This is a genomic window from Actinopolyspora lacussalsi subsp. righensis, assembly GCF_900116555.1.
Taxonomy (GTDB): Bacteria; Actinomycetota; Actinomycetes; order Mycobacteriales; family Pseudonocardiaceae; genus Actinopolyspora; species Actinopolyspora lacussalsi.
Genome location: NZ_FPAT01000008.1, coordinates 1 through 114,920, shown reverse-complemented (window position 1 = coordinate 114,920; position 114,920 = coordinate 1). Strand labels below are relative to the sequence as shown.

Sequence of the window (114,920 nt, the reverse complement as noted above, 5' to 3'; positions counted from 1 at the left end):
GGGCCTCTTCGGTGATCGGAACCGAGTCGGGCTGCCCGTAGACCGCCGCGGTCGAGGAGAACACGATTCGCTCGACAGCGTGCTCGCGCATCGCGTCCAGCAGTCGCACGGAGGTCAGCACGTTGCCGTGCCAGTAACGCGCCGGGTCCTTCGTCGACTCCGCCACCAGCGATTTGGCGGCGAAATGCAGCACCCCGTCGAATCCCTCCGCGAGGACCTCCGACGCGTGCCCGGCGACATCGCCCGTTACCAGCCGACAACCCTCGGGCACGGCGTCCGCGTGCCCGGTGGACAGATCGTCGAGTACCACCACCTGATGCCCCGCTTCGAGCAGCCGGGCGGCACAGACGCTACCCACATATCCGGCGCCTCCGGTTACCAGCAGTTTCACGTTGCACTACCTCCCGACAGTATCGATTCACAGCGTAGAACGATCCCCGGTGCGCTCCGTGAGGAAGCTCCGAGCAGGTACCCGCTCACGTCGCGGCGAGTGCGCCGGCCCTCCACGCGACTAACGATCCCGTGCCGCTCCGGTGGAGGGAACGGCGGTGAACAGCCGAGGCGAGGCGAAACCGTGCCGCTCGAACGCTTCGGTGACGGCCTGCTCCGTCCGGGGACGCAGCTCGGTGGAGACCAACGCGATCGCCGACCCCCCGAAACCACCGCCGGTCATCCGGGCACCCGAGGCGCCCGATTCCAGCGCCGCCTCGACGGCGACGTCGAGCTCCGCGCAGGAGACCCGGTAGTCGTCGCGCAGGCTCGTGTGCGAGGCGGTCAACAGCTCACCGACCTCGGCGAGTTCGTCGCGCCGCAGCCGCCGCAACGTTTCCAGCACCCTGTCGTTCTCGGTCACCACGTGCCGAACCAGCGGACGCGACTCCTCGGGCAGCCGTCGCAGCGCGTCGTCCAGCTCCGCCGCCGAGATGTCCCGCAGCGCGGAGAGCCCGAGCAGTTCGGCCGCCTGTTCGCACCCCTTCCGCCGGTCCCCGTAACCGGACTCGCTGTGCGAATGGTTCGCGCGGGTATCGACGACCAGCACTTCCAGCCCGCTGCCCGCGGCGTCGAACGGGATCTGCTCGGTCTCTCCCGAGCGTACGTCGAAGAACAACGCGTGAGCTCGTTCGCAGCGCAACGAGGCCGTCTGGTCCAGCAGTCCCGTCGGGGCCCCGACGAACTCGTTCTCGGCCCGACGGGTCCAGCGCGCGACGTCCATGACATCCGGTGCGTTCGGACCGTCCAGCGCTCGCCCCGCCGCGTCCAGCAGCGCCAACGCGGTGGCGCACTCCAGCGCGGCGGAGGAGGAGAGCCCCGCGCCGGTGGGCACCTCGCCGGAGATGACCAGATCCGCGCCGGGCAGCGAGATACCGGACTCCCGGAGAGCCCAGGCGGCTCCCGCCGGGTAGCTCGCCCAGCCGCTCGGCTCGCCCGCTTCGAGGTCGTCGATCCGGAACGTTCCGGCGCGCTGCAGCGTGTCGTCCGAACCGTGCGTGGCCAACGACAGCAAACCGTCGTCCCGCCGCCGCACGGCGACCGCGGTGCGGTGCGGCAACGCGAACGGAAAGACGTAGCCGTCGTTGTAGTCGGTGTGCTCGCCGATGAGGTTGACCCTGCCGGGTGCGGACCAGACCGAATCCGGTTCCACCTCGTGTTCCGCCACGAAAGCCTTCGTGGCTCGCTCCGCCGCCCCGCTCAACGCGGCCGAACCAGGACGGCGTGTGCGACGGACGGGGGAAGTTGGGTCCCACCGGAGCTGCCCCGCACGTCGATCGGCTTGTTGCTGCCGACCACGGAGACTATCTCGATGTCGTTACCCGGGACCACGTCCACCGTTTTCAACGAGTTCATCAGCTCCGGATCGAGTTGTACGTGTTCGGCGATCCTGCACACCAACGCACGGCCACCACCGTTGCGGGCGATCTCGTCCACACGTTGCAGTTCGGTGTCCACCTCGGGAGCACCGTCGCCGACCCCCAGATCGTCCAGTCCGGGGATCGGATTTCCGTACGGCGAAGTGCTGGGGGTGCCGAGCAGGTTGACGAGCTTGCGCTCCACGGCCTCGCTCATCACGTGCTCCCAGCGGCACGCCTCGCTGTGCACGTGCTCCCATTCCAGACCGATGACGTCGACCAGCAGTCGCTCGGCCAAGCGGTGCTTGCGCATCACACCGATGGCCCGTTCCCGGCCGGCTTTGGTCAGTTCCAGGTGCCGATCCTCGGCGACCGACAGCAGCCCGTCCCGCTCCATGCGGGCGACGGTCTGGCTGACGGTCGGCCCGCTCTGTTCCAACCGTTCCGCGATGCGGGCTCGGAGCGGGACGAGCCCTTCTTCCTCAAGCTCGTAGATCGTCTTGAGATACATCTCGGTGGTGTCGATGAGATCGTTCACGCCAGCTCCCCATTCGGTCCACCATCAATGCTAGCCCGAACGCGAGCCCCTGACTGGTGCCCGGTCGGAGTCTCGTTTCTCCGCCCGTTCCCCGCCGGGAGGGGCGGGCGGTCGCCCGGGAACCAACGGCCTTCGGGAGCGGGGCGGACCGGTCCGTGACGATGTCGATACGGTGCTCCGACAGCCGCCGCCGAAGCGGCTGCGCTGCCGGTGGCTCGGCTTCCGAGCTGGGTTCGCGTCCTGCTCAGATCGGGTCACCGGGGCCGCGGTGACGTTCGGCGGGCACGCAGTCGAACATCGGCACGTTCAACGTGATGAAGTCACCCGGACCGAGACCGGAGGTCGCGATGAGTCCGCTGATCAAACCCCGACAACTCGAGTCCGCGCTCGGCGGTACCGAGCCGCCCGTAGTGCTGGACGTTCGTTGGAATCTGCTCGGGCCTCCCGGCGAGCGGGAGTACGCCGAGGGGCACCTGCCGGGGGCGGTGTTCGTCGACACCGAGACCGAGCTGGCCGCCCCAGCAGCAGGGGAGGCGGGTGGCAGGCATCCGCTGCCGGAGCCCGAGGTGCTGCAGCGAGCGCTTCGTCGTGCCGGCGTGAACTCCGACCGGCGAGTGGTCGTATACGACTCCGCGGACGGGTCGGTGGCCGCGCGCGCCTGGTGGTTGCTGCGCTGGGCGGGCCACCCCGATGTCCACGTGCTCGACGGCGGGTTCGCCGCGTGGTCCGCGGCCGGGTTGCCCGTCACCACGGAGGTGCCGCGACCGGAACCGGGGGAATTCGTGGTCTCTCCCGGGAACATGCCGGTTACCGACGCGGAGGGGGCGCGGCGACTGGCTCGCACCGGGATTCTGCTGGATGCCAGGGCGGGCCAGCGGTACCGGGGTGAGACCGAACCCGTGGATCCGCGAGCCGGCCACATTCCGGGGGCCTACAACGCTCCCGCCGGGGAACACGTCACCGCTGCCGGCACCTGGCGTTCCCCGACCGAACTGTCGACGCGGTACACCGAGTTCGGTCTCACCGCGACGGGGGGCGCGGGAGCCTACTGCGGTTCCGGGATCAACGCCTGTTCGGTGGTTCTCGCGTTGGAACACGCCGGGCTGCGCACTCCGGAGAACCCGGCGGTGCTCTACCCGGGGTCCTGGTCCGAGTGGTCCGCCGATCCCCACCGACCCACTGCCACCGGTGCCTGGCCGGGATGAGTCAACGGGTGTGTCACGTCCCTCCTGGCGGGTAGCTTCCCACCATGAGCAACGAGTGCGCCGTTGTCTGGGACGAGTCACTGCTCTCCTACGACCTGGGCGGTAACCATCCGCTGCACCCTGTTCGGCTGGACCTGACGATGCGACTGGCGCGCTCGTTGGGGGTACTCGACGGGGTGGTTCCACTGGTCCCCGGACAGGCGGCCGATGCCGAACTCGAACGGGTTCACACGCCCGGGTATCTGGCGGCCGTTCGAGCCGCTCCAACGGAGGGCCCCGACGTGGGACACGGGCTGGGCACCGATGACAACCCGATATTCGACCGAATGCACGAGTCGGCCTCGCTCGTCGCGGGAGGCTCCCTTACCGCCGCCGAACAGATCGTGTCCGGTCGTGCCAATCGTGCCGTCAACCTGGCGGGCGGCCTGCACCACGCGATGGCGGACAACGCGGCCGGATTCTGCGTCTACAACGACTGCGCGGTCGCCATCGCCTGGATGTTGGCCAACGGGATCGACCGGATCGCCTACCTGGACATCGATGTGCATCACGGTGACGGGGTGCAGACGGCGTTCCGGGAGGATCCCCGGGTGATGACGATCTCGCTGCACCAGCACCCCCACACCCTGTGGCCGGGTACCGGTTTTCCCACCGAGGTCGGCGAGGGTGCCGCGAAGGGCGAGTCGGTGAACGTGGCACTGCCCCCGGGGACGGGGGACGCGGGGTGGCTCCGGGCGCTGCACGCCGTGGTCCCCTCGTTGCTGGATACGTTCGCCCCGCAGGTGCTGGTTACCCAGTGCGGTGCTGATCCGCACCGGGAGGACCCGTTGGCCGACCTCGCGCTGTCCGTGGACGGGCAACGCGCCGCCCACCGTTCGTTGCGGAGTTTCGCCGATCGTTACGCGATGGGGAACTGGTTGATCCTCGGCGGGGGTGGTTACGCGCTGCACAGGGTCGTCCCCCGCGCCTGGACCCATCTGCTGGCCACGGCGCTCGATCGGGACGTCGCGGCCGAGCGCAACGTCCCCGCCGACTGGATCGCCCACGCGAGCAAGGTCGCGGGCAACGTGGCGCTGCCGACGTCGATGACCGACGGGGGTGAGACGGCATTCACTCCCTGGGACGGCACGGCCGAGTACGCGGTGGATCCGGCGATCCGGGACACCAGGAACGCGGTTTTTCCGCTGCACGGTCTGGAACCGCTGGACGGCCGCGACTGATCGAAGCCATCCGGTCGGTGGTGCCGCGCGGGGAACACCACCACTTGCGGGTGACAACACGACCGGGAAAGCTCTACGAGTTCCTTCGGTCGATAGTTCGGACAAGTGCACGGCAGTCGCTGAGAGGTTCACGGTGGACGATTCCGCGAGCGAACAGCAGCAGTGGGAACCGGAAGCCCACTACCCGCGCCACTGGGAGGCCGACGTCGTCCTCTCGGACGGCGGAACGGTTCATCTGCGGCCGATCCTGCCCGCCGACGCCGATCAACTCGTGGCATTCCACGGCAGGCTCAGCGATCGCACCCGTTACTACCGCTACTTCTCGCCCTATCCGCGGATGCCGCAGCGCGACGTCGACCGCTTCAGCCGTGTGGACTACGTCAACCGGGTGGCGCTGGTGGCGCTGCTCGGTGACGACATAGTCGCGGTGGGGCGTTTCGACCGGCTGCGTGAACCGGAGGAGTCGGCCGAGGTGGCGTTCGTGGTGCAGGACGGGCACCAGGGCAGAGGGCTCGGATCGATCCTGCTCGAACACCTCGCGGCCGCGGCGCGGGAGTGCGGTCTCAGCCGGTTCGTCGCCGAGGTCCTCGCCGAGAACTCCCAGATGGTCCGCGTTTTCCGTGACGCCGGTTACGAGGTCAAACGGGCCATGGAGGAGGGACTGGTCCACCTGGAGTTCCCGCTCGACCCGACCGAGGAGTCACTGGCGGTCGCACGCGCCAGGGAACAGGCCGCCGAAGCCCGCAGCGTGCACAACCTGCTGCACCCGCGTTCGGTAGCGGTGATCGGCGCCTCCATCGCCCCGGACAAGATCGGCCACACCGTGCTGGCCAACCTGCTCGGGGCCGATTCCGCCGCACCGATATACCCGGTCAATCCGGAGCACCGGGCGGTCCGGGGAGTGCGTTCCTACGCCTCGGTGCTCGACATTCCCGACGACATAGACCTGGCTGTGATCGCCATCCCCGCAGGTGGTGTCGCCGAGGTGCTGGACGCCTGCCTGACCAAGGGCGTCAAAGCGCTGCTGATCGTCAGCTCGGGTTTCAGCGAGGTCGGTCCCAGCGGTCGGGAGGCCGAGAGCAGCATGGTGCACCAGGCGCGGGTCTACGGCATGCGCGTGGTCGGCCCCAACGCGTTGGGTGTGGTCAACACCGACCCGGCTCAGCGGCTGAACGCCAGTCTGGCCCCGCGCCTGCCCGGACGCGGCAGGACCGGGTTCTTCTGCCAGTCCGGGGCGCTGGGGGTGGCGATCCTGGCCGCGGCCACCGAGCGCGGCCTCGGGGTCTCCACATTCGTCTCCGCGGGCAACCGTGCCGACCTTTCCGGCAACGACCTGCTGCAGTACTGGCAGACCGACACCGCCACCGACGTGGTGCTGCTGTACCTGGAGTCGTTCGGCAATCCGCGCAAGTTCGCTCGCCTGGCACGACGCCTGGGGCGCAGCAAACCGATAATCGCGGTCAAGTCGGGACGTCACGCCGTGCGTGCGGGACTGGCCGCCACTTCGGTACGGATCGACGAGACCAGTGTGCAGGCGCTGTTCGATCAGGCGGGCGTCATTCGGGTCGAGTCCGTGGCGCAGATGTTCGACGCCGCGCTGTTGTTGGCACACCAGCCACTGCCCGGCGGTGAGCGGGTGGCGATCGTTGGTAATTCGAGCGCACTGGGGATGCTGGCCGCCGACGCCGCCCTGGAGCAGGGGCTGCGTCCGGTTGTGGACCCGGTGGACGTCGGGGCCGCCGCCGGCCCCGAGGAGTTCGCCGCGGCGGTACGCTCCGCTGCCGAGAACAGCGAGGTGGACGCGTTGGTCACGGTGTTCGCCCCGCCCGTGGCCGTGCCGGGCACGGCTTACGCCAGGCAGCTGCGCACCGCGCTGCACGAGGCGGGAACGCTGCGAACCAAACCGGTGGTGAGCACCTTCCTCGCAGCCGAAGGAGTGCCCGACGAACTGGCGGTTCCGGGGCCGGACGGAACTCCCGGCCCCGGCTCGGTGCCCTCCTATCCCAGCCCGGAGCGGGCGGTGCTGGCGCTGGCCCGTGCGGTGCGGTACGCGAACTGGCGTGCCGCGCCGCAGGGTGAGTTCGTCCGTCCGGAAGGAGTCGACGTCGAACGGGCACGCCGGTTGGTCGAGGAATGGACAGGGACGGGGATCGGCAGGCTGTCCGACGAGCGGATGGTGCTGCTGCTGGAGTGCTACGGGATCGACGTGGTGGCGTTCCGACTGGTCACCGATGCCGATTCGGCGGTGGCAGCCGCCGAGGAGGTCGGGTTTCCCGTGGCGTTGAAGTCGGCCAGCGAACGACTTCGGCATCGTACGGATCTGGCCGGGGTGCGTCTCGACCTCGGTGGGCCCGACGCGGTGCGAACCGCTTACCGGGACCTGTACGAACTTTCCGGAACGGCCGAGCTCTACGTGCAGCGGATGGCCCCCAAGGGAACGTCGTGCGTGATACGGCTGATGGACGATCCCTCCTTCGGTACCCTCGTCTCCTTCGGCCTGGCCGGTCCCGCCAACGACCTCATCGGTGATCGTGCCTATCGGGCGGTGCCGCTGACCGACACCGACGTGGCGGAGCTGATCAGGGAGCCGCGCGCCGCGCCGATGCTCACCGGCTATCGCGGGGGCCAGGCGGCGGATCTCGACTCGATGGCGGACGTCGTGCTGCGGGTGGCCAGCCTGGCCGAGGATCTGCCCGAAGTGCGTGAGCTGGTTCTGGAGCCGGTGTTGGCCGCCCCGTCGGGTGCCTGGGTCACGGGTGCGGTGCTCGGGTTGGGGCCGACACCCGATTCTCCCGACTCCGGACCGCGCAGGCTCCGATGAACTCCGCGCGGCGGTTCGGTGTGTCGCGTTGTCGCCAATCCGACACGCGGCGCAACCGGCGAATGGGGTGGCCACGTCCAGGTGGTATGAGACGACTGCCAACCCTGCTGGGTGCCGGTGTGATGCTGTTCGCGTTGACCGCCTGTGGTGAAGGGCGGTCCGATGTCGGGTTCGGTGCCCAGCCACCACCGCCGCCCTCCGAACAACAGCGGTCCAGGATCGCGCCCGACGACGGTGCCGCGGGACCCCCCGGGCGAAAGCCGAAGGGCACCGAGGTTCCCGCCGAGCAGGTCGATGCCTCCGCGTTGCCCGAGGGCTATCCCAGTGAGCTCTGGACCAGGAATTCGGGCAGGAAACTCGTCGCGATCGGCCAGGAGGGAGGATGCGGCAGCGTGCGCGCCCAGGTGACCGGTCAGAGTGCCGAACGGGTGGAGCTGGTTCTCGTCGAGGAGAACCCGAATCCGTCCGGTCCGTGCACCATGGATCTGCGCTATCCACCCGTGGTCGCCCCGATCGACGAACCCCTCGGCGACCGGACCGTGGTTCTCACCGAGCGGGAGGTCGACGTCCCGAGCGACCAGTAGCGCTCGCGGGAGCCGCACCGAATACGAGGGCATCGCGCTCCGCTTCGCCGGATCACTCGTTCGCAGGGAATACGTGAGTCTTCGCAGGGGACACGCGAGTCCCCGCAGGGGAGACCCGAGTCACTGCGACGGGACTTCGTGTCTTCTCGGGACGAGCGAAGCCTTCAGGCTTGCCGGAGAACCTGCGATCCTGTCCATGATTACGTGCGCGGAAGGCTTCCGCGCACGGCTTGGAGGGAAAGGGCGCATTCCAATGGCAGAGCGGAGCGACGGTGTTCCGAACGGACTGGTCAACTTTCGGGATCTGGGGGGACTGCCCGTCGAGGACGGGGTGACCACCAGTCCCGGTGTGCTGTTACGCAGTGATGCGCCTTATCACGGGGACCAGGACCCCTCGGAGGCTCTTCACTGGCCGCCCCGAGCGGTGATAGACCTTCGCGACACCGGTACGGAATCCGACGCGGTGCACCCGTTGGAAAACGTCAGCACGGTCCACCGGGTCCCGCTGCTCGAAGGGCTGCGCGGGGAGTCGGGGCAGGACCCCTGGCTGACGTTGTCGGAGCTGTACGGCTACATCCTGGACTTCGCCGCGAAACCGCTGCTGGAGGTCTTCCGGATCGCGGTGGAAACCGACGGTCCGGTGCTGGTGCACTGTGCCGCGGGCAAGGACCGCACCGGTGTGGCCTGCGCGATGCTGTTGCGTACGGCGGGAGTTCGCTACGACGCGGTGGTGGCCGACTACGTGCACACCGACCGCAACATGCGTCAGGTGCTGCGGCGACTCCGGATAGAACCCGAGCTACCACCGGGAGTCGACGAATCCGATGTCGACGAGTTCGTTTCCGCGCCGGCGCACGCCATCGAACACGCGCTCGAACGCCTGGAGTCGCACGAGGAGGGGGTGGCCGGCTGGCTGATGCGACACGGTGCCGCTCCCGAGGACATTCGACGCTGGCGAGAGCGTCTGCTGAGCCCGCGGTGACCTTCTCCACCTGAAGGGCTCGCTCCGCGTGCGGGAGACCCGTTCCACGTGGAGTGTTTCCCGCGACGCCGTCGTGTCGCCGGGGTGAACGGGTTCACCCCGGCGACACGGTGTGCGAGTTCCGGCTCAGCTCGCGTAGGAGCGCAGCTTGTTCGCCCGGTCACCCTGCCGCAGCTTCGACATGACCTCACGCTCGATCTGGCGAACACGTTCCCGGGAGAGCCCGAACGCCTTGCCGATCTGGTCCAGCGTGCGCGGCTGACCGTCGTCCAGGCCGTAACGCATGCGGATCACCTGCTGCTCCCGACCTTCCAGCGTGTCCAGCACGCGACGCAGATCGTCCTGCAGGAACCCGGAGATCACGGCGTTCTCGGCATCGGCGCTCTCGGAGTCCTCGATGAAGTCCCCGAGCGGGGCGTCCTCCTCCGACCCGACCGGCATGTCCAGGCTGACCGGATCCTTGGAGTGATCCATGAGGTCGATCACCTTTTCCACTGACATGTCCGCCTCGCCGGCGATCTCCTCCTCGGTGGCCTCCCTGCCGAGCTTCTGGTGCAGGTCCCGCTTGATCCGGGCGAGCTTGTTGACCTGCTCCACCAGATGCACGGGTAGGCGGATCGTACGGCTCTGATCGGCCATTCCCCGTGTGATCGCCTGTCGGATCCACCAGGTGGCGTAGGTGGAGAACTTGTAGCCCTTGGTGTAGTCGAACTTCTCGACCGCACGGATCAGGCCCAGGTTTCCCTCCTGGATCAGGTCCAGCAGTGGCATTCCCCGCCCGGTGTAGCGCTTGGCCAGGCTCACCACCAGCCGCAGGTTGGCTTCCATCAGGTGGTTCTTCGCGTCACGGCCGTCGCGCACGACCGTCTTGAGGTCGCTACGACGCTCCCTGGTCATGTCCTCCGAAGTGTCCAGCAGGTGCTTGGCGAACACTCCGGCCTCGATTCGCTTGGCGAGGTCCACCTCGTCCTGGGCGCTGAGCAGTGCGGTACGCCCGATACCATTGAGGTAGACCCGCACCAGATCGGCCGATGGCCCCTGGTTGTCGAGGTCGGCCTCGTTGGTGACGTCCGGGGCTGTGGTCTGCGGGACGGTCATAGAGCTACCTCCCTGACGGGCTGGTTGTCGGGTGCCGGGGTACCGGCACGCCACCGCGCCACACGAAGGACGGGTACGCTCGGTGTGGTGGTAATGATTCGTCCTTCTTCGGTATCGTCGGTGGCGGATGGTGCCGGTGGTTGAGTCGGTTCGGTTCTGGTTCCTCGTCGGATCGACCGTGGGGTCGAATCGGCGGTACGAGATGTGGGGCTTCTCGTCTGGCTGATCGGAAGCGGCTGTTTCACGGCCTGTGGCATCTCGGTCGGCTGGTTCGCCGCCCTCCCGGCGGGTCCCACCTCCACCTGGGCGGTGGTTCGAGGGACGGCCGGTGACCGGCTGTGGAACCGGTGCTCGGGCGTTGTGTTGTGGTTTGGTTACCCGGAAAACGCACACGTTGCCGAAATCGTTCCCGAAATCGTCGGATGAGCGACGTCAGCGTCGTCACACTCGACGTGGCCGATGCCCGTGTGGGAGAAGATGCCAGGGGAGAGGCGGAAGCCGCGAGCGCGGTGTTCCGACCGAGCTCCCCTCGGCGTTCGAACGAGCCGTGCGCTCAGCACGCGGCGCCGAACCAGGTGGGCAGCCGCTCGACCAGCTCCGGTTGGTCGTCGCCGACCCAGGCCACGTGGCCGTCCGGCCGCAGCAGCATCGCGGGCACGTCCGGTTCCTCGAAGTCGTCCACCACGTGTTCCACCCGGTCCGCCCAGCCCGCCACCGAGAGCCGACCGGTTCGGTCGAGCAACAGCCCGCGACCGTGGTGCATCAGCTCGTAGAGCCGTCCCCGTCCCAACTCCACGTCCCGCATCCGACGGCCGAGCAGCTCGTGACCCCCGCCGAAGTCGTAGCGGATCCCGGTCGCGGTGATCTTCTCGATCAGGTAACGATTGACCTCCTCGAAGTCCATCAGTTCCGACACCAGCTCGCGTACCGAGCGGGGGCCCGGCTCGGTGGACAGCAATTCCATCTGCGCGCGAGTGCTGTTCAGCACGTCCACGGCCACGGGGTGCCGCTCGGTTTGGTAGCTGTCCAGCAGCCCCTCCGGCGCCCAGCCGTTGATCTCGGCCGCGAGCTTCCAGCCGAGGTTGAACGCGTCCTGGATGCCGAGGTTGAGTCCCTGCCCGCCGGTGGGCGGGTGCACATGCGCCGCGTCACCCGCCAACAGCACCCTGCCGACCCGGTAGCGCTCGGCCAACCGGGTGGCGTCGCCGAAGCGGGAGAGCCAGCGCGGTGAGTGCGCGCCGAAGTCGGTGCCCGCGAAGGTCCGCAACCGCTGCTTGAACTCCTCGAGGGTTGGTGGGACCGAACGGTCCTCGGAGACCCCCGCCGCGGGGACGACGACGCGGTACACCCCGTCCTCAAGGGGCCCGAGGCCGAACCGCGGTTGGGTCTTGCGGACTTCCGCGACGGTTGCGGCAACCGTCGCCGCATCCTCGGTCACTTCCATCTCACCCAACAGCGTCTCGGTGCTGGCGGGTTCACCGGGGAAGCCGACGCCGAGCAGTTTGCGCACCGTGCTTCGCCCGCCGTCGCAGCCGACGAGGTAGCGCGAGCGCAGTGGTGTGCCGTCCGCCAGTTCGGCGGTGATCCCCGCTTCGTCCTGCTCCACCCCCACCAGTTCGCGGCCACGGGCGAGTTCGGCGCCCATCTCGGTGGCGTGCTCGGTGAGTAGGCGGTCGGTGATCGGCTGCGGGATTCCGAGGACGTACGGATGTGCGGTGTCCAACCGCTCCGGTGACGGCTTGCTGATGCCCGCGAAGAAGCCGCCGACCGGATACTGCCTGCCGTGCGTCAGGAACCGCTCCAACAGACCGCGCTGGTCCATCACCTCCACGCTGCGCGCGTGCAGCCCGAGTGCGCGGACCACCGGGGTCGGCTCCACCTCCCGTTCCAGCACGAGCACGCGCAGGCCGTGCAACCGCAGCTCACCGGCCAGCATCAGGCCGGTCGGCCCGCCACCCGCGATGATCACGTCGATCACTGAAATTCCCCCGTCTCCGTAGGTTCGGCGGACAAGCCTGCGCTACGACCCGGGTCTTGCCACAAGTCCCCGGGCGCGCTATACGTTGAGAACGGCGGGGCAAACGCTCTACCTACTCGATGTCTCCGGAACCGCTCACGAGACGTGCGAGAGGTCCGCCGAGCGAGCGACCCACCAACCCGACCGGAAAACTTCGATCAGGTCTCCACGAGCAGCGTGAACGGGCCGTCGTTGGTGCTCTCCACAGCCATTTCCGCTCCGAAGACACCCGTCGAGACGCGGGCACCCCGGTCGCGCAGCCGCTCGACCACCGACTCCACCAGCGGTTCGGCCTGTTCGGGCGCCGCCGCGGCGCTCCAGGACGGCCGCCGCCCCTTCCGAGTGCTCCCGTAGAGGGTGAACTGGCTGATCACCAACAACGGTGCGTCAGCGGTGGCGCAGGACCGCTCGTCCCGCAGCGCCCGCAGCTCGTGAAGCTTGCGCGCCATGACCTCCGCCTGCTCGGAGGTGTCCGAGTGGGTCGCCGCCACCAGTACCAGCAGCCCCGGCTCGGTGATGCTTCCCACCACCTCGCCGTCCACGCGCACCGCCGCTTCCGAGACTCGCGTCACCACCGCCCTCATCGCTGTGGTCCCCACTCGGCGGGCAGCAGCATGCCGTGCCGGATCAACTCACGCAGCACCGGTTCGGCCGAACGGGCCAGCTCGGCGGAATCGGCCCCGTGTCCGGCGGCAAGCAGCTCCAGCAGTTCGTCGGTGGCGAGCGCGCCCTGGCAACCCGCGATCAGGTTGGCCCCGATCTCGTCGACCTCGTGCTGCCAGCCGGGTCCGTCGGTCCGGTGCAGTCGGTGTACGAAGGTGCTCCAGCCGTCCTGCTCGTGCGAGCTGACCCGCTCCAGCACCAGCCCCGGTGCGGTCACCAATGGACTGCGCAGCAGCTCCTCCCGGGTCGGGCGCTGTCGCAGCCACTCGATCCTGCGCAGCCATTCGTCGGCCTCGGCGCCGAGGGGGTCGTCGAAAGCCTGCCTGAGGTCCTCGCACACCACCTCACCGGGCTGTTGCCCCGGATTGCGGCGCAGCGTGACGAAGCCGAAACCGACGGCCGTGGCACCGTTGGCCTCGAACCACTCCAGCCATTCGGCCGATTTGGTCCTGCCGGTTTCCGACTTCGGGTCGATCCCGGCGTCGCGCAACCACGTGCCGACGTACAACTCCGGCTCGGCCACGTCGCGCTGCACGAACCAGGCGTCCACGTCGGTGTGGCGCAACCAGCCGGCGACCCGTTCCCGCCAGTCCTCGTCCTCCAGGTGCAGCCACGAGGCGAGCACGTGTGCGGTGCCGCCCTCGTTGAGCAGTTCCGGAACTCTGCCCACCACGAGAGCGCTCGCGTCGTCGCCGGACAGTCCGGAGTCGCGATAGACGAAATCGGTTCGTGCGGGGCCGACCACGAACGGCGGGTTGCACACCACCTGGTCGAAGCGTCGTCCTGCCACGGGCTCGAACCAGTCGCCGTGGAGCGCCTCCACATCGATGCGGTTCAGTCGGAACGTGGCCTTCGCGAGCGACAGCGCCCGCTCGGAGACGTCGGTGACCGTCACCCGTTCCGCGTGCGTGCCGGCGTGCAGCGCCTGCACGCCGCATCCCGTCCCCAGGTCGAGCAACGATCCCACCTGCCTGGTCGGGGTGGCTCGTATCAGACTCAGCGAGGCGTGGCCGACTCCGAGCACGTGCTCGCGGGAAACCGGCAGGTTCGAGGGACGCGTGTCCGCGTCCAGGTCGGAGATGATCCACCACGAGTTGCCCGTGGCGGCGTGCGGTCGGATGTCCAGTCCCGCACGTACCGAGTCACCGTCGTGCACGAGGACGCCTGCCGCGACGGCCTCTTCCACGGTCAGCGGGTGCAGTGCCTGTTCCGCCGCGGCCCGGTCGACCGGGTGCCCGAGCAGGAAGACGCGGATGAGCGTGTGGAGCGCGTCCGCTTCGGAGGTGGCCCGAATCGCCGGTTCGGGTTCCCCTCTTCCCAGGGCGGCGTGGGCCTGCGGCCCCAACGTGTCGAGCACGCCGTCGGCCGTGTAGTTCGCCGCGAGCAACGCCTCGCGCAGCCGGTCGATGCGATCGTGCGATAGTTCGGGAGTCACGTCCTCGATCCTCACACGTCGGTGTCCTCCGGATTCGGGCACACCCGTGATCCGGCGGCGTCGACCGAGGTCGCCGGGTACCGCGCGCTCGCCCGCGTCCTCCGGGACGAATCACGCCGGGGATGTGCGGTGGGACGGTCGAGTGGGACGATGTGAGTGTGGAGGTGGTGTCGTGAGTGGCTCCCAGCGTAGTGACGACACCCCGGTGCTCATCACCGAGGCAGAGCCGTCGTACGACGATCAGCAAGCGGCCAGGCGCAAGAAGTACGCGCTGATGATGTCCTTGCGCATCCCCTGTCTGGTGGCGGCCGTCATGGTTTACCCGATCTGGTGGCTGTCCCTGATCATCATCGCCGTCTCCATCCCGTTGCCCTGGATAGCGGTGTTGGTGGCCAATGACCGGCCTCCTCGCAAGAGCGAGCACGTCAACCGGTACCACCGCGATTCCCGGAAGCGTGAGCTGGAGGACACGGAGCACCGGGTGATCGACGGGGAATGACGGTAATGGCCCTTCCGGGGCTGTTCCTCGGCTCGGCCGCTACCGGACGGCGTCGCGGTCCCACGTGGTGGGGCATCATGGTGTTATGACTACGACTACTCTTCCGGAGACCGATACCCGGCCGGAGAACACCGAGCAGACCAGTGACGACCGGCCCGAGGTTTTTCACTACGTCCAGAAGGACAAGATCGCCGAGAGTGCCGTGATGGGCAGCCACGTGGTCGCCCTGTGCGGCGAGGTGTTCCCGGTCACCAAATCGGCCAAACCCGGCTCCCCGGTGTGTCCGGAGTGCAAGGAGATCTTCGAGGGGCTCCCGCCCGGTGGTGGCGACGACGAGTAGGGCCGATCTCGTTCCGTGTCTCATTCCGAATTCGGTTCGGTCGGCGGTCGCCCGCGGTGCGGAGGTTCGGCGCCCGGTCCCGCGCTGGGTGAATCCGGCCCGCGGGCACCGTCGGAGTCCCCGGTTGTGGGAGCGGAATTCGTCGTGGCGCCGGACTCCTCGGACGTGGTGCCGTGCTCCCGGTCCCGCCCCGTCCGCTCGTGCTCCGTCCTGTCGTGCCCCGTACCGCCACGCCAGGCTTCGTAGCCACGTTCGGTGCGCAACCGCTGGGCGGCACGTTGCATCTCCAGGCGCCGCCAGCGCCGCCGTTCCCGTCGCGTCATCCCGGCGGGCCAGGTGCGTTGAATCGCGTTGTTGAACTGCGCTCCGCCCACCACCGCGAATCCGATGAAGAAGGCGAACAGCAGGAAGGCTATCGGAGTGGCCAACGCACCGTAGGTGTATCCGGTGCTGGTCACCCAGGTGATGTAGAGGCGAAGCCCCACGCTGGAGCACAGGAACACCACCATCGCCAGCAGCGCGCCGGGCAACCCGCGATGCCAGGGAAGCTTGCGGGGCAGCGCGAGTTTGTACAGCGTCGCCAGCGCCAGTACCAGCAGTACCCCGGTGACCGGGAAGTACAACAGCCGGATGAGCACGGTCACGTCCGCACGGAGCCACTCGGGCAGCACGTCGAGCAGCCAGCGCGGCCCCAGCGCGGTCAGCGGCAGGATGAGCATCGCGGCGACCAGGCTGACCAGGTACAGCAACAGTGCCAGTACCCGTTGCCAGATCGCGTTACGCACCATGTACTGGTCGTAGGCCAGCGTGATCGAGTCGATCAACGAGGCCAGGGCCGAGGAACCGGCCCACAGCGACAGCAGGAACGCCACCGAGACGACCCTCGTCCGCCCGCTGGTCAGGATGTCGGCGACCGTGGGACGGATGATCTGGTTGACGACGTTGTCGCTGAAGATCGTTCCGGCGAATCCCACGACTCTGCGCTGCATGGTCTCGACCACTTCGGGGCCCAGCCACTCACCCACGAACCCCAGGCTGCCCAGCAGTCCCAGCAGCAGCGGCGGCAGGGAGAGCGTTTGCCAGAACGCGGCGGCCGCCGACTCCGAGAAGATGTCGTCGTTCCACGACTTGCGCAGGGTTTGAACCACCAGGCGTCTCGGTCCGCTCGCTCGGCTGCGGGAGCGTCCCCGCCCGTCGCGGTTCGAACTCGGATTCATACCACTTCCAGTATGTCGTCGCCGGTGTCCGTAGTGCGCCCGGTAGTCGTCGCGGGGTTTCATTCTCCGGCGCCCCCGCCCCTGCGGGCTCGTTGGCGAGTGGTCGAGCGGTAGGCTCCCGGAGGTTCTTGGTGCCGCGCGGAAGTATCGTTGCCGAGGGTTTCGGCCGATCGGAGGCGGATGACTCCGGCTGCGGGTGTTGATCGGAAAGGAGTGGCAGACGAGCGTGTCCGAGGCGCAAGTTGACCAATCCGTTCGTTCGGTGCTCAGCGACCCGTCACAGGCCAACGAGAAGCCGCTGCGTGCGTGGCAGCGCAGAGCGCTGACGAGGTACCTGGCGAGCAAACCACGCGACTTCATGGCGGTGGCGACTCCGGGAGCGGGTAAGACCACTTTCGGGCTGCGCGTCGCCGCCGAGTTGTTGGCCGACCGGACGGTGGAGGCTGTGACGGTGGTTACCCCCACCGAGCACCTCAAGCATCAGTGGGCGCTCGCCGCGGGCGGCGCCGGGATCCCGATCGACTCCGAGTTCAGCAACTCCGACGGTACGACCTCCCGTGACTATCGTGGTGTCGCGCTCACTTACGCACAGGTCGCCTCGCATCCCAATCTGCACCGGGTGCGAACCGAGCGCAGAAAAACCCTGGTGATTCTGGACGAGGTCCACCACGCGGGCGATGCCAAATCCTGGGGCGACGCGGTTCGGGAGGCATTCACCCCCGCTGAGCGCAGGCTCAGCCTCACCGGTACACCGTTCCGTTCCGACGACAACCCCATCCCGTTCATCACCTACGAGCCCGACTCCGACGGGGCGCAGCGCAGCAAGGCCGATCATCTGTACGGCTATTCCGACGCGCTGCGGGACGGTGTGGTCCGGCCGGTCATTTTCCTCGCCTACTCGGGCGAGGCCCGCTGGCGCACCAGCGCCGGTGACGAGTTCACCGCCAGGTTGGGCGAGCCCATGACCGCCGAGCAGACCGCGCGTGCCTGGCGCACCGCGCTCGATCCCGGTGGGGAATGGATTCCCTCCGTCCTGCAGGCCGCCGACACCAGACTCACCCACCTCCGCCGCGACGGGATGCCGGACGCGGGCGGGTTGGTGATCGCCTCGGACCAGAAGAGCGCCCGTTCCTACGCCAAGACGCTGCGACGCATCAGTGGAACGGAACCGGTCGTGGTGGTTTCCGACGATCCGCAGGCCTCCGAGCGAATCGCCGCCTTCGCCGAGTCCGACGACCGTTGGATGGTGGCGGTGCGCATGGTCAGCGAGGGAGTGGACGTGCCGCGGCTCGCGGTGGGGGTCTACGCCACGAGTGCCTCAACTCCGCTGTTCTTCGCACAGGTCATCGGCCGGTTCGTACGTGCCCGCCGTTCCGGCGAGACCGCCAGTATTTTCCTGCCCAGCGTGCCCGTGCTGCTCGAACTCGCCAGCCAGCTGGAGGCCGATCGCGACCACGTGCTCGGCAAGCCGCACCGGGAGAAGGAGGGCTGGGACGACGAGGAACTGGTCGAGGCCAACCGGCAGCGCGACGAGCCGGGGGAGAACGAGCAGCCCTACACCTCGCTGGGAGCCGAGGCCGAGCTGGACCAGGTGATTTACGACGGCTCCTCGTTCGGTACCGCTGCCTTCGCCACCACCGAGGAGGAGCAGGACTACATCGGGTTGCCCGGTCTGCTGGAGCCGGACCAGGTGCGAGCGCTGTTGCAGCAGCGCCAGCAGGATCAGCTGCGCGAGGTTGACAAGCGCGAGAAGCAACACAAGGCGGAGCAGGCCACGCCACCGAGGGGCGCTTCGCAGCAGGGTGGATCGTCCGGTGATGGGCAGTCCGGGGCCGACAAGCAGCGTTCGCAGAGTGTCCAGGAGCGCCTCAAGGAGCTGCGCAAGGAACTCAACAAGGTGGTTTCACTGCATCACCAGCGGACCGGCAAGCCCTACGGGGCGATTCACAAGGAGTTGCGTCGCGTCTGTGGCGGGCCGGCCACCGCCAGCGCCAGCATCGAACAGCTGGAGGAGCGCATCGCCACCCTTCGTTCCTGGTGACGTGCTCGGGCTTCCGGTGACGTGCCCGGGTTCCTGACGACGTCTCGGCATCCGGGCCGGTATCGGGGTGGCCGCCGGTGCCTCCCGCCGCTTCCGGTCCGGATCCGTCCGGCTCCGGTGGGGCAGGGGCAGTGGGGCAGGGGAGCCGGCGGGGTGAGGGGGAACGAAACACGAAGTGCCCGGCCGGAGGAATCCGACCGGGCACTCGTTGTGGTTCCATCCCCGGAACCGGCTCCGGAGTTCGCCGGGTGGCCGGATTCACCGACTGCTCGGCTCGTCCGGCGTCCCGAGGGTCCGGTAACCGTGACCTCAGAGTTCGATCTGTTCGTCTTCCTGCAGATCCGCCTCGATCTCGCTGAGTCCCGACTTGAACTCACGGGCGTGGTGTCCGCAGAACAGCAGTTCTCCGCCGGACTGGAGAACTGCCCTGAGCTTTGCGGCGGCCCCGCAGCGGTCACAGCGGTCGGCGGCGGTCAACTCGGGGCGGGTGAGTGTGTCAGGCATCGGAATCTCCCTCCGTCCCGGCGTCGGGGGTACCCGACGCCTCGATCCTGCTGCAACCACCGGTAGCCCGCTGGCGACGGGGCCGGTGTCGCAAGTTCCACTCTTACAGACACTTGGGCTCGCGTCACTGTTCCAACCTCGATCAGCGACTTGCGTCACCCGGAAATGCCCGAATGGCGGAGTGAGGGGGAGCACACTGTAGCCCTGCCTGTTATTGGCCTTCTGACCAGCGAAAACAATACTGTTGGTCGATCACGATCTGTGATGTGAATCAAAAAGCAATAGCTCTTCAGTATGTTTTTCAGCACATTTTCGCTTGTTGCGACGCCAAGGGTTCCGCTGTGGGCGAACGGACGGAGTCGCCCTGTTCCCGACCTGCGGCACGAAAAATATGGTCCAGATCACTTTTGGCGAGGGGTGTATCGCTCGGGGTCCTCTCCGGAACGGGTGGACGGACCGAACGACCCGGCCGAGGCCATTCACGATCAGGCTCCCGGCCTCGTGGCCGCGGTGTGGCCGCGGCGAGAGTGGCGCCCCGCCGTCCGTCACCCAGGGGCGAGCGGTGGGACTTCGCTTCGGGCGGGTTCGGAGCCGACACGAAAAAGCGCCCGGCCCCCGTTCGGGGCGGGCGCGGTTCCGGGGCTGCCGGAGTTAGTGCGATTTCGGGTGTTGGAACACGTTCACCCGGCCGCACGATCCCATTGGCCGGCCCCGGCCGGAGGACCGTGAACCGGAAGTACTGCCGGGCAGCGGGGCACACGATGTGGTTCCCACGAAGTGCCCCGCCACGCCTGGCGGGAACCGCCCCACCCGGGAGAACCCCGAGCGGGCACGGGCCCGTAACGGATCACTCAGTCCAGGTAGTCGCGCAGCACCTGGGACCGCGAGGGATGCCGGAGTTTCGACATCGTCTTGGACTCGATCTGGCGAATGCGTTCCCTGGTGACGCCGTAAACCTGTCCGATCTCGTCCAGCGTGCGTGGCTGTCCGTCGGTGAGTCCGAACCGGAGGCGGACCACGCCGGCCTCCCGTTCCGAGAGCGTTTGCAGCACCGACTGCAGCTGGTCCTGCAACAGGGTGAACGAGACCGCGTCCACGGCCACCACGGCTTCGGAGTCCTCGATGAAGTCACCGAGCTGGCTGTCGCCCTCGTCACCGATGGTCTGGTCGAGCGAGATGGGTTCCCTGGCGTACTGCTGGATCTCCAGTACCTTCTCGGGGGAGATGTCCATCTCCTTGGCGAGCTCTTCCGGAGTGGGCTCGCGCCCCAGATCCTGCAGCAGTTCACGCTGGATACGGCCGAGTTTGTTGATGACCTCGACCATGTGGACCGGAATACGGATCGTGCGGGCCTGGTCCGCCATGGCGCGTGTGATCGCCTGTCGGATCCACCAGGTGGCGTAGGTGGAGAACTTGTAGCCCTTGGTGTAGTCGAACTTCTCGACCGCACGGATCAGGCCCAGGTTTCCCTCCTGGATCAGGTCCAGAAAGGCCATTCCCCGCCCGGTGTAGCGCTTGGCCAGGCTCACCACCAACCGCAGGTTGGCCTCCAGCAGGTGGCTCTTCGCACGCTCACCGTCGCGCACGATCCAGCGCAGGTCCCGCCGCAGCTGCAAGGGGGGCATCTCGCCCGCTTCCTCCGCCTGCCGCAGTCGCTCGGCGGCGTAGAGGCCCGCCTCGATCCGCTTGGCGAGTTCGACCTCTTCCTCCGCGTTGAGCAGCGCGACCTTGCCGATCTGCTTGAGATAGGCACGCACTGAGTCGGCCGAAGCTGTCAGCTCGGCATCCTTGCGGGCCTGCCGGAGAGCTTCGGACTCCTCCTCGTCCCAGACGAAGTCCGGGTCGGTCTTGCCTTCCTCGTCCTCGACGACCTCCGGCTCCTCGGGGATGTCGACCTCGATGTCGTCGAGCTCGCCGTCTCCGATGTTGGCCGAACTCAGGTCGGTCTCGATCGGTTCGTCGATCTCCAGGTTCTCGCCGTTGGCCTGATCCGGAGTCGACTCGCCCGTCGACTGGGACGCGGTGTCGTCACCGGCCGACTTGGCCGTCTTCTTCGTCGTCGACTTCGCCGACGACTTGGAAGTGCTCTTGCGGCCGGTCGATTTCGTCCCGCTCGACTTGGTTCCGCTGGACTTGGTTCCGCTCGACTTTGTCGTGGTCGATCCCTTGGAGCTCTTCTTGCCGGTGGACGAGGATTTCGGTGCTTCGTCGGTCTCGGCCTCGGGAGCCGTGTCCGCGTTCGAAGCGGTCTTCGTCTTGTTGGGCTCGGACCGGGCCCCGCCTGATGCTGCAGCGGAGCCGGAGCGTCGGGTTGCGGTTTCTGCGGCTGCCACGTACGCCCTTTCGCGACGGTCTGTCAGGGCTGGCCGGGGGCGCGAAACCTCGGCCGCCAGGGGTCGGGGACAACCCACCGTTCGAGCCCTACGAGGCGTGCCGGAAGGCCGTGAATTCGGTGGGACGTGTTCCATTGTAACTGCGTCAGGTGAGTGTGGTTCCGCTGCAAGGCTGATCAGAACACCGTGTCGTGTGCACGGGTCTCCGATGCCCCGAGTTCGTCGCGCTCGGAAGCCACATTCCCCGTTCGGCGCACCAACCCCCGGGCCCGCGCCGCACGCTCCCGTCGCGGGAACGCCCGGTGCACGGCTCGGGAAGTCGCGGTGCGGTTGTCTTCGCACCGTAGCCGGATGCTACGCGCGTCGCGCGGCGGCTGATGCCGCACCGACTATACCCGCGTCGTTCTTCAGCGACGCCGCCACGATCGGAGTTCGGTTCTGCAGCAGCGGCAGCCACTTGTGCGACTTCTTGCTGACACCGCCCCCCGCGATGATCAGATCCGGCCACAGGAACTTCTCCAGACCCTGGATGTACCTGCTCACCCTGGGAGCCCACTCCTCGTAGCTGAGTCCGAGGTTGTCCTTGACCGAGGCCGCTGCCTCCGCCTCGGCGTCCTTCCCGGCGACCTCGATGTGCCCGAGTTCGGTGTTGGGCAGCAGACGCCCGTCCAGGAACGCCGAGCTGCCTATGCCGGTGCCGAACGTGAGGACGACTACGAGACCGGATTCGCGTTCCACTCCGGCGCCGAAGCGCATCTCGGCCAGCCCCGCGGCGTCGGCGTCGTTGAGCATTACGATTTGCTCACGAGCTCGCCCGAGCCGCTTGGCGAACAGCCCCTGAGCGTCTGTATCGATCCAGTCTTCGTCGATGTTGGCGGCCGTCAACGCCGTGCCGTTCTTGATCACGCACGGTAGTGTGATGCCCACCGGGCCGTCCCAGCCGAACTTGCCGACGATCTCGGCGACCACATCGGCCACGGCTTCCGGGGTGGAGGGGTGGGGAGTCGAGATGCGCAGCCGTTCGTCGGCCAGGACTCCACCCTCGACATCGACCGGGCATCCCTTGATGCCGGAGCCGCCGATGTCAATGCCGAATCCGCGGGCAGTGCCCATGCCTGATCCTTCCTATTCGATTCAGGACGAGGTGTGCAGACTTTAACCGCGCTGTGTTGCGATGTGAACGTGGGTTTGACACATCAGTATGACGCCGTGGGGCTGCGGGACACTTCGGTGCTCGTCGCGCGGGAGGCCGCCGACCTGGCGATGACCATGCGGAACGAGATCGTCACCACGGGTGCGGTGGACACGAAGAGTACCGAGACGGACGTGGTGACGGCCGCGGACCGGGCGGTCGAGAAGCTGATCAGGCGGCGACTCGCCGAACTCCGGCCGGGCGAGTCGGTACTCGGCGAGGAGGAGGGGGGTGAGGCCGAACAGGCGGGGCTGCGTTGGGTGGTCGATCCCATCGACGGAACCGTCAACTATCTCTACGGCTATCCCGCGTACGCCGTTTCGATCGCCGCGCAGCTGGACGGCGTCTCGTTGGCGGGCGCCGTGGTGGAACCCCCGTCGGGGCGTGTCTGGAGCGCCGCGGTGGGCCACGGTGCCGATCTCGACGGTGAGCCCCTCCGGGTCGCCGATTCGCATCGCCTCGACCTGGCGTTGCTCGGTACCGGATTCAGTTATCTCCGGCAACGTCGTGTCCGACAGGCTTCGCTGTTGTTGGAGCTGGCCGGTGAGATACGCGACATCAGGCGCGGTGGTGCGGCTTCCCTCGAACTGTGTGCTGTTGCCGCCGGATGGCTGGACGGTTACTACGAACACGGCCTGTCGCGATGGGACTGGGCCGCCGGCTCGCTGATAGCCGCAGAGGCGGGCGCGCGGCTACGACTGCCCGCCACGGGAACCACCGACGGTCTGGGGGACGAGGCCATCGTCTGCGCTGCGCCCGGGATCGTCGACGGGCTCACCGGCAAGTTGTTCGAGCACGGGGCCGCCGATATCTGAGAACTTCGCGTGCCGCGCCACTCGCCCGGAGCTCGGGCGTGAACCGAGTCCGACGCCGTACCCGCGTCGCGGTCGATACGGGACCGGGAACACCCCCGGTCCCGTGTGGGGCCCGGGGAAGGGCAACGGTTAGCAGTGCACGTCACGGGCGGCGTCGAGCAGTTCCTCGGAGACGTTCGGTTGGCCCACCCGCTGCTGGTCGGCTCCGCTCCGGCGGTTCTCCTTGGCCCAGTTCTTGAGTTGTTGCAGTACCTGGTGTGCCTGCTGGGTGGCGCGCACCCTGTCGAACTCCGATCCCAGCGCCAGATCCACCGTCGCGCCGGGGCGTTGGTCACGGACCAACTGCGCGCAGGGGGCGATCAGGCTCAGCGTGCGGGCGGCTCCGGCACCCGCACGGCCGTAGCGTATCTGGCCGTGGCATTTCAGGTTCAGATCCGTGTAGACCGGATCGTTGGCCGGGTCGCCCCCCTTGGCGAATCCGAGATTGTTCAGCTCCTCGGTGACCAGAGTGGCCTGATTGGCCTCACCGTTGGCGTTGAACACGTGCACCGAGACGTCCTGCGGGGGGCTCGGCGTGGTCTCGTCCAACGCTTCGCGGGACAGCATCGTGCCCGCCGGCGTCTTCGTGGGAGGTTCGCCGGGCTTCGTCGCCGAGGCGCCGGCTTCGGCTTCCGGCAAGTTGCAGCGAGTCGCCATTTCCACCGACTCGGTCGATTCGAACACCCTGGTCCAGACGAAACCCGACAACAGGGCGAGTACGGCGAGCAGGATCAACGCGGGCAATGGACGCCGGCGCCGATACCGCGGACCCCGCAGCCCTTTTCCTGTGCTCGCGGTGGACACGTTCTGCCACCCTCCCCTGATCGAGCCGTCATTCGTCCCGGTGAGTTAGATCGAAACGGTTTCATGCCGAATCGACTGTCCGCCCCAATCAGCTTAGGTGTTGATACGCGACTACGCGGCCTCGTGCGGACAGTCGTGTCGAAGTTGTTGCCCGGTGTGTCTTCGTCGTTGCCAGGTGTGCCGTTACGTCGCTGGGACAGATCGTGACAACGGTGGAGCGCCCCCACCGTCTCCGCGGCCGACCGATGTCGTTCTTCGTGCCCGTTCGACCGTGTCCACCCTGCCATGTCGTTGCCCGGGTCACAGGATTCACCGGCGGCGGGGTGAAGCACATACCACACCTATGGGTGACCCGGTGCGTATCACGCTCCGGGATGAGCTACCCTTCCCGCGCTCCACGCTGTGAGGTTGAGGTCGGTCGCTCGTTTCGGGGGAACTTGGAGCGCAGGACAAACGGAGACCTCCGCCACTCTCGCGTGCGGGCACAAATTGGAGCCCTGGAACGTTGACCAGCGGCACACCATTGCAAATCTCCACAAATGCAGGGGTGAAACGAGATGGCCACCGACTACGACGCTCCGCGGCGCAACGAGTCCGAGGATCTTCCCGAGGACTCGCTGGAAGAGCTCAAGGCCAAACGCAACGATGCTCAGTCCGGGTCCGTGGACACGGACGAGGGTGAGATCGCGGACAACTTCGAGCTTCCGGGTGCTGACCTCTCCGGTGAGGAGATGACCGTCAAGGTGCTCCCGAAGCAGGCCGACGAGTTCACCTGCTCCAGCTGTTTCCTAGTGCACCACCGCAATCGACTGGCGGGGGAGCGGAACGGGAAATACGTCTGCCGCGACTGCGCGGCCTGAAACGCGTGGGTCGAGGACCCGATGGCGGGCTGGATGTGATGAATCGCACGTCCAGTCCGCTGTTCACGTTCGACGCGTGCCGCGGCGGACGCGCCGCTCTCATCTTGGCGCACTTCTCACCGGACCGTTCGGCACCGAGCCGATCCACCATCGCCACGGGCTGTCCGGATGCGGTGCGCGTACTCCGAGCACGTGTCCCCGGGCTATTCCTCTCGTAGCTCTCCGCCGGACTGCCGTTCGCCACGCCGCAGCACCTCGGCCAGTCGTTCCGGGTGCCGCGTGCTGATCACCCAGTAGGGGGTCGGGTCGTCGGGATCGTCCAACCAGATTCGTGCGGCGGTTGGTGCCCAAGGGCTGTGCATCATGAAAGCCGCCGGATCCAGTTCCGGGCCGAGCGCTCGTCGTTTCCGTTCCCGTGGGATCACCTCGACGTCGGAGACGAATCGCAGCGGTAGCCGCGCGTTGCCCGCCCGTAGTTCCCGCTCGGTGACCACGAGGCGCGTTCGACTCAGCCAGACCGGCAGGGCTATCGACAACGGCAACAGCACCGCGTAGGGCAGCCACGCCCGAATGCCCGGATACCCCATGTGCACCTCGGCGGCCAGCAGAGCGGCCGCTACGAGTGGCAACGGCCAACTCCACCAGGAGACGTGCAGCCGTTCCCGATAGCGGATTTCTCCGGTCGTGTCATTCAACCCGGTTGTGGGACCGCTTTCGGGGGCCGCTTCTGAACTATCCGACACGTCCTCAGGGTAGTCTTGCGCCCCGTGCCAAGCGTGAAGGTCCTGCTTACTCGTGTCGATCCCGAAATACAACCCCCGTCCTACGCCCGGACCGGTGATGCCGGTGCGGATCTCGTCACAGCGGAGGACCTGGTGCTCCATCCCGGGCGTCGTGCTGTGGTCGGCACCGGGATCGCCATAGCTCTCCCGGAGGGGTTCGCCGGTTTCGTGCACCCGCGTTCCGGGATGGCCGCCCGGTCGGGGCTCAGCGTGGTCAACGCCCCGGGAACCGTTGACGCGGGCTACCGGGGTGAGATCAAAGTGTGCTTGATCAATCATGATCCGGACCGGGAGATCGTACTGCGGCGCGGGGACCGAATAGCCCAGTTGGTGGTGCAGCGTGTCGAACACGCCGTTTTCGAGGAGGTCGTCCAACTGCCGGAGTCGGTACGCGGTTCCGACGGTTATGGTTCGACCGGAGGTCACAGTGCGTTGACGGGTTCGGCCGAGGTTGGCGACACAGGCAATACGACCGGTAGTACGGAGGTCTGACGGGATGTTCGGATGGCGCCGTCGCGACGGACGCGAGAATGACGCGGATGGTTCCGACGTCAGCGAGGACTATCACGACGGGGCGGATTCCGCGCCCGACGGCGGACCCTATGACAAGCACGAGGCTCCGCACGACGAGGTCGAACGGCTCGATCTCGGATCGGTGCGGTTGCCCGTGCCGGAGAACAGCCAGTTGCAGGTGGAGGTCGATCCCGAGGGGCCGGTGCGGGCCGTGCACCTGCTCACTCCCTCCGGGCGGCTCACCGTCAGCGCGTTCGCCGCTCCGCGAACCGGTGACCTCTGGCAGGAGGTGCGCCAGGAACTGATCGAGCAGTTGCGTTCCGACGGGGCCGACGTGCGTCACGAGCGGGGAATCTGGGACACCGAACTCGTGGCCGACACGGACAGGACCTCGTTGCGGTTCGTCGGCGTGGACGGGCCTCGTTGGTTGCTGCGCGGTGTGGCGGCCAGCCCGTCCGAGGACCTCGAGGCGTGCACGAAGCTACTGTACGCGGTCATCGACGAGACGGTCGTCGATCGCGGTTCGGATCCCATGCCGGTCCGCACCCCGTTGCCGATCGAGCTTCCCGAGGAGATCGCACAGCACATTCAGCAGCAGCAGGAGCAGGCGGGAGCCTGAGAACGCTCGTACTCCGGCTGTGGTTCGAAGCCGGAAGTCGTTCGCTCGAACCGTCGTTACCCCCATGAGGCTGGACTACGAGACTAGGCTGAACTCGCACGGGTGAGAACCCGCGCGGGCACACTGGCCCACTGCGCACAGGAGCGCGAGATGAGCAACACCGGAGACGGCTACCTCCGCCGCCTCGTACGTCGCCTCACCAGCGACGTCGCCGAACTCGACGCCGACGACCTCTCCGAGAGGTCGCGGGCGAGCGGAGCCAGGCGGGCGTGCGACTGCAAGTGCGGTGAACAAGCGGAGGTGCTGGGCCGAGTCCGCTGCGTCGGTATGGCGCCCAAGGCTTCGGTCCCCACGTTGGAAGCCGAGCTGTACGACGGCACCGACGGGGTGACATTGGTTTGGCTCGGCAGGCGTCAGATCACCGGTATCGAACCCGGCAGAACTATAAAGGCCCGCGGTCGGATTGCCGATCGTGATGGTCACAAGGTTCTTTACAATCCCTACTACGAGTTGCAGAACACCGCATGACTGAATCCAGTTCATCCACTCCGGACGGGGCCGACCCCGTCCGGAGTTACGACGAGGCGTCCGACGGCGGGTCCGACGGGTCCGCCGGTTCGCCCAAGGCGCCGTTCGGGATGCGTGCCCCCGCCGAGGGGAGCGACGGGGCCGAGCAGACACTGCTGCAGCAGATGGGCGGTGTCAGCGGTCTCGCCTATTCCGCCGTTCCCATCGTCGTGTTCGTCGTCGTCAACTCGCTGGTCGGGATGGTTCCGGCCATTTGGATCGCCATCGCGAGCTCCCTCGTGCTCGCCCTGGTGCGGATCATCCGCAGGGAACCCCTGCAACCGGCTGTCTCGGGTGTGCTCGGGGTGGCGATTTGTTCCTTCATCGCCTACCGCACGGGGGATGCCAAGGGGTTCTTTCTGCTCGGGATCTGGACCAGCCTGATCTACGGTGGCGTCTTCCTCGTTTCGATGCTCGTGCGCTGGCCGTTGATCGGCGTCGCCTGGTCCGTGCTCAACGGGCACGGGTTCCGGTGGCGAGAGCAGCGAAAGGCCTTGACCGGTTACGATCTGGCGACGCTTGCCTGGACGATCGTTTTCGTCGCCAAGTTCGTGGTGCAGCAGTGGCTTTACGCCGCTGACGAGACGGGCTGGCTGGCCGTGGCGCGTATCGCCATGGGTTATCCGCTCACCGCGCTGGCACTGCTGGTGACGGTTTGGGCCATTCGACGCGCGGGCAAGGTCGCCGAACAGGCGCGCGAAGCCGATTCCGGGGGCTCCGACGGTGGTGCCGGTACCGGTGAGGTGACTCCGGCGCGTCCCCGGCACGAAATGGGATGACTCCGGCTGCCGGGAGGGCGGCCCCGCCGCGTTTTCCTCCCGGCCGTTCCGGGGACCGCTCCCGTGAACCGTTCCGCTCGGAAATCCGATCGATACGGGAGTGTCCCGCTCGCGGCCGGTACACCTCAGTCCAGGCCCGGCGGGTCGTGCACCAGTTCGCTGATCCGCCGTTCCACGTCGCCCGAGGCGACGAAGAGCATCTCGTCACCCACCTCCAGCGGGTCGTCGGGCTGCGGAACGATGACCCGCCCACCGCGAAGGATCGTGACCAGTGCGGCGTCCGCCGGAAGCGTCAGGTCACGGACCCTGCGGCCCGCCAGCGGAGCCCCTTCGGGCAGGGTCATCTCCACCAGGTTGGCCTGGCCCTGACGCAGTGTCATGAGTCGGACGATGTCACCGACACTGACCGCTTCCTCCACCATCGCGGCCAGCATGCGTGGGGTAGACACCGCCACATCGACTCCCCACGCCTCGTTGAACAACCACTCGTTGTGCGGATCGTTCACCCGTGCCGCGACTCGCCTGACCGCGAACTCCGTCTTGGTCAGCAGCGAGACCACCAGGTTGACCTTGTCGTCACCGGTGGCCGCTATCACCACGTCGCAGGTCTCGATGCCGGTCTCCTCCAGCGAGGAGAGCTCGCAGGCGTCCGCGTGCACCCACTGGGCTCCCGGAATGGCCCTGGGCTGGTAGTTCTGCGCCGAGCGCTCGATGAGCATGACCTGGTGCCCGCCGTCGAGGAGTTCGCCGGCTATGGACTGCCCGACCGCGCCTGCTCCGGCTATGGCAATGCGCATCACTGGGTCTCCTCGGGTGGGCGCTGCGCCGTCGCGGTTATCTCGGTGATCGTTCCCGACAGGGCCGCCACGTAGACGGTGTCGTCGGCCTGCACCACCGTGTCCGACTTCGGCAGCACACCGTTGCCGAACCGCATGATGAACGCGACCCGGCATCCGGTCGCGGTTTCCAGGTCACGGGTGCGCCTGCCCACCCAGCTCTCGTGCAACGGCAGGCGCAGCACGGCCACGCTCCCGGACGGATCCCGCCAATCCGTCGCCACCCCCTCCGGGAGCAGCATCCGCAGGAACCGGTCGGTGGTCCACGGCACCGTGGCCACCGTCGGAATCCCCAACCGCTGGTAGACCTCGGCCCGTTTCGGGTCGTAGATCCGTGCCACCACGTGATCCACCCCGAAGGTCTCCCGGGCCACCCGTGCCGAGACGATGTTGGAGTTGTCCCCGTTGGACACGGCGGCGAAGGAGCCCGCCCGTTCTATCCCGGCTTCGATCAGTACGTCCCGGTCGAAACCGTTCCCGGTCACACACTGGCCGTGGAACTGCTTGCTCAACCGGTGGAAGGACTCACCGTTCTTGTCCACGACTGCCACGGTGTGATCGAGCCGTTGCAGTGCGGCCGCGAGGGAAGCCCCCACTCGGCCACAGCCCATGATCACGACATGCACGACCGGTTTCCTCGCTCTCGGCTGGTTGCCGGACCCACTGTGTCGGGATCCGTGACCCTTCCCACAGCTCTGACAGTACCCGTCGCTGTGCCGAGTCTCCGTGTCTCGAAACGGCCCGATCCGGTGAGGACGACGGAGCGGATCGACACTACGCGCTGAGTCGACGCGGGCCGGTGCACCGTATCGAGTGAGGCAGGGGTAGCTCATCCAGGGGGCCCATCGCGAACCCGGTGTTCGGTTTCCCGTGCGCAACGAGTTCGCGGTCACCGGTTTCGGCCCGGAGATCCCGGTAACGCCGCCGTTGTCGGGGGACCATCGGCGGGTGCCGCGACGACCCGTCCCGGTGCGGGATGCGGTTCGGGCACGCGATCCCGCGGGAGCGGGTCGCGGGCGGCCTCCTACGCTCTTGGCCGTGTCCAAGCTCGCGACCGTGACCAAGCGTCTGCTGGTGGGCCGACCGTTCCGCAGTGACCGGTTGTCGCACACGCTGCTGCCCAAACGCATCGCCCTACCGGTGTTCGCGTCGGACCCGATGTCCAGCGTGGCCTACGCGCCGCAGGAGATCCTGCTCACGCTGTCCGTGGCCGGTATATCGGCGTACGCGATCAGCCCGTGGATCGGCCTCGTCGTCGTCGCGGTGATGCTGGTGGTGGTGGCCTCCTACCGCCAGAACGTCCGCGCCTACACCTCGGGGGGTGGTGACTACGAGGTAGCCACCACCAACCACGGTCGCCGCTGGGGGCTCGTGGTCGCCAGCGCGCTGCTGGTCGACTACGTGCTCACCGTCGCCGTCTCCATCTCCTCGGCCGCCGCCAACATAGGCTCGGTCGTGCCGTTCGTGGCCACGCACAAGGTCGCCTTCGCGGTGGGCGCCATCGCCCTGCTCACGGCAGTGAACCTGCGGGGCGCCCGCGAGTCCGGCACCACGTTCGCCGTGCCCACCTACGCGTTCGTGCTGGGTATCCTGGGAATGATCGGTGTCGGGCTCTACCGCGCCTACGTGCGCGGTGACGAGTTGCGGGCCGAGAGCGCGGGCTTCGAACTGGCCCAGGAGCCCTCCCAGATCGCCGGACTCGGTTTCGTCTTCCTCGTGCTGCGCGCCTTCTCCTCCGGCAGCGCCGCGTTGACCGGCGTGGAGGCCATCAGCAACGGTGTTCCCGCCTTCCGCAAGCCCAAACCGCGCAATGCCGCCACGACTCTGTTGTGGATGGGTCTGATCGCCGTGACCATGTTCATGGGGCTGCTCATGCTGGCTCGCATCACCGGTGTGGTCATCGCGGAGGACCCGCGGCACCAGCTCATCGGGGTGCCGGAGGGCTACGAGCAGAAGACGCTGATCGCGCAGCTGGCTCACGCGGTGTTCGGCGGGTTCACACCCGCCGTGTACTACCTGATCTTCTGCACGGGGCTGATCCTGGTGCTGGCTGCCAACACCGCCTTCAACGGTTTCCCGTTGCTGGGCTCCGTCCTGGCGCAGGACCGGTACCTGCCGCGGCAGCTGCACACTCGGGGCGACAGACTCGCCTTCTCCAACGGCATCCTGTTCCTGGCCGGGTTCGCCACCGTGCTGGTCCTCGTGTTCGAGGCCGAGGTGACCAAGCTGATCCAGCTCTACATCGTCGGTGTGTTCGTCTCGTTCGTGCTGAGTCAGAGCGGCATGATCAGACACTGGAACCGGCGGTTACGTACCGAGGAGGACCCCTCCGCCCGGGCCAGCATGCGCAGGGCTCGCGTGATCAACTCGATCGGGCTCGCGATGACCGCCACGGTCCTCGTCATCGTGCTGATCACGAAGTTCCTGCACGGTGCCTGGATCGCGATCGCCGCGATGGTCGCGGGCTACCTGCTGATGCGTGGTATCCGCAAGCACTACGATCGGGTCAGTGCGGAGCTGAGCCGCACCGACGGGCCGACGGTACTGCCCTCCCGAAACTACGGTCTGGTGCTGGTTTCGCAGTTGCACCTGCCGAGCATGCGGGCACTGGCCTACGCACGCGCCACCCGGCCCGACGAGCTGGAGGCGATCACGGTCAACGTCGACGACTCGGACACCAGGAAGCTGGTGGCGGCTTGGGAGGAACGTGACATCACGGTCCCGCTCAAGGTGCTCGAATCCCCTTATCGTGAGATCACTCGACCGATCGTGGACTATGTGAAGCGCATCCGGCGGGACGGTCCGCGTGATGTGGTGACCGTTTTCATCCCGGAGTACGTGGTCGGACGTTGGTGGGAGCAGTTGCTGCACAATCAGAGTGCGCTTCGCCTCAAGAGCAGGTTGTTGTTCGAGCCGGGTGTGATGGTCACCAGTGTTCCGTGGCAGCTGGAGTCCTCCACCAGGGTCGATCTGCGCGCGCCCACGCCCCGCCGTTCGGTGCGCTGGGGAGCCGGAAACGGGAACAAGGGCAACGGGGAGCGCAGCAGCGGGAACAGGGGCAACGGGCAGCGTTGATCCTCCCGACGCACGTCCGTGCCGGGGCGGTGCTACCGACCGGTGTGCACTGCCCGGTGTTCCCGACCCCACGCGCCGCGCTTCACGGGAAACCGTCGCTATTGTCGCCGCATCGGTTTCCGTGCCGGTCGTCCGCCGGAAGCCACCTTTGATTGGAGCCGTGAGACCTGGTGAATGACAAACCGGACTGGACGGGGCGACGGCTTCGTCTCGAGGTCGGTGCGGTGGCCCACGGCGGGCACTGTGTCGCCCGGTACGAGGGGCGGGTCGTGTTCGTGCGGCACACCCTGCCCGGAGAGACCGTGGACGCACTGGTGACCGAGGACCGTGGCGGTGGGTTCTGCCGCGCCGATGCCGTGGCGGTGGTCGAAGCCGCTGCCGGCAGGGTGGAACCGTCCTGCCCGCTGGCCGACATCGCACGCGGGACCGATCGTTGCGGTGGCTGCGACTGGCAGCACGTCGACCCGGCCGTCCAGCGGGAGCTGAAGGCCGCCGTGGTGGCCGAGCAACTCACCAGACTGGCGGGGGTCGAGTACCCGGTCGAGGTGTCGCCGCTGCCCGGTGGTCCGCTGCGCTGGCGCAGCCGTGTCCGGTTGGCGGTGGACGACGACGGCGCGGTCGGTTTTCGGGCACACCGCAGTCACCGCGTGATACCGGTTCGGGACTGCCCGATCACGATGGAGGGCGCGCTCGACGAGGTCGCTTCCCGTTCCTGGACGCCAGGGGCCGAGGTGGCCGTCACCCGGGACGGTTCGGGAGAGGTGCACGTCACCGAGCACTCGGTTCGGCCCCGGCGCTCCGGTCGTGGCGGTGGCCGTCCCACCCGGTCCGCCCGGAAGGTACGGGGAACGGGGATCGCTCACGAGACCGCGGTGGGGCGGGAGTGGGGCGTCCGTTCGGAGGGCTTCTGGCAGGTGCACCCCGAGGCCGCCGATCGGTTCGCCGAAGTCGTCGCCCGGATGGCCGATGTCCCTTCCGGTGGCCGGGCATGGGACCTCTACGGCGGTGTCGGACTGTTCGCGGCCGTGCTCGGGCAGCAGGCCGGACCGAGCGGTGACGTACTGCTCGTCGAGTCCGGTGAGTCGGCGGTACGCGACGCCGAGGCCAACTTGGCCGATCTGCCGCAGGTTCGGGTGCGATCCGGCCGTGTGGAACGCGTGGTGACCGAGCCGACCGTTCCCGCTCCCCACGTGGTGGTGCTCGATCCGCCGCGCAAGGGGGCGGGCAGCGAGGTGGTGGACGCGATCAGCCGTGCACGGCCGAGCCGGGTCGTCCACGTCGCCTGCGATCCCGCCTCTCTGGCACGCGACATCGGGCTCTTCCGGGAGCGGGGTTACCGGTTGAGCCGGTTGGAGTCCTTCGACGCCTTTCCGATGACGCAGCACGTGGAATGCATCGCTCTGTTGGAGGATACTGAACGGAACTCGTGAGTCAGCGCGTCGCTACGCCTTGTGGAATCACGTCGTTCGTGGCTCCGTAGACTGGCGAAGTCACGTGGTGACCCTGTATTACATGACCCCGTAGTGCATGATCCCGAAACACGTGACGATGTAATACATCACGGCAGGCACGTGATGTGCGAAGTGAGAGTTCGAAGCGCGGTTCCCGTGATGGGAGCCGCGTGCTGTGGGCAGCGGGCCGCTCCGCGAACCGGAGCCGTGTCCGTGCCCCGAGACCTGTAGTCGGTCACGACGAGCGAGGTGGAGCGGTGACGCTGCTGGAGTCCGTGCACGGTCCGGCCGATGTCCAGCGCCTGGAGCACGGTGAGTTGGTCGAGCTCGCCGCCGAGATCAGATCCTTCTTGATCGAGAAGGTGTCGCGTACCGGTGGTCATCTCGGTCCGAATCTCGGTGCGGTCGAGCTGACCCTGGCGTTGCACCGTGCGTTCGACTCACCGCGCGACCCCATCGTGTTTGACACGGGGCACCAGTCCTACGTGCACAAGATGCTCACCGGCAGGCAGCGGGGTTTCGACCGGCTGCGAAAACGCGACGGGCTGTCCGGTTACCCCTCGAGGGCCGAGAGTGAGCACGACCTGGTGGAGAACAGCCACGCCTCCACCTCGTTGTCCTACGCCGACGGCCTGGCGCGGGCGATCCAGCTGAGCGACTCCGGTCGCCACGTCGTCGCCGTGGTCGGCGACGGGGCACTGACCGGAGGCATGTGCTGGGAGGCCCTCAACAACATCGCGGCCGACCAGGAACGCCCGCTGGTGATCGTGGTCAACGACAACGGGCGTTCCTACGCACCCACGATCGGTGGCCTGGCCGAGCACCTGGCCTCGCTGCGGTTGCGTCCCGGCTACGAGCGGGCGTTGGAGAACGGTCGTCGTACCGTGCGCAGTCTTCCGGTGGTGGGGCGGCCGCTCTACACCGGCCTGCACGCGGCCAAGCGGGGTATCAAGGACGCGCTGAGCCCACAGGTGATGTTCTCCGATCTCGGGATCAAGTACTTGGGGCCGGTGGACGGGCACGACCTCAAGGCACTGGACTACGCGCTGGGGATGGCCAAGACGTTCGGTGGCCCGGTGATCGTGCACGCTGTCACTCAGAAGGGCAACGGCTTCGCGCCCGCCGAGAACCACGAGGCCGACCAGATGCATCAGGTCAAGGTGATGGACCCGGCCACGGGCGCCCCCACCGGTCCCACCGCGACCAGCTGGACCAACGTGTTCTCGGACGAGCTCGTCCGTATCGGTGGGGAACGCGACGACATCGTCGCGATCACCGGTGCCATGCTGGGCCCCACCGGTCTGGACAAGTTCGCCCGGAACTACCCCGATCGCTGCGTGGACGTGGGTATCGCCGAGCAGCATGCCATGACCTCGGCCGCGGGTATGGCGATGGGCGGGTTGCACCCGGTGTTCGCGGTGTACTCGACGTTTCTCAACCGCGCGTTCGACCAGTTGCTCATGGATGTGGCGCTGCACCGGCAGCCGGTGACGGTGACCCTGGACCGTTCCGGCGTCACCGGTGACGACGGGCCGAGCCACAACGGCATGTGGGACCTGTCCGTCCTGGGGATGATCCCCGGGATTCGGGTCGCCGCCCCGCGCGATGCGGCGACGCTGCGTGAGGAGCTGCGGGAAGCGGTCGCGGTGGAGGACGGCCCCACCGTGGTGCGGTTCTCGAAGGGAACGGTCATCGACGAGGTGCCCGCGCTCGAGCGGGTCGACGGCGTCGACGTGCTGCGCCGCCCCGCCGAAAACGAGGAACGGGACGTGCTGTTGAGCGCGGTCGGCGCGTTCGGCGAGCTCGCGGTCGCCGCCGCCGAGCGACTCGCCGCGCAGGGGATCGGCGTGACCGTGGTGGATCCGCGCTGGGTGGTTCCCGTTCCGGGTGCCGTGCTCGACATGGCCCGGTGTCACCGTCTCGTCGTCACGCTCGAGGACTGCGGTCGGCACGGTGGTTTCGGGTGGTCGTTGGCGGCCGCCATGCGTGACGCGGACATCGACGTTCCGCTGCGGGATCTCGCGATTCCGAATCGTTTTCTGGAACATGCCTCGCGCGGGGAGGTGCTCGCCGAACTCGGGCTCACCGAGCAGGACGTGGCCCGCAGGATCACCGAGTGGGTGGCCGACCGGCTCGAAGGGCAGTTGGACGAGGAGGAGACCGGTATCACCACCGATCTGGACACACCGCGAGCCGAGTGATCCCGCGCTCCCTGATCGTCCGGGACGGCCGTGCTGTGGCACGGTGAACGCGTGCGGATCCTTGTGGTGGAGGACGAACAGCCGCTCGCCGACGCGATCGCGCGTGGGCTGAGACGGGAAGGGCTTGCCGTGGACGTGACCTACGACGGTCTCGATGCTCAGGAGAAGGTCGCGGTCACTCGCTACGACGTGGTGGTGCTGGATCGTGATCTGCCCTCGTTGTCCGGTGACCGGTTGTGCGCCGAGCTGGTCGCGTCCGAGGAGCTCACCAGGGTCCTGATGCTCACCGCGAGCGGTACGGTGGCCGACCGCGTCGAGGGGCTCTCGCTCGGTGCCGACGACTACCTCGCGAAGCCGTTCGCGTTCGACGAGCTCGTGGCCAGGGTTCGTGCGCTGGGTAGACGTTCCACACCCGCCACACCACCGTTGCTGACCGCGCACGATCTCGAGCTGGACTCCGCCAGGATGCGGGTCAGCAGGAGCGGTGGCGAGGTGGATCTGACCCGCAAGGAGTTCGGGGTGCTGCAGGTGCTGCTGTCCGCGCGGGGCGCCGTGGTCAGTTCCGAGGAACTGCTGGAACGGGTGTGGGACGAGTACGCCGATCCGTTCACCACCACCGTGCGAGTGACCGTTATGACGTTGCGGAAGAAGCTCGGTGACCCGAGCGTCATAGACACGGTGGTCGGTTCCGGTTACCGCGTGCCCTCCGCCGGTTCAGGGACCTCGTCCGACACGGACGCCGAAGTCTCCGGTGCCGGCGAGAAGTGATGCTGTTCCGGGCTCGTTCGGTGGAACGTCCCGTGCCCGTCGAATCCCCCGCGCGGCGCGGCCCCGGCCTGCGACTGCGGCTGACGCTGCTGTCGACCGTGCTGGTCGCCCTGGTCAGCGGTCTGCTGTTGTGGCTCGGCTGGTTGTTGGTCGGCGACGTTGTGGCCGCCGTGCCGCGCATGCCTCCCGGAACCACGGTGCGGGTGGACGGCGTGCCGGTCTCCGCGGGTGAACTCGCCGAGGCGTTGCGCGGCCGGGCGCGGGAGCGGGTGCTGCTGATCGGTGGTGTCGCCTTCGTGGCCGTCGTGCTGGCGGCCGCGGTGTCGGCGTGGACCGTGTGCGGCAGGGTGCTGCGACCGCTGCACTCGGTCACCGGCACCGCGCGGAGGCTTTCCGCACGATCGCTGGGGGAGCGGATCGGGTTGCACGGCCCCAGGGACGAGGTCGCGGAGCTGGCCGACACCTTCGACGGGATGCTGGACCGACTCCAAACCGCTTTCGAATCCCAGCACCGTTTCGTGGCCAATGCCAGTCACGAGCTGCGCACGCCGTTGTCGGTGATCCGTACCGAGCTCGACGTCACCCTGTCCGATCCGAACGCCGACGCGGCCGAGCTGCGCCGGATGGCCGGAGTGGTGCGCGATGCGACGGCCAAATCGCAGCGACTCGTCGAATCGTTGTTGTTGCTCGCCCGCACCGAGGGGGCCGAGCTGCCGAGTCGTGAGCCGGTCGATCTAACCGAGCTGGCGCGTGCCGCGTTGCGGCCAATGGAGGAGCAGATGTGCGCGTCCGGGCTGCGTACGGAGGTCAGCCCCGCTCCGGCCTTCGCGATGGGGGATCCGGCGTTGCTGGAACGGGTGGCGGGGAACCTGCTGGAGAACGCGGTGCGCTACAACGTCGAGGGCGGCTGGATCGCCGTCGTCACCGCTGTTTCGGGGGAATGGACCTCGTTGACGGTTTCCTCTTCCGGGGCCGAGGTCTCCTCGGAGCGGGTGGACGGGCTGTTCGAACCGTTCCGCCGGGCAGGCGCGGAACGCACCGCGCGCACGGGCGCGGGGCTCGGCCTGTCCATCGTGCGGGCAGCGGCGAGCGCGCACGGTGGCGCCGTCTCGGCGTGTCCGGTTCCGGGTGGCGGGCTGTCGGTGACCGTTTGGCTGCCCGCCGCGCGGTGAGCTCCGCGGGATCGCCCCCGGAACTTCCCACCGGCGAGCCGCCGTGCGGATTTCTCAGAGCCGCAGGGTGGCGATGTCCAGTTCCAGCGGTGCGGGTGATTCCTCGATGTGTACCGGTCCGTCACCCAGACGTACCGATGTGGCGGGGGTGTACCGTCCCCCGTCCAACCGGTATGTCACCAGCTCGGTCGGCCCGCGACCGTCCTGGGCCACGCTCCAGAAGAACGGGATGCCCGCCTCGGCGCAGGCGTCCAGCTTGTCGCGCTGTTCCCGTGCGGTGTTGTCGGGTGACCAGATCTCCCCGGCGAGCCGTACGTGCTCGGCGCCGAACGAGTCGCCGAGGGGAGCGGTGTCCAGCACCACGAAGTCCGGGATCAGCGCCGTCCGCCGCTCGGTGCCGAGCTCCACGCCGATGCCACCCACCGCGTACAGCGCGTTCGGCGTGGACGCGATGGCCCTGTCGAGCAAGTTCACGAGCTGTTTCTCGGCCCATTGGTGCGGGCCGCTCGGTGGTGGCGTCACCAGCCAGTACCCTTCGAGCAGTTCCAGGCGCGACCCGTCGGCGCGGGCCGGCAGCGCGTGCCAGTCGTCGATCGTGAACGGGCCGATCTCGTGCTGTACAAGCGCGGTCACCGAGCATCACCTCACCTCGTTCGTGATCCATCCTGCCACGACCGGCGAGCCGCCGTGCGTGCGATTCGCCGTGCTCCGGGGGCGGCTGTGCTCCGAGGATACCCACGCGGGCGCCGTCACCGGGAGCGAATCGGCACGGGCTCCGAGGAATCCGTGCGGAACGCCTTCCCCGCTCGGGGCGTCGCGGACCACTCCACACCAAAAGGGCCGGGACGGTGGGTACCGTCCCGGCCCTCGAGCGCCGGTCACTCCGTGACTCCCGGTCGGAGTCTCCGGAGGGATCGCTCAGCTGCTGGGCAGGCTGGCCACTCCGGGTTGGTGGAAGCGCTTGCCGTTGACCAGCTCGGAGTAGCCCGAGCGGTCCAGGTACGGGGTGATGCCGCCCAGCCAGAACGGCCATCCCGCCCCGAGGAGCATGCACAGGTCGAGATCCGCGGCCTCGACGACGACGTCCTCGTCCAGCATGATCCGCGCCTCTTCCGCCAACGCGCGCAGCGCGCGGTCACGGACCTGTTCCTCGGAGAGCGGCTCGTCACCCTGCTGCCACAGCTCGGCGACCTCGGGGTCGACGATCTGGTTGCCCGCCTCGTCGGTGGTCCACACGCCCGTCTTGCCCGCGTCGACGAACCGCCGCAGGTTGTCGCTGAGACCGAACCGGTCCGGGTAGGCGGCGTGCATGGTCTCGTTGACGTGCTGGGCGATCGCGGGACCGACCAGCTGCAGCAGCACCATCGGACTCATCGGCAGCCCCAGCGGGTTCAGCGCCCGGTCGGCCACCTCGAAGGGGGTCCCCTCGTCGACCGAGGCGATGACCTCGCCGAGGAAACGGGTCAGCAGCCGGTTGACCACGAAGGCGGGTGTGTCGGCGGTCAGCACGCAGGACTTCTTGAGCTTCTTGCCGACCGCGAAGGCCGTGGCCAACGCGCTGTCGTCGGTCCGCTCGCCGCGCACGATCTCCAGCAGCGGCAGTACCGCGACGGGGTTGAAGAAGTGGAAGCCCACCACCCGTTCCGGATGGGCGAGCTTCGCCCCCATCTCGCCGACCGAGAGCGAGGAGGTGTTGGTGGCCAACACCGTCTCCGGCGAGACGTGCTGCTCCAACTCGCCGAACACCTGCTGCTTGACCGACATCTCCTCGAACACGGCCTCGATGACGAAGTCGGCGTCGGCGAAGGCGCTCTTGTCCAGCGAACCGGTGACCAGCGCCTTGAGTCGGTTCACTCCGTCGGAGGAGAGCCGTCCCTTCGCACCGAGCTTGTCGATCTCGCCGTGTACGTAGGCCACGCCCTTGTCGATGCGTCCCTGGTCGATGTCGGTGAGTACCACCGGCACCTCCAGGCGGCGTGCGAACAGCAGCGCCAGTTGCCCGGCCATCAGCCCCGCGCCGACGACGCCCACCTTGTTGACGTCGTTGGCCAGGGACTTGTCCGGTGCTCCGGCCGGCTTCTTCGCCCGCTTCTGCGTGAGGTCGAAGGCGTAGAGCCCGGCACGCAGCTCGTCGGTCATCAGCGCGTCGGCGAGTGCTTCGGTCTCGGCCGCGTAACCGGCGTCGAGGTCGTTGTTCCTGGCGAGTTCGATCAGCTCGACGGCCTTGTTCACACCCGGCGAGGCGCCGTGCGTCTTGCTCGCCGCGATCTCCTTCGCCCGACTGATCGCCTCGTCCCAGCCCTGACCGCGGTCGATCTCGGCGCGCTGCACGGTGCTGGACCCGTTGATCACCCGCGCGGCCCAGCGCAGCGATTCCTCCAGGAAGTCGGGGGACTCGAGCTGGATGTCGAAGATGCCCATGCCGGTGGCCTTACCGGGGTTGAGCATCTTGTTCTGGTTGAGCGAGTTCTCCAGGATCACGGTCACCGCCTGGTCCGCGCCGACCAGGTTGGGCAGCAGCTGGGTGCCGCCCCAGCCCGGGAACAGGCCCAGGAAGCACTCGGGGAACGCGATCGCGCCCGCGTTGTCGGCCACGGTGCGGTAGTGGCACGACAGGGCCAGTTCGAGCCCGCCTCCCAGGGCCGCGCCGTTGACGAAGGCGAAGGTGGGGATCTCGGACTCGGTGAGCCGTCGGAACACGTCGTGCCCCGCCTTGGCGATCCGGTGGGCGTACTCCCGTTCGCTGAGCTGACCCATCCCGGACAGGTCGGCCCCGACGGCGAACACGAACGGCTTACCGGTCACCGCGATGGCGGCAGGCTCCGCCGCGAACGCCTCGTCCAGCGCGGAGTCCAGCGAGGCGAGTCCGGCCGGGCCGAAGGTGGACGGCTTGGTGTGGTCGTGACCGTTGTCGATGGTGACGAGCGCGACCCTGCCGTCCAGTCCCGGAACCTCGACGAGCCGGGTGTGGGCGCGGGTCACGACCTCGTCGGGAAACAGTGCTGCGGAATCGCTGTCGATGCTCACTTGGCGCCCCCGGCGGTCTTGTCGTGGTTCGGGTTCTCCCAGATCACCGTGCCGCCCATGCCGAAGCCGACGCACATGGTGGTGATGCCGTAGCGAACCTCCGGATGCTCGGCGAACTGCCTGGACAGCTGGGTCATCAGCCGTACCCCCGAGGAGGCCAGCGGGTGTCCGCAGGCGATCGCTCCGCCCCACTTGTTGACCCTGGGGTCGTCGTCGGCCATTCCGAAGTGTTCGAGGAAGGCCAGCACCTGGACCGCGAACGCCTCGTTGATCTCGAAGAGTCCGATGTCGTCGATGGACAGCCCCGCCCGGTGCAGCGCCTTCTCGGTGGCCGGTACCGGTCCCACTCCCATGACCTCGGGCTCCACACCGGCGAAGGAGTAGCCGACCATGCGCATCCCGACGGGAAGCCCCAGTTCACGGGCGGTGTCCTCGTCGGCGACGACACAGCCGGTCGCGCCGTCGTTGAGTCCCGCGGAGTTGCCCGGAGTCACCCGGCCGTGCGGCCGGAAGGGAGTCTTGAGTCCTGCCAGGGACTCCGCGGTGGTCCCGGGGCGCGGAGGTTCGTCGGCGGTGGCCAGTCCCCAGCCGGACTCGCTGGAGCGGGTGGCCACCGGGACCAGGTCCGCGCCGATCCTGCCCGCGTTCGCCGCCGCCTCGTATCGCTGCTGACTGAGCGCGGCGTAGGCGTCGGTGCGCTGCTTGGTCAGGTTCGGGTACCGGTCGTGCAGGTTCTCGGCGGTGGAACCCATCACCAGCGCGGAGGAGTCGACCAGGTTGTCGGACACGAATCGCGGATTGGGATCCACCCCCTCGCCCATGGGGTGATTGCCCATGTGCTCGACCCCGCCCGCCACGGCGATGTCGTAGCCGCCGAATCCGATGCCGCCCGCGACGTTGGTGACCGCCGTCATCGCACCGGCGCACATCCGGTCGATCGCGAAGCCGGGTACGGATTTGGGCAGTCCGGCGAGCAGGGCCGCGTTCCTGCCGATCGTCAGTCCCTGGTCGCCGATCTGGGTGGTGGCCGCGATGGCGACCTCGTCGATCCGTTCCGGTGGAAGATCGGGCTGCCGCCGCAACAGTTCCCGAATGACCTTGACGATGAGATCGTCAGCTCGGGTCTCGGCGTAGATGCCCTTGGTGCCTGCCTTGCCGAACGGCGTGCGGACGCCGTCGACGAAGACCACGTTCCTGAGGGCACGCGGCGTTCCCGCCGATGCGGGGCCGCTGCTCTTGTCGGCTGCTGCCGACGCAGGTGCTGCCACGGCGTGCTCCTTGTCGATGTGGGTACGCGCCAGGCCGGGCGGCTCCGTTGCCCGACGGCGGGCTCTGCCGCTACCGGCCGGTAACGTGCACTCTAGCGCTCATTACCGGACGGTAACCAGTGGGATCGATGTCTGCTGAACCACAGCCGTGACACCGCCGTCGGACCAGTACGGACCGAAGCCGCGGACCGTGAATCGAGCGGATTATTTCACCTGGTCGGAAGCTTCGCCGCCGGACTCGCCCATCGCTTTCGCGATCGGTTCCGCCGTCAGTTCCACCTGCCAGGGCCGGGCGCCGCGTTCGTGCAGCTGTGCAGCTATCGATGCCACACCACCATCCGAGGGAGGTTGCCAGCAGAGCCTGCGCACCAGATCCGGCAGCAGCAGGTTCTCCACCGGCAGGTTGTTCCGCTCGGCGATACCGGAGAGCACGTTCCGGACCGCGCTCAGCCGGGACGCCGCGGCCGCGTCCCGCTCCGCCCACCTGTTCGTTGGCGGTGGCCCGTCGTTCGGTGCGGTGATGGCGGGCAGTTCCTCCTTGTCCAGCTCGCGTGCGTTCCGCAGCGCCTCGAACCACTGCTCGGATCGTCTGCGCTGCTGCTTGCCGCCGAACACCGGCAGCGCGACGAGGTCCTCCCTGGTGGCCGGATTCTCCCGCGCCGCCCGGATGATCGAGCTGTCCGGCAGGATCCGTCCCGGCGCGATGTCCCGGCGGCGGGCGATGTCGTCCCGCAGTTGCCACAGCGCGCGCACGATCGCCAGCTGTACCGGGGTCCGCAGCCGGTGTATTCCCGAGGTTCGACGCCACGGTTCCGGTCTTGCGGGTGGCGGCGGAGCCGTGCGAACCGCTTCGAACTCCTGCATCGCCCAGTCGAGCTTGCCCTGCCTGTCGAGCTCCGCGCGTAGCGCGGCACGTAGTTCGACCAACAGCTCCACGTCGAGCGCCGCGTACACCAGCCATTCGCGGGGTAGCGGTCTACGTGACCAGTCGGCCGCACCGTGTCCCTTCTCCAGCCGGTACGACAGCAGTCGCTCCGCGAGTGCGCCGAGTGACACTCGTTCGTAGCCGGCCAGTCGGCCCGCCAGTTCCGTGTCGAAGAGCCGGTCCGGACGCAGGCCGAGTTCGGCCAGGCACGGCAGGTCCTGCGAGGCCGCGTGTAGTACCCACTCCGTGTCACCGAGTGCGGCGACGAGCGGCCCCGGATCCCCGTTCAGCGCGATCGGGTCGATCAGTACCGTGCCCGTGCCCTCGCGGCGTAACTGCAGCAGATACGCCCGCTGCGAGTAGCGGTACCCGGAGGCGCGCTCGGTATCGATCGCGATCGGCCCACTGCCCGCGGCGAGTGCCGCGGCAGCGAGACGCAGGGATCGGGGCTGCTCGACCACCGGTGGGACACCACCGGAGGGACGTGTCAGCAACACTGGTTCGGAGTGGTCCGGTTCGGCGGATTCGGGGTGAACAGCATCCACGGCTCACAGACGATACGTCCCTCTATCGGCTGAGGGGACCGAACGGTCCGATTCACCGTCCGCCGACCGGCTCGATGGTTGTTGTCAGATCATCGAATCACTCCGGCCCGCATTGCCAACGCGACCATCTGGGCCCGGTCTCCGGTGCCCAATTTGCGTCCGATCCGTGACAGGTGACTCTTCACCGTCAGAGCGGACAAATTGAGCGTTTCGCCGATCTCTTTGTTGGATCGGCCGTCCGCCACCAGTTGCAACACTTCGATCTCACGAGCGGAGAGCTCGCGCGGAGTGTTGTCGGTACCCGGAACCCGGGTACCGGCGGCCAACACCGGAGCCACGTTCGGATCGGCGTACACACCGCCGTCCAGCACGCGGCGCACACCGTCCGTGACCACGGTCGGTGAGGCCGATTTCAGCAGGTATGCCTGTGCTCCCGCTTGAAACGCGGCCCGGACCGCATAGGGGTCGTCGGACGAGGCGAGCACCACGATCCGTGGCCAGCCCTGGGTACGTAATTCCGTAACCAGGTCTACACCTGTCCCATCGGGCAGTCCCAGATCGAGGACTGCCAGGTCGCACGGACCGGTGGCCAAGGCGCGTGCCTTGGCCTCGGCCATCGATGCGGCTTCGTGCACCGTGCCGGCCCCCATCTGCAGCAGCCGGGAGGATATGGCCTCCCGGAGCAGCGGATGGTCGTCCACCACGAGCACCGTGAACAGCTCTTCCCGCGGGTGCGGAACCATGTTAGCCGGCAATGCACCGGCTGGCGTGGTACGAGCGGCCTGACCTAAGCCGACGGCAGCCACGTCACTACCTCCCTGGAGTCGGTCGTGCCCCCCGACCGGCACCGGGACTCTCGGCCGATCAGCCGCGCCACTGATCGACCGAAAGTGGTGTCGTTCAGGTTGTAGCGTAACCGTCCGAGCGGATTATTGGGACGATCAAACGGGTATGTATCCCGATCGAGTTGCTCTCGATGTGACGCTGCCTACTTCTTTCGGGTGATACTAAAAAACAGTGTTAACGCCGAAACGTAGTGATTCGATACAGATCTTTCGATCTTCGCGTCTCCGACGACATCGGAAGGGTGCGAGACGGCCACCCCGTCGTTCCGCGCCCCCGGCCGCCACGACGGCCTCTCGTCCCGACGGACGCCCTGCCGAGGTCTCCGGAGCTCACTCGATGGGAGCCCGTTCGGCAGATCCCGTTCGGCGGCCTCCCGACGGCAGGATCCAGTCGACAGACCCCCGGCGGCAGCGATTCACTCGCCGGGGGCGTTCAGCCGTGCCTGCGACGCTCCGCCGTCCGGTTGCCCAACACGCTCACGCCGACCGGCGGCAGCCCGGCCGCGGCACCGATCACTTCCTGGAACGCGCGTGCGTGCGTGGTCAGCTCGCTGTCCGAAGGAGTCCAGGACCCCCGCAGCTCCAGTTCGTGCTCGCGCGCCGGTTCCGCTATGTCACCGAACCTGGCCGAGCAGGTCGCGGTAACCGTTCCACCCAGCGCCGTGTGGTTGGCGCGGCACGAGTGCAGCGCTCCAGTCAGCCACGACCAGCCGAGCTCGGCCAACCCGGGGTCGCCGGCCAGTTCGCTTCCCACATCGGCCCGCAGGTACAGGACCAACCGCAGCACACCTTCCCACGAGGGCTGTCCCTCCGGGTCGTGCAGCAGTACGAGTCGGGCCGTGACGGCCGTGCCCTCGGGACCGCTCGTCTCGGCCGCCAGCGCGTAGGTCCACGGAGCGAGCCGCTTCGGTGGGCGTATCTCGCTGAGCTCTATCTCCCTGCGGGGAGGTGGGGCCTGCAGTGTTGCCACCGCGTCCCGAAAAACCATGGGAACAGCCGACATCTCGGTCACAGCAGGTGACTGTATGACCTGTTCGCAACCACGTGGCGACGCCACGCCGGAGATCACGGACAGTGGACCGGACGCTCGGCTTCCTCGCACGGCGTGCGAACATGAGGTCGGATCCGTCCCCGGCGGATCCGACCACCCGGGTGTAGGGGGCTCCGGCGTGCCCGAGACGTCGGTTGGCGTGCCGTTACCCGGCCACCCGCTCAAGCCGTTCCGCGAGGATTTCCGAGGAGCTCCATTGCGCTTGTCCGGACGTGGTCCTTCCGGCTCCGCGACAGTTCGTCACGTCGGCGGCCGGGGCCCGGAGTCGGCCCTACGGCGCCCCTGACCCCTTCGAATCGGCGGAGGATTCCGATGACCCATCCCACGCACGTCTCCAACCGACGCGGGCTCGACGATGCCCCGTTGCTGGTGGCCGCGAACGGCGGAACTCCCGAACACACCCCCGTGTGGTTCATGCGCCAGGCGGGGCGTTCGCTGCCGGAGTATCGCCGGGTCCGGGAAGGCGTTCCCATGCTGCGGGCCTGTCTCACGCCCGAACTGGTCTGTGAGATCACGATGCAACCCGTCCGCAGGCACGGCGTGGACGCCGCGATCCTGTTCAGCGACATCGTGCTTCCGCTCTACGCCGCCGGGGTGGGGCTGGACATCGTCTCCGGCACCGGGCCGGTGGTCAATCAGCCGGTGCGCGGTGCCGCCGACGTGACTGCCCTGCCCGAGCTGGAGACCGAACACGTCGAAGGGGTGGCCGAGGCGATCCGGCTGTTGCTCGGTGAGCTGGGGAGCACACCGCTCATCGGGTTCGCGGGGGCCCCGTTCACACTGGCGTCCTACCTCGTCGAGGGCGGTCCGAGTCGCAACCACGAACGCACCAAGGCGCTCATGCACTCCGACCCGGAAACCTGGCACGCGCTGCTCGGCAAGCTCGCCGAGACCACGCTGAAATTCCTGCGGGTGCAGGTCGACGCCGGAGTCGACGCGATCCAGCTGTTCGACTCCTGGGCAGGCGCGCTTTCCCCCCGTGACTACGTCACCTACGTGCAGCCGCACACCAGCCGGATCCTGCGGGGCATAGCTGAGTACACCGGCGGCGAGGTGCCGCGGATCCATTTCGGGGTCGGGACGGGTGAACTGCTCGGAGCGATGCACGAGGCCGGCGCCAGCGTGACGGGGGTCGACTGGCGGGTCCCGTTGGACACGGCCGCGTCGCGGATCGATCCGTCGCAGCCCTCGCGCCCGGTGCTGCAGGGAAATCTCGACCCGGCGGTGCTGTTCTCGGACTGGGAGTCCGTGCGCGGCGAGACGGAACGGATACTCGCCGAGGGCGAGTCGGCCGGTGGGCACATCTTCAACCTCGGGCACGGCGTACTGCCCGACACCGATCCCGAAGTGCTGACCAGGCTCGTCGAGTTCGTGCACTCCCGCCGAGACTGACCGGAGCGGAAGCATGTCCAGAGTCGCTGTGGTCGGCGGCGGTATCGCCGGGATGACCGCCGCGCACCGGTTGCGGAAGCTGCTGGGCGAGCACGCCGAGATCGTCGTGTTCGACCAGGCCGAGCGAACCGGCGGCAAGCTCTACACCGCTCGGCTCGCCGATCGCGGCTACGACCTCGGCGCCGAGGCGTTCCTGGCGCGGCGTCCGGAAGTCACCCGACTGGCCGCTGAGCTCGGGCTGGACGACGAGCTGGTTCATCCCGGTCCCGCCTCGGCGACGGTGCGCGCCGGGGGAGGGAATCGTTCGCTGCCCGCGGGGATGCTCATGGGGGTACCCGCCTCCGGACGGGCCGTCAGCGGGGTTCTCTCGGAGAGCGGGGTGCGTGCCGTCGAGCGGGAGGAGTCACTCGAACCGCTGCGGTTGTCCGGCGGCGATGCCTCGGTCGGTGCTCTGGTGCGGGAACGGCTCGGCCACGAGGCCGTCGAACGACTCGTGGAGCCGCTGCTCGGCGGGGTCTACGGGGGATCGGCCGACGCCCTGGGGCTGCGCGCCACCATGCCCGCGCTGGCGAACGCGCTGGACGCGGGCGCCGAGTCGTTGACGGCCGCCGTCAACGCGGCCATGCCCGAACCGCCGCCACCCGGTACGGACAGACCGCCCGTGTTCGGGGCGTTCCGGCAGGGCTACGACACACTGCTCGACGAACTGCGGAAGCGTTCGCGAGCGAGTTTCGAGCTCGGCCTGCCGGTCCGTGCCCTGCGTCCGTTGTCCCGGGGCTGGAACCTGGCCATCGGTTCCGCCCCGAGTCCCCGGACGCTCGATGTGGACGCGGTCGTGCTGGCCGTGCCCGCTCCCGCCGCCCGCAAGCTGCTCGCCGACCCCGTTCCGGACGCAGCCGACTGCTTCGGTCGTCTCCGACTCGCCTCCATGGCCGTGATCGGACTGGCGCTGCCGTCCCACGTCGAGCTGCCCGCGGCCTCCGGAGTACTCATCGCCCGTGGCGAGCGTCACGCGGACGGGACTCCGTTCACCGCGAAGGCGTTCACCCTCTCCAGCCGCAAGTGGCCGCAGCTGCGCGGCGGCGAGGGGGAGTCGCTGGTCCGGGCCTCGGTCGGCAGGGGAGACCCCGCCGAACTGCGGCCGGACGACGACGAGCTGCTGCGCCGGGTACGCGCCGATCTGGCCGAACTCACCGGTGTGACCGCCGCGCCCTCGCAGAGCCGTGTCGTTCGTTGGGGCGGTGGGCTGCCGCAGTACGGCGTGGGGCACTCCGAGATCGTCGCCGGTATCGAGGACGCCGTCTCGCGGATACCGCGACTGGCAGTGGCGGGCGCAGCGCTGCACGGCGTCGGGGTCCCCGCGTGCGTCGGCACCGGCGAGTCGGCCGCGTCCACGATCGCGGAACAGCTGGCCGCGAGCTGAGGCACACACCCGCCCACCTGTCCGCCTCGGGGCGGACGAGCGGTGGCAGACTGGTCGGCATGGCCCGCCTGAACTACGCCGAGTTGAACGATACGATCCGCTACACCATGTGGTCGGTGTTCCGCGTCCGCGCCGGGGAACTTCCCGAGGACAGGGAGAAGGCCGGGGCGAGCACCAGGCAGTTCCTGGAAGGGCTCGAGGATTCCTCGGACCTCGTGGTGCGTGGCGTCTACGACGTCTCCGGCATGCGCGCCGACGCCGACTTCCTCATCTGGTGGCACGCTTCCCGGATCGAGGACCTGCAGGCGGCCTACTCGGATTTCCGGCGCGAGACTCCGCTCGGCCGGGCCAGCGAGCCGGTGTGGAGCAATGTGGCCGTGCACCGTCCCGCCGAGTTCAACAAGAGCCACGTGCCCGCGTTCATCGCCGGCGAGGATCCGCGTGCCTACGTGTGCGTCTACCCGTTCGTGCGCTCCTACGAGTGGTACCTGCTCCCGGACGAGGAGCGGCGGGACATGCTCGTCGAGCACGGCAAGGAGGCCAGGGACTACCCGGACGTGCGGGCCAACACCGTTCCCGCCTTCGCGCTGGGCGACTACGAGTGGATCCTGTCCTTCGAGGCTGACGAACTCCACCGGCTCGTCGACCTGATGCGTCACCTGCGCGCCACCCAGGCTCGGCTGCACGTGCGCGAGGAGACCCCGTTCTACACCGGACCGCGAGTCGGGGCGGAGGACCTGGTCGCGCGGCTGCCGTGAGCTTCGGCGCCGTGTCGAATGCCTCGCCGTCGGAAAAGCTCCCCGAACCGGATGTTTTCGCTGAGCCGGACCGAGCGCTCGAGACGAATACGGGAACCGGCGTGACCGTTGATGGCATCCTCGAGGACCTGGAGGCGGATCGTCGGTGACGCCGCTGCTGCGAGTCGAGGTTTCGGTTGGCCCGCGCGGGTGGAAACTTCGGCCGAGACCGCGATCACCGGAAGCGGGGGCAGCGCCCGCTGCTTCACCTTCCGGATGCGTTGATCCCGGCCGGAGTTCCGCCCCGCCTGCTCGATCGCCTAGGTCAAGCGTTCTCGTCCGGCTCCAGCCGCAGCGCGATGGAGTTGATGCAGTAGCGCTGGTCGGTCGGGGTGGGGTAGCCCTCTCCCTCGAACACGTGGCCGAGGTGGCTGTGGCAGGACGCGCAAAGCACCTCCACGCGCACCATGCCGTGCGAGCGGTCCTCCCGGAGCAGGACCGCTTCCGAGTCGCTGGGGTCCCAGAACGAGGGCCAGCCGCAGTGCGACTCGAACTTGGTGCCGCTGCGGAACAGTTCGGCGCCACAAGCGCGGCACTCGTAGACGCCCTGGGTCTTCTCCTCCACGTAGTCACCGCTGTACGGTGCTTCGGTGGCTCCCTGTCGCAGCACGGCGTACTCGTCCTGGCCGAGTCGCTCTCGCCACTGTTGTTCCGACTTGACGACCTTGGGGGTGCTTCCCACTACCGGATCCATACCTCCACGATAATTCCGCGCGAGTGCGGCGGCACCGCAGGAGGAGCGGCCCACCGGGCGGCGGGACCCATCGGGCGGCGGGAGTCATCCGGAGAACGCCGCCACCATGAAGACCAGGGCGTTCCATATCGTGAAGGCCACTCCCAGCAGGATCAGCGTGACCACGACGACGGCGAGCAGTCTCCGCTCACCCCGCAGTCGGTTCGCGCTCTGCGCGAAGTCGCCGACCCCCTGCAACATGCCCTCGACGGTCGCTCGGGAACCACAGTGCTGCATCCGGTCCAGATGCGCGGCGAACGCCTGCGCCTCCGGGTCGTGCGGGTCCAGTCCGATCAGGTCGTCGGCGAAACGGCCGGCCGGCTCGTCCGGTTCGCCGTGCTCGGCGCGTGACATGTTTCCACGGTAACCCTCCGTGCCCTTCCACGCGTCCGTATCGAACGTTCACCGGAGCCACCTGATCGGTTCGGAAAGCGGCCGGTAGAGCTTCGTTCGAGCGGTTCCCCCGTTCCGGTCCGGGCGGAACCTCCCGCGACTGGTCGAGTAGGGCGCGGTTGATCGCGGCCGGGGCGGACACCGATGAAGCGCCGGTGCCGAACCGGAAATGGTTTTCGATCACGGGTGTCGCCCGTCCAGCGGTATCCGTGGCGCGGACGGCGGGGCAGCATCGACGTGTCGATATTCCTGCGATCAGGAGGCCGTCATGGAGCAAGCCGTGGCACAGACCGCGACGGAAACACAGTTCGGTGGGTGCAGCTGCTGCGCCAGTTGCAGTGGTCCCTCCTGCGGGTGCTGCAGCAGCTGCTGACGGGACCCCGCGGACCCGGGTTCCGCATGTGCTCGCGGAACGGAACCCCGCCGTCCGCCCTCTGGCTACGGGAAGGCCCGACGTCGAGTGGTCGAATACGCCACGTCGGGCCTTGTTCGCGAGGGCACCGCGAACGAATCCGCGGGGGATTCCGCTCCCCGGGCGCGGCATCACGCCGGACAGGCCGCGTCGCGGGGCGGAACCTCGCCCTCGACCAGGAATCCGCTGACGAGTTCCGTGACGCAGTCGGACCGCCCCAGCGCACCGTGCCCGCTTCCCAGCCAGCTCACCTTGCTGCCGTTGGCCAGCGTGGCGGCCATGTTCTCACTGCCGGTCGCGGGGGTCAGGGGATCGTTCTCGGTGGCTATCACCGGTATGCGCGGCAGTCGGCCGTTGCCTGGTGAAGGCATCGCCTGTTGCGGTCTGGGCCATGTCGAGCACCTGATCAGTCGTTGTGCGAACACACCGCCGAACAGTGGCCTGCTGTCGACCCACTCCTCGGCGATGTCGCGCGCTCGCTCCGGCGGAAGCCGCGACATCGTGTCGTTGCAGCGTGTCACCATGCGCTGTCCCAGCCGATCGGCCCCGACCTCGGAGTCCCGGACGAAGCCCGCCAGCGCGCTGCCGTCGCCGTCCTCAGCCGCCGCGATGGCCCGCGTCAACCGGGGCCAGTCGTCCCGGTTCCCCAGACCGTGCAGCACCGCTCTGGTCAGTTCCCCCGAGGTGAGCGGCGCTCCGTCCGTCGGAAGGGCCTGGCCGCGAGTGCGTTCGATGAGCGAGTCCAGCCGTTGCCTCGGCGATTCCCCCAGCGCGCACTCCTCGGAGTCGCGGCACCTCGCGGCGAACACGTCGAAGGTCCGCTCGGCGCCGTCGGCGCGCCGTTTCAGCTGCGCCAGGGTTTTCAGCGTCGGATCCGGGGCACCGTCGAAGACCATCCTGCCCACGTTGCTCGGACGGTCACGTGCGTAGACGCTCAACACGCGCGACCCCTCGCCACGTCCGATGGCGTGCAGCCGGGGGACGCCGAGTTGCAGCCGCAGTTCCTCCAGGTCGTTCGAAGCGTGGCGCGTGTCGTAGGTCTGAGCTCGTCGCTCCAGCTCCAACAGGCACTTCTGGCTGGCCGTACGCACCGATTCCAACAACCTGTCCAACGCCGCGTCGTCGGTCGCTCGCGAGTCGAACCGGGTGATGGCCTCGCGTTCCCGTTCGGGTACGCAGTTCGCCGGATCGGAATCCCCGGTACCCCGGCGGTCCATTCCGATGATCCTGAACTCGCGCAGCATCCGCTCGGGCAGCCGCGTGGCGAGGCGCGCGGCGGAGGTTGTTCCCGGTGCGCCGCGGATGTCGTTGACCACCACCAGTGGGACATCACCGGATCCGGCGGTCAGCAGCGCGATCCGCGTGGTGCCACCGCGCATGGCCCCGGGGGGATCGGTGTTGGTCAGCAGGTTCGCGCACGAGAACCGCATGTCACCGGGGGAGTGGCTCGAATCCAGCTCACTCCTGGTCGCGGCGGTGCAGTCCGACCAGTCCAGCGCGTTGTGGCTCGACGGCCCCAGCGGCGGCACGGTTCGTGGCTCGGAGTTCCGCGGGGTTCGCGCACCGGAGTTCCCGTCGTCCCGATAGGCCACGGCCGGACGGTCGGACGGTCCCGCGGAACACGCCGTGAGCACCAGAAGCAGCAGGATGACACCGACTCTGCCGATGACGCGCGGCACGTGAACTCCTTCTCGGCGCGGTGTGCTGACTCGGACGGGCGCCTTCCCTCCCCTGTGCACTCCGGGAATCATCGCACGGTCGGTGTGAGAAGTGGGTGAACGGTCGCGGCGGTCATGTCGGTGGTACCGGTAGGGCGGTGTTGCAGTAGTCTGCCGTCCGGCCGGTCCTCCGGCAGTACCGACGGCCCCCACCGCTCGTGGCGCTTCTTACTTCCCGGCAGCGGGGACAGCACCACCGAGGCGGAACGGGAGTTCCCCGTGTCCCGCGAGACGGGCACCCGCGCGGACACCGGTGGTGGCGAACGTCGTCGATCCGTGCAGCATCGATTCGGACAGGAATGGAACGCGACCGTGGCACAACTGGACGAGGCATCGTCAGCCGGGCGGCATCCCGACGGGCGGTTCGGCGCGCTGGCCACCCGTGCTTTCGGAGCCGTGCCCCCTCCCGTGCTCGTGGTCACCGGCATGATCAGTCTGCAGGTCGGTGCCGCCTTCGCCAAGCAGCTGTTCGCCATGGCCGGTGCGTTCGGCGTGAGCGCGATCCGACTCACCTTCGCCGCGCTGGTGCTGCTGCTGGTGTGGCGTCCCGCGTTGCGGATGGACCGCAGGACCTTTTTGGTCGTCGCCGGATACGGCGCGATGCTCGCCGGGATGAACACCAGCATTTACCACGCTTTCGAGCGGATTCCGCTGGGTATCGCCGTCACCATCGAGTTCCTGGGGCCGCTGTCGGTCGCGGTTTTCGGTTCCCGTCGCAAGCTAGACGTGGTCTGGGCGCTGCTCGCCGCCACCGGCGTCCTGCTGCTCTCCCGCGTGGAGGGCGGACTCGATCCGCTGGGGGTCGCCTTCGCGCTGCTGGCGGCGGTGTTCTGGGCGGGCTACATCCTGATGGGGGCCAAACTCGGTGACCGCACCACGGGCGGGGGCGGGCTCGCCGTCGGGATGGCGGTCGGCGCGGTGCTGGTGCTCCCGTTCGGGGTGGTCGAGTCGAACACCGCACTGCTCGATCCGCACGTGCTGGCCGTGGGGCTGGTGGTCGCCCTGATGTCCTCCGTCGTGCCCTACTCACTGGAGCTGGAGGCGCTGCGCCGCATCCCGCCGCGAGTCTTCGGGGTGCTGATGAGTCTGGAGCCCGCCGTGGCAGCCCTGGCCGGGCTGGTGGTGCTGCGGGAGGCGCTCGGCGCGGGACAGTGGCTCGCGGTGCTGTGCGTGGTGCTCGCCTCGATCGGAGCGACTCGCGGTGGTGGACGAGCTTGAGCGTCGGGACAGCTCACCGCACGCGTTGCGCCGGTGAGCTGTCCAGGTTCAGCCGGACAACGGTCGGCAGCGTCTCGACACGGAGCGCCTCGCGGGCTCGGGAGAGCACCTTCTCGTCCAGTTCCTCCCAGACCTGACGGACGTCGGTGCCGTGCTGCAACGACAGCACCATCCGCAGTCCGGGGTTCTCGGCGGTGCCGGTGGTACGCACCCGTGCTCGGGTCACCCCGCTGACCTCGCGCGCGTCGGTCCGCACCGCGTCCGTGAACGCCGTCCCGGTGAGCGAGGTGGTTCCCGTGGCACCGCCGCCGATGTGGATGTCCGGACGGTTCTCCGGACGCAACGCGTGGATCAGCCACCAGAGTCCCAGCAGCACCAGCAGCACGCCCAGCACGGCCACCGCCGTGAGGCTCAACCGGGGATTGTCCCGGATCCACCGCTCCAGCAGCGGGTCCAGTACCGGGCGGTCCGCCCGGTACACCCCGAGGACACCCGAGCCCACCAGTAGTGTCAGCGCACCCGCCAGCACCGCCAGCGTCCCGACCACGTGAACGATCGTCCGCTCGAAGGTCAGCGAGCGTCCCAGCCGGTTCGCGGTCCGCTCGGTGTGTCGCGGTGTGCTCGACTGCTCAACCGCCATGATCGCTCCTCGACAGCCTTGTGATCATCGCTGCTTCGCCGGTTTGACCACGACCGAGACCTTCGGGGGCGTGACCAGCGGCAGTTCCTCCGTCGCGGCACGCGCGGTATCCCGCAGCCTGGGTTCGAGGTCACCGACCTCGGTGAATTGGCTGACCGCGTTCACCCGCACCGCTTTGCGGCGCGCGACCACGGACGCGCGTGCCACCCCGTCCTGCTCCCGAACCCGGTGGCCGACCAGTCGTGCGAGTGACCGAGGACGGGTGACCACCACCACCTCCGGCGCGGGGTCGTGCAGTCTGATGTCTCCCCTACCGGCCCGGGCGGCCACGAAAATCAGCAGCAGGCCGAGCACGGCGGTGACGGCCGCCCCCGTTCGCACCAGCGTGTCCCGCCAGGAGACTCCGGCCAGTTCGTCTCGCAGGGTGGCACGATCCACCAGCAGCGGATCCGCACCGGTGGAGACGGCGGCTCGTACCGCTTCGATCACCAGCAGCAGACCAGCGGCCAGGAACAGCAGTCCCAACAGCGTGGTGAGGATTCGAACGAACGCACGCATCGGTCGGCAGTCCTTCCAGTGGGAGCGGCTACTCCACTCGCGGGGCGGTGGGGTGTGGCACCAGCGCGGTGACCGTGACGTCCACCGTGGCGACCCGGCAGTCCGCCATGCGTTCCAGCTCGGTGCGCACCCGTTCGCGAACGGCGCTCACGGTCTCGGCGATCGGTGCCGGATAACGCAGCGCGAGGTCCAGACGTATCCGCAACTGTCGCTCCGGACCGGCCAACCGTGCCGTCGCTCCGTGCTCGCCCGTACCGAGTCCCGCCACGCGTCGTCGCATCCGGACACAGTTCGGCACGGAGTCCGCCGCGTGTTCGGCGATTCTGCGCAACACTCCCCGGTCGATCCGCAGTCCACCGCGCTCCGACGGCTCGGTGATACCGCCGTGCTCGGAACGTGTCGTCGCGGCGCTCTCGGTGGCGCTCTCGGCGGTGCCCACTGTCCCGGTCACCGGTCCTTACCCCGTCCGAACAGGTCACCGAACTCCATGTCGCCGTCCACGAACCGGCCCACCACGAAGCCGATCAGACCGACCGCCAACGTGATCAGAAAGGCGGTGAAACCACCAGTGGTAACCGCTACGCCGAGAATCAGCCCGGCGATCAAACCGGTCTGTGTCGCGTTCATGGCACAACCTTCCTATTCGTCCCGCGAGCCGGCGTGTGTTCGTTCGGTACGTGACCGCCGCGGTCATACGACTCGCGGCCCGCGCCCGCGGCGTGCTCGCCATTCCCGTATCCGGGCCAGCAGCCCGCGCAGACCGTGCCGACGCACGAGCACCACCGGTCCGTCTCCCCGTTCGCCGGGCAGGGGAGTCGGTGGTTCGCTCGGCGAGCACACTCCGTCCCGTGCCGACTGTAGTTCCGCGACACCGGCGGCGAAGACTTCGGGATCACCACCGACGTCGGGATGGTTCGCACGTACGAACTCCCGCAGCCGGAGCCGCGCTTCCCTGGCGTCATCCGGGGCGCGGCGCGAATCCGAACCCCGATGCGAATCCGCATCCCGGCGCGAACCGATCACCTCGCCTCACCCGTCCCGTGGTTCGACTCCGGTTCGTGTTCCGGTGCCAGCACGTCCGCGACGGTCACGTCGATCATCGTTTCACCGGTCACTTCGCGTATCCTCTCCCGGATCTCGGTCACGAGCTCGGGAACGGGACGTCGCAGCAGCAGCACGACACACACCTCGGTCGCGTCGCCGGTGTCCACCGTGGTTCGGACGCCGGTCACCCGTCGCCCGGGCAGGTGGGTGGCGACGATTCCGTGTTCCCCGCCGTCCAGCCGGACCACACAGGGGTGTTCGAGGGCCGCTGCCGCTATCCGTTCGGCGACGTGCTCGTGCTCCCGTGCGGTCTCGTTCTCCGTGGTCATCCTCGTGCTCCCGTGCTGTCGTGGCGTGGTTCGGGACGCACAACGTCCTCGGACGGGGACACCGGGCAGAGTCACCGCTCAGCCGGTCACTGCACTCGTGATCCCGTCCCGTTCTGCTGGGTGGTCTCCTCCTCGTCCTCGGAGGGGAGGTGGATGTCGTTGACCGAGATGTTGACCTCGGTCACCTCCAAGCCGCACATGCGTTCCACACTGTGGATCACATTGCGGCGTACCGCACGGGCGAGATCCACGATCGCGGCACCATACTCCACGACGATGTCCAGGTCGATCGCGGTCTGGCGTTCCCCTACCTCCACCTGCACGCCCGAAACGTTCGAACTCCCGGTGCCGCCGGGGATGCGTTCCCGCAGGGCACCGAAAGCGCGTGACACGCCGCCACCCATCGAGTACACCCCGGAGATCTCCCGCGCGGCGATTCCGGCGATCTTCTGCACCACCGAGGAGGAGATGCTGGTCCTGCCCTGCGAGGTGTCATCCGCCAGGCGCGCGGGTGTGTCCGGCGAACGGGACTCCGGGATACCGGTCACGTCCGTGCCGCCCGGCTGTTCCGACTGCGTGGACTCCGACTTGCTCGAACGGGTGGAGCTGCTGCCCGACTGCGTCATGCCGACTCCTTTCGGAAACACCGGTCGCCCTGCCTTCCGAGCTATGACGGGGCTGGTCGGTGTGGACTGGTACCCGATCAGATGCTAATTCGTGCCGCGGTCTTCCGGCTCGATACGTGTTATCACCCGATTGGGGGACTGTCAGTTTCTTCCCCGGTTCCGTCCCACGGCGGAACGACATCGGCCAGTCGTACGGAGACATCCGGGGTGCCCGCGCCGAGATAGCCGTGCAGCGCGGCCACCAGCCTGCGACGGATCTCGGGCAGGAATTCGTGAGCGGCCGTCGGGTAGGCGGCCACCACATCGACGCGCACCGCCTCGTCCGCCATCAGGCACGAGCGCACCGCCATGCCGGAGAAGTCGTCCAGGACCTCCGCACTCAGCCGTCGCGTCAGGCTCAGCGCCGCCGCTGCCTGGATGAGCAGTTTGCCGTGCTCCTGTGACAGTTCCAGCGGTTGACCACCGTGCCTGTCGCGCAGTCCGCGCAGGGTGGTCAGCGTTCGGTCCACCAGGTCGTTCGAGGGAACCGCGTGACTCCCCGCCAGTCGTCGCACCGGTTGCCAGCGCCGGGATATCTCCGCCAGCTCCGCCCGACAGTGCGGACAGTCCCGCAGGTGCTCCTCGAATTCCGGGGGTACACCGTCCAGGTGATATCCGATCAGCTCGCCGACACGTTGACCGCAGGGCAGGCGCCGATCCGAAGCGAAGCTCTCTTCGTTCAAGGCACCTCCTTCAATTCGGCCAACAGTGCCAGACGTGCCCGGTGGAGCCGAGACCGCAGCGCGGTGACGTTCACCTCCAGCACTTCGGCGACCTCCTCGTAATTCATCCCCTCGAGCTCACGCAGCACCAGTGGCAGTCGTTGGGAGGGTTCGAGGCGGGATATCGCCGCGTGCACTAGTCTGGTCTCCTCCTCGCGTAAGGCCGTTCCCTCCGGGTTCCCCGTATTCCCCACCGGGGTCATGGATTCGTCGGTCGGGTCCAGCGGAACCGTGGGGCGCCGTTTGCGGACCTGGCTCAGCGCCGCGTTGGTGACCACCCGGTAGAGCCACGTCGACGCGGCGGAGTCACCGCGAAACGTGGCCAGCGAGCGCCAGGCGGAGACCCAGGCGTCCTGCACGGCGTCCTCCGCCTCCGCCGGATCGCCCACGATCCGCAGTGCCACCCGGTAGAGCTTGTCGGTGTGCGTGCGAACGAGGGAGTCGAACGCCGAGGTGTCGCCGTTCCTGGCCGCCATGAGCAGTGCGCTGTCGTCGCGGACGCGCTCGTCGAGCTGTTGGTCGGAATCGACCCCGTCGGTCACTCGGCCAGTCTCCCGTAGCGGAGCAGAAGCATCGATTCGTCGGCGTACAGCGCCGAGAGCAGCCGCATGTCACGCGGTGTTCCGGCCACTGGGCCTGTGGCGATCCTACTGGTGTCCCCGCTGGTCAGCAGTGGTGACACGGTGAGGCAGAGTTCGTCGACCACGTCAGCGGCGATCAGGGCTCCGAACAGGCCGGGACCACCCTCGCAACCGATGCGGTACAGCCCGCGCCGTGCCAGCTCCCGCAGGGCCGTCGGGAGGTGGACATCGTTCCGCCCGGCCGTCACCACATCGGCGCCCGCCTCGGTCAGCGCGGCGACGCGCTCGACGGGAGCGGCCTCGCTGGTGAGCACGATCGGGGTGGCGACCGTGTCGGTGAGCAGCGGCGATGCTGGGTCGATCGAACCGCTGCCGGTGACCACCGCTATCGGGGGCACTTCACCCAGACCGCGTTCGGTGCGTCGTCGGGTGCGCGCCTCGGTGCGCCGCAATCCCCGGTACCCTTCGGCCGCCGCGGTTCCGGCCCCGACCAGCACGACATCCGAGAGATCCCGGATCAGCGAGAGCACGCGTCGGTCCACGGGGCTGGACAACCCGCGTGAACCGCCGTTCACCGCCGCTGCGCCGTCCAGGCTGGAGACGAAGTTCACCCTCACCCACGGGCGACTCAGCTCCGAGGGGTACTCGTAGAAACGTTCCAGCTCGTCGGCCGTTTCCGGCTCGCTGTCCACCTGTTTCGTCTCTGGAACGGGCCACAGCTGCTGCATGGTTCCATCACAGCACGCCCACGGGCAGCCACGAGCCTCCGGTTACAGTTCCAGCATGAGCATGCCGCGCCTGGTCGACCGCCATCCCGAGCTCGGTTCCGACGAACTGGTCGCCGCACTGACTCCTCCACCGCGCTTCGACGAAGTACGGTTCGACAACTACCTGCCCAACCCGGCGGAGCCCAGTCAGGCCGCGGCGGTTGCCGCCTGCAGGGAGTTCGCCGCCGATACCGGACGCTCCGCCTCCGGTGGAGGATCCTGGTTGCGCTCGTTGTTCGGCCGGGGCGGCAGGAACGGCCACTCCGGTGGCCTGCCCGGGCTCTACCTGGACGGCGGCTTCGGCGTGGGCAAGACGCACCTGCTCGCCTCGCTCTGGCACGAGGTCGAGCAGCCGAAGGCTTACGCCACGTTCGTCGAGCTGACCAATCTCGTGGGTGTGCTCGGTTTCAACGAGGCCGTGCGCAGGCTCTCCGACCATCGACTGTTGGCCATCGACGAGTTCGAGCTCGACGACCCCGGGGACACGATGCTGGTCACCCAGCTGCTGAGCAGACTCACCGACGCCGGCGTGAGGGTGGCCGCGACCTCGAACACACTGCCGGACAAGCTGGGCGAGGGCAGGTTCGCCGCCGTGGACTTCCTGCGGGAGATTCACGCGATGGCCGAGCGGTTCCGCGTCGTGCGCGTCGACGGCCCCGACTACCGGCACCGCGATCAGCCCGAACCACCGGAACCGCTCGAGGAGACCGAGCTCGCCGAGCGGGCGCGTACCACCCCCGCTGCCACCTTCGACGACTTCGAACAGCTGTGCGCCCACTTGCAGCGGGTGCATCCCTCGAAGTACGGCCGAATGGTCGACGATGTCACCGCGGTTCACCTGAGTGGGTTGCACACCGTGCCGAACCAGGGGGTGGCGCTGCGGGTGGTGGCGCTCGCCGATCGGCTCTACGACCGCGCGGTACCGGTGCGCGTCTCCGGCGAGCCGTTGTCCGTGCTGTTCGGCGAGGAGATGCTGGCGGGTGGCTACCGCAAGAAGTACCTGCGTGCGCTGAGCAGGCTCACCGCGCTCTCCAGGGAGCTGGCCACCTCCTGAACCGGGCGGTTTCCTGAGCCGGGTGGGGCGGTTCCGGTTCACCGGTAGCCGGCCGCCCTGTCCGGTCAGCCCTGTCCGGTCAGCGTTCGGTGGTGAGCACGTGTGCCACGGCGTCCAGGCCGGAGTCCAGCTCCTCCGGGGTGATCACCAGCGGTGGGGCTATCCGCAGCGTGTTCTCCTGGGTCTGCTTGCAGAGCACACCGCGCCGCATCAGTTCCGTGGCCGCGGTGAGTCCCTCGGGACCGCCCGGCGAGATGTCGACGCCCGCCCACAGGCCGCGGCCGCGGACCTCGGAAACACCGTTACCGACCAGCTGGTTCAAGCGTGCGTGCAGCCGGTTACCGAGCTCGCGCGCCCGAGTCTGGAAGTATCCGCTGGAGAGCAGGTTCACCACCGCTCGACCCACCGCACAGGCCAGCGGATTGCCGCCGAACGTCGAGCCGTGCTCCCCGGGACGCAGCACACCGAGCACCGCGCTGCTTCCCACCACCGCGGAAACGGGGAGGATCCCCCCGCCGAGAGCCTTGCCCAGGGTGTAGAGGTCCGCGTGTACCCCCTCGTGCGAGGTCGCCAGCAGCTCGCCGGTTCGGGCCAGTCCCGATTGGATCTCGTCCGCGATCAGCAGCACGTTGTTGTCGTCGCACAGCCTCCGCAGTTCGCGCAGGTACCCCTGCTCGGGCACGATCACCCCCGCCTCGCCCTGGATGGGTTCGACGAGTACGGCAGCCGTGTCGGGGGTGATCGCCGACTCGACCGCGGCGGCGTCGCCGTAATCGGTGACGACGAAACCGGGGGTGTAGGGACCGTAGTCGGCGCGCGCCTCGGGGTCGGTGGAGAACGAGACGATCGTGGTGGTGCGGCCGTGGAAGTTGGATCCCGCCACGACGATCTCCGCACGGTCCTCGGCGACCCCCTTGACCCGGTAGGCCCACTTGCGGGCGACCTTGATCGCCGACTCCACGGCCTCGGCCCCGGAGTTCATGGGCAGCACCACTTCCGTGCCGGTCAGTTCGGCCAGCTCCCGACAGAACGGCCCGAACTGGTCGTGGTGGAACGCTCTGCTGGTCAACGTCACACGTTCGAGTTGTTCCGTCGCGGCAGCGATCAGGTCCGGGTGGCGGTGCCCGAAGTTCAGCGCCGAATAGCCCGCCAGGAAATCGAGGTAGTCGTTACCGTCCACATCCGTCACCCACGCTCCGGTGCCCTTCGAGAGCACCACCGGAAGCGGGTGGTAGTTGTGCGCGGAGTAGGTCTCGTCCAGTGCCAGGAACTCGGATGTCTCGGTAGGCGTGCCACGCACGCTCGGTACGGCCGCGGTCATGGCAACAGGCTATGTCGTCACGGCAACACTTTCAGCCGCGACACATTGCTTCCTTTGGTTGTTCGTTGCGTCGTGGTTCCGGTGTGCACGTCTTCGTTGTGCGCTTTCACCCGCTGGGGTGGGGAAGCCTCGACTCCTCTCCTCCCGTGCCCGCCCCGCCGCGGGGCTGCTCCGTACGGGCTCCGGCCCGTTCCGACTTTCCGGTGAGGGGGTCTCACACGATCGCAGCCAATTCCGGCGGTTTTCCCGTGTTCGCCTTTCGCGACCTTCGGTGTGTTGATAATCACGAACGGTCGATCAAGGCCACCGGAGGTATCCGTGCGCAAATCCGTGCTGTCGAACAGCTGTTCCGCCGTCCTGGCTGCCGCCCTGCTCCCACTGCTGGCCCCCGCCGCGAGCGCCGCGACCGACCTCGCCGATCCGGTTGAGTACGCGGCCCTCGGCGACTCCTACGCGTCCGGCGTGGGAATCGGAAACTACACCTCGGAGAGCGGTGACTGCCTGCGGAGCCCGCAGGCTTATCCGCGACTGATGGTGGACCGGGGAACGGTCGATTCCCTGGACTTCGCCGCGTGCGCGGGAGCGCAGACCCCGGACGTCCTGAACGAGCAGGTCAACGCGCTGAGCGCGAGTACCGATGTGGTCACCGTCTCGATCGGCGGCAACGACGCCGGATTCGTCGATGTGATCACCACCTGCAACACCGGCGGCGACCAGACCTGTGACGACGCGGTCACCGAGGCGGAGAACTACGCCACCCAACAGCTTCCCGCCGAGTTGGCCGAGACCTACGACGCGATCGCCGCCGCTGCTCCGCAAGCCCGAGTGGCCGTCGTGGGCTATCCGAGGTTGTTCGAGCTCGGCCCCTGCCTGTCCCTGCTGAGCGAGTTCGAGCGGGGCAGGCTCAACGACGCCGCCGACACGCTCGACAGCGTGATCGCCGAGCAGGCGGCGGCCGCCGGTTTCTCGTTCCTCGACGTGCGCGACGACTTCTCCGGACACGGTGTGTGCGGTGCGCAACCCTGGATCAACGGGCTCTCCTACCCTGTCGAGGAATCCTTCCACCCCAACGCCACCGGCCATGAGCAGGGCTTCTTGCCCGATGTTTCCGGCTTCGTCGCCACGCGGAGCCAGTTGGCGAGCTGAGCGCTCGGAGCTCCCGGACCGGCGATCCCGGTCCGGGGAACTCAGAGCAGTCTCGCGTCGTAACTGCGCGGCGCGTACTGCTGCAGGGCGGTGCGAAGCCTGCGGGCCTCGCGCCGCCTGGCCCACCATCCGCCGGTGGCGCCGACGAGGAAGATCTTGTTACCGCCGTAGTACTCGCGGGTGCGGTGCCACCACTTGGAGTGCGGAGTGAACTCCTGGTGCGCCCACACAGTCAGCGCCTGCTTCTTGCCGTTGCCCACCAGACCCACTCTGCCGACCCGGCTCCAGGGGATCTCCCGGTGCAGCCCCATGCGGGATATCCGCAGGCCATCGCTGTTGATCTTCAGGCTGATCCCCGGTGTCAGTGCCTGCGCCAGGCACAGCACGCAGCTGAGCACCAGCAGGAACACCCCGAGTGCCAGCAGGGCCCGGCTGGGGCCGTGGGTCACGGCATTCGAGCCGATCATCACCGTGCCGTAGGCCAACGCTCCCGAGAACGCCGCCCACAGCAGCGCGTTGATCCGCCTGCCGCTCCGGAACACCGGTCCCGCCAGGTCGGGCCGCACCAGCGGCCGTTCCGTCCGGTCCCGTTCCGGGCCGCCGGTCGCGACTCCGGGACGCTCGTTCGCGGTCGCGGCGCGCGAGCCCTCGGCGGGTCGGGAATCGTCCCGTCGCGTGTTCGAAGGTCCGGCAGCGGCGGCTCCCGGAGCGGCGGCGGGTGCCACCCCGGCCGCGACCGAGCCACCCCGCTCTTCTACCCGGGTGCCACCGTTGCCCGCCGAGAGCGGTTCGCCCCGGAACACCCGGTCCAGCTCCGCGGTGTGCGCCGAGATCAGCGTCGTCACGCGTCGCGGAAGCCACTCGCCGGTGGGTGAGCCCGAATGGCCGAGGTGATCGAGCAGTTCGCCGGTGCTCGGGCGGACGTTGGGGTCCTTGGCCAGGCAGGAGGCGATCAGCGGACGCAACGTCTCCGGGACCGGTCCCAGGTCCGGTTCGGCGTGCACGACCCGGTAGAGCATGGCGGCGCTGTTCTCGTTGCCGAACGGAGCGTTCCCCGTCGCGGCGAACACCAGCACCGCCCCCAGTGAGAACACGTCGCTGGGAGGGGCGACCTCACCACCGGTGGTCTGTTCCGGGGAGAAGAAGCCGGGGGTGCCGAAGAACATCCCGGTGGCCGTCATGCCGGTGGCGGCCATCGCCCGGGAGATGCCGAAGTCGATCACACGAGGACCGTCCGGACCGAGCAGCACGTTGGCGGGTTTGAGGTCGCGGTGGACCAGCCCCGCCCGGTGAACCGCTTGCAACGCCTCGGCCAGACCGGCTCCGAGCCTGCGCACGGTGTGTCCCGGGAACGGCCCGTGCTCGTTCACCGCCTGGTGCAGCGTGGGACCGGGTACGTACTCGGTGGCCAACCAGGGGTGCTCCGCCTCGGGATCCGCGTCCACCACGGTCGCGGTCCAGAACCCCCCGACGGACGCCGACATGCTGGCCTCGCGGCGGAACCGTTCACGGAAGTCGGCGTCCTCGGCCAGTTCCGGCTTGGCCACTTTCACCGCCACCGGACGTCCCCCTCTGGAGCACCCGAGGTATACCGCGCCCATCGCTCCCTTGCCGATTCTGGCGAAAAGCCGATAGTCGCCGACCTTGCTCGGCTCGCTGGTCAGCAGCGGCTGCACTGAGTTCCCCCTTCACCGTCTCGGTCACCAAGCCTAATGGTTCGGGACGGGCGCGTGGTCCGAACCGGGGGACGTGCGGTCTCGTGCCGAGGTTGCCTTTCGGTGCTGGTGACGGTCAGGTGGGTTGTCCTCGGCTCTGCCGCGGCCCTCGGCCGTTCCGAATCGTTCTCAGTTCGCCGCCACGCGGTCGACGATGTGCTCGGCTATCGCCAGGCTGGAGGTGGCCGCGGGAGACGGCGCGTTGCGCACCGTGGTGATGCCGTCCTCGTGGTTGATCCGGAAATCGTCCACCAGTGAACCGTCCCGGTCCACGGCCTGTGCCCGGATTCCTGCGCCCGCGCGTCGCACATCGGTGACGCCCACCTCGGGCACGTAACGGCGTGCCGTGCGCATGTAGGCCCTTACCGAGAGGCTGCCCAGCATCTCCACCGCACCGGTGCGCCAGTGTTCGCGGGCCATCCGCCAGAATCCCGGCCAACCGGCCATGCCGCGCAGCTCGTCCAGGGACACGTCACGACGACGGTAGCCCTCCCGGTGCGGGGAGAGGACCGCGTTCGGCCCGACCTCGACCTCCCCGGAAACGCGGCGGGTGAAGTGCACCCCCAGAAACGGGTAACGCGGGTCCGGAACGGGATAGATCATGCCGCGAACCAGCTCGCGCACCGACGGGGCGAGCCGCATGTACTCGCCCCGGAACGGCACGATTCGCGGTCCGTCGGCACCATCGGCCCAGCGGGACACCCGGTCCGCCCGCAGGCCGGCGCACACCACGAGCCGATCCACCGAGTGGATCCCGTCCGCGGTCTCGACGTCCACACCCCCGACCCGCCGCCGCACTCCGGTCACGGCCGTGGAAAGCAGGACGCTGCCACCCGCCCGCTCGATGTCCGCACCCAACGCTCGGGCCACCGCCGCGTAGTCGGTGATCGCGGTTTCGGGGGAGTGCAGCGCAGCCACTCCGGCGGCATGGGGCTCGATCTCGGTGATCCCCGAACCGGCCACACGTCGCAGTCCCGGAACACCGTTGCGCCGCGCGTTCGCCTCGAGCGCGTCGAAGCGGGCGAGCTCGGAACCGTCGACAGCCACCACGAGCTTGCCGCACTCCACATAGGGCAGTTCCCGCTCGGAGCAGTACTCGCGCAGCATCGACCGACCGCGAGCGCACAGTTCCGCCTTGAGACTGCCTGGTTCGTAGTACAGGCCCGCGTGCACGACACCGGAATTGTGCCCGGTCTGATGCGCACCGAGCCGGTTCTCCTTCTCGAACACGACTACCCGGGTGCTCTCGTGACGTCGAGTGAGCTCGCGTCCCACCGCCAGGCCCACGATGCCGCCCCCGACGATGCCGACGGTCCGTTCGGTCAAGTGCGTTACGTCCTCTCGCGAGTTGCTCGACGTCCTGGGAAGGGACGTTCCGTGTGCTTCCCGGAGCACGACCGTCCCGGTGGCCTCGCGCGTGGGACACAGTGCACCGTTGAACATCCCGGGAGCGTGCGAGCCACGACCGGATGTCAGCCGCGTTGCCGCAGGAACTCGACCGCCCTGTCCGCGTGGACCCCCATGCGGAACTCGCTGCGGATCACCCGCAGGACACGGCTGTCGCGATCGATCAGGAAGGTGTGCCGTTTCACTGGCAGCGGACCGAAACCGCGACGGACGCCGAAGGAACGCGCCACCGTACCGTCCTCGTCGGAGAGCAGGGGGAATCCCAGTGAGTTCCGCTCCGCGAACCGGGCCTGTTCGTCCACCGGGTCCGGGCTGATACCGACCGGCTGGGCGTCCAGCACGGCGAACTCGGTCGCCAGGTCCCGGAAGTGACAGCTCTCCGTGGTGCATCCGAAGGTCATGGCGGCCGGGTAGAAGAACAGCACCACGATGCCGCCGGTCAGCAGTTCGGACAGCGTGCGCTGCGCTCCGTGCTGATCGGCCAGTTCGAAATCCGGGACGAGTTCGCCAGACCGCACCAGGACTCCTTTCGAGATGCCGTTTCGGCTCGCGTGCCCGGATCGATCGGAGCAAGTCGTTCCACCACGAACTCCCGACGTCTCCGATGATCGGCTTCGGTCCCCTACCGAACCTACCCGTTCGGACGGCCCCGTTGGTCGGTGAGGTTTGAGCCCTCCTGCCACGGGGTAACGCGAGGCCACACGGATCGCCCGATGCCGAGTGGAGGTGTTCGACGAATGGCCGGGAGCCTGAGCGGACTGCGCGTGGCTTTCCTGGTCGCCGGTGAAGGAGTCGAGCAGGTGGAGTTGACACGTCCCTGGCAGGTGGTCGAGCAGGCCGGTGGGCTACCGGAGCTGGTTTCGGTTTCCTCCGGTTCCGTTCGGGCGTTCCACCATCTCGACAAGGCGGACACCTTCCCGGTGGACCGGATAGTCACCGACGCCGATGTGGCCGATTACGCGGGGCTGGTCCTACCCGGTGGTGTGGCGAACCCGGACGCCCTGCGCAGGGTGCCGGAAGCCGTTCGTTTCGTCGCCGAGTTCTTCGCCGACCAGAAACCGGTCGCAGCGATCTGCCACGCCCCGTGGACGCTCATAGAGGCCGACGTGGTGCGTGGTCGGCGAATGACCTCGTATCCGAGCCTGGCCACGGACCTGCGCAACGCCGGAGCCGAGTGGACCGACGAGCGGGTCGTCGTCGATTCCGGCCTGGTCACCAGCCGTAACCCCGATGATCTCGACGCCTTCTGCGCCAAGACGGTCGAGGAGATGGCCGAAGGCAGACATCGTTCCCAGGCCCGTAGCGCTCCCAGCTCCGGAACCGGATGACCGGCGGGGCCGGGCCCCCACGAACTCCGTGCCGGGGTTGTCGGCCCACCGAACGGTTCGCGCTCGGCCGGAACCGAGCGCCGACAGCGCGACGGTGGCCGCCGGGCCATGACAGGAGCCGGGTCTCGGGAGCAGCCGGACCACGACAGTAGGAGTGCGGCTTTCATGAAGCTCGCTTATCTGCAGCACCTGTACCAGCACCGACCGCCGTTCGTGACGGTGTACCTGGACACCTCCGCCGATGCGGAGGACGCCCGCAAGGCGATCGAGCTGCGTTGGCGCTCCGCACGGGAACGCCTGAGCGAACTGGGTGCCGACGACGCCGATCTGGATGCCGTCGAGCGAGCGGTCGGTTCGCACAGCTGGCGAGTCGGGGAACGGGGCCAGGTTCTCGTGGCAGCGGGGGGAAGGGTCGTCTTCGACGACGAGCTGCCCCGGCCACCCACCGAGTTCTCCGACGACGAACTGGCGCGGGTCGGTCCGCTGCCCCACCTGATGCCGTACCTGCGACTGCGCAGTGCCCGGATTCCCCATCTGCTCGCGTTGGTGGACCACACCGGTGGTGACATCCACGTGATCGACGCCGGGCGGCACAGCGGAGGCACCACTGTGCAGGGGGACGGGAGCCCGGTGCACAAGAGCCACTCGGCCGGGGAAGGCGACCAGAAGCACCACGACAACATGGTCGAGGAACAGTGGCTGCGCAACGCGGGCCAGGTGGCCGCCGAGATCGACAGGCAGGCGTTGCTGGTCGGTGCCGAGGTCATCGTGTTGGCGGGGGACGTGCAACAGCGGAAGATGGTGCACGACCACCTGCGCAAGGGACTCCGGGACCGGGTGGTGGACACCGAGGCCAGTCACCGCGACCGCAACGCTTCCGAGGCGAGCCTGCAGCGCGAGGTTTCCGAGGCGGTCGACTCCGCACGGCGGGAACGGTCGGAATCCGTCGTCGGGGAGTTCGAACGCGAGCTGGGCCAGCGCGACCGGGCGACCGACGGGTGGCCTGACACGGTGGGTGCGTTGCAGCGCGGCCAGGTCGCCGTCCTGTTGCGCGAGGTTTCCCACAGCGCTGAGGAGCCGGAGACCCTGTGGATCGGAACCGAACCGAACCAGGTCGCGACCGAGGAGCGGACCCTGCGTGACATGGGGGTCTCCGCCCCGGAGCGAGTCGCCGCCGACACGGCCGTGCTGTGGTCGCTGGTGGGCACTCACGCCGATCTCGTGCTGGTCGATCCACGACGGAACAGCTTGACCGGAGGAGTCGCGAGCCTGCTGCGCTACAGCGACGTGGGCGGTGGCGACTGAGTCTCTCCCCAGGGGACCTCACCCGAGGACAACCCCATTACCCGAGGACAACCTCATCACCCGAAAGAGAAGGAGCCGACCGTGGCTGTGGATCGAGCCGATCTGAAAACGAGTCTGTCCGGACTGGATTTCCCGGCGAGCAAGGACCGGATAGTCGAGTACGCGGAGAACAACGGTGCCGACGCGGAACTGCTCGCCGCGTTGCGTGCCATGCCGCGTGCCGACGAGTACGAGAACCTCACCGAGGTGGGGCGTTCGCTCCAACTAGACCCGGCTTCCCAGCAGGGGCAGACCGATGCCGACAAGGCCGACCAGAACACCCGGCGCACCGCGGACGGACTGGCCGAGCACGAGACCGAGACGACGAGCAACCCCATCGTGGAGGAACTGGGGGAGAACCGCGGCAGTTGAGCGCGGTTCCACGTGTCCTCTCTCGCGCTCAGGGGCCGACATCGGACAGCCAACACCCGACTTCGGCCCTCCGCGAGGGTCGGTGGGTAGCCGCTTCCGGCGCTGCCTCATCCGTCCCGGTTGGCACCGGACCGTGTGGAGTCAGTCGACCAGCGCCTGGTACACCAGCGCCTGCAGCCGTGTCCTGATCGGGTGAGCGCTGGAGGGCATCAACTGGGTCAGGAAGAGCACGGTCAGGTCCTCGCCGGGATCCACCCAGAACGCGGTGCTCGCCATCCCGCCCCAGGCGTACTGTCCCTGCGAGGACAGCACCTTCGAGGCCTGCGGGCGGTCGGTTACCGAGAACCCCAGCCCGAAACCCTTCCCCGCGTTGGTGGATTCGGAGAACGACCCCATCGCCGTCTCGGCCAGATCAGCTCCGCCCGGCAGGTGGTTGCGGGTCATGAACCCGACCGTGCGGTTGCTCAGCAGCCGGTTGCCGTCGAGCACTCCGCCGCCGAGCAGCATCTGCGTGAAGCGGTGGTAGTCGCGTGCGGACGAGACCAGGCCGCCACCTCCGGAAAGTACCCGGGGGCGGCTGGTGCTCACCCGGTTCAACCGTTCGTTGCGTACGGCGCGGCGCGTGCGGTCCACGCTGTAGAGCGCGGCCAGCCGGTCCAGTTCCGACTCCGCCACCGCGAAATCCGTGTCGCGCATGTCCAGTGGTTCGAAGACGTTCGCCCGGAAGAACTCGTCGAGCGTGCTGCCGGAGATCACCTCGATCACGCGTCCGAGCACGTCGGTCGCCACCGAGTAGTTCCAGGCCGTACCGGGGTCGAACAGCAGTGGCAGCCGTGCCCACGCGGCACACGCCCCGGCCAGATCGAGTTCGGCCGGATATCCGTTCTCGAACCCCTGCTCGCGATAAATCTGGTCCACCGGGTGGATCCGGTGGAAGCCGTAGGTGAGCCCCGCGGTGTGGGTGAGCAGATGCCAGATCCTGATCGGTTCGGTGGCGGGGCGCGTCTGTGCGGCGGCGGCCGAGCCCCCGGTGTAGACGCGGGGCTGGTCGAACTCCGGAAGGTAATCGGCCACCGGGTCGGTGAGTTCCAGCAGTCCCCGTTCGTAGAGCATCATAGCGGCCACCGAGGTGACCGGTTTGCTCATCGAGTAGATCCGAAAGATCGTGTCCGTCTCCACCGGGAGTCCTGCTTCCAGATCACGCATCCCGTGGGTGCGCAGGTAGGCGATCTTGCCGTGCCGCGCGATCAGCACCAGCCAGCCGGGCAGCCTGCCGTCGGTGACGTAGTCGGCGAAATGCTGTTCGATCCGTTCCAGCCGCGTCGGGCAGAGTCCCACATCGGTGGGCTCGACCTCGGTTTGCAGTTGCCCCACGCCGAACTCCTCTCCGCATCCGCCCCGTTGCTTCGGCCCCGCGTTGCTTCGACCCCGTCCGCCGAGGATTCACGGTGGAACGGTGTCGTCCCGAAACGCCGGAAAACCACGGTCCCACCGCATTCTGATACATCCCGCCCGGTCGCGACAGCGACGATCCGAGTGTGTCGTTCTCGCCCGTTCGGTCGAAGGCGCGTTCCGCGTGGTTTGCGTGCGACGCGCTCGCGGGTAGCCGTGCTGGCAACCGTTCCGCCGGTTCGGGGGGAAGCAGTGGAAGCGAGACGGAGGCGATCATGTCGGATCCGTTCGACGGTGAGACTCCTTCGGCGGACGAGACGGTCTCCGAGGGGGACCGGACCAGAGACCCCGCCCAGCTGCAGTCGGCCGCCGACCTGGACGAGGACGAACTCGCCGCGGACCCGTTGGAGGAGGGGCTCGAACCCCCCGATGACTGGTCCCCCGTGAGCCGGCAGCGCCCGACACCGAGCGAACAGGCGGAGGGGACCGGCTTGGAGAGCAGGTTGGCGGAGCAACGCCCCGATTTCGACGCGGGTGGTGCTGACGTGCTCGACGCCTCGTCGGTCACCGACTCGGCGGAGTCCCGTGACGAGCACGGTGAGACCGGTGGGGAAGGGGCTGCCGCGGAGGAGCGTCCGATACGGACCTTCCACGCCGACGTTCTGGAAGCGGAACGGGTGGAGAGCACCGGGCGCAGCGCCTCGTCAACCGAGGGCATCGAGGCCACCGACCCCGGAGTCGTGCAACGGGCACCGGAGGAGGACGCCGAACGGGTGGAGGACGATGGACGCTGAGCGGGACACCACAGCCGCGACTTCCTCGGGGCGGGAGGTGTCGTTGCCCGCGAGGGAGACCAGCGGTGACGAGGAGTTGACCGGTGATCTGGCCGGACTCGACAACCCGGGTGGACTCGTGGTGTTCGTGCACGGCAGCGGTTCCTCGCGGCACAGTCCGCGCAACGTCGCCGTGGCCGAACGGTTGAACGAGACGGGGTTGGCCACGTTGCTGTTGGACCTGTTGACGCCCCGGGAACGGCTCCAGGACGAGCTCGACGGCAGGCTCCGGTTCGACGTCGAGTTGCTGACCGCCAGGGTGCTGGGGGTGCTCGACTGGATCTCCGAGCGTGCCGAACTGCGGAACCGCCCGTTGGGGTTGTTCGGTGCCAGCACCGGGGCGGCCGCCGCCCTGGGAGCGGCCGCCCGCAGACCGCACGACGTGCGTGCGGTGGTATCGCGCGGCGGACGTCCCGATCTGACCACCGAGCGGGTCGCCGCCCTGCGGGCACCGACGCTGTTGATCGTGGGCGAGCGCGACAGCGAGGTGTTGCGGCTCAACGAGAACGTGGCTCGACACATCCCGGTCGACCACGAGGTGCACCGGGTTCCCGGTGCCACCCACCTGTTCGAGGAGAACGGTGCGCTGCTGCAGGTTGCCGAGGTCGCCGGTGCCTGGTTCTCCCGTTATCTGTCCACCACGGCCACCGCCTGAATCCGGGTTGTCGTCCCGGCCGTGGATTCCCGGCCGTGGGATTCGCGACATCTCGGATTCGCCACGCCGCGGAGCGGGGCCGTTCGTCGCGCGGCGCGGGCTGTTTTCGTGCCGTTGTCGAACTACTAGGGTAACCGGGGTTACTGTTCGGTAATTCTCGGTCGAGTACTTCCCGAACGTCGAGCGTGGGCTCGACGTTCGGTCATTGCGCGAAAGGACGTAAGTGGTGGGGCAGATCCAACGTGTCGGTGTCGTGGGTGGCGGTCTGATGGGCTCGGGTATCGCCGAGGTCAGTATCCGGGCAGGTCTCGACGTGGTGCTTTCCGAGATCGACGAGAGCGCGGCGGAGGCGGCCCGGGCGCGGATCCGGAAGTCCATGGACCGCGCGGTCGGCAACGGCAAGCTCGCCGAGGAGGACCGGGACGCGGCACTGGGCCGGTTGCGCATCACCAACGAACTGGCCGAACAGGCCGACCGGCAGCTGGTGGTCGAGGCCGTGGCCGAGAACCCGGACATCAAGACCGGCGTGTTCGCCGAGCTCGACAGGGTGGTCACCGACCGGGACGCGGTGCTGGCCTCCAACACCTCGTCCATTCCGATCGCCAAGCTGGCGGGAGCCACCGAGCGGCCCGGCAGCGTCATCGGTGTCCACTTCTTCAATCCGGTCCCGGTGCTCAAACTCGTCGAACTGGTGCCCGCGCTGGTCACCTCGGAGGAAACAGTGCGGGTGGCCTCGGCGTTCGCCACCGAACAGCTCGGCAAGCAACCCATCAGGGCGCAGGACAGGGCCGGTTTCGTGGTCAACGCGCTGCTGGTGCCGTACCTGCTCTCCGCGGTGCGGATGTACGAGGGCGGCTTCGCCGCTGCCGAGGACATCGACAACGGGATGGTGCTCGGCTGTGCTCACCCGATGGGACCGTTGACACTGGCCGACATGGTCGGGCTGGACACGATCGTCGCCATCGCCGACTCGATGCACGCCGAGTACGGCGATCCCGGTTACGCGGCCCCGCCGTTGCTGCGGCGCATGGTCGACGCCGGACTGAACGGCAAGAAGTCGGGGCGGGGGTTCTACGACTACTGAGGTCCGGCTGCCACCGGAGCTCGCCCGAGGGCATGTGGCGCGGACTCGCACCGCGTGTCCTCGACCGGTGGTGCCGGGTCAACCGTTCGCGGTCTCGTCCAGCGTCGTCCGCAACGCCGCCACGGCGTGTTCCCGGTGTCGTCGCAGCAGCTCGGCCAGTTCCGCGCCATCGCGCGCCTCGAAGGCACGCACGATCGCCTCGTGCTCCTCGAGCACGCGACTCCGGTTGTCGGGGGCGTTGTAGTACACCGCCCGGTAGGCGTCGGTGGTGTCCCACAGCGTGCGCACCATGCGCATCAGCCACGGCATGTCCGCCGGTTCCAGTATCGCGAAGTGGAACCTGCGGTTGGCCGCGATCATCTCCACCAGGTCGTCGTTCGCCGCGGCCTCGGCGACGGCACGCAGCTCCGCCCGTACCGCCGTGGAGTCGGCCTCATCGGCCTTGGTGGCCGAAACCAGGGCGGCCTCGGTCTCCAGCAGTTCGCGTAACCGGTAGACCTCGAGCAGGTCCGCCAGTGACAGCTCGGCGACCGTGTAGCCCCGGTGCGGGCGGTAGACCACCTGCCCCTCCGCCTCCAGCGTTTTGAGCGCCTCCCGGAGCGGTACCCGGCTGACCCCCAGCTCGTGCGCCACGCTGTCCTGCCGTATCGGCTGGTTCGGCGCCAGCTGACGGGACAGGATCGCTCTGCGCAGCTCCTCGAGCACGAACTGCTGGGTTGTCGGCGGTCGTGGCATCTCACTCCCGTGATCCGCTGTCGGAGTCGAGTGTCCGTGGAACCTCTTCGTGCGCCCGACGGGCCCGTGGTCTCCGGGAAAGCCGTTACTGGACCGATGCGGTCGGAGGGGTAGTCCCTCTCACGTTCGGTTCGGCTTGACCGGCGCCCGCTCAACTGTATATTGGATCCAACCTTACGCCGCCGCAAGCCTTCCGTACCACCGAAGTCGTTGAGGTGATCACACTCGGCCACTCGAAAGGCTGTCGTACGGCGGTGACGGAGGACACCGACAGGACGCGGTACGCGCCGCGAACGCGAGAAAAGGTGAGAGCCGAATGGCGCGGACTCTGCCGCTGGAGGGGGTGCTCGTCGCGGACTTCAGCCGGGTGCTCGCGGGGCCCTACGCGACGATGCTGCTCGCCGATCTCGGCGCCACCGTCGTCAAGGTCGAACGCCCCGACACCGGGGACGACACCCGGTCCTGGGGGCCGCCGTGGACCGAATCGGGCTCCGCCTACTTCCAATCGCTGAACCGGGGGAAACACAGCGTCACCCTCGATCTGACCGCGGAGCGCGACCGTGCTGCCGCGATCGAGCTCGCACGCCGCGCCGACGTGCTGGTGGAGAACCACAAGCCGGGCTCGCTGCGGCGGTTCGGGCTCGACTACGAGAGCCTTCGAACGGACAACCCCGGCCTGCTCTACGTCTCCGTCTCCGGTTTCGGCAGTGCGGAAGGAGCGGAGCTGGCCGGGTACGACTTCGTGGTGCAGGCCGTCGGCGGGCTGATGAGCATCACCGGGGAACCGGACGGGCCGCCCAACAAGGTGGGCGTGGCCGTCGTCGACGTGCTCACCGGCAAGGACGCGGCGCTCGGTGTCCTGGCCGCGCTGCGGCAGCGCGAGTCCACCGGCCGCGGGCAGCACATCGAGGTCAATCTGCTCTCCAGCCTGCTTTCCGGGTTGGTCAACCAGGTCGGCGGTTTCCTGGCGACCGGTGAGAGCCCGGAACGCATGGGCAACCGGCATCCCAGTATCGCCCCCTACGAGACACTGCGTTGTGAGGACGCGTCGCTCGCGGTGGCGGTGGGCAACGACGAGCAGTTCCGCAGATTCACCGAAACGCTCGGGCTCGTCGGAATGGCCAACGACCCGCGGTTCGCCAGCAACGCGGACCGGGTGCACAACCGCGAGGAGCTCGTGGTCGAGCTGGAGAACGTGCTGGGGGCGCGTCCGGCAGCCGCCTGGCAGCACCGACTGCAGCGGGTGGGAATCGCCTGCGGGCAGGTCAACGACCTGGCCGGTGCGGTGCGCTACGCGGAGTCCCTGGGGCTGGACCCCACGATTTCCCCCGGCAGTGGGTACGCCCCGTCGGTGCGCAACCCGATAGGACTGTCCGAATCCGGCCACGCCGACCCGACCCCGCCACCGCGATTGGGCGAACACAACACCGAGATCCTCGACTGGCTGCTCGGCCGCGGGACGCCGCCGGCCGCGCCCGAACCGGGCTCGCGCGCTCGCGATCTCACCGGTTCGGGGATGGACATTCACCCGATCTGACGCGTCCTTGGAGGCATGAGCAGATGAACGCCGGATCCCGCCCGGACTTCGATCCCCGCGACCCGCTGGGTATCGACGACGAGCTCAGCACCGAACAACTGGCCATCCGGGACAGCGTCCGGGCGCTGTGTCGCGACCGGGTGCAGCCCTACGTGGGGGAGTGGTTCGAGAACGGTGAGCTGCCCGCCGCGCGCGAGCTGGCACGTGAACTCGGTGGGCTCGGCGTGCTCGGCATGCATCTGGACGGTTACGGCTGCGCCGGGATGTCGGCTGTGGACTACGGCGTGGCCTGCGAGGAGCTGGAGGCGTGTGATTCCGGTCTGCGCTCGCTGGTGTCGGTGCAGGGCTCGCTGGCGATGTTCGCCCTCTGGCGTTGGGGCTCCGAGGAACAGAAGCAGCACTGGCTGCCGAGCATGGCGGCCGGTGAGGCCATCGGCTGTTTCGGGCTGACCGAACCCGACCACGGCTCGGATCCGGCCTCGATGCGCACCTCGGCACGTCGGGACGGTACCGACTGGATCCTCAACGGTCGCAAGATGTGGATCACCAACGGCACGATCGCCGATGTCGCGGTCGTCTGGGCGAGCACCGACGAGGGCATCCGCGGCTTCGTCGTGCCCACCGACACACCGGGATTCGCCGCGCCGGAGATGCGACACAAACTCTCACTGCGCGCCTCCGTGACCAGTGAACTCGTCCTCGACGACGTCCGCTTGCCGCGGGACGCCGTGCTGCCGGAGGTGACCGGGCTGCGTGGTCCGTTGAGCTGTTTGAACGAGGCCAGGTACGGCATCGTCTGGGGAGCCAACGGTGCCGCGCACAGCTGTCTGCGCGCGGCGTTGGACTACTCCACCTCGCGCGAGCAGTTCGGCAAACCCCTGGCCGGGCACCAGCTCACCCAGTCCAAGCTCGCCGACATGGCGGTGCGGGTGCACAACGGACGGTTGCTCGCACTGCACCTCGGCAGGCGCAAGGACGAGGGCAGGCTGCTGCCGCAGCAGGTCAGTTTCGGGAAGCTGGACAACGTGCGCGGCGCGCTGGAGGTCGCGCGTACCTCGCGGACCGTGTTGGGTGCCAACGGCATCTCGTTGGAGTACCCGGTGATGCGACACATGACCAATCTCGAGTCGGTGCTGACCTACGAGGGAACCTCCGAGATGCACGCGCTGACGATCGGTGCCGCGATGACGGGGGTGCAGGCCTTCCGGGACTGATCGGCGCGGCGTCGATTTCTCGCGAAATGTGCACCGGGGCGAGGGATCGGTCACTAGTCCGTTCGGTGCAACGGCGCGGAGTGCTATGACGCTCGGGTGCCCCTTACCGGAGCCGACGAGGGACTGGTGCCGTGATGCCGGAAGCGATGCCGCTGACACGTGACCCCGTGGTCCGACTGCCCAAACGGGCGATGTCGTCGGTCGCGGTCGTGGTTACGGTGGGAATCCTGCCCGCGTTCCTCGTCGGAGGTCTCGGGGTTCAGCTGCAACAGGACTTCGGATTCGGTCCCGCTGTGCTCGGTGCCGGCGCCGCCGGATTCTTCGCGGTGGCGGCGCTCTCCTCCCGGTTGATGGGGTGGCTCTCCGAGCGGATCGGGCCCGTTCCGGCGATGCGGCTGGCCGCGGTGGGCAGCGCGGTTTGTGCCGGGGGTATCGCGACCTCTCGGAACCTGGGCTGGCTGCTGGCGATGTTGTGGCTGGCAGGGCTTCCCAACGCCCTGGGGCAGCCCGCCTCCAATCTGCTGATCGCGCGATGCGTGCCCGCGAATCGCCGCGCCACAGCCTTCGGCATCAAGCAGTCCGCCATTCCGGCATCCACCCTGCTGGCGGGGTTGGCCGTTCCGGCCGTGGCGCTGACGTTCAGCTGGCGTTGGGCCTTCGCGGGTGCGGCGCTGGTCGGAATGTGTGCCGCGTTGGCCGTGCCGAGGAGCGTGACCGGACACGGCGGTTCCGCCATCGCCGCTGGGCGGGAGTCGGTCGAGCCGGGCAGGGGCGTGCTGCTGCTGATAACCCTGGCAGCGGGTCTCGCCTCGGCGGCGGCGAACTCGTTGGGTTCCTTCGTGACCACCACCGGAGTGCAGGTCGGGTTCGGCCCCGGTGCCGCCGGGCTGGTGCTGGCTGTGGGGTCGGTCGCCGGGCTGTGCATGCGGTTGGCGATGGGGGTGCTGGCGGACCGCAGGAATCCGAACCCCATAGTGGTGATCACGCTGCTGCTGTTGATCGGATCCGCGGGATTCGTGCTGATGGCGCTGCCGCTTCCGGTGGCGTTCCTGATCGGAGCCGTCGTCGGTTTCGGGGCGGGCTGGTCGTGGCCGGGACTGCTCAATTTCGCGGTGGCCGGGCTGTACCCGCGACGGGTCGCCGGCGCGACCTCGGTCAGCCAGACCGGCGTCTACATCGGCGGTAGTGCCGGGCCGCTGCTATTCGGGGTGGTGGCCTCGCACGCCGGACTGGCCGAGGCGTGGTCCGCCGCTGGAGTGGTGGCCCTGCTCGCCGCCGTTTCGCTGTGGATCGTGTGGCGCCGTACCACCGTGCGGCGTGCCCACTGATCCGGTGGTCGCCGAAACGCCTTCCGCTGGCTCGCGTTTGCGGCCGATTCCGCCGTAGAGCATCCGACAGCGCTCGGTATCCCCGGTTTCCCGGGGTTCGGGGCGCCAGGCCGCGAGCGGTCCCGTCCCGGGATCCAGTATCTCGAAGTCGCCGAACAGCGTGTCGATCCAACCGGTACCGCGGGCGAACACCGGATCCGAACTCTCCGCGTACAGCCGCTGCAGGGTTCGGGCCCGCTCCGGTTGGACGCTGTCGGTCAAGTGGGCCAGCACCAAGTGGCTGCCGGATGCCAGTCTCCGCCGGTAGGAACTCACCAGTGATCGCGGGTCCGAACTCTCCGGCAGGGAGTGCACCACACCGGTCAGTACCAGCGCCACCGGCTCGCTCAGGTCTATCAACCGTCGCAGTTCCGGCGCGGCGAGTACCGAGTCGATCTCGCGGCAGTCCTCGTGCAGCAGCGCCGTGTTCGGCTCGTCCGTCAGGAGTCGAGCACCGTGCGCCGCGGTCAACGGTTCGTTGTCCACGTAGACGACCCGGTAGTCGGAAGTGAGCCTGCCCGCTATCTCGTGGATGTGGCCCACGGTCGGCAGTCCCGAACCGAGGTCGATGAACTGCCTGATCCCCGATGCGAGGGAGTGGTCGACCGCGCGACGCAGGAACGCCCGGCTCTCCCGCATCGTGGCGGTGATGCCGGGTATCCTCCGCTCGGCACGTTCCACGAACTCTCGCTCGACACCGAAGTTGTGGCAGCCCCCGAGGAAGGCGTCGGTGATTCGCGCGCCGCAGGGGCGCGTCAGGTCCAGTTGGCGTCGGTATCGGGAGTCGTCCCAGATCATGCCCACATCCTGTTTGTCTCCTCCGGGGTCGCGGCGTTACAGCACTACCTGTCGAAGTGTTCACCGTGAGTTCGGGGCGCGTGCCGGCTCCGGCCGAGACGAACGCCGCAATCGCAGCGTGATCTCACGGTGACTAAGCGTGCTTACCGGTGTGATCGGCCGTTGATGGCGTCGGCAGTATGCCTGTCGGCCCTCGACAATTCGATCGAGCGACGGTCCCGGCGTCACGGTTGTGCTCGTGGCCCCGCCGTACGACGATGATCAGGTCGCGAGGTTTCGCTCGATTACCGGAGGTTGTTGGTGGCGACTGAGGTTCGTGGGGTGGTCGCGACCGGCGCGGAGCGGCCGGTGGAGGTCACCACTGTCCGGGTTCCGGAACCCGGACCTGGGGAGGCGCTGGTGCGCGTGCAGGCGTGCGGCGTCTGCCACACCGATATGCAGTACCGCGACGGCGGGGTGAGCGACGAATTCCCCTTCCTGCTGGGGCACGAGGCCGCCGGTGTGGTGGAAGCGGTGGGTTCCGACGTCACCGATCCGGTGGTCGGCGATTTCGTGGTGCTCAACTGGCGTGCCGTCTGCGGTCGGTGCCGGGCGTGTCGCCGAGGACGTCCGCAGTACTGCTTCGACACCCACAACGCGACCCAGCCGATGACGCTGCGCGACGGCACCCCGCTGTCCCCCGCCCTGGGAATCGGTGCGTTCGCGGAGAAAACCCTGGTGGCAGCGGGACAGTGCACCAAGGTCGACCCGTCCGCGCGTCCCGAGGTGGCCGGTCTGCTCGGCTGCGGTGTGATGGCCGGTATCGGTGCTGCCGTCAACACCGGGGCCGCGGGGCCCGGGGACTCGGTGGCCGTGATCGGTTGTGGCGGTGTGGGCGACGGTGCGGTGACAGGTGCTGTCATGGCCGGAGCACGTCGGGTGATCGCCGTCGACACCGACCCACGCAAGTTGGAGTGGGCCCGTGAATTCGGCGCCACCCACACCGTGGACGCGGGTCGGACCGATCCGGTCGCGGTGATCCGCGAAGTCACCGACGGATTCGGTGCGGATCTGGTGGTCGAGGCCGTTGGCAGTCCGCGCACCTACGAGCAGGCGTTCTACGCCCGCGACCTGGCGGGCACGGTCGTGCTGGTCGGGGTTCCCACGCCCGACATGCGGCTGAATCTACCGCTGCTGGACGTGTTCGCCAGAGGTGGTGCGTTGAAGTCGAGCTGGTACGGCGACTGCTTGCCCACCAGGGACTTTCCCACGTTGATCGAGATGTCGCTGCAGGGCAGACTGCCGTTGGAGAAGTTCGTCACCGAGCAGATCGAGCTGGGCGAGGTGGAATCCGCCTTCGGAAAGATGCGCAGTGGCGATGTCCTCCGTTCGGTGGTGATGTTGTGAACGCGCGTATCGATCACACCACCACTTCAGGCACGTTCTCACTGGACGGGCAGACCCACGAGGTCGACAACAACGTCTGGGTGATCGGCGACGACCACGAGTGCGTGGTCGTGGACGCCCCGCACGACGTGACCGCGATCCTGGAACTCGTCGGGGACCGTGACGTGTCGGCGATCATCGCCACCCACGGCCACGACGACCACGTCCGGTTCGCTCCCGAACTGGCCGACGCCGTGGGAGCGCCGATTCTGCTGCATCCCGATGACTCGGTGCTTTGGCGGATGACGCATCCGAACCGGGAACCGGACCGGATGCTGGCCGATGGCGAGGTGATCGGTGTAGCGGCCGGGACCGGCCTGCGGGTGTTGCACACCCCGGGGCACGCCCCCGGTGCGGTGAGTCTGTACTCGGCGGAACTGAACACGGTGTTCACCGGCGACACCCTCTTCGCGGGGGGACCGGGCGCCACGGGGCGTTCCTACTCGGACTTCGACGTGATCATCGAGTCGATCTCGAACCGGTTGTTCACGCTGCCGGACGACACCATCGTCCGTCCCGGGCACGGCCCCAGCACCACGATCGCCACCGAGCGGCCGCAGTTGCGTGCGTGGAAGGATCGAGGTTACTAGCGGGACCTCCTCGGCCGGATCTCCGTGGGGATCGCCTCCTGACCCGGACATCGCCCCTGACTCGGACCCGGCAGCGGAAGTCGTTTCGCCCGGGTGATCGGAACCGCGTGGGCAAGTACTGTTGTGCATCCCCACGCCGGTACTCCGAAAGGGCTCCCTGTTGCGCGACGGGAATTCCGAGGCGATCTCCTTACCGGTCCCGATTCCGAAGCGGTGGCGCAGAGCACTGCTGGAGATCGGACTGGTGGCCGTTTTCGTCTGCTGTCACCTGCTCGTGGTCTTCCTGCCCTCGCATCAGGGAGAGACGTTTCGCTGGTCGTTGTCGCTCGGGCTGCCCGCGTTGGGCGTACTGCTGTTACGGCGGTTCCTGCCGTGGGTGAGTCTGGTGGTGCTGGTGACGGTCACCATCGTGCTCACCCGGCTCGAAGAGCCGGTGGGACCGTTGAATCTGGCCATCCTGATCAGCGTCTACTCGGTGTGCGTGCGGGGCGAGCTCCCCACCACGGTCGCCGCCGGGGCGGTGGCGATGATCTGGCCCCTCAGCAGGTTGCCCTCGATGTCGCCGTACGCCGCCACGGTGATGCTGCTCGGCGCACTGGTCAACGTGGTCATGGTGCTCGGCTGGGGGAGGGCCATGCGGATCAAACGCAGGCAGGCCGCACAGCTCGAACAGGCGGTGAATCTGCTCGACCGGGCACGGGACCAGCTCGCCAGGGAGGCGGCGGCCGTGGAACGGGCCCGCATCGCCCGCGAGTTCCACGACATCGTCTCGCACAATCTCTCGGTGGTGGCGCTGCGTGCCGGAGTGGCTCGCTCGTTGGTGGATCGCGATCCCGACCACGCCAGGGACACGCTCCGGGAGCTCGAGAAGACCTCACGTTCCTCGTTGGAACAGATGCGTCAGCTGGTCAGCGCGTTGCGCGCGGTTCCCGGCGGAGAAACCGAGGACGGTGCCGTCCCCGACGGCAGGGACGGTTCCGAGGACGGATCCGGTTCCGATGAAGGTGCCTTCTCCGGGAGCGGCGCCGATCGCACCCCCACGCCGCGGCTGGCGCAGTTGGACGAGTTGATCGATTCGGTGCGTGGGACCGGCGTCGCCTGGCGACTGCAGCGCGTCGGCCGGGTGCGCGAGCTGGATCCGGGGGTGGAGATGACGGCTTATCGGGTGGTCCAGGAGGCGGTGACCAATGTGCTCAAGCACGCCGGGCGGGGGTACGCGCGCGTGTCGTTGAGCTACCGGGCATCCGGACTGGACATCGAGGTGAACAATCACACCAACGATTTCCTCGGGCGGGCTCGTTCGACGGACAATGGTGCGGGCCCGGTGGCGCAGGGCGATTCCGGTTCCACCGGGCACGGTTTGATCGGACTTCGTGAGCGGGTGTCGTTGCTCGGCGGGACCTTGACGGCGCATCCTGTTCCGAACGGGTTTCACTTGTCCGCCGTGCTACCGTGCCCGGAAATTTCGGACCCGGGGTGATCCGAGGAGGTCCGTAGGTGGTGACGCAGTCGGTCACGGACGTGCTGGTCGCCGATGACCAGGCGATGATTCGTGGTGGGTTGGTGGCCCTGCTGTCGGCCGAGCCGGATCTTCGGGTGACAGCCGAGGCGGATGACGGGCGCAGTGCCGTGGCCGCCGTTCGGCGACGCATGCCGGACGTGGTGCTGATGGACATACGGATGCCCGGTACCGACGGCATCGTCGCGGCGGACGAGATCGTCCGAACCACGCACGGACGTACAGCCGTGATCATGCTGACGGTCCACGACCTGGACGAGTACGTCTACTCCGCACTGCGGGCCGGAGTCAGCGGTTTCCTGCTCAAGGACGCGCCGCCGGAGGAACTGCTCCGCGCCGTTCGCACCGTGGCATCCGGTGACGCCCTGCTCGCCCCGAGCGTCACGCGCAGGTTGTTGCACCGGTTCGCCGCGTTGGAGATGCGCGACGCCTCGCTCGAACTGGCGCCGCTGACCGATCGGGAACGAGACGTGCTGCTCCAGGTGGCGCGCGGGGGATCCAACGCCGAGATCGCCGAGAGCCTCGGACTGGCCGAGTTGACCGTCAAGTCGCACGTCTACCACGTGATGCAGAAACTCAACCTGAGTTCGCGCACCCAGCTCGTCATCCTGGCCTACGAAACCGGGCTGGTCCGCCCCGGACGCGATCTGTCGATGCCGGGGACCGCTCTCGACCCGGAAATCCCCGTCCGCCGTGCGAGCGGCGACTCCGTCCGAGACGGGCACAGCGGGGACCGGTGGCCCGCTTGATGTAATGGGGACATGGATTCGGAGGGACGATTTCGGGTCGGTCTGTTCGGTTACGGTCTGGCGGGCTCCGCCTTTCACGCCCCGCTCATCGCGGCGCAGCCGCGATTGCGGCTGGATGCCGTGGTCACCTCCAGCGGGCAACGGGCGGAGCAGGTGGCGTCACAGTACCCGGACACTCACGTGCACTCCGATGCCACGGAGCTGTTCCGGCGGGCGGAGGAACTGGATCTCGTCGTAATCGCCACTCCCAACAGCAGCCACGCGGAACTGGCCGCGCGTGCGCTCGACGCCGGACTTCCGGTCGTGGTCGACAAGCCGTTCACCCCCACAGCGGAAGAGGCCAGAGAACTGATCTCGCGTGCCGAGGACCGCGGGGTGCCCCTGACCGTCTTCCAGAACCGTCGCTGGGACAACGACATGCTCACCGTTCGGGAACTCCTCGACTCCGACTCGCTGGGACGGGTGCACCGGTTCGAGTCCCGGTTCGAACGCTGGGTTCCCGAGGCCAAGAACTCCTGGCGCGATCAGGGAGGTCCGGGCGAGGCCGGTGGTGTGCTGTACGACCTGGGCAGCCACCTCATCGATCAGGCACTGTGTCTGTTCGGCGACGTCGAATCCGTCTACGCGGAGATGGACACCATTCGTCCCGACGTGGCCGCCGATGACGACACCTTCGTGGCGCTGCGGCACACCGGTGGTCAGCACAGTCACCTCTGGGTGAGCAAACTCGCCGCCCAGCAGGGGCCACGGTTTCGGGTCCTGGGAGATCGAGCGGCGTTCACCAAGTACGGACTGGATCCGCAGGAAGCGGCACTGCGGCAGGGGAGTCTTCCCGACGAGCCGGGGTGGGGCGAGGAACCGAGGGAGAACTGGGGCTCGATCGGTGTCGGCCCCGAGACCCGTCCCTGGCCCAGCAGGCCCGGCCGCTATCAGGACTTCTACGCCGGAGTCGTGCGAACACTGGACTCGGGGGTCGCCCCGCCGGTCGATCCGGCCGACGCACTGCGGGGACTCGAAGTGATCGAGGCGGCACGCCGCTCGGCCGCTGACGGTTCGGTGGTCGCGCTTCCTCGGACACGGTGAGCTTCTCGTCCCCTCGGGCCGATCGGTTACGACGGTGCCTGCCCCAGGGCACCGTCGTACGGGCGCCGATTCCCCCGGGTTCGCGGTTTTTCAGCGCGTTCCCGGTTCCGGCAGGGTGCGACGTCCACGTGAGCCACGCGGCGCGGCGAAAGCTCGTTCGCGCCGGAGGTGGCCCGCCTGCAGTGCCAGCACTCCCAGCGCCACGACCAGTGCCAGCAGTGCCAACCATCCCGCGGCGGCGTTGCCGTCGAACAACCACAGCCCGGTCGCGATCCCACCGGCGAGCCCGGCCAGCACGACGAGCAGATGGCAGATCAGGTGGACCGCGTAGTTCCGCACCGTATCGCCCCTCTCCGGCGAGGTGTTCGGCGGTGGCGAACGATTCGGGAGCTCACTCGCGATTCGCCGGGAAGATGTTACCGCCACGAGTCCCGGCGCGCTCGTCGTCGAACCGCCGGGAACCGCGGGAACCACTCGCTGACCCGGACGGGCGTTCCCCGTGACAGCGTGCCCTTGAGAGCAGGGTGGGTCTCTCGTGAGCGGACAACCGGTGACTTCAGCGAGGTGGCCGACACGATGCCGATGTTCGCGCTCCGCGGCGCGATGATCCGCTACTCACCTGATCGCAGAGTCCAGTTTCCCGGCCAGCGATGTTCCGCGTGAGCCGTTACCGTTGTCGAGGAGTCGACACGCTCGAAACGGTCAATTCTTCCGACCGGAATTCCCGCGTCAGCCCTCGCGGGAGTCGCTGCGCGAGCGCGGACACAGAGCCGAAGCATCCTCGGGGGTGGTTGCTGGTGAATTCTCTTGCGGTCTTCGCGGTCACGGCCACCACGGGCACCGGAACGATCGTGATCGCCCTGCTGGCGATGAGCTGGGTCGAGCGACGGTTCGTCGGCACCGAACCCTTCAGACCCACCCGACTCAGCGCCACACCGGCACACCGGGCATCGAACCGATCGCTTCCGGAGCCCCGAACTCCATCGACGGCGGAGTCAGATCATTCGGAAGTCCGCGAAGTCGAAGCCGGGAGATACCACGCAACTGACCAGGATGTCGGCGTCCCCGGTGTTCTCGGCACACTGCCAGCTGCCGGCGGGAACAAGTGACTGGGGCAGCTGGCCCGCCGCCAGCTCGGCCCCCAGCGTGACCGTCTCCGTCCGGTCCGCCGGCTCCGCACCGTCGCCCGCGCCGTGCAACAGCAGCGCCGGCCCCGCGTGCCACATCCACAACTCGTCCGACTCGACCCGGTGCCACCGCGAGCGTTCCCCGGCGGGCAGCAGGTAGTGGATCGCCGTCGCGCTGGGGCGTGGACCACGATCCGGTGGATGAGCGGTCGTGGCGCAGGTCCAGGTGCGCCGGTACCAGCCGCCCTCCGGGTGCGGCAGCAGGTCCAGCAGTTCGGCGGTGGCACCCCTGGCTTCGAACGAGACGAAACGTCCGTCGGTGTCCCGCCGCGCGTAGCGCACTTCACGAACCGCCGCCCGGTCCAGTGGGCCGTAGACGTGGGGGAACAGGGTTTCCGACGCCACGCCTTCCGGGGGTGCCGGTGTGGGAGGTTCCCAGCGTACGGGCGCGGACAACGCCGTGGCGTCGAGTTCGAGCAGCACCAGCTGCTCCTCGGCGGAACGGTAGAGCGTGTTGGCCACGGCCAAGGTCGTCTCCGGATCCGGTGAGCAGTGCACGAACCCCTCCCGCTCCAGTGAGTCCGCGCCGATGGCCTCCTCCGGGCCCGAGTGGTAGGACTCCGAGGGAAGCAGGTGGAACAAGGTCGACGTATTCACGAGGACCAGTCTCCCGGGGCGTGCCCCGGCATCGACGGACGGTCCCGTGCGGTGCGCCCCTCCCGGAGATCGTCGCGGCCGGTGATGATTCCGAGATCGGTGACCGTTCCGAGAACTTCGCGCCCTACGGCGGGCGGTAGTGTGGCCGATCGAACGAGCAACCGGACACCCGCAGAACTCCGATCACCAACCGGGAGCCACATGCGAGCCGACAGCACACCAGACCGGGACGGTTCCGCCGTCGAGGACCTCATCGCGAGTGCGGACACCACTGTCAGGATCGCCGTCCTCGACGACTATCAGCACGTCGCCCGCGAGTTCGGTGACTGGCACACCCTGCCCGCGAACACCGAGGTGACCGTGTTCGACGAGCACATCGCTGATCCGGCGGAACTGGTACGCGGGCTCGAACCGTTCCACGTGATCGCGGCGATGCGGGAACGGACCGCCTTCCCCTCGGAAGTGCTGCGAGCGTTGCCGAACCTGAAGCTGCTGGTAACCACCGGTATGGGAAACGCGGCCATCGACACGGCGGCAGCGGCCGAACTGGGTGTGACGGTGTGCGGTACCGGTAACGGCATGCGAGCCGGAGCCGACTGGAGCACCACCTCGGAACTCACGTGGGGGTTGATCCTGGCGGTGGCCAGAGCGATCCCGAGGGAGGACCGGGCCGTGCGTACCGGTGGCTGGCAGCACACCGTCGGCAAGGACCTCGCGGGCGCCACGCTCGGCGTCCTCGGGCTCGGACGCGTCGGTGCGCAGGTCGCCACGGTGGGACGTGCGTTCGGCATGGAGGTACTCGCCTTCAGCGAGAACCTCACCGCGGAGCGTGCTCGGCAGGCGGGTGCCAGGGCCGTGGACAAGCGGGAGCTGTTCGCCGCTTCCGATGTGGTCACCGTGCACACCAAACTCGGTGAGCGAACCCGCGGACTCGTGGGGCGAGCCGAGCTCGACCTGCTGGGGCCGGACTCCATACTGGTCAACACCTCCCGCGGCCCGATCGTCGACGAGCGGGAATTGCTTTCCGCGTTGCACGAGGGGCGTATCGGTGGGGCCGGGATCGATGTCTTCGAGCGCGAGCCGCTCCCCGAGGACGATCCGTGGCGCCACGCGCCTCGCACGGTGCTGACTCCACACATCGGTTACGTCTCGGAGAACACCTATCGGGCGTTCTTCATCGAAACGGTCGAGGACATCCGGCAGTTTCTGGCGGGCACACCGGTACGGGTGCTCAACGCGGACTGAGCGGGCCGAAGCCCCTCCCGCGCCCGTCGGAGTTGACAGGCGCGGGAGGGAGGTCGTTCAGGCCTCGTCCGCGAGGTGGCGCACCCGCTCGATCAGCGCGGTGCGCTCGGCGGCGCTGCCCGCCAACGGCGTCACGTTCAGGGTGGTCACGCCCGACTCGCGGAACGCGGCGATGCGCTCGCGCACATGGCTCTCCGGCCCGATCAGCGAGGTCTTGGTCAGCAGTTCGCGGGGCACCGCCGCTGCCGCCTCGTCCTTCTTGCCGTCCAGGTAGAGGTCCTGGATTCGTTCCGCCTCGGCCTCGTAGCCGTAGCGCCGGGCCAGGTTGTTGTAGAAGTTCTTGCCCTTGGCGCCCATGCCGCCGATGTAGAGCGCCAGCATCGGGCGCATCGAGTCGAGCAGCTCGTCCAGGTCCTCACCGATGGCCAGTGGTGCCTGTACCACCGTGTCCAGCTCCGGCAGTGTGGCGTCCCGCTTCGCGCGGCCCTCGGCCAGCGAGTCCCCCCACACCTCGGCGGCCTTCTCCGGGACGTAGAAGATCGGTTCCCACGCCTCGGCGATCTCCGCGGTCATCGCCACGTTCTTGGGGCCGATCGCCGCGATCATGATCGGGATCCGTTCCCGGACCGGGTGGTTGACCAGCTTGAGTGGTTTGCCGAGGCCCGTTCCCTCTTCGGCTGGCAGGGGAATGTTGTAGTGCTTGCCCTCGTGGGTGACCTTCTCCCGCCGCCACACCTTGCGGCAGATCTCGACCAGTTCCCGGGTGCGTCCCAGCGGTGCCTTGTAGGGCAGCCCGTGGAAGCCCTCGATCACCTGTGGTCCGGAGGCGCCGATGCCCAGCGTGAACCGTCCGCCCGAGACGAAGTCCAGTCCGGCCGCGGTCATGGCGGTCAGCGTCGGTGTCCTGGTGTAGACCTGCAGAATGCCGGAAGCGATCTCCAGGCGTTCGGTGCGCGCCGCGATGAACCCCAACTGGCTGACCGCGTCGAACGAGTACGCCTCCGGAACGTAGACGATGTCCAGTCCGGCCTTTTCGTAGTCGACCAGCTCGTCGACCGTCTCCTTGAATCCCCCGCTGTAGTTCAGCGGCATCCCGATCCGCATACTGCTCGCTTCCTGCCGGTTGTGTTGCCCGTGGGGGTTCGCGCACCCGCGCTCGACACTCGGAACGGATGTGTCGGACCACCGAATCGCACACAGGTTACCGACGAGTACGGCGATTCGGCAGTCCCCGCCCGGAATACCCACCGCGGAGCCGTGTCCCCCGCGTCGAGTCCACCTTCCCACCACGCGAAGCCAGGGGCATTCGGCAGAGCCGCCCCGGCGCCGCGTGCGGGCACCTGGCTCGGAACGGGCACGGTGCCGGTCAGGTCGAGGTTCGTCCGTCGAGCGTTTCGCGCGGGATGCCCGCGTGCCCGGCGTGCTGGGTGGTTAGCACGACCGAGGGAATCGCCGTGGTGCCTCGGGACATCGTGATCTCTCCGCGTAGCGTGTGCGGTGCGAACGGCAGCAACCACGGGAGGGACATCGTGGCGCTCGTAGTGCACATACTGATCACCGCCGTGGCGGTCTGGGTGACCACGGCACTGCCCGGGATCGCGCTGGGCGACCAAGGGGGAGGAACCGATGGTGTGGCCACCCAGGCGTTGACACTGCTCGTCGTGGCCGTGGTGTTCGGCATCGTCAACGTGGTGCTCAAGCCGGTCGCCAAGACATTGGGGTGTCTGCTCTACATCCTCACTCTCGGGTTGTTCGGGCTGGTGGTCAACGCGCTGTTGTTCTGGCTGACCAGCTGGATAGCCGGGAACCTCGATCTCCCGTTCCACGTCGACGGTTTCTGGCCCGCCTTCTGGGGGGCGATCATCGTCACCGTTGTCAGCAGTGCGCTGCACGGACTGGTACGCCGGGCCACCTCGTTCGGCGACTGATCGCGAGCGCCTCGTCGGCTGTCCCGGTGCGGGACAGCCGGCCGGGTCGTTCGATCCGGCGAGACCGAAGCGGGCCCGGGCGGACTTTCGGAGGGCCTCACAGCGGAAGGCTTCGTGGCTTCGTGAGCCCGGAGTGAAACACTTCCTGTTCTCGGATTCGTGCCGGAATGCTCGTTGGAGGTGCAATCATCAATCGACTCGTCACCGGCACGGTCGTCGACACCGACATCGGTGGAACCGATCCGTTCGCGTCGGGGAACGGGTGATCCCACGAAATCTTAAAGTCACATTCGGTTCTCGGGCGAACACGAAGAGTCATAGAGTGATGATTCGAAGTACGATATCGAGCGGGACTCGGAGGAGATGATCCGAAGTCCCGTCGATCGACCCCGTACCGATGTCGGAAATCCTCATCCGAAACGCCTTGTGTGAAAATCGGGAACAACGCCGGTGCCGGGAGGAATCATGAGTCGGCGGCCACTCGTTGCCGGGTACCGGTTGAAGATTGACTTCACGGGTACGTGACCACGTGCCGTCCGATATCACTCACGGACGCGGATCGGTGCGAGTTGTCAACACTCGTCCGAGTCACGGAAGACGAATAAAACACGCACATTACAGTGCGGTGCCGCACACTACCCGAAAGAAGGAGAGGGGAATCTCCGGAAAGCGTACGGCCCGAGGTGGGATCACCTCGGGCCGACTTCGGTGGGCGATGCTGGGTTCGAACCAGCGACCTCTTCGGTGTGAACGAAGCGCTCTCCCGCTGAGCTAATCGCCCGTTGCCGCCCTGCCGCAGCGACAACAAGAAGCTTACACGATCCTTTTCACGCCTGGAACAGGGGGGAGGCCAGCCAGCTCCACTGCAGACCGAGGAAGTCTCCGACCAGGTCAAAAGCGCCGATGAGCCAGAGGGTGGCCACCACTATGAGTCCGGTGGCCGTCATCACCGCCAGTCTTGTCGCCGGATGCTGCCGGGACAGCCAGCGGACCCAGCGTTGGTAGTGGTGCTTGGCGAACATGTTCACGTGTCGTGCCCAGGCGAATTCCGTCGCGAGCAGTCCCAGGCCCGCGAACACGCACAGCCACCCGGGGCCCGGATAGGGAATCATCACTATGCCCAGCAGGAGCACTATCCCGCCGAGCAGTCCGAGACCGAAACGGTAGAGGGTGTTCAGCGCCGGTCTGGCGCGTATTCGCTCCCGGCGCGCGCGGAAGCGCTCCCGTAGGCGGTGCACACGTGCGCGCCAGCCCGAGAGGTGTGCGTGTGGCGGTTCGTTCTCGCGGTGTCGTGAACCGGGCTCTGCTGTCCTACTCAGAACACACCTGCCTGCTGACCGATCCTGCTTCCCGGGTGCTCTCGGCCCCGTGTCGCTCTGCCGGAGCCACATGGGGCTCCCCGTCAGTGTCTCAGCCTACGTGGTGCGGCAGTGCCTGTAGAGTGGCTCGTGCGGCGCATATTTTCGTTCCGGGCGTTCGCCGCGGACACGGCGATGATGTGATCGTGTATATCACACTGTGACGCCGGTCTCGCTTTTGGGTTTCGGACGCAGGCGTGAAAACCCGAGAGTGGAGTATTTGATATTAGCCCGTTTCGGTGAACATTTGTGGTGCGCCTCTCCCGGGGCTCTTGTGTGAAACGGCTTGTCGTACAACTATCGACTATCCTGAAAACAGCGTCCCGTGGTGGCCGCGAGGCATCCACCGGTTCAGTCCTTGAGCGTTGTGGTGTCCGTCCGGGGGCGTTGTCTGACGGGTTCGTACACGCGCCCGACGGGGGTGGTGCGAGTGGGCCGCACGAGAGGGTTCGGAAGCATTATTTCGGCTTGCCGCGGAACCGGCCGGGACGCCGATTGCGGATCGGTGGGATCGGTGGTTTTCTTCGGGGTGGTGAGGCTCGTGTTGATGAATCGCGGAATTTCTCCGCCACCCGGAGTTGTTGGCTACGCTACGGAGTTCTGTAGTAGCGCAGCGAATTAATTCTCCCCCGTACGGGTGATCTATTCGTTGGTTGCGAGCGAACGGACCCGGATAACCGTCACAACTGTGTAGCTCGGTCGGCTTCGCTGCGACCGGGAGGGAGTTAGGAAGGCGAGGACGATGCGTAACGATCATGTGACCCTTCGTTCGACAGCGGTGTTCGATCTGCTTGCCCCGCAGACGCCCGCCGTTCCGGTTCAGGTGGAGCTGCGGTACGACACTCGGGACCCCTACGCCGTCGTCGCGGCGTTCCGCACCGGCCGTGCCGGCTGGGTCGAGTGGGTGTTCGCGCGCGATCTGCTGGCCGACGGGTTGATCGCGCACGCGGGCGAGGGCGATGTGGCGATCAGGCCCGCCGCCGACGACCCCGAGGTCGTGGTGATCGAGCTGAGCTCACCCTCGGGGCACGCCGTGTTCGAGGCGTCCGCCCAGGAGTTGGCGGACTTCCTGGACCGCACCTACGACGTGGTGGTGCCGGGCAACGAGGGGCTCTGGGTCAGTATCGACGAGGCGATCACGAGGTTGCTGCCGCACGACCTCTCGTGATCGTGCGTCGCCCGTGATTCCGCGTTGTGACGGCTCGTGGTGGTGACGGCGGGCTCCGGCCCGCTGTCGTGCTGATTGTCGGCAGGGGACCCCCGGTTCGATCGCCGTTCACGGCGTGGTCTAGAGTTTTGACCGAACACGGCGGAGGTGCCGAGCGGAGGATTTCGGTCCCGTCGTGAGTGCGGATGTAGCGCAGCGGTAGCGCATCACCTTGCCAAGGTGAGGGTCGCGGGTTCGAATCCCGTCATCCGCTCTGTGGCCGAGCGGCTCGTCCGAACGACGTTGTCGCCGGTGGCTTCGGCGGAGTGGCCGAGTGGCTCAGGCAAGGGCCTGCAAAGCCCTGTACGCGGGTTCGATTCCCGCCTCCGCCTCGCGCGATTAGCTCAGCGGGAGAGCGCTACCTTGACACGGTAGAGGTCACTGGTTCGATCCCAGTATCGCGCACCGGTTCCACCACGGAACTCAGCGGTTGTCACGAGGCCGCGGCCGCCGTCTCGGGGGTCGCGGCCTCGTTCTGTTCCGGGTCGTGTGGCTGCTCTTGATCGGTCCCCGTCCGAATGCTCGGGCGGGATGGGGCGTCATTCAACCTTCCCCGTAGCGCATGACGAGTGTGCCGTGCACATCGGTGTGAGGCGCCTCGTAGACGTGGTCCACGCCCCCGTCGAAGCTGATGTAGTCGCCGGGCCCGAGCGTTTCGGGGGTCGACACCGGGCCGGTTGTCAGTGTTCCGGAGTGCACCAGGAGCTGTTCGACGACCCTGGGGCGGTGGGCGGGGGAGACGTAACGCTTCCCGGCTCGCACGTGGATTCGGTAGATCTCCAGGATCTGACCACCACTGCCTGTCCGGTCGACCAGTCGTACGTCGACCGCCTGTCCGGATAGCTCGGCGTGATCGGTCCCTCGTACGACCAGCGTCGTCGCCGTCGGGGATTCGGTTTCCGCTATCAGCAGCAGGCCCAGCGGGACACCGAGCACCGTGGCCAGGGCGTAGAGGGTTTCCAGTGTCGGGTTGCGCTGCCCGGCCTCGAGTTCGGACAGGGTCCCCTTGCCGAGATCGGCACGACGGGCGACCTCGGACAGCGACAGGCCGCGATGCTCGCGCGCCGCACGCAGGTTCGCCCCGACGACCTTGACCATCTCCATCGCGCCCTCCTAGCATGACTGCGTTCTATAAACAGAACGAATTGCTTTCGACGATCGGACTGATCGCCCGTGCGCTTGCGTCAGCGTCTGACCAACACGCTTCCGATGACCGCGGTGGTTTCAGGAGGTGTGACGACACTGGTCGGTGTCACGAGCTCGGTGGCCCTCGTCTTCCAAGCGGCCAGAACCGTCGGCGCGAGCCCGGCCCAGATCTCCTCGTGGATCCTCGCGCTCGGTGTCGGCATCGGCGTCACCTCGATCACGTTGTCCTTACGCTATCGAGCGCCGGTGGTCATGGCCTGGTCGACCCCCGGCGCCGCCATGCTCGCCGCAAGCGCACGGGATGTCCCGCTGTCCGAGGCCGTCGGGGCCTTCCTGATCGCTTCGGCTCTTACGGTGCTCGTCGGAGTCACGGGATGGTTCGAACGCGCTGTGAACCTCATCCCGGCGCCGATCGCCTCGGCACTGCTGGCAGGCATACTGCTGCGGTTCGGCATCGACCTGTTCACCGCGATGCGCGCCCACCTCTGGCTGATCCTCGCGATGCTGGTGACCTATCTGCTCTGCAAGCGGCTGCTACCGCGCTACGCGGTGCTCATCGCGCTGGCGACGGGGACACTGCTTACGGTCGTCCAGGGCTCGTTCCAGCTCGATACCGTGCGCCTGGCCGTCGCTACGCCGGTTTTCGTGTGGCCCTCCTGGTCGCCTGCCACGACCATCAGTCTCGCGATCCCGCTGTTCGTCATCACGATGACCTCGCAGAACCTGCCGGGTGTGGTGACGCTGCGGGCTCACGGGTACCGGACACCGGTATCACCGATCCTGTCCTGGTCCGGCCTCGCGAACTCGGTACTCGCCCCGTTCGGCTGTTTCGGTATCAACCTCGCCGCGATCACGGCCGCTCTGTGCATGGGGCCCGATGCTCACGAGGATCCGGCCCAGCGCTACCGAGCCGGCATCGTATCGGGGGTGTTTTACTTGGTGCTCGGTCTTTTCGGCGCCACTCTCGGAAGTCTCATCGCCGCGTTGCCCGGCGCGCTCATCACCGCGATCGCCGGGATCGGACTGCTGGACACCATCGGGGGGTCGCTGGCGACCGCGACCGCCGAGCCCGCGACCAGGAACGCAGCGCTGATCGCCTTCCTCGTCACCGCCTCAGGGGTGTCGATCCTCGGTATCGCTTCGGTTTTCTGGGGACTGATCACGGGAGTCAGCGCTCACTCGATCCTCGGCCGACCCGCACCGAGTCCCCCGGTGACCGGGCAGACGGCGGATCAGCCGAACGAACGGTGAGGGGCGCGCGTTCGAACGGTGACAGGCGGCGGGAGATCTCGGACGGCGACGAGTTCGCGCGGAACGCGGTGCCGTGCCCGCACCGTTCCCTCCGGCGCTCGTTCTCCCCAGGAATCGCGCGCCGCCCCGTTGGCGGAACCCACCTACCAAGAACCCGCCCGACCGTCCCCGGGCGACGATGACCGGGCGACAGCCGGGCGGGAGCGCGTACTCAGCGCGTCAGCAGCGAACGCAGGAAGAACCCGACGTTGGCCGGGCGTTCGGCCAGCCTGCGCATGAAGTAGCCGTACCACTCCTCGCCGTAGGGCACGTAAACCCGCAGGTTGTGCCCCGCCGCTGCGATGCGGCGCTGCTCGGCGGGCCGGATGCCGTAGAGCATCTGGAACTCGTAGCTGTCGGCACCACGCCCGTGACGCTGGGCCAGCTCGGTGGCGATGGCGATCATGCGGGGATCGTGGGTGGCGATCATCGGGTGTCCCTCGCCCGCCATGAGCGCCCGCATGCAGCGCACGTAGGACCGGTCCACTTCCTGCTTGTCCTGGAAGGCCACCGATGCGGGCTCGGAGTAGGCCCCCTTGCACAACCGAACCCTGGAACCCGCGGTGGCCAGGTACCGGCAGTCCTGCTCGGTGCGATGCAGGTAGGCCTGCAGGACCGCTCCCACCCAGGGAAAGTCCACGCGCAGGTCGGACAGCGTCCGCAACGTCATGTCCGTGGTGGTGTGGTCCTCCATGTCCAGGGTGACGGTGGTACCCACGGCGGCCGCTGACTCGCAGATCCGGCGGGCGTTGTCCAGCGCGATCTTCTCCCCGTCCGGGGAGAGCTGCTGCCCCACCGCCGAGAGCTTGACCGAGACCTCCGCGCGGTCGGCCAGTCCGGCGTGGTGCAGCTCCGAGAGCAGCCCCTGGTAAGCCCGCACCGTGTCGTCGGCCCGCGTGACGTCGGTGGTGTCCTCACCGAGGTGGTCCAGGGTGACGTGCAGCCCCTCCTCGGCCAGCCGAGCGGTCACCCCGATCGCCTCGCGGGAGTCCGCCCCGGCCACGAACCGGTCCACCACCGTCCGGGTGAGTGGATTGGCCTCCACGAGCCCACGTATCGCACCGGACCGGGCCGCGGTCAGCATCACACTGCGCAGCATCTTTCATCTCCTCGCGGATCGTGGCCGGGCTCAGCCCTGGTGCGGGTACGTGTGCTCGGTGGGGGCGTCGAAGGTCTCCTTGACGGCGCGGGGGTTGACCCAGCGCTGCAGGTTGAACATCGAGCCGGCCTTGTCGTTGGTCCCGGAGGCGCGCCCGCCGCCGAACGGCTGCCTTCCCACGATCGAGCCGGTGGGCTTGTCGTTGACGTAGAAGTTGCCCGCCGCGTGGCGCAGCTGCTCGTGGGCCTGCCCGATCGCGCTCCGGTCGTCGGCGAAGACCGCTCCGGTCAGTGCGTAGGGGCTGGTCTCGTCCACGATTCCCAGGATCCGCTCGTAGTCGTTGTCCTCGTAGACGTACACCGCCATGATCGGTCCGAAGTACTCGGTCGTGAACGCCTCGTCGTAGGGGTCGGTTCCCACCATGACGGTCGGTTGCACGAAGTAGCCCACCGAGTCGTCGTACTCGCCGCCCGCGAGGATCTCCAGCGACGGCTCGTCCGCCACTCGGTCGATCGCGGCCTTGTGCTTGGCGAAAGCGCGGTGGTCGATGACCGCCGCACCGAAGTGCGAGAAGTCGGTCGGGTCGCCGTAGGTGACACGTCGGGTGGCTTCGACCAGGTTCTCCCGCATGCCGGATTCCCAGAGCGAGCGCGGGACGTAGGCCCGCGAGGCCGCCGAGCACTTCTGCCCCTGGTACTCGAAGGCGCCGCGAACCAGGGCCGTGACCACCTTGTCGGAATCCGCGGAGGGGTGCGCGACGACGAAGTCCTTGCCACCCGTCTCACCGACGATGCGCGGGTAGCTCCGGTAGCCGTCCAGGTTCTCGCCGATGGTCTTCCAGAGCTTCTTGAACGTGGCCGTGGAACCGGTGAAGTGCAGTCCAGCCAGATCCGGGTCGGTGAGTGCGACCTCGCCGACCGCCTGTCCGTCGCCGGTGACCATGTTGATCACTCCCGGCGGCAGCCCGGCCGCCTCCAGCATGCGCATGGTGAAGTGCGCGGCGAACTGCTGGGTCGGGGTCGGCTTCCAGACCACCGTGTTTCCCATCAGCGCGGGCGCGGTCGGGAGGTTGGCCGCGATCGCGGTGAAGTTGAAGGGGGTGATCGCCGTGACGAACCCGTCCAGCGGGCGGTACTCCATCCGGTTCCACTCGCCGGGTACCGAGTTGGGCTGCTCGGCGAGGATGCGGCGTGCGAAGTGCACGTTGAACCGCAGGAAGTCCGCCATTTCGCAGACCGCCTCGATCTCGGCCTGGTGCACCGACTTGGACTGCCCCAGCATGGTGGCGGCGTTGATGGTGTCCCGCCACGGGCCCGAGAGCAGGTCCGCCGCGCGCAGCATCACGGCGGCGCGCTCGTCGAAGGGCATCGCCGCCCAGTCCGCGGCCGCGTCCTTGGCCGCCTGCACCGCCTCGGCGACATCGGCGTTGGTCGCTTGCGCACAAACGCCCAGAACGCGGGAATGATTGTGCGGTTGGACAACGTTGAACCGTTCACCACTCGCCATCCGCTGTTTGCCCGCGATGGTCGTGGTCAACTCGATCGGCGCTGCCTGCAGCTCGGCGAGACGCCGCTGCAGCGACTCCCGCTCGGCGCTTCCCCTGGCGTAGGACTTGACCGGCTCATTGGCCGGTACCGGGACCGAAGTGATGGCATCCATGACCTTACGCCTCCTCGCGCGACGTCGGTGTCGATCGTGGGCCGGACGTGTCGCTACCGGCCCCTCCAATTGCCGAGGATAGAAGTTCGAGCGCCCGGTCGGCTTGTACGAGCGGCTATCGTTGACGGTGATGGATTGGTCGATCGAACAACCGGTTGCCGATGGGTGGTATTCGGCGAGTGCGGGTGGCAACGACGAGCAGCCGGGTACCACCGGGGTGGCGCTGCGGCAGCTGTTGATCGCGGTGGGCGAACCGCTGGTCGACGTGCTGGCTGCCCCGGGCGGGTTCGACGTCGCCGTTCACGACGTGGTCATCCTCGATCCGGAGGAGGCCCCGGGAACGGGAGCCGGGGATCTCGTGCTGGTGATCGGTACCCGTGGCCGCTCGGCGGTGCCGCTGGTGCGACGGGTGGCCCGTTCCGGTGCCGCGGCGGTGGCGGTCAAGGTCGACGCGGATCAGGACGCTCGTGCGCTGCGGGAGGCGGCCATCGGCGGCGGCATCGCGCTGCTCGGGGTGCGTCCCGATGTGCGGTGGGAGCAGCTGGAGTCGTTCGCCCGGTCGGCGGTGGAGAACGCCCGGCTGACCGGTGAGGCCGACGTCGGGGAGGCGCTGGGGGACCTGTTCTCGCTGGCCCAGACCGTGGCGGCGCTGACCGAGGGTATCGTCAGCATCGAGGATACCGCCAACCGCGTGCTCGCCTATTCGCGCTCCGACGACGAGGTCGACGAACTGCGCAGGCTGTCCATTCTCGGCAGACGCGGTCCGGAGTCCTACCTGGCCATGCTGCGGGAGTGGGGGATCTACCAACGGCTGCGCGGCGGGGAGGAGGTCGTCCGGATCGAGCCCCGCCCCGACCTGGGGATTCGGCGAAGGATGGCCGTGGGCATCCACGCCGGTGCGCAGCCGCTGGGAACCATCTGGGTGCAGGAGGGCGCTCGCGGGCTCAGCGAGCACAGTGACCGCTCGCTGATCGGGGCGGCGCGGGTGGCCGCGCTGCAGTTGATCCGCCAGCGCAGCGAGTCGACCATGGCTCCCCGGTTCCGGGAGAACCTGCTGACCGGTTTGCTGGAGAGCCGCATCGACGGGAACTCGGCCGCGGCCAACATCGGCGCCGATCCCCGAAAATCCGCCGTGGTGGTGGTACTGACCCTGCGCCCCAGGGAGCACACCGGTGTGTCCAACCGCTCCGAGATCGAGCTGGAACGCGCCGAGATGACCAGTCTGATCTCGGTGCACGCCGCTTCCTACCGGCGCAGCGCGCTGGTGACCACCATCGGTTCCCGGGTGTACGTACTACTGCCCGATCTGCCGGACCGGCACGCCGAATCGGCGGTTTCCGGACTGGCCCAGGAGATCGTCACCGCGGCGCGGAGCCAGCTCCGCTCCGGTGTCCAGGCCGGCATCGGTTCGGTCGTCGCCACGCTGGACGACGTTCCGGTCTCCCGCATCGAGGCCGACCGCATCCTCGACGCGCTCGGGCACGACCATACAGCCGAGGTCGCCACCATCGACGACGTCCGCTCCCGGGTGCTGCTCAGCGAGGTGCTGACGATGCTGCGGGACAACGAGCGGGTGCGCGATCCCAGGCTGGCTACCCTGCGCGCCCACGACGCGGACAACGGCACCGAGTTCGCCCGCTCGCTGCTGTGCTACCTGGAGTTCTTCGGCGATGTCCGAGGTGCCAGCCTGTCGCTGCACGTGCACCCGAACACGTTGCGCCACCGTGTCCGGCGGGCCGCCGAGATCAGCGGCATCGACCTCGACGATGCCGCGGAGCGGCTGAGTGTTCAGCTGCAACTGGCGCTGTTCCGACAAACCGAGTCCCGGCCACGGGGTTGAGCGGGTCGTGCCCGCCCCGCTCGGCGTTCCGGGTTTCCGGTCGGTGATGGGTGAGGTGACTACGGTGCGAAACCACCGTGACGATTCCGAGGCGCGGTCGTTGAGCTATTGATGTTTCCCGATCGAAACGTTGACCGGGCGTGTGCTCCCCGGGCGCGTCCGGTGCCGCACCGACCGCTCGTGCGGTCGTATCCACCGCGCGACCCGTCCGGTGAGCCGATCGGCGAACCTCGTCGAACGTCCGAGCAGTCCTGGTGGGGCGGAGAGTGAGAGATCGATGACTGGTTACCGCAAGGTGGTCGTCGGAACCGACGGATCGTCCCCTTCGATGTACGCCGTCCGGCGCGCGGCGCGGTTGGCGGGTGACTCCGCCGAACTGGTGATCGTCTGCGCGTACTATCCCAACAGCAGGCGCGACGTGGAGCGCGCGCGGGACGAGATGGGGCAGGAGGCCTTCCAGGTGGTCGGTTCCGCGCCCGCCGAGGACAGCCTGCGTGACGCCATCGATCACGCCCGTTCCGCCGGAGCGGGCAGTGTCGATACCGTGTCCGTGTTGGGGCCGCCCATCGACTCGCTGATCGAGACCGCCGAGAGCCACTCGGCCGATCTGCTGGTGGTCGGCAGTCGCGGTCTGAACACGCTGAAAGGACGAATCCTGGGATCGGTGCCCTCGGAGGTATCCCGACGTTCGGAGTGCGATGTGCTCGTCGTTCGAACCACACGATGATTTGGTAGCGCCGGACAATCCGGTGGAGCGGGCGTTGCTCGGCGGCGAACCCCGCTACCGCAAGGCCGACGTGGCCCGGTTGGCCGGCGTCGAACTCGCCAGGGCCGAGCGGCTCTGGCAGGCGATGGGCTTCGCGCACGTCGCTCCCGAGGCCGTTGTGTTCACCGATTTCGACGTCGATGCCATGCGAACGGTGGACAAGCTCGTATCGGCCGAGGTGATTCCGCCGGAGCTGGAGACCGCGGTCGCGCGTTCACTGGCCCAGACCATGTCGCGGTTGGCCGAGTGGCAGCTGGGAATCTTCAAGGCCGTGCTCGGTGACACCTTCGCCACCGACATCGAAACCACCGCCGAGGTCGCCGAGGCGATCCTGCCGGTGATGGAGAACCTGCAGGGCTACGTCTGGCGCAGGCACCTCTCCGCCATCGCCGCACGGGAACTCGACGAGGCCGACACCGGGCCGGAAGAACCGACAGTGGTGGTGGGCTTCGCCGACATCGTGGGCTACACCCGGTTGGTGCGCGACTACAGCGAACGTGAACTGGCGCGGCTGATCGACGACTTCGAGGACCTGGTCACCAGGGTGATCGCCGAGAACCACGGTCGAATCGTCAAGACCGTGGGCGACGAGGTGCTGTTCGTGGCGGACACGGTCCGCGACGGGGCGGAGATAGCGCTGTCGCTCAACGAGAACGTCGCGCGGGAACCCGACCTGCCACCGCTGCGGATCGGTCTGGCCCACGGCACGGTGCTGGCCCGGTTCGGTGACGTCTACGGCTCCACCGTCAACATCGCCAGCAGGCTGACCACGCTGGCCAGGCCCTCGTCGGTGCTGGTGGACCGCGAGTGCGCGGCCGGCTTGCGCTCCGAGTCGGATTTCTTGCTGACCTCGCTCGGGCCGAACAAGGTATCCGGTTTCCGCGGCCTGCGGGCCTGGGCGCTGCGTCGCTCCGAGTGATGTCGGACAGGGCCTGGTGCCCCCGGAGTAGTACCGCGTGGACGGTTCGCGTATTCTGACGCGTTTCTCGCGAATCGGGATGCCCGCACCGGCGGTGCGGCTTAGAGTCGTAGATCATGGAGAGCGATCCGCCCGCCGCACCCGATCGTGTCGAACACTCCGACGAAGTCGCCGCGCTGGCCGCGCGCTACGGTCGGATCCCCGCGTCCGAACGGGTTCGACTGGCCAAGTCCACCTCGAATCTGTTCCGGTTCCGCGCGCCGGTCAGCGGCGGCGGGCTCGACGTCACCGGCCTGGACAGGGTACTTCGGGTGGATCCGCGACGGCGGGTCGCCGACGTCCAGGGCATGACCACCTTCGAGGACCTGGTCGCCGCTACGCTGCCGTACGGGCTGATGCCGCTGGTCGTGCCACAGCTGAAGACGATCACCATCGGCGGTGCCGTGGCGGGTCTGGGGATCGAGGCTTCGTCGTTCCGCAACGGGCTGCCGCACGAATCCGTGCTGGAGATGGAGGTCCTCACCGGTGACGGCAGCGTCGTGCTGGCGCGGCCCGACAACGAGCACGCCGAGCTGTTCCGCGGCTTCCCGAACTCCTACGGCTCGCTCGGCTACGCGCTGCGGTTGCTGATCGAACTCCAGCCGGTGCGGGACTACGTGCGGCTGCGGCACGTACCGTTCGACTCCACAGCGGCCTGCGCCGAGGCTATCGAGCGCATCGCCCGTTCGGGGAGCTGGAACGAGCAGCGGGTGGACTTTCTGGACGGCACCGTGTTCGGCGCGAACGAGCTGTACCTGACGCTGGGCACCTTCACCTCGCGAGCGCCCTACACCAGCGACTACACCGGTAACCGGATCTACTACCGCTCCGTGCGCGCCCGCGAGGTGGATCACCTGCGTACGCACGACTACCTGTGGCGCTGGGACACCGACTGGTTCTGGTGTTCCCGCGCTTTCGGCGCGCAGCACCCCGCGGTCCGCCCGTTCTGGCCCCGCCGGTTGCTGCGGTCGGACGTCTACCGCAGGCTCGTGTCCCTCGACCAGCGTTACGGACTGTCCGAACGGTTCTACCGGCTCCGCGGCCGCCCCGGCCGCGAACCGGTGATCCAGGACGTCGAGATCCCGCTCGACCGGTTGGCCGAGTTCCTGGAGTTCTTCCACCGCGAGATCGGCATCAGTCCGGTGTGGCTGTGTCCGGTGCGGCTGCGCGACGACCAGGGCTGGCCGCTCTACCCCATGGACCCGGCGACGCTGTACGTCAACGTCGGGTTCTGGGCCACCGTGCCGCTGGGGGAGGGGCAACCCGTCGGCACGCACAACCGGGCCATCGAGGCGAAGGTGAGCGAGCTCGACGGGCACAAGTCGCTGTACTCGACCGCGTACTACGAGCCCGAGGAGTTCTGGCGCCGTTACGACGGAGCCACGTACCAAGGGTTGAAGCAGCGCTACGACCAAGCGGGCAAGTTGCCCGATCTCTACGACAAGTGTGTGCTGGGTACCTGAGCGCGCTCGGTTGCTACCACGACTTCCGGACCGAGTCCCGGTAGTCGCTGTCAGGTCGATATGGAGGGTTCGACGATGTCATTGGCAGCCGTGTTCGCACGTCTGTTCGGTGAGGATCCGCCCATCGAGTTCCGCGGCTACGACGGTAGTCGCAGCGGGCCTGCCGGTTGCTCATCGGCCATAGTGATCAATTCTCCGTTGGCACTGGCACACCTTGCCGCGGCCCCAGGGGAACTGGGGCTGGCGCGGGCCTACATCAACGGTCACATCGAAGTGCGGGGTGACATGTACACCGCGCTGGCGGCGTTTCCGTCCGTGGTGATGTCCGATGCTTCCCGGAAGCTGCGCGCCGAGCTGGCGGTGAGGCTCGCTGGCTACCGCCTCTGGTGGCCCGTTCGGCCACCGGAGCAGGAGAACCGCGCCCGCGGCGGCAGGAGGCACTCAAAGCGCAGGGACAGCGAGAGCATCTCGTACCACTACGACGTGTCCAACCTGTTCTACGAGTGGGTGCTCGGGCCCTCGATGACCTACACCTGCGCGGTGTTCGAGCGAAGCGACGCGACCCTGGAGCAGGCGCAGTACGCCAAGCACGATCTCGTCGCCCGCAAGCTCGGGCTCGAACCGGGCATGCGGCTGCTGGACATCGGCGCGGGCTGGGGCGGCATGGTGCTGCACGCGGCCGAGCACTACGGGGTGCGCGCCATCGGGGTCACGCTCTCGCGGTCACAGGCCGAGTGGGCGCGACGGGTCATCGCCGACCGGGGACTGGGTGAGCTGGCCGAGGTCCGCTACCAGGACTACCGAGACGTGCCGGAATCCGGCTTCGACGCGGTGAGCTCGATCGGGCTCACCGAACACATCGGGCGGGAGCAGCTGCCGGAGTACTTCAGCTTTCTGCGGGAGAAACTGCGCCCCGGTGCGCGACTGCTCAACCACTGCATCACGCGTCCCGACGGTTCCTACCCGGCCAGGACGGGCAAGTTCATCAGCCGCTACGTCTTCCCCGACGGCGAGCTGGAGCCGCCGGGCGAGCTCGCTTCCCGGATGCACGACAACGGCCTGGAAGTCCGGCACGAGGAGAACCTGCGCGAGCACTACGCGCTGACGCTGGCCGGCTGGTGCGAGAACCTGGAGCGCAACTGGCGCAAGGCCGTGGCCGAGGTGGGGCACGCCAGGGCCAGGGTGTGGCGGCTTTACATGGCGGCTTCTCGGCTGGCCTTCGAGCGCAACCAGCTCCAGCTGCACCAGATGCTGGGAGTGCGTTCGGAGGGCGGGACCAGCTCCATGCCGCTGCGTCCGGACTGGTGAGTCGACGCCGCTCCCGTGCCGATCGAAACTCGCTCGTGATGTCCTCGACGAGGAGGATCGAACCGCCTTCGAGTGAGAGTTTCGGGGCGCGTTGTGAGAAGTCGCCCGGGACTTCGACACCTCGCACCTCGACGACGTCCTCATCCGATGGTGGGGGCGGGCCGTCGATGCGGCACAGCCGACCAGCCACGAGGAACGGGACGCCGTCGAACGGCCGAACGCGGTGATTTCTCGAAAGATCAGCGGGTACGACCCGAAGTCGGATCGTTGGACGACAACGACCGCCAACGGGATGATCCTGATTACGTTCGTTCTCGGTGAGAACGTGCTTCAGGTAAACATGCTACGAGTGCAGGATCCCTGAACGCTTCGATCAGTCGTTCGGTGAAACGTCGTCCAGCGATACCGCGGGGATCAGTTCGGAAACCGGGGTACGCACCCACCAGACGCCGGACTCGCGCTTCTCGGCGGCGGTGCTGAACCGGTAGCGGAACAGTCGGGCGCGAACGTAGCGCGGGGCGGCCTCCCGGAACGGGTTGTGTCGCAGCAGCGAGAGGATCCGACGTTCGTCGCGCAGCATCGCCACCAGCAGCCGTTCCAGCCATCCCCGCCCGTAGGACGGCGAGATCGCCACGAACCACATCAGCCAGTCCAGCCGCAGGTGATACGGCGCCACCTGCGGCGAACGCTTCGTCACGTCCCCCGGCTTGCCCCGGAAGCCGTACTCCCGCCACTCGTCGTCCTCGCCGCGGCCCTCCAGTACCACCTCGAACCGAGCCCGGGTAACACTGCCGAAGGCGCCGTAGGTGTTGGCCAGGTGCAGCTTGTTGAAGCTGCGGTTCATCACCTGGCCGCGCCCGATCATGTTGCGGATCGGCCAGTAGCTGAGCACGACGACCAGCACGGTCAGGGCCAGCACCGTCGCCCGATACCACATCGGACCGGCGGTTCCGAGTGCTGAACCCGGTGTGAGCGCGTCCACCGGTATCCAACCGAGCAGCGTGGTGTCCATCGCCGCGAACGCCAGCGTGATGGTGATCAGGTTCAGCCAGGCGAAGTTGCCGCTGAGCATCAGCCAGCCCTGCGTCGCGATCATGATCAGCGCGGCGATCGTGGCCACCGGCTGCGGTAACAACAACCCGAACGGCACCACCAGCTGGGTGAAGTGGTTGGCCAGCACCTCCACTTTGTGCAGCCCGCCGGGCAGCTGGTGGAAAACCCGGCTCAACGGGCCGGGCATCGGCTGTGTCTCGTGATGGTGGTGCAGCGCGCTCAGGTCGCGCCAGGCCGGGTCACCCCGCATTTTGATCAGACCGGCACCGAATTCGACCCGGAACAGCAACCAGCACAGCAACCAGATCACCAACACGGGTGGTTCGGTGTGGGCCGGTCCGAGGAACACCGCGAGAAAACCGGTTTCCAGCAGCAGCGATTCCCAGCCGAAGGCGTACCAGATCCGGCCGATGTTGACTATGGACAGATACAGCGCCCACAGCACGAACCACACCGCCATCGAGCCCCAGAGCGGGAGCGGGTCGGCCAGCCCGCAGAACGCGGCCACGCTCAGCGACAGCCCGAACCAGCCGCAGCACAGCACGAACCGATCGGAGTAGTACAGGTGGAACAGGCTGGGTGCGCGGCGGAAGCCCACGTGGCGCAGGAACGGCGGGGTCGGGGTCAGTCCTCGTGAGCCGAGCAGGGCGGGAAACTGGTTGATCACGCACAGGAAGCCCATGGCGTAGCACAGCGCGAGCAACCGCCGCACCACGAATCGTGCCGGGCCGTACTCCGGTGCCCAGAACCAGTCCCAGCCCATCGCCGCTCCGCTCCACGGTCCGACCGGCCCGCGCACGTGTGGGCACGGCGCGGGTGTACCTTCCGGTCGGACCGTAGGAGCGTTACCGGCTCCGGTCGAGCTTCCGGCGCACGGTGGCGCGCCGTGTCACCGCGTCAGGTGGTGCGCCGTCAGCTGTCGCCGTCGCGGCTGACACGCACCATCTCGTCGCGTTCGACGACCTTCATCCGCTCCCGACCCCGTTGTTCTCCGAGGGCGCGTTCGTGCTCGTCCAGCAGGTTCCAGCCCTGCCAGGTCGTGTAGGCGATCCCGCGCTCCGACAGCATGCGCGGGACGGCCTCCCCGTCGTGGCCCGCACCCTCGGTGATGTCGGCCAGCATGTTGTTCACGGTTTCCAGCGCGTCACCCTTGGTGTGCCCGATGAGTCCCACCGGGCCGCGCTTGATCCAGCCGGTCGTGTAGACGCCGGGAATGTGCTCCCCGTCCATGTCCAGTACCCGGCCCCCGTCGTGCGGGATGGTGCCGGAGCGGTTGTCGAAGGGGACGTCGGGAAGCGCGGAGCTGAGGTAGCCGACCGCGCGGTAGACCGACTGCACCTCGACGGTCTCGAACTCGCCGGTACCGTTCACCGAGCCGTTGCCGTCCAGTTCCATGATCTCGGTGCGCAGCCCCTCGACCCGGTCCGTCCCGAGTACCTCGACCGGTCGCCGGAGGAAGTGGAAGTGCAACCGCCGCCGGGTGTCGCCCTTCGGATCCCGCAGCGCCCAGTCCTGCAGCGTTTTGACCACGGACTTGACCTGGTTGTTGGTCCTGATGGCCTCTTCGCTGGCCTCGTCGAGCTCGAATCCCTCGGGATGCACGATCAGTTCCATCTCCGACTGGTGGTCGAGCTCGCGCAGTTCCAGTGGAGTGAACTTGGTCTGGGCGGGACCGCGCCGTGCGAACAGGTGCACGTCGGTCACCGAGGAGTCGCGCAGCGCCCGGTACACGTTGTCCGGGATCTCCGTGCTCAGCAGGTCGTCCGCCTGCTTGGCGAGCACGCGCGCGATGTCCAGGGCCACGTTGCCCGCGCCGAGCACGGCCACCCCGCTCGCGTCGAGGTTCCAGTCGCGGGGTGCTTCCGGGTGCCCGTCGTAGAACGAGATGAACTCGGAAGCGCCGTGGCTGTGCGGCAGGTCGATCCCCGGAATGTCGAGTTCCCGGTCGTCGGCGGCTCCGGTGGAGAACACGACGGCGTCGTAGTGTTGCCGCAGATCAGCCAGCTTGCAGTCCACGCCGTACTCCACGTTGCCGAAGAATCGGATCTCCGGTTTGTCCATCACCTTGTGCAGGGCGCTGACGATGCCCTTGATGCGGGGATGGTCGGGTGCGACTCCGTACCTGACCAGTCCGTACGGTGCGGGCATTCTGTCGAACAGGTCGATCTCGACCGGTGTTTCCGACTTGGTCAGGATGTCCGAGGCGTACACGCCGGCGGGGCCGGCTCCGATCACTGCTACTCGAAGCGGATGGCTCACGGCGGTCCTCCTGGGCGCGGTGCCCTCGCGTTGCTGACTGAGGTCGGTTCGTGGGCGGGGCCTGTACGGCGTTCGTTCCGACCCGCCGAGAACCTCGGCTCGCGGTCGGCCGCCCGGCGAATACGACCCTCCCCAAACAGCTTAGGCATACCTAAACGCCTGGCCCGCGATGTGGACGGGTGACGCTGGTTACACCCCCGATCGGAGTAGTGGCGTATCGATTGGGGGTCCAGTACCGACCGTGAGTGATCAGGCGCGACGGGTGAGGATAGGATTCGTGTTGATCTCTCGGTGGTGCTTCCGGTGAAGCCGGGGCGGGGTGGACGCACCGTGGACCGAACGGACCAATCACGAACGGGCCGAGGTATCGGGGGGTGCCATTGGTGGCCCACGACCAAAGGAGCTTCCATGACCGACCCGAGTCGGTTGCCCTCGGACGTGGATCTCGAGACAGCCAGTGCCGCGCGGTGCTACGACTATTATCTGGGCGGCTCGCACAACTTCGAAGTGGATCGCGAACTGGCCCGGAAAGTCGAGTCGCGCGTTCCGCACGTCAAACCGCTGGCGCAGGACAACAGGGCCTTTCTGCGCCGGGCGGTGCGGTACTGCCTCCGGCAGGGGATCAGGCAGTTCCTCGACATCGGCTCCGGCATCCCCACCGTGGGCAATGTGCACGAGATCGCCCAGGACCTCGACCCGGAGGCCCGCGTGCTCTACGTCGACAACGAGCCGGTGGCCGTGGCGCACAGTCGCACGATCCTTGAGGGCAACGACCGTGCCGACGTGGTCCAGGCCGACCTGGCCGAGATCGACGGGATCCTCGGGTCGGAACAGGCCGCGCGGCTGTTGGATCCGGAACAGCCGATAGCCGTGATGATGGTCGCCCTGTTCCACTTCGTGCCCGACTCGGCGCGTCCGGCCGAGATTCTCCGGAGTTACCACGAGTGGATGGCTCCGGGAAGTTTCCTCGGTTTCTCGCACGTCACCAGTGACCACTACCCCGAATTACTGCAGAGCATCATCGATCTCTACGCCGACAGCAGCAATCCGGTCACTTCACGGAGCTACGACGAAATCCGTGAGCTGCTGGAGGACTTCGAACTGGTGGACCCGGGCCTGGTCTACGTGCCGGAGTGGCGCCCGGACACCGAGGAGGACCGTTGGCAGGACCCGGCGCGCTCGCTGGTCTACGGCGGGCTCGGACACAAGGTGTAGCCCGATGAACGACACTTCTTCGGAAGCGCGTGGTTCCGATCCCGAGGAATCCGCGGCCGTGCCCGAACGGGACTCTCGGGTGGCCGAGTTCGCCCGCGGGTGGGCACGCGTGGTGCTCGGCACGAGTTACGTGCCGATGGGGCGCCCCGAACTGTGGGACTTCCTGGAAGAGCGCACCGAACGATTGCTGCGAGCGCTGGCAGCTGATTCGTTCGACTCCGGCAACGTGAACGAGCTGGCCGCCGATCTGGTCCGGGTTCACCTCGTCGACCCCCTCGCGCTGCGTCGCACGCTCGAACTGCTCGGCTCGCGGTTGCCGGGGTTGGCTCGGGAACTGGGAGTCGTGCACGGCGACACCGCCGAGCGGATGAACGAACTGCTGGCTTCGTTCGGTGAGGGATTCGCCGCTGCCGCCAAGCGGCGTGTGCTAGCCGATCAGGATCTCGTGCAGCGGGCCGTGCGTGACGCGCGGGACGGTGCCGAGGAAGCGCTGCGGGCCAGCGAGGCACGTTTCCGGGCCGTGTTCGACTCCTCCGCGCTGGGGATCGCCATCGTGGGGCTGGACGGTCTGATACAGGACGTCAACGACTCGATGGGAGTGATCTTCCGCACCACCGGCTCGGAGCTGCTCGGGAAGGACGTCCTGGAGCTGTGCGACGCCGAGTACGGCGATGCCCTCCGCGAGAAGGAGGACGAACTCGTCGCCGAGGTGTCCGAGCAGTTCATGGTGGACGTCCGCTACACCGCCCCGGACGAGACGCTCGTGTGGACCCAGGTCTCCGGTGCGTTGGTAAGGGACGGGAACGGTGCGCCGGAGTACCAGGTGCTGCTCTACGCCGAGGTCACCGAGCGACACCTGCTCTACGAGCGGCTCACCCTGCAGGCGAGCACCGATCCGCTGACCGGGCTGGCCAACCGCACCCGCCTGGGCAACCGGATGGAGGAGGCGCTCTCCCCCGTTCCCACGGGTCGGCGGGTGGGGATCTGCTACTTCGACCTGGACGGCTTCAAGACGATCAACGACAGCCTCGGCCATCCGATCGGCGACGAGCTGCTGCTCGCCGTGGCGCGGCGGATGGAGGCCGTCGCCGAGCGGTGGGGTGCGCTCGCCGCCCGGATGGGCGGTGACGAGTTCGTGCTGCTCGTGCCGGACACAGCGGGTCCGCCGGACATGGTGCCACTGGTCGAGCGGACGCTGGAGGAGGTCCGCAGGCCCGTGCGGATCGGCAACCACGAGTTGAAGGCCTCCGCCAGTGCCGGGGTGGTGGAACAGCCGGTCGCGGGCACCGACGCCGAACGGCTGCTGCGCGAGGCCGACATCACGCTGTACCGCGCGAAGGAGGAGGGCAAGGCGCAGTGGGTGCTCTACGACGCGGAACGCAACAGCGCGGCGCGTCGCAGGTTCGAACTCTCGGCCACCATGCCCGCCGCGCTGGACAACAACGAGTTCTTCGTGGAGTACCACCCGGTGCGCAGTCTCGACGACGATCACGTCGTGGCCGTGCACGCCGAACCGCGCTGGGACCACCCCGATCTCGGCGAGCTCGCCCCGGAACGCTTCGTCGAGCTGGCCGAGAACACCGGGATGATCACTCGGTTGAGTGATTGGTTGTTGCGGCAGGTCTGTGACCACGCCCGTGGCTGGCTGCGCGGGTTGGGCGAGCGCGCTCCCGTCGTCGCCGTCGACCTGTCCGGCAGGTACTTCCGCGACCCCGACCTGGTGAACGATTTCCGGAGTATCCTCGCCGACAGCGGAGTCACCGCGGATCGGTTGCGGCTGGGAGTTCCGGAGGACGCGCTGTTCGACGAAGTCGGCGACCCCGTGGACACCGTCGACATCGTTCGCGAGTTCGGTGCGGGGCTGGCGGTCCGCGATTTCGGTACCCGCTACACCGACATACGCAGATTGCGGGAACTGCCGGTGACCTCGGTGCACATCGCGGGCGAATACCTCGCCCGGATCGCCGAGTGGCCGGAGTCCGACCCGTTGGACGAGCACCTGGCCGACAGCGTGATCAACGCGGCCCGGTTGCTGGGGATGTCGGTGGTGGCGGGTGGAGTGGACACCCGCGGGCAGGCCGAACGGCTGCGCGAGAAGGGGGTCCACGCCGTGCGGGGGCGCCACGCGGGTGAACCGTTCTCCGCCGGTGAGGTGGAACAGGTCCTCGCCGACTCGTTGGAGGGGTCGGGGTGAAAGCGTCACCAGCGGTTGGCCGCCGGTCCGGTGCGGGGCCGAGCCGGTGTGGGGAGGCCCACGAGCCGGATGGCGGTGGCCGTGGCGGTGGCCGATAGCATCGACAGGAGGGTTTCCTCGGCCCGGCGGTGGGGTTTCCCGCGAACTCCGCCGGACCGGGTTTTCCGACAAACGTTCGTTCGAGCAGCAAACCGTAGGAGTAACCGTGTCAGTCTCGCCGTCCCAAGCCCAGCAGGAATCCCGGGTGAAGGTACCGGCGGGCACTACGGCCGGCGACGCCGTCCAGCAGGCGGGGTTGCCTTCCAAGGGCCCCGAGGCGGTCGTCGTCGTGCGCGACGACGAGGGACGGCTACGTGACCTGGCCTGGGTGCCCGAAACCGACACCGAGGTGTCGGCCGTGGCGGCCGACACCGAAGAGGGGCGCAGCGTCATCCGCCACTCCACCGCCCACGTGCTGGCGCAGGCCGTGCAGCAGCTGTTCCCGGAAGCCAAGTTGGGTGTCGGGCCGCCGGTCAAGGACGGTTTCTACTACGACTTCGACGTCGATCGGCCGTTCACCCCGGAGGACCTGCGGGCGCTGGAGAAGCGCATGAAGCAGCTCGTCAAGTCGGGGCAGAAGTTCCAGCGTCGCGAGTACACCTCGCTGGACGACGCACGTGCCGAACTGGCCTCGGAGCCCTACAAGCTCGAACTCGTCGATCTCAAGTCCGGCTCCGACGATGTCGACACCAGCGAGGTCATGGAGGTCGGCGACGGTGAGCTGACCGTCTACGACAACATCGACCGCCACGGGGAGACCGTGTGGGGCGACCTCTGCAGGGGACCGCACGTGCCACACACCCGTTTCCTGCCCGCCTTCAAGCTGACCCGGGTCGCGGCCGCCTACTGGCGCGGCGACCAGAGCAACCGGCAGCTGCAACGGATCTACGGGACAGCCTGGGAGTCCAAGGAAGCGCTCGACGCGCACCTGGAGTGGTTGGCCGAGGCGGAACGCCGGGACCACCGCAGGATCGGGGCGGAACTGGACCTGTTCTCCTTCCCCGAGGAGGTCGGATCCGGTCTGCCGGTGTTCCACCCCAAGGGCGGCATCATCCGTCGCGAGCTGGAGGACTACTCCCGGCGCAGGCACGAGCAGGCCGGGTACCAGTTCGTCAACTCGCCGCACATCACCAAGAGCGCGCTGTTCGAGACCTCCGGGCACCTCGGCTGGTACGCCGACGGCATGTTCCCCCCGATGCACCTCGACGAGGAGTACGACGAGAACGGGGAGCTGCGCAAACCCGGGCAGGACTACTACCTCAAGCCGATGAACTGCCCGTTCCACAACCTCATCTACCGCTCGCGCGGGCGCTCCTACCGTGAGCTGCCGCTGCGGTTGTTCGAGTTCGGGTCGGTGTACCGCTACGAGAAGTCCGGGGTGGTGCACGGCCTCACCCGGGTGCGCGGCATGACCCAGGACGACGCGCACATCTACTGCAGCCCGGACCAGCTGCAGGACGAGCTGAAGTCGCTGCTCGGCTTCGTGCTGAACCTGCTGCGCGACTACGGCCTGGAGGACTTCTACCTGGAGCTGTCCACCCGCAACGAGGAGAAGTACTCGGGCACCGACGAGCAGTGGCAGCGTGCCACCGACTCGTTGCGGGAGGCCGCCGAGAGCTCGGGGCTGGAACTGGTTCCGGACCCGGGCGGCGCCGCCTTCTACGGCCCGAAGATCTCCGTGCAGGCCAAGGACGCGCTCGGCAGGAGCTGGCAGATGTCGACCATCCAGGTCGACTACGACCTGCCGGAACGGTTCGATCTGGAGTACACCGCCGCCGACGGTTCCAAGCAGCGCCCGATCAAGATCCACCGTGCGCTGTTCGGTTCCATCGAGCGCTTCTTCGGTGTGCTCGCCGAGCACTACGCCGGAGCGTTCCCCGCCTGGCTGTCGCCGGTGCAGGCAGTGGGGATCCCCATCGCCGACGAGCACCTGCCGCACCTGGAACGCGTCTTCGACGTGCTGCGGTCCAAGGGGCTGCGGGTCGAGTTGGACAGCGGCGACGACCGGATGCAGAAGAAGATCCGCAACCACACCACCCAGAAGGTGCCGTTCATGGTGCTGGCGGGCGGTAAGGACGTCGAAGCCGACGCGGTCTCGTTCCGCTTCCGCGACGGGAGCCAGCTCAACGAGATACCGGTCGAGCAGGCCGCGGCGGCCCTGACCAACTGGGTGGAGCGTCGCGAGAACGCTTCACCGAGCGCGGAGAACTTCGGAGCGGAGCTGGCGTGACACGACTGCCCCACAACGGCACCGACGACGAGCCGGAGGAGCCCGCGAGCGGTGCGGGAACCTCCGGCCTCGGGGAATCCACGGCGGGCGAATCGGGCCCGGAGACGAGCACGCAGCACGGCATCGGTGTCCCCGACGCGTTGCAGCGGTTGTGGACCCCGCACCGGTTGACCTACATCCAGGGCGAGAACAAGCCCACCGGGGAGAACAGCGACGGATGTCCGTTCTGCCACCTGCTCGGCGATGATCGTTCCGACGAGGACTCGCTGATCGTGGCCAGGGACGAGCTCGTGTTCGCGGTGCTGAACCTGTACCCGTACAACCCCGGACACCTGATGGTGCTGCCGTACCGGCACGTCGCCGACTACACCGAGCTCACGCCGGGGGAGACCGTGGCCGTAGCGGAGTTCACCCAACGCGCCATGCGGGTGATTCGCAGCGTTTCCGCGCCGCACGGGTTCAACATCGGACTGAACCAGGGCCCGGTGGCCGGTGCCGGGATCGCCGCGCACCTGCATCAGCACGTCGTCCCGCGCTGGGGTGGCGACTCCAACTTCATGCCGGTGATCGGCCACACCCGGGTATTGCCCCAGTTGCTGGGCGATACCCGGGAGTTGCTCTCCGACGCCTGGCAGCGGGTGGAGTGAGTTCACGGGGCCGCGCGTTTCTCCGCGCGGCCCCGATGTTTCAGAAGCGGAAAGACCCACTCCCCGCGCCGACACGGCGGGAAGGCATCGGCCGGCTCCGCGAGCTCGGCTCCCCGGGGTCAGTTCCGCAGGGTGGCCTCGATCTCCAGCGTGATCTTGACCTTCTCGCCGAGCATGGCCCCGCCGTCGGGGCCGACCTTGAAGTCGGTGCGGTTCAGCGTGGTGCTCGCCGAAAGCCCCAGCAGCTTGCCGCCGTCGGAGGTGTCGGTGAAGCCGCCCGGCTCGGTTTCCAGCGACACCGGAACGGTGACCCCGTGGAGGGTGAAGTCACCGTCGATGATCCAGTCCTCGCCGTCCTGGCGGATACCGGTGGACCGGAAGGTCGCGGTCGGGTAGTTCTCCGTGTCCAGGAAGTCCTCGTTGCGGACGTGGGCGTCCCGGTCGGCGTTACCGGTGTTGATCGAGGTGGCGTCGATCGTGGCGGTCACGCTCGACTCCAGTGGGTTCGCCGCGGTCACGATCTGCCCCTCGAACTTGTCGAAACGCCCGCGCGAGCGACCGACCCCCATGTGTCGCAGGGTGAACTCGATGTCGGAGTGCACCGCGTCGATGTCCCAGGTGCCCACGGTGTAGCCGGGAATGGTAGCGGTTTCGGTCATGTCGGGACCTCCGGAGGGTGTCGGGGAAATTGTTTCCGAGCGAGACAACGCCTTCACCGCTCGGCGCAATCCACGTTGTGACGGAAATCATCCGGTGCGAGCCGCTGTCGCGTGGTGCGCTTCGGCCCGCTGATCGACGCCGGTTAAGCTGCGCTGTGCGGGTGACTGCCCGTACGGCGGCGGATGAAACGAAGCGATGTTGAACGTTTTCGCGCGAGCCTCGGTTTCCAGGATCACCGACCCGGTCGGTGCATGGTTGGTACGACATCGTGTGTCACCCAATGTAGTGACAGTGGTGGGGACCGTGTGCAGCGTCGCCGCCGCCGTGACGCTGTTCCCGCGCGGCTGGCTGCTGACCGGAACCCTGGTCGTCACGGTTTTCCTGCTGTTCGACCTGCTCGACGGCGCGGTCGCCCGAGCTTCGGGGCACGGCGGTGACTTCGGGGCAGTGCTGGACGCGGGCTGCGACCGCATCGCCGACGGCGCCGTGTTCGGTTCGCTGCTGTGGTGGGCGCTGGTAACTACCGGGAACGAGACGCGCGGCCTCGCGTTGCTGCTCTCGTTGGTGGCGGCCCAGGTCATCTCCTACGTCAAGGCGAGGGCGGAGGCCCAGGGGCTATCCGCCACGGCGGGGGTGGCCGAACGGGCCGAACGGTTGGTCGTGCTGCTGGTCGGAACGGGGCTGCACGGCCTGGGGGTGCCGTACGTACTCGACGTGGCGCTGTGGGTGCTGGCCGCGGCTTCGGTGTTCACCGTCGGTCAGCGGCTGGTCGGCGCTTACCGGTCGCGGGCGGGATAGCTGTCCCGGCCTCGGAGCGGCGTCGATTTCTCACTAAATTCCCGCTCAGCTGGGGCAGTACGGCAGAGATGGGTGTCGATTTCTCGCGAAATCGTCGGGTCGTCGATGCAGTGCCGAACTCCGACCACCCTCGCGGGCCGCACTCCGACCACTCCCGGAGGTCGAGCCCCCACCACTCCCACAATCGGCACCGCAGCGGGTTCTCTGGTGCGGCTCTCGTGAGGAAGGCCCGACGTGGTGTAGGTGGCTACTCGAGGTCGGGCCTGCCGGAGCGAGAGCCGTGCGCGAGGTTCCGCCAAGTAACCACCTAAGCAACCCGGCCGGACGAGCTCAACCACCCGAGGCGGGGACGAGTTCGGAGCATCCGGACCAGCAGAGGTAGTCCTCGATGACTTCGGTGTCGTCGGCGATCAAATCGTGGAAGGCGTTCTCGTCGGGTCTGTGGTGCTGGTCCAGCGGCATGATCGCGATCTGATACATCCCGAAGCGTTCTTCGGTGCGGTCGAGCACGGCCAGCGCCCACTCGCGTAGCCGGGGCAAGGCCGCGGCGTCGTCCACGCGGTGGTCGGTGGGCTGGTGGTGCAGCAGTTCGGTGTAGGAGCCCAGCGAGTCGGGGTTGACCACCCGGTACAGCGTCATGGTGTTAGAGAACATGGTTGCCTCCTGAGTCGTGGCGTTCGGGTCGTTCGGGGCGGTGGTAGGGGCATTCGCGGGGGCCGAGCGGGTCGAGGTGCAGGTACAGCTCCCCTGTGGTGGTGAGGATCAGCGCATCGAGGGGGTAGCCCAGCGACAGCAGGTGGTGGTCGTGGCAGTTGTCCCGTGATTCCGAGTCGGCTGGGGCAGGGCCGGTGGCGGCGTTGTACCGCACCGCCACCGCCTCGCTGCGGTAGCGCTGCACCGTTCCGGCCATCCAGGCCGCCGCGGCCCGCGGCGTGAACAACACCGCCACCGGCCGCCGCCTGCGGCGGGACCTGGAACAACTGGCCCGCAGATCCACATGGGCGTGCCAATGCAACGCCAGGTCGTGCCAAGCGCTCGGCGGCGGAGTCACGAGGTCTTCCTGTAAGCCGCAGGGCGAAGCGCCCTCCGCCCGACGCGCTCGCCCGGAATCACCACTGCTCCACAACCACCGCCTGACGCAGCACCAGTAGACGCGCGGCTCACACCCGCCACAACGGGCCCTTCCTGCGGCGGAACGTACGGGGATCTGTCTCTCGTGAACATGGCGTTGCCTCC

The 114,920-nt window shown here is 68.0% G+C and carries 107 protein-coding genes, 4 tRNA genes and 1 pseudogene (1 of these 112 running past the window's edge); 56 read left to right on the top strand and 56 right to left on the bottom strand.

Features of this window, described 5'->3' with window-relative positions; all coding sequences use genetic code 11:
* From galE to BM394_RS15350, 3 genes are all read right to left on the bottom strand, one after another.
* Positions 1 to 391: the 5' end (the start) of a UDP-glucose 4-epimerase GalE gene (gene galE / locus BM394_RS15360; protein WP_092979171.1), read on the bottom strand. 569 nt of this gene lie to the left of the window's left edge; only the first 391 of its 960 coding nucleotides appear in the window; the start codon lies at positions 389 to 391; the stop codon falls past the left edge of the window.
* Between the two features lie 120 nt (positions 392 to 511).
* Positions 512 to 1,693 (bottom strand): galactokinase, encoded by a 1,182-nt coding sequence (gene galK, locus BM394_RS15355; protein ID WP_092979169.1) that lies wholly within the window; start codon positions 1,691 to 1,693, stop codon positions 512 to 514.
* Positions 1,690 to 2,385 carry an iron-dependent transcriptional repressor DtxR gene (locus BM394_RS15350; RefSeq protein ID WP_092927147.1) on the bottom strand — a complete coding sequence of 232 codons (696 nt, stop codon included), beginning with the start codon at positions 2,383 to 2,385 and terminating at the stop codon, positions 1,690 to 1,692. Before BM394_RS15350 ends, galK begins: the two co-directional genes overlap by 4 nt.
* 347 nt (positions 2,386 to 2,732) lie before the next feature.
* Here BM394_RS15350 and BM394_RS15345 point away from each other — a divergent pair, with 347 nt between their 5' ends.
* From BM394_RS15345 to BM394_RS15325, 5 genes are all read left to right on the top strand, one after another.
* Positions 2,733 to 3,590, top strand: coding sequence for a sulfurtransferase (locus tag BM394_RS15345; protein WP_092979397.1), 858 nt, complete (start codon positions 2,733 to 2,735; stop codon positions 3,588 to 3,590).
* Positions 3,591 to 3,634: 44 nt separating this feature from the next.
* Positions 3,635 to 4,810, top strand: a complete 1,176-nt coding sequence (locus BM394_RS15340; protein ID WP_092979167.1) for an acetoin utilization protein AcuC — start codon at positions 3,635 to 3,637, stop codon at positions 4,808 to 4,810.
* 133 nt (positions 4,811 to 4,943) lie between these two features.
* On the top strand, positions 4,944 to 7,631 hold the full coding sequence (locus BM394_RS15335) for a bifunctional acetate--CoA ligase family protein/GNAT family N-acetyltransferase (RefSeq protein ID WP_092979165.1): 2,688 nt from the start codon (positions 4,944 to 4,946) through the stop codon (positions 7,629 to 7,631).
* 86 nt (positions 7,632 to 7,717) lie between these two features.
* Entirely contained in the window at positions 7,718 to 8,215 is a 498-nt protein-coding gene (locus tag BM394_RS15330) for a hypothetical protein (RefSeq protein WP_245780220.1), read from the top strand.
* Positions 8,216 to 8,468: 253 nt separating this feature from the next.
* Positions 8,469 to 9,197 (top strand): tyrosine-protein phosphatase, encoded by a 729-nt coding sequence (locus BM394_RS15325; protein WP_092979161.1) that lies wholly within the window; start codon positions 8,469 to 8,471, stop codon positions 9,195 to 9,197.
* Between the two features lie 126 nt (positions 9,198 to 9,323).
* On the opposite strand, the gene BM394_RS15320 is transcribed toward BM394_RS15325, so the two are convergent.
* The 4 genes from BM394_RS15320 to BM394_RS15300 form a co-directional block, all read right to left on the bottom strand.
* Positions 9,324 to 10,295 (bottom strand): sigma-70 family RNA polymerase sigma factor, encoded by a 972-nt coding sequence (locus BM394_RS15320; RefSeq protein ID WP_092979159.1) that lies wholly within the window; start codon positions 10,293 to 10,295, stop codon positions 9,324 to 9,326.
* A 553-nt stretch (positions 10,296 to 10,848) separates the two neighbouring features.
* Entirely contained in the window at positions 10,849 to 12,273 is a 1,425-nt protein-coding gene (rox, locus tag BM394_RS15310; RefSeq protein ID WP_092979155.1) for a rifampin monooxygenase, read from the bottom strand.
* A gap of 197 nt (positions 12,274 to 12,470) precedes the next feature.
* Complete coding sequence (gene dtd / locus BM394_RS15305; protein ID WP_092979153.1) at positions 12,471 to 12,896, bottom strand: D-aminoacyl-tRNA deacylase; 426 nt, start codon at positions 12,894 to 12,896, stop codon at positions 12,471 to 12,473.
* Positions 12,893 to 14,410 (bottom strand): DUF7782 domain-containing protein, encoded by a 1,518-nt coding sequence (locus tag BM394_RS15300; RefSeq protein ID WP_092979393.1) that lies wholly within the window; start codon positions 14,408 to 14,410, stop codon positions 12,893 to 12,895. Before BM394_RS15300 ends, dtd begins: the two co-directional genes overlap by 4 nt.
* Positions 14,411 to 14,582: 172 nt before the next feature.
* Here BM394_RS15300 and BM394_RS15295 point away from each other — a divergent pair, with 172 nt between their 5' ends.
* On the top strand, positions 14,583 to 14,909 hold the full coding sequence (locus tag BM394_RS15295; RefSeq protein WP_092979151.1) for a DUF3099 domain-containing protein: 327 nt from the start codon (positions 14,583 to 14,585) through the stop codon (positions 14,907 to 14,909).
* Between the two features lie 85 nt (positions 14,910 to 14,994).
* Positions 14,995 to 15,249 (top strand): DUF3039 domain-containing protein, encoded by a 255-nt coding sequence (locus BM394_RS15290; protein ID WP_092628608.1) that lies wholly within the window; start codon positions 14,995 to 14,997, stop codon positions 15,247 to 15,249.
* 20 nt (positions 15,250 to 15,269) lie between these two features.
* On the opposite strand, the gene BM394_RS15285 is transcribed toward BM394_RS15290, so the two are convergent.
* Positions 15,270 to 16,466 (bottom strand): YihY/virulence factor BrkB family protein, encoded by a 1,197-nt coding sequence (locus BM394_RS15285; RefSeq protein ID WP_092979149.1) that lies wholly within the window; start codon positions 16,464 to 16,466, stop codon positions 15,270 to 15,272.
* Positions 16,467 to 16,692: 226 nt separating this feature from the next.
* On the opposite strand from BM394_RS15285, the gene BM394_RS15280 reads away from it, so the two are divergent.
* On the top strand, positions 16,693 to 18,507 hold the full coding sequence (locus BM394_RS15280; protein ID WP_092979392.1) for a DEAD/DEAH box helicase: 1,815 nt from the start codon (positions 16,693 to 16,695) through the stop codon (positions 18,505 to 18,507).
* A 309-nt stretch (positions 18,508 to 18,816) separates the two neighbouring features.
* Here the strand turns inward: BM394_RS15280 and BM394_RS15275 are convergent, their stop codons facing one another.
* The 3 genes from BM394_RS15275 to ppgK form a co-directional block, all read right to left on the bottom strand.
* Positions 18,817 to 19,011, bottom strand: coding sequence for a DUF7455 domain-containing protein (locus BM394_RS15275; protein WP_092628606.1), 195 nt, complete (start codon positions 19,009 to 19,011; stop codon positions 18,817 to 18,819).
* 851 nt (positions 19,012 to 19,862) lie between these two features.
* Positions 19,863 to 21,371 (bottom strand): RNA polymerase sigma factor, encoded by a 1,509-nt coding sequence (locus BM394_RS15270; protein ID WP_092979387.1) that lies wholly within the window; start codon positions 21,369 to 21,371, stop codon positions 19,863 to 19,865.
* A 327-nt stretch (positions 21,372 to 21,698) separates the two neighbouring features.
* A complete protein-coding gene (gene ppgK, locus BM394_RS15265; RefSeq protein ID WP_092979147.1) occupies positions 21,699 to 22,457 on the bottom strand; it encodes a polyphosphate--glucose phosphotransferase in 759 nt (252 codons plus the stop codon).
* Between the two features lie 63 nt (positions 22,458 to 22,520).
* Here ppgK and BM394_RS15260 point away from each other — a divergent pair, with 63 nt between their 5' ends.
* A complete protein-coding gene (locus tag BM394_RS15260; RefSeq protein WP_092979145.1) occupies positions 22,521 to 23,351 on the top strand; it encodes an inositol monophosphatase family protein in 831 nt (276 codons plus the stop codon).
* A gap of 129 nt (positions 23,352 to 23,480) precedes the next feature.
* On the opposite strand, the gene cei is transcribed toward BM394_RS15260, so the two are convergent.
* A complete protein-coding gene (gene cei, locus BM394_RS15255) occupies positions 23,481 to 24,194 on the bottom strand; it encodes an envelope integrity protein Cei (RefSeq protein WP_175530119.1) in 714 nt (237 codons plus the stop codon).
* A gap of 557 nt (positions 24,195 to 24,751) precedes the next feature.
* Between cei and BM394_RS15250 the strand changes: the two genes are divergently transcribed.
* Positions 24,752 to 25,054 (top strand): DUF4193 domain-containing protein, encoded by a 303-nt coding sequence (locus BM394_RS15250; RefSeq protein WP_092628599.1) that lies wholly within the window; start codon positions 24,752 to 24,754, stop codon positions 25,052 to 25,054.
* Positions 25,055 to 25,257: 203 nt separating this feature from the next.
* Here the strand turns inward: BM394_RS15250 and BM394_RS15245 are convergent, their stop codons facing one another.
* Positions 25,258 to 25,797 carry a DUF3093 domain-containing protein gene (locus BM394_RS15245; RefSeq protein WP_092979141.1) on the bottom strand — a complete coding sequence of 180 codons (540 nt, stop codon included), beginning with the start codon at positions 25,795 to 25,797 and terminating at the stop codon, positions 25,258 to 25,260.
* A gap of 24 nt (positions 25,798 to 25,821) precedes the next feature.
* Between BM394_RS15245 and dut the strand changes: the two genes are divergently transcribed.
* The 4 genes from dut to BM394_RS15225 all read left to right on the top strand — a co-directional run bounded on the left by dut (position 25,822) and on the right by BM394_RS15225 (position 28,314).
* Positions 25,822 to 26,328: a dUTP diphosphatase gene (gene dut / locus BM394_RS15240; RefSeq protein WP_092927176.1), complete on the top strand. Its 507-nt coding sequence runs from the start codon at positions 25,822 to 25,824 to the stop codon at positions 26,326 to 26,328.
* Positions 26,329 to 26,332: 4 nt separating this feature from the next.
* Positions 26,333 to 26,968, top strand: a complete 636-nt coding sequence (locus BM394_RS15235; protein ID WP_092979138.1) for a DUF3710 domain-containing protein — start codon at positions 26,333 to 26,335, stop codon at positions 26,966 to 26,968.
* Between the two features lie 150 nt (positions 26,969 to 27,118).
* The gene (locus BM394_RS15230; RefSeq protein ID WP_092628784.1) at positions 27,119 to 27,496 is read left to right on the top strand and encodes an OB-fold nucleic acid binding domain-containing protein; all 378 of its coding nucleotides are present in this window, start codon (positions 27,119 to 27,121) and stop codon (positions 27,494 to 27,496) included.
* Positions 27,497 to 27,606: 110 nt separating this feature from the next.
* Positions 27,607 to 28,314: a DUF3159 domain-containing protein gene (locus BM394_RS15225; RefSeq protein ID WP_342752726.1), complete on the top strand. Its 708-nt coding sequence runs from the start codon at positions 27,607 to 27,609 to the stop codon at positions 28,312 to 28,314.
* Positions 28,315 to 28,439: 125 nt separating this feature from the next.
* Here the strand turns inward: BM394_RS15225 and BM394_RS15220 are convergent, their stop codons facing one another.
* Together BM394_RS15220 and BM394_RS15215 are read right to left on the bottom strand one after the other, a co-directional pair.
* Positions 28,440 to 29,111 carry a potassium channel family protein gene (locus BM394_RS15220; RefSeq protein WP_092979134.1) on the bottom strand — a complete coding sequence of 224 codons (672 nt, stop codon included), beginning with the start codon at positions 29,109 to 29,111 and terminating at the stop codon, positions 28,440 to 28,442.
* Positions 29,111 to 29,776, bottom strand: coding sequence for a potassium channel family protein (locus tag BM394_RS15215; protein WP_092927184.1), 666 nt, complete (start codon positions 29,774 to 29,776; stop codon positions 29,111 to 29,113). Before BM394_RS15215 ends, BM394_RS15220 begins: the two co-directional genes overlap by 1 nt.
* Before the next feature lie 412 nt (positions 29,777 to 30,188).
* On the opposite strand from BM394_RS15215, the gene BM394_RS15210 reads away from it, so the two are divergent.
* The 5 genes from BM394_RS15210 to BM394_RS15190 all read left to right on the top strand — a co-directional run bounded on the left by BM394_RS15210 (position 30,189) and on the right by BM394_RS15190 (position 37,817).
* Positions 30,189 to 32,225, top strand: coding sequence for an APC family permease (locus BM394_RS15210; RefSeq protein WP_092979383.1), 2,037 nt, complete (start codon positions 30,189 to 30,191; stop codon positions 32,223 to 32,225).
* 170 nt (positions 32,226 to 32,395) lie between these two features.
* The gene (locus tag BM394_RS15205; protein WP_092979132.1) at positions 32,396 to 33,655 is read left to right on the top strand and encodes a class I SAM-dependent RNA methyltransferase; all 1,260 of its coding nucleotides are present in this window, start codon (positions 32,396 to 32,398) and stop codon (positions 33,653 to 33,655) included.
* A gap of 278 nt (positions 33,656 to 33,933) precedes the next feature.
* The gene (gene dxs / locus BM394_RS15200) at positions 33,934 to 35,877 is read left to right on the top strand and encodes a 1-deoxy-D-xylulose-5-phosphate synthase (protein WP_092979130.1); all 1,944 of its coding nucleotides are present in this window, start codon (positions 33,934 to 33,936) and stop codon (positions 35,875 to 35,877) included.
* Positions 35,878 to 35,928: 51 nt separating this feature from the next.
* Entirely contained in the window at positions 35,929 to 36,645 is a 717-nt protein-coding gene (locus BM394_RS15195) for a response regulator transcription factor (protein ID WP_092979381.1), read from the top strand.
* A 32-nt stretch (positions 36,646 to 36,677) separates the two neighbouring features.
* On the top strand, positions 36,678 to 37,817 hold the full coding sequence (locus BM394_RS15190) for a HAMP domain-containing sensor histidine kinase (RefSeq protein ID WP_245780217.1): 1,140 nt from the start codon (positions 36,678 to 36,680) through the stop codon (positions 37,815 to 37,817).
* Between the two features lie 54 nt (positions 37,818 to 37,871).
* Here the strand turns inward: BM394_RS15190 and BM394_RS15185 are convergent, their stop codons facing one another.
* From BM394_RS15185 to BM394_RS15160, 6 genes are all read right to left on the bottom strand, one after another.
* Complete coding sequence (locus BM394_RS15185; protein ID WP_092979128.1) at positions 37,872 to 38,450, bottom strand: Uma2 family endonuclease; 579 nt, start codon at positions 38,448 to 38,450, stop codon at positions 37,872 to 37,874.
* A gap of 285 nt (positions 38,451 to 38,735) precedes the next feature.
* Positions 38,736 to 40,844 (bottom strand): 3-hydroxyacyl-CoA dehydrogenase NAD-binding domain-containing protein, encoded by a 2,109-nt coding sequence (locus tag BM394_RS15180; protein WP_175530118.1) that lies wholly within the window; start codon positions 40,842 to 40,844, stop codon positions 38,736 to 38,738.
* Positions 40,841 to 42,034, bottom strand: coding sequence for an acetyl-CoA C-acyltransferase (locus tag BM394_RS15175; protein ID WP_092979126.1), 1,194 nt, complete (start codon positions 42,032 to 42,034; stop codon positions 40,841 to 40,843). The genes BM394_RS15180 and BM394_RS15175 overlap by 4 nt, the downstream gene beginning before the upstream one ends.
* A gap of 282 nt (positions 42,035 to 42,316) precedes the next feature.
* Positions 42,317 to 43,582: an HRDC domain-containing protein gene (locus tag BM394_RS15170; protein ID WP_092979124.1), complete on the bottom strand. Its 1,266-nt coding sequence runs from the start codon at positions 43,580 to 43,582 to the stop codon at positions 42,317 to 42,319.
* Between the two features lie 89 nt (positions 43,583 to 43,671).
* Entirely contained in the window at positions 43,672 to 44,325 is a 654-nt protein-coding gene (locus tag BM394_RS15165; RefSeq protein ID WP_017976119.1) for a response regulator, read from the bottom strand.
* Between the two features lie 535 nt (positions 44,326 to 44,860).
* Positions 44,861 to 45,439: a DUF3000 domain-containing protein gene (locus BM394_RS15160; RefSeq protein ID WP_092979122.1), complete on the bottom strand. Its 579-nt coding sequence runs from the start codon at positions 45,437 to 45,439 to the stop codon at positions 44,861 to 44,863.
* 351 nt (positions 45,440 to 45,790) lie between these two features.
* On the opposite strand from BM394_RS15160, the gene hemE reads away from it, so the two are divergent.
* From hemE to hemQ, 3 genes are read left to right on the top strand one after another with little or no spacing between them, the layout of a single operon-like run.
* Positions 45,791 to 46,870, top strand: coding sequence for a uroporphyrinogen decarboxylase (hemE, locus tag BM394_RS15155; protein ID WP_092979120.1), 1,080 nt, complete (start codon positions 45,791 to 45,793; stop codon positions 46,868 to 46,870).
* Between the two features lie 13 nt (positions 46,871 to 46,883).
* A complete protein-coding gene (gene hemG / locus BM394_RS15150; protein ID WP_092979118.1) occupies positions 46,884 to 48,293 on the top strand; it encodes a protoporphyrinogen oxidase in 1,410 nt (469 codons plus the stop codon).
* 59 nt (positions 48,294 to 48,352) lie between these two features.
* Complete coding sequence (gene hemQ / locus BM394_RS15145) at positions 48,353 to 49,051, top strand: hydrogen peroxide-dependent heme synthase (RefSeq protein WP_092979115.1); 699 nt, start codon at positions 48,353 to 48,355, stop codon at positions 49,049 to 49,051.
* Between the two features lie 304 nt (positions 49,052 to 49,355).
* Here hemQ and msrB read toward each other — a convergent pair whose 3' ends face one another.
* From msrB to BM394_RS22480, 4 genes are all read right to left on the bottom strand, one after another.
* Positions 49,356 to 49,784, bottom strand: a complete 429-nt coding sequence (msrB, locus tag BM394_RS15140) for a peptide-methionine (R)-S-oxide reductase MsrB (RefSeq protein WP_092979113.1) — start codon at positions 49,782 to 49,784, stop codon at positions 49,356 to 49,358.
* 84 nt (positions 49,785 to 49,868) lie between these two features.
* Positions 49,869 to 50,177 (bottom strand): hypothetical protein, encoded by a 309-nt coding sequence (locus BM394_RS15135; protein ID WP_092628576.1) that lies wholly within the window; start codon positions 50,175 to 50,177, stop codon positions 49,869 to 49,871.
* Positions 50,178 to 50,759: 582 nt separating this feature from the next.
* Positions 50,760 to 52,307, bottom strand: a complete 1,548-nt coding sequence (locus BM394_RS15130; RefSeq protein WP_092979107.1) for an alpha/beta hydrolase — start codon at positions 52,305 to 52,307, stop codon at positions 50,760 to 50,762.
* 68 nt (positions 52,308 to 52,375) lie between these two features.
* On the bottom strand, positions 52,376 to 52,597 hold the full coding sequence (locus tag BM394_RS22480) for a hypothetical protein (RefSeq protein ID WP_139235238.1): 222 nt from the start codon (positions 52,595 to 52,597) through the stop codon (positions 52,376 to 52,378).
* Positions 52,598 to 52,667: 70 nt separating this feature from the next.
* On the opposite strand from BM394_RS22480, the gene BM394_RS15125 reads away from it, so the two are divergent.
* Positions 52,668 to 53,564: an EamA family transporter gene (locus BM394_RS15125; protein WP_207227658.1), complete on the top strand. Its 897-nt coding sequence runs from the start codon at positions 52,668 to 52,670 to the stop codon at positions 53,562 to 53,564.
* A gap of 13 nt (positions 53,565 to 53,577) precedes the next feature.
* Here BM394_RS15125 and BM394_RS15120 read toward each other — a convergent pair whose 3' ends face one another.
* From BM394_RS15120 to BM394_RS15075, 10 genes are all read right to left on the bottom strand, one after another.
* On the bottom strand, positions 53,578 to 54,204 hold the full coding sequence (locus BM394_RS15120) for an alkaline shock response membrane anchor protein AmaP (RefSeq protein ID WP_092979103.1): 627 nt from the start codon (positions 54,202 to 54,204) through the stop codon (positions 53,578 to 53,580).
* Positions 54,205 to 54,228: 24 nt separating this feature from the next.
* The gene (locus BM394_RS15115) at positions 54,229 to 54,762 is read right to left on the bottom strand and encodes a DUF6286 domain-containing protein (RefSeq protein WP_092979100.1); all 534 of its coding nucleotides are present in this window, start codon (positions 54,760 to 54,762) and stop codon (positions 54,229 to 54,231) included.
* Positions 54,763 to 54,790: 28 nt separating this feature from the next.
* Positions 54,791 to 55,213: an Asp23/Gls24 family envelope stress response protein gene (locus BM394_RS15110; RefSeq protein WP_245780215.1), complete on the bottom strand. Its 423-nt coding sequence runs from the start codon at positions 55,211 to 55,213 to the stop codon at positions 54,791 to 54,793.
* Positions 55,210 to 55,389: a DUF2273 domain-containing protein gene (locus BM394_RS15105; RefSeq protein ID WP_092979099.1), complete on the bottom strand. Its 180-nt coding sequence runs from the start codon at positions 55,387 to 55,389 to the stop codon at positions 55,210 to 55,212. Before BM394_RS15105 ends, BM394_RS15110 begins: the two co-directional genes overlap by 4 nt.
* 63 nt (positions 55,390 to 55,452) lie before the next feature.
* Positions 55,453 to 55,785 (bottom strand): hypothetical protein, encoded by a 333-nt coding sequence (locus BM394_RS15100; RefSeq protein ID WP_245780214.1) that lies wholly within the window; start codon positions 55,783 to 55,785, stop codon positions 55,453 to 55,455.
* Positions 55,782 to 56,135, bottom strand: coding sequence for a hypothetical protein (locus tag BM394_RS15095; protein WP_092979097.1), 354 nt, complete (start codon positions 56,133 to 56,135; stop codon positions 55,782 to 55,784). The genes BM394_RS15100 and BM394_RS15095 overlap by 4 nt, the downstream gene beginning before the upstream one ends.
* 86 nt (positions 56,136 to 56,221) lie before the next feature.
* The gene (locus BM394_RS15090; protein WP_092979092.1) at positions 56,222 to 56,761 is read right to left on the bottom strand and encodes an Asp23/Gls24 family envelope stress response protein; all 540 of its coding nucleotides are present in this window, start codon (positions 56,759 to 56,761) and stop codon (positions 56,222 to 56,224) included.
* 122 nt (positions 56,762 to 56,883) lie between these two features.
* Positions 56,884 to 57,483, bottom strand: coding sequence for an anti-sigma factor family protein (locus BM394_RS15085; protein WP_092979090.1), 600 nt, complete (start codon positions 57,481 to 57,483; stop codon positions 56,884 to 56,886).
* Positions 57,480 to 57,998 (bottom strand): sigma-70 family RNA polymerase sigma factor, encoded by a 519-nt coding sequence (locus BM394_RS15080; protein WP_175530123.1) that lies wholly within the window; start codon positions 57,996 to 57,998, stop codon positions 57,480 to 57,482. Before BM394_RS15080 ends, BM394_RS15085 begins: the two co-directional genes overlap by 4 nt.
* Positions 57,999 to 58,060: 62 nt before the next feature.
* A complete protein-coding gene (locus tag BM394_RS15075; protein ID WP_092979085.1) occupies positions 58,061 to 58,831 on the bottom strand; it encodes a pyrimidine reductase family protein in 771 nt (256 codons plus the stop codon).
* A gap of 55 nt (positions 58,832 to 58,886) precedes the next feature.
* Between BM394_RS15075 and zapE the strand changes: the two genes are divergently transcribed.
* Entirely contained in the window at positions 58,887 to 59,924 is a 1,038-nt protein-coding gene (gene zapE, locus BM394_RS15070) for a cell division protein ZapE (protein ID WP_092979083.1), read from the top strand.
* A gap of 79 nt (positions 59,925 to 60,003) precedes the next feature.
* On the opposite strand, the gene rocD is transcribed toward zapE, so the two are convergent.
* Positions 60,004 to 61,245, bottom strand: a complete 1,242-nt coding sequence (rocD, locus tag BM394_RS15065; RefSeq protein ID WP_092979081.1) for an ornithine--oxo-acid transaminase — start codon at positions 61,243 to 61,245, stop codon at positions 60,004 to 60,006.
* A gap of 318 nt (positions 61,246 to 61,563) precedes the next feature.
* Here rocD and BM394_RS15060 point away from each other — a divergent pair, with 318 nt between their 5' ends.
* Positions 61,564 to 62,391, top strand: coding sequence for an SGNH/GDSL hydrolase family protein (locus BM394_RS15060; RefSeq protein ID WP_092979079.1), 828 nt, complete (start codon positions 61,564 to 61,566; stop codon positions 62,389 to 62,391).
* Positions 62,392 to 62,432: 41 nt separating this feature from the next.
* Here BM394_RS15060 and BM394_RS15055 read toward each other — a convergent pair whose 3' ends face one another.
* The 3 genes from BM394_RS15055 to BM394_RS15045 form a co-directional block, all read right to left on the bottom strand.
* Positions 62,433 to 64,067, bottom strand: a complete 1,635-nt coding sequence (locus BM394_RS15055) for a serine/threonine-protein kinase (protein WP_092979077.1) — start codon at positions 64,065 to 64,067, stop codon at positions 62,433 to 62,435.
* Positions 64,068 to 64,235: 168 nt separating this feature from the next.
* Positions 64,236 to 65,432 (bottom strand): L-2-hydroxyglutarate oxidase, encoded by a 1,197-nt coding sequence (gene lhgO / locus BM394_RS15050; protein WP_092979371.1) that lies wholly within the window; start codon positions 65,430 to 65,432, stop codon positions 64,236 to 64,238.
* A 146-nt stretch (positions 65,433 to 65,578) separates the two neighbouring features.
* On the bottom strand, positions 65,579 to 66,031 hold the full coding sequence (locus BM394_RS15045) for a peroxiredoxin (RefSeq protein ID WP_092979075.1): 453 nt from the start codon (positions 66,029 to 66,031) through the stop codon (positions 65,579 to 65,581).
* Positions 66,032 to 66,250: 219 nt separating this feature from the next.
* On the opposite strand from BM394_RS15045, the gene BM394_RS15040 reads away from it, so the two are divergent.
* The 3 genes from BM394_RS15040 (at position 66,251) to BM394_RS15030 (ending at position 68,557) form a co-directional block, all read left to right on the top strand.
* Positions 66,251 to 66,841 carry a type 1 glutamine amidotransferase domain-containing protein gene (locus BM394_RS15040; protein ID WP_092979073.1) on the top strand — a complete coding sequence of 197 codons (591 nt, stop codon included), beginning with the start codon at positions 66,251 to 66,253 and terminating at the stop codon, positions 66,839 to 66,841.
* Positions 66,842 to 67,006: 165 nt separating this feature from the next.
* The gene (locus BM394_RS15035; RefSeq protein WP_092979071.1) at positions 67,007 to 68,146 is read left to right on the top strand and encodes a baeRF2 domain-containing protein; all 1,140 of its coding nucleotides are present in this window, start codon (positions 67,007 to 67,009) and stop codon (positions 68,144 to 68,146) included.
* A gap of 81 nt (positions 68,147 to 68,227) precedes the next feature.
* Positions 68,228 to 68,557 carry a DUF2795 domain-containing protein gene (locus BM394_RS15030; protein ID WP_092979068.1) on the top strand — a complete coding sequence of 110 codons (330 nt, stop codon included), beginning with the start codon at positions 68,228 to 68,230 and terminating at the stop codon, positions 68,555 to 68,557.
* A 141-nt stretch (positions 68,558 to 68,698) separates the two neighbouring features.
* Here the strand turns inward: BM394_RS15030 and BM394_RS15025 are convergent, their stop codons facing one another.
* Positions 68,699 to 69,931 carry a serine hydrolase domain-containing protein gene (locus BM394_RS15025; protein WP_092979066.1) on the bottom strand — a complete coding sequence of 411 codons (1,233 nt, stop codon included), beginning with the start codon at positions 69,929 to 69,931 and terminating at the stop codon, positions 68,699 to 68,701.
* Between the two features lie 293 nt (positions 69,932 to 70,224).
* Here BM394_RS15025 and BM394_RS15020 point away from each other — a divergent pair, with 293 nt between their 5' ends.
* The 3 genes from BM394_RS15020 (at position 70,225) to BM394_RS15010 (ending at position 72,521) form a co-directional block, all read left to right on the top strand.
* On the top strand, positions 70,225 to 70,743 hold the full coding sequence (locus BM394_RS15020; RefSeq protein WP_139235237.1) for a hypothetical protein: 519 nt from the start codon (positions 70,225 to 70,227) through the stop codon (positions 70,741 to 70,743).
* A complete protein-coding gene (locus BM394_RS15015) occupies positions 70,733 to 71,437 on the top strand; it encodes a dienelactone hydrolase family protein (protein WP_092979062.1) in 705 nt (234 codons plus the stop codon). The genes BM394_RS15020 and BM394_RS15015 overlap by 11 nt, the downstream gene beginning before the upstream one ends.
* Positions 71,438 to 71,663: 226 nt before the next feature.
* Positions 71,664 to 72,521: a 3-hydroxybutyryl-CoA dehydrogenase gene (locus BM394_RS15010; RefSeq protein ID WP_092979369.1), complete on the top strand. Its 858-nt coding sequence runs from the start codon at positions 71,664 to 71,666 to the stop codon at positions 72,519 to 72,521.
* A 78-nt stretch (positions 72,522 to 72,599) separates the two neighbouring features.
* Here the strand turns inward: BM394_RS15010 and BM394_RS15005 are convergent, their stop codons facing one another.
* Positions 72,600 to 73,256 carry a GntR family transcriptional regulator gene (locus BM394_RS15005; protein WP_092979060.1) on the bottom strand — a complete coding sequence of 219 codons (657 nt, stop codon included), beginning with the start codon at positions 73,254 to 73,256 and terminating at the stop codon, positions 72,600 to 72,602.
* 316 nt (positions 73,257 to 73,572) lie between these two features.
* Between BM394_RS15005 and BM394_RS15000 the strand changes: the two genes are divergently transcribed.
* The 3 genes from BM394_RS15000 (at position 73,573) to BM394_RS14990 (ending at position 77,335) form a co-directional block, all read left to right on the top strand.
* A complete protein-coding gene (locus BM394_RS15000; protein WP_092979058.1) occupies positions 73,573 to 74,793 on the top strand; it encodes a CaiB/BaiF CoA transferase family protein in 1,221 nt (406 codons plus the stop codon).
* A 23-nt stretch (positions 74,794 to 74,816) separates the two neighbouring features.
* Entirely contained in the window at positions 74,817 to 76,007 is a 1,191-nt protein-coding gene (locus BM394_RS14995; protein WP_092979056.1) for an acyl-CoA dehydrogenase family protein, read from the top strand.
* A 134-nt stretch (positions 76,008 to 76,141) separates the two neighbouring features.
* Positions 76,142 to 77,335 carry an MFS transporter gene (locus tag BM394_RS14990; protein ID WP_092979054.1) on the top strand — a complete coding sequence of 398 codons (1,194 nt, stop codon included), beginning with the start codon at positions 76,142 to 76,144 and terminating at the stop codon, positions 77,333 to 77,335.
* 48 nt (positions 77,336 to 77,383) lie between these two features.
* Here the strand turns inward: BM394_RS14990 and BM394_RS14985 are convergent.
* Positions 77,384 to 78,172: pseudogene (locus tag BM394_RS14985) on the bottom strand (SAM-dependent methyltransferase); the annotation flags it as partial.
* Positions 78,173 to 78,472: 300 nt separating this feature from the next.
* On the opposite strand from BM394_RS14985, the gene BM394_RS14980 reads away from it, so the two are divergent.
* The 5 genes from BM394_RS14980 to BM394_RS14960 all read left to right on the top strand — a co-directional run bounded on the left by BM394_RS14980 (position 78,473) and on the right by BM394_RS14960 (position 83,538).
* Positions 78,473 to 79,558, top strand: coding sequence for an S-(hydroxymethyl)mycothiol dehydrogenase (locus BM394_RS14980; RefSeq protein WP_092979367.1), 1,086 nt, complete (start codon positions 78,473 to 78,475; stop codon positions 79,556 to 79,558).
* Positions 79,555 to 80,187 (top strand): MBL fold metallo-hydrolase, encoded by a 633-nt coding sequence (locus tag BM394_RS14975; protein ID WP_092979051.1) that lies wholly within the window; start codon positions 79,555 to 79,557, stop codon positions 80,185 to 80,187. The genes BM394_RS14980 and BM394_RS14975 overlap by 4 nt, the downstream gene beginning before the upstream one ends.
* Positions 80,188 to 80,347: 160 nt before the next feature.
* Complete coding sequence (locus BM394_RS14970) at positions 80,348 to 81,667, top strand: sensor histidine kinase (RefSeq protein WP_245780213.1); 1,320 nt, start codon at positions 80,348 to 80,350, stop codon at positions 81,665 to 81,667.
* A gap of 20 nt (positions 81,668 to 81,687) precedes the next feature.
* The gene (locus BM394_RS14965; RefSeq protein ID WP_092979363.1) at positions 81,688 to 82,455 is read left to right on the top strand and encodes a response regulator; all 768 of its coding nucleotides are present in this window, start codon (positions 81,688 to 81,690) and stop codon (positions 82,453 to 82,455) included.
* A 12-nt stretch (positions 82,456 to 82,467) separates the two neighbouring features.
* Positions 82,468 to 83,538 carry a Gfo/Idh/MocA family oxidoreductase gene (locus BM394_RS14960; RefSeq protein WP_092979047.1) on the top strand — a complete coding sequence of 357 codons (1,071 nt, stop codon included), beginning with the start codon at positions 82,468 to 82,470 and terminating at the stop codon, positions 83,536 to 83,538.
* Between the two features lie 90 nt (positions 83,539 to 83,628).
* Here BM394_RS14960 and BM394_RS14955 read toward each other — a convergent pair whose 3' ends face one another.
* Positions 83,629 to 83,877 carry a hypothetical protein gene (locus BM394_RS14955; RefSeq protein WP_092979045.1) on the bottom strand — a complete coding sequence of 83 codons (249 nt, stop codon included), beginning with the start codon at positions 83,875 to 83,877 and terminating at the stop codon, positions 83,629 to 83,631.
* A 656-nt stretch (positions 83,878 to 84,533) separates the two neighbouring features.
* Positions 84,534 to 85,322, bottom strand: a complete 789-nt coding sequence (locus tag BM394_RS14945) for a cupin domain-containing protein (protein WP_092979041.1) — start codon at positions 85,320 to 85,322, stop codon at positions 84,534 to 84,536.
* 201 nt (positions 85,323 to 85,523) lie between these two features.
* Between BM394_RS14945 and BM394_RS14940 the strand changes: the two genes are divergently transcribed.
* A complete protein-coding gene (locus tag BM394_RS14940; protein WP_092979039.1) occupies positions 85,524 to 86,567 on the top strand; it encodes a D-2-hydroxyacid dehydrogenase family protein in 1,044 nt (347 codons plus the stop codon).
* Between the two features lie 57 nt (positions 86,568 to 86,624).
* Here BM394_RS14940 and BM394_RS14935 read toward each other — a convergent pair whose 3' ends face one another.
* Together BM394_RS14935 and BM394_RS23050 are read right to left on the bottom strand one after the other, a co-directional pair.
* Complete coding sequence (locus BM394_RS14935) at positions 86,625 to 87,671, bottom strand: LLM class F420-dependent oxidoreductase (RefSeq protein WP_092979037.1); 1,047 nt, start codon at positions 87,669 to 87,671, stop codon at positions 86,625 to 86,627.
* A 262-nt stretch (positions 87,672 to 87,933) separates the two neighbouring features.
* Positions 87,934 to 88,095, bottom strand: a complete 162-nt coding sequence (locus BM394_RS23050; RefSeq protein ID WP_217643524.1) for a hypothetical protein — start codon at positions 88,093 to 88,095, stop codon at positions 87,934 to 87,936.
* Between the two features lies 1 nt (position 88,096).
* Between BM394_RS23050 and BM394_RS14930 the strand changes: the two genes are divergently transcribed.
* A complete protein-coding gene (locus BM394_RS14930) occupies positions 88,097 to 88,495 on the top strand; it encodes a phage holin family protein (RefSeq protein ID WP_092979035.1) in 399 nt (132 codons plus the stop codon).
* Positions 88,496 to 89,204: 709 nt separating this feature from the next.
* On the opposite strand, the gene BM394_RS14925 is transcribed toward BM394_RS14930, so the two are convergent.
* A tRNA-Val gene (locus BM394_RS14925) sits at positions 89,205 to 89,276 on the bottom strand.
* Positions 89,277 to 89,322: 46 nt separating this feature from the next.
* A complete protein-coding gene (locus BM394_RS14920; RefSeq protein ID WP_245780212.1) occupies positions 89,323 to 89,733 on the bottom strand; it encodes a TIGR02611 family protein in 411 nt (136 codons plus the stop codon).
* Positions 89,734 to 90,595: 862 nt separating this feature from the next.
* On the opposite strand from BM394_RS14920, the gene BM394_RS14915 reads away from it, so the two are divergent.
* From BM394_RS14915 to BM394_RS14900, 4 genes are all read left to right on the top strand, one after another.
* Entirely contained in the window at positions 90,596 to 91,021 is a 426-nt protein-coding gene (locus BM394_RS14915) for an SsgA family sporulation/cell division regulator (protein ID WP_092628535.1), read from the top strand.
* A gap of 181 nt (positions 91,022 to 91,202) precedes the next feature.
* Positions 91,203 to 91,274 (top strand) — tRNA-Gly (locus tag BM394_RS14910).
* A gap of 46 nt (positions 91,275 to 91,320) precedes the next feature.
* Positions 91,321 to 91,392 (top strand) — tRNA-Cys (locus BM394_RS14905).
* Position 91,393: 1 nt separating this feature from the next.
* Positions 91,394 to 91,465, top strand: a tRNA-Val gene (locus BM394_RS14900).
* 138 nt (positions 91,466 to 91,603) lie between these two features.
* Here BM394_RS14900 and BM394_RS14895 read toward each other — a convergent pair.
* Positions 91,604 to 92,164, bottom strand: coding sequence for a helix-turn-helix domain-containing protein (locus BM394_RS14895; RefSeq protein ID WP_092979031.1), 561 nt, complete (start codon positions 92,162 to 92,164; stop codon positions 91,604 to 91,606).
* Between the two features lie 69 nt (positions 92,165 to 92,233).
* Between BM394_RS14895 and BM394_RS14890 the strand changes: the two genes are divergently transcribed.
* Complete coding sequence (locus tag BM394_RS14890) at positions 92,234 to 93,457, top strand: benzoate/H(+) symporter BenE family transporter (protein ID WP_092979029.1); 1,224 nt, start codon at positions 92,234 to 92,236, stop codon at positions 93,455 to 93,457.
* A 211-nt stretch (positions 93,458 to 93,668) separates the two neighbouring features.
* On the opposite strand, the gene BM394_RS14885 is transcribed toward BM394_RS14890, so the two are convergent.
* The gene (locus tag BM394_RS14885) at positions 93,669 to 94,595 is read right to left on the bottom strand and encodes a proline dehydrogenase family protein (RefSeq protein WP_092979027.1); all 927 of its coding nucleotides are present in this window, start codon (positions 94,593 to 94,595) and stop codon (positions 93,669 to 93,671) included.
* A gap of 30 nt (positions 94,596 to 94,625) precedes the next feature.
* Positions 94,626 to 96,254 carry an L-glutamate gamma-semialdehyde dehydrogenase gene (gene pruA / locus BM394_RS14880; protein ID WP_092979025.1) on the bottom strand — a complete coding sequence of 543 codons (1,629 nt, stop codon included), beginning with the start codon at positions 96,252 to 96,254 and terminating at the stop codon, positions 94,626 to 94,628.
* Between the two features lie 130 nt (positions 96,255 to 96,384).
* On the opposite strand from pruA, the gene BM394_RS14875 reads away from it, so the two are divergent.
* The 5 genes from BM394_RS14875 to BM394_RS14855 all read left to right on the top strand — a co-directional run bounded on the left by BM394_RS14875 (position 96,385) and on the right by BM394_RS14855 (position 102,589).
* Positions 96,385 to 98,094, top strand: coding sequence for a PucR family transcriptional regulator (locus BM394_RS14875; protein WP_092979361.1), 1,710 nt, complete (start codon positions 96,385 to 96,387; stop codon positions 98,092 to 98,094).
* A 277-nt stretch (positions 98,095 to 98,371) separates the two neighbouring features.
* Complete coding sequence (locus tag BM394_RS14870; protein WP_092979023.1) at positions 98,372 to 98,821, top strand: universal stress protein; 450 nt, start codon at positions 98,372 to 98,374, stop codon at positions 98,819 to 98,821.
* Position 98,822: 1 nt separating this feature from the next.
* On the top strand, positions 98,823 to 99,779 hold the full coding sequence (locus tag BM394_RS14865; RefSeq protein WP_245780211.1) for an adenylate/guanylate cyclase domain-containing protein: 957 nt from the start codon (positions 98,823 to 98,825) through the stop codon (positions 99,777 to 99,779).
* A 116-nt stretch (positions 99,780 to 99,895) separates the two neighbouring features.
* Entirely contained in the window at positions 99,896 to 101,281 is a 1,386-nt protein-coding gene (locus BM394_RS14860; RefSeq protein ID WP_092979019.1) for an FAD-binding oxidoreductase, read from the top strand.
* A 75-nt stretch (positions 101,282 to 101,356) separates the two neighbouring features.
* Positions 101,357 to 102,589 (top strand): SAM-dependent methyltransferase, encoded by a 1,233-nt coding sequence (locus BM394_RS14855; protein WP_092979359.1) that lies wholly within the window; start codon positions 101,357 to 101,359, stop codon positions 102,587 to 102,589.
* Between the two features lie 373 nt (positions 102,590 to 102,962).
* Here BM394_RS14855 and BM394_RS14850 read toward each other — a convergent pair whose 3' ends face one another.
* Together BM394_RS14850 and BM394_RS14845 are read right to left on the bottom strand one after the other, a co-directional pair.
* On the bottom strand, positions 102,963 to 104,405 hold the full coding sequence (locus BM394_RS14850) for a lipase maturation factor family protein (protein WP_092979017.1): 1,443 nt from the start codon (positions 104,403 to 104,405) through the stop codon (positions 102,963 to 102,965).
* A 149-nt stretch (positions 104,406 to 104,554) separates the two neighbouring features.
* On the bottom strand, positions 104,555 to 105,901 hold the full coding sequence (locus tag BM394_RS14845) for an FAD-dependent oxidoreductase (RefSeq protein WP_092979015.1): 1,347 nt from the start codon (positions 105,899 to 105,901) through the stop codon (positions 104,555 to 104,557).
* A gap of 408 nt (positions 105,902 to 106,309) precedes the next feature.
* Between BM394_RS14845 and BM394_RS14840 the strand changes: the two genes are divergently transcribed.
* From BM394_RS14840 to BM394_RS14825, 4 genes are all read left to right on the top strand, one after another.
* Positions 106,310 to 107,116: an SAM-dependent methyltransferase gene (locus BM394_RS14840; RefSeq protein ID WP_092979011.1), complete on the top strand. Its 807-nt coding sequence runs from the start codon at positions 106,310 to 106,312 to the stop codon at positions 107,114 to 107,116.
* Between the two features lie 4 nt (positions 107,117 to 107,120).
* On the top strand, positions 107,121 to 109,310 hold the full coding sequence (locus tag BM394_RS14835) for a putative bifunctional diguanylate cyclase/phosphodiesterase (RefSeq protein WP_092979009.1): 2,190 nt from the start codon (positions 107,121 to 107,123) through the stop codon (positions 109,308 to 109,310).
* Positions 109,311 to 109,515: 205 nt separating this feature from the next.
* Positions 109,516 to 111,579, top strand: a complete 2,064-nt coding sequence (thrS, locus tag BM394_RS14830) for a threonine--tRNA ligase (RefSeq protein ID WP_245780210.1) — start codon at positions 109,516 to 109,518, stop codon at positions 111,577 to 111,579.
* 122 nt (positions 111,580 to 111,701) lie between these two features.
* Positions 111,702 to 112,226, top strand: coding sequence for an HIT domain-containing protein (locus BM394_RS14825; RefSeq protein WP_207227656.1), 525 nt, complete (start codon positions 111,702 to 111,704; stop codon positions 112,224 to 112,226).
* Positions 112,227 to 112,345: 119 nt separating this feature from the next.
* On the opposite strand, the gene BM394_RS14820 is transcribed toward BM394_RS14825, so the two are convergent.
* Entirely contained in the window at positions 112,346 to 112,885 is a 540-nt protein-coding gene (locus tag BM394_RS14820; protein WP_092979005.1) for a YceI family protein, read from the bottom strand.
* 196 nt (positions 112,886 to 113,081) lie between these two features.
* Here BM394_RS14820 and pgsA point away from each other — a divergent pair, with 196 nt between their 5' ends.
* Positions 113,082 to 113,684, top strand: a complete 603-nt coding sequence (gene pgsA, locus BM394_RS14815; RefSeq protein WP_092979003.1) for a phosphatidylinositol phosphate synthase — start codon at positions 113,082 to 113,084, stop codon at positions 113,682 to 113,684.
* 330 nt (positions 113,685 to 114,014) lie between these two features.
* On the opposite strand, the gene BM394_RS14810 is transcribed toward pgsA, so the two are convergent.
* Both BM394_RS14810 and BM394_RS14805 read right to left on the bottom strand, forming a co-directional pair.
* Positions 114,015 to 114,338, bottom strand: a complete 324-nt coding sequence (locus tag BM394_RS14810; RefSeq protein WP_092979000.1) for a hypothetical protein — start codon at positions 114,336 to 114,338, stop codon at positions 114,015 to 114,017.
* On the bottom strand, positions 114,328 to 114,735 hold the full coding sequence (locus tag BM394_RS14805) for a hypothetical protein (protein WP_139235236.1): 408 nt from the start codon (positions 114,733 to 114,735) through the stop codon (positions 114,328 to 114,330). Before BM394_RS14805 ends, BM394_RS14810 begins: the two co-directional genes overlap by 11 nt.
* Positions 114,736 to 114,920 lie beyond the last annotated feature (185 nt).

Coding starts and splice junctions, on each gene's coding strand:
- BM394_RS15345 (WP_092979397.1), top strand. CDS start 2,733: ATGAGTCCGCTGATCAAACCCCGACAACTCGAGTCCGCGCTCGGCGGT.
- BM394_RS15340 (WP_092979167.1), top strand. CDS start 3,635: ATGAGCAACGAGTGCGCCGTTGTCTGGGACGAGTCACTGCTCTCCTAC.
- BM394_RS15330 (WP_245780220.1), top strand. CDS start 7,718: ATGAGACGACTGCCAACCCTGCTGGGTGCCGGTGTGATGCTGTTCGCG.
- BM394_RS15325 (WP_092979161.1), top strand. CDS start 8,469: ATGGCAGAGCGGAGCGACGGTGTTCCGAACGGACTGGTCAACTTTCGG.
- BM394_RS15320 (WP_092979159.1), bottom strand. CDS start 10,295: ATGACCGTCCCGCAGACCACAGCCCCGGACGTCACCAACGAGGCCGAC.
- dtd (WP_092979153.1), bottom strand. CDS start 12,896: ATGAGGGCGGTGGTGACGCGAGTCTCGGAAGCGGCGGTGCGCGTGGAC.
- BM394_RS15290 (WP_092628608.1), top strand. CDS start 14,995: ATGACTACGACTACTCTTCCGGAGACCGATACCCGGCCGGAGAACACC.
- BM394_RS15285 (WP_092979149.1), bottom strand. CDS start 16,466: ATGAATCCGAGTTCGAACCGCGACGGGCGGGGACGCTCCCGCAGCCGA.
- BM394_RS15275 (WP_092628606.1), bottom strand. CDS start 19,011: ATGCCTGACACACTCACCCGCCCCGAGTTGACCGCCGCCGACCGCTGT.
- ppgK (WP_092979147.1), bottom strand. CDS start 22,457: ATGGGCACTGCCCGCGGATTCGGCATTGACATCGGCGGCTCCGGCATC.
- BM394_RS15250 (WP_092628599.1), top strand. CDS start 24,752: ATGGCCACCGACTACGACGCTCCGCGGCGCAACGAGTCCGAGGATCTT.
- BM394_RS15235 (WP_092979138.1), top strand. CDS start 26,333: ATGTTCGGATGGCGCCGTCGCGACGGACGCGAGAATGACGCGGATGGT.
- BM394_RS15230 (WP_092628784.1), top strand. CDS start 27,119: ATGAGCAACACCGGAGACGGCTACCTCCGCCGCCTCGTACGTCGCCTC.
- BM394_RS15225 (WP_342752726.1), top strand. CDS start 27,607: ATGCGTGCCCCCGCCGAGGGGAGCGACGGGGCCGAGCAGACACTGCTG.
- BM394_RS15220 (WP_092979134.1), bottom strand. CDS start 29,111: ATGCGCATTGCCATAGCCGGAGCAGGCGCGGTCGGGCAGTCCATAGCC.
- BM394_RS15165 (WP_017976119.1), bottom strand. CDS start 44,325: ATGGTTCCGCACCCGCGGGAAGAGCTGTTCACGGTGCTCGTGGTGGAC.
- hemE (WP_092979120.1), top strand. CDS start 45,791: ATGACCCATCCCACGCACGTCTCCAACCGACGCGGGCTCGACGATGCC.
- hemG (WP_092979118.1), top strand. CDS start 46,884: ATGTCCAGAGTCGCTGTGGTCGGCGGCGGTATCGCCGGGATGACCGCC.
- hemQ (WP_092979115.1), top strand. CDS start 48,353: ATGGCCCGCCTGAACTACGCCGAGTTGAACGATACGATCCGCTACACC.
- msrB (WP_092979113.1), bottom strand. CDS start 49,784: ATGGATCCGGTAGTGGGAAGCACCCCCAAGGTCGTCAAGTCGGAACAA.
- BM394_RS15135 (WP_092628576.1), bottom strand. CDS start 50,177: ATGTCACGCGCCGAGCACGGCGAACCGGACGAGCCGGCCGGCCGTTTC.
- BM394_RS15120 (WP_092979103.1), bottom strand. CDS start 54,204: ATGGCGGTTGAGCAGTCGAGCACACCGCGACACACCGAGCGGACCGCG.
- BM394_RS15115 (WP_092979100.1), bottom strand. CDS start 54,762: ATGCGTGCGTTCGTTCGAATCCTCACCACGCTGTTGGGACTGCTGTTC.
- BM394_RS15105 (WP_092979099.1), bottom strand. CDS start 55,389: ATGAACGCGACACAGACCGGTTTGATCGCCGGGCTGATTCTCGGCGTA.
- BM394_RS15095 (WP_092979097.1), bottom strand. CDS start 56,135: ATGACCACGGAGAACGAGACCGCACGGGAGCACGAGCACGTCGCCGAA.
- BM394_RS15090 (WP_092979092.1), bottom strand. CDS start 56,761: ATGACGCAGTCGGGCAGCAGCTCCACCCGTTCGAGCAAGTCGGAGTCC.
- BM394_RS15080 (WP_175530123.1), bottom strand. CDS start 57,998: ATGGCGGCCAGGAACGGCGACACCTCGGCGTTCGACTCCCTCGTTCGC.
- BM394_RS15075 (WP_092979085.1), bottom strand. CDS start 58,831: ATGCAGCAGCTGTGGCCCGTTCCAGAGACGAAACAGGTGGACAGCGAG.
- zapE (WP_092979083.1), top strand. CDS start 58,887: ATGAGCATGCCGCGCCTGGTCGACCGCCATCCCGAGCTCGGTTCCGAC.
- rocD (WP_092979081.1), bottom strand. CDS start 61,245: ATGACCGCGGCCGTACCGAGCGTGCGTGGCACGCCTACCGAGACATCC.
- BM394_RS15040 (WP_092979073.1), top strand. CDS start 66,251: ATGGCCGGGAGCCTGAGCGGACTGCGCGTGGCTTTCCTGGTCGCCGGT.
- BM394_RS15035 (WP_092979071.1), top strand. CDS start 67,007: ATGAAGCTCGCTTATCTGCAGCACCTGTACCAGCACCGACCGCCGTTC.
- BM394_RS15020 (WP_139235237.1), top strand. CDS start 70,225: ATGTCGGATCCGTTCGACGGTGAGACTCCTTCGGCGGACGAGACGGTC.
- BM394_RS15015 (WP_092979062.1), top strand. CDS start 70,733: ATGGACGCTGAGCGGGACACCACAGCCGCGACTTCCTCGGGGCGGGAG.
- BM394_RS15005 (WP_092979060.1), bottom strand. CDS start 73,256: ATGCCACGACCGCCGACAACCCAGCAGTTCGTGCTCGAGGAGCTGCGC.
- BM394_RS15000 (WP_092979058.1), top strand. CDS start 73,573: ATGGCGCGGACTCTGCCGCTGGAGGGGGTGCTCGTCGCGGACTTCAGC.
- BM394_RS14995 (WP_092979056.1), top strand. CDS start 74,817: ATGAACGCCGGATCCCGCCCGGACTTCGATCCCCGCGACCCGCTGGGT.
- BM394_RS14990 (WP_092979054.1), top strand. CDS start 76,142: ATGCCGGAAGCGATGCCGCTGACACGTGACCCCGTGGTCCGACTGCCC.
- BM394_RS14960 (WP_092979047.1), top strand. CDS start 82,468: ATGGATTCGGAGGGACGATTTCGGGTCGGTCTGTTCGGTTACGGTCTG.
- BM394_RS14940 (WP_092979039.1), top strand. CDS start 85,524: ATGCGAGCCGACAGCACACCAGACCGGGACGGTTCCGCCGTCGAGGAC.
- BM394_RS14935 (WP_092979037.1), bottom strand. CDS start 87,671: ATGCGGATCGGGATGCCGCTGAACTACAGCGGGGGATTCAAGGAGACG.
- BM394_RS23050 (WP_217643524.1), bottom strand. CDS start 88,095: ATGTCCCTCCCGTGGTTGCTGCCGTTCGCACCGCACACGCTACGCGGA.
- BM394_RS14915 (WP_092628535.1), top strand. CDS start 90,596: ATGCGTAACGATCATGTGACCCTTCGTTCGACAGCGGTGTTCGATCTG.
- BM394_RS14895 (WP_092979031.1), bottom strand. CDS start 92,164: ATGGAGATGGTCAAGGTCGTCGGGGCGAACCTGCGTGCGGCGCGCGAG.
- BM394_RS14885 (WP_092979027.1), bottom strand. CDS start 94,595: ATGCTGCGCAGTGTGATGCTGACCGCGGCCCGGTCCGGTGCGATACGT.
- pruA (WP_092979025.1), bottom strand. CDS start 96,254: ATGGATGCCATCACTTCGGTCCCGGTACCGGCCAATGAGCCGGTCAAG.
- BM394_RS14875 (WP_092979361.1), top strand. CDS start 96,385: ATGGATTGGTCGATCGAACAACCGGTTGCCGATGGGTGGTATTCGGCG.
- BM394_RS14870 (WP_092979023.1), top strand. CDS start 98,372: ATGACTGGTTACCGCAAGGTGGTCGTCGGAACCGACGGATCGTCCCCT.
- BM394_RS14860 (WP_092979019.1), top strand. CDS start 99,896: ATGGAGAGCGATCCGCCCGCCGCACCCGATCGTGTCGAACACTCCGAC.
- BM394_RS14855 (WP_092979359.1), top strand. CDS start 101,357: ATGTCATTGGCAGCCGTGTTCGCACGTCTGTTCGGTGAGGATCCGCCC.
- BM394_RS14850 (WP_092979017.1), bottom strand. CDS start 104,405: ATGGGCTGGGACTGGTTCTGGGCACCGGAGTACGGCCCGGCACGATTC.
- BM394_RS14840 (WP_092979011.1), top strand. CDS start 106,310: ATGACCGACCCGAGTCGGTTGCCCTCGGACGTGGATCTCGAGACAGCC.
- BM394_RS14835 (WP_092979009.1), top strand. CDS start 107,121: ATGAACGACACTTCTTCGGAAGCGCGTGGTTCCGATCCCGAGGAATCC.
- BM394_RS14820 (WP_092979005.1), bottom strand. CDS start 112,885: ATGACCGAAACCGCTACCATTCCCGGCTACACCGTGGGCACCTGGGAC.
- pgsA (WP_092979003.1), top strand. CDS start 113,082: ATGTTGAACGTTTTCGCGCGAGCCTCGGTTTCCAGGATCACCGACCCG.
- BM394_RS14810 (WP_092979000.1), bottom strand. CDS start 114,338: ATGTTCTCTAACACCATGACGCTGTACCGGGTGGTCAACCCCGACTCG.